This window comes from Acaryochloris marina MBIC11017, assembly GCF_000018105.1.
In the GTDB taxonomy this organism is placed as follows: Bacteria; Cyanobacteriota; Cyanobacteriia; order Thermosynechococcales; family Thermosynechococcaceae; genus Acaryochloris; species Acaryochloris marina.
Genome location: NC_009925.1, coordinates 5,937,765 through 6,053,107 on the forward strand (window position 1 = coordinate 5,937,765; position 115,343 = coordinate 6,053,107).

The window sequence follows — 115,343 nt, forward strand, 5'->3', positions numbered from 1 at the left end:
CACATGGCGAGAGTGGTTGATTGTCCCCGCCTACCAACAAGCTATGCAGGGTGACTACACATTAGTTAAAGAGCTGCAAGAAGTACTGAGCTATCCCTATGATGAGCAATCGCAAGAAGTAGAAGATAAATACTATCGTCTAAGACCTAAGGCGTTTTTTAATGCTGGTGGTGTGTCGCACTATAGCTGTTCATCTTGATTTTTAATAACAACTGAAGAATTCGATTGTGCATCAACAAAGTGTGGGACAGGTGACTCAGTCTTGCCATCTCCAGGAATGTGCCGTTATGGAATCAGTTACACTTCATTACTTCGAAGGGTCACTGTGTATTCCACCATTTCAGTGGTTCCATTGGGTAAATCCCCCAAGAGACATAATGTGACGGATCGGTGGGTTGGTGTTAGAGGAGCAGGCGATACTTCAAACCCTGATGTCCCTGAACCAGAACACCCTGGAGACGCATTAGAGACTCGATCAACGAGCGGATTTCCTGCTGTATTAGGGGCTGTAGCTCGATAAATCACCTGTGGTCCTTGCCAGTTAGATCCAGAAGACGTATCAAATGTGTAGTAAGCAACGGTAGAATCATCCGGCTTAGTGAGGTAGAGAATAGCACTATAGTTGGTCGGAACAATCCAGCCTGATGGCGCAGTAGTAGACACTGCCTTGGCCTCTCTGATGTCATCCGCGATAAAGTCTATGGCACGGTTCAATTGAGTATGCTGATCCACCTCAGCTTCCGATTGGCGATGACTTTGTAGAATTGAAATTAGCCCTGACCCTGCAAAGGCTAGAAATATGCTGGTCACCACCATGCCGACCAACAGCTCAACTAAGGTAAACCCTTGATGAGTTGCGTTTTCTGACCTATTAGAGCTTAAAGAATATGGGATCTTGGCAGTCATCGCGTCTAAGGTGTTGGCAATCATAATGTGGGAGTTTTACAGTTGCTGGCTAATGTTGTATCGGATGAGCCGATATATTCTCCAACTCTGGTCAATCCAATTCCAGGTGCAATTACTAGGCACTTTGAAGGGGAACTTTTTTCATTCGCGATAGAAAGAACAACGGTTTGTTCTGAGGTGAATGAGGAAGGCACTCGCCCCTTGAAATCAAAGCTGAGAGGAGTAGCGAATGAATGTCTAAGCTGAAGCCCTTCTAGGGTGCGATTGCCATTGCGTAGGCAATCTGCAGGTGAACTACTTAGCACAGCATTACTTCCCATCGGCAGATTAATGGTGCAAGTCTTACTGAGACGGATAGCTTGGTCTTGGCCTTCGATTAGAGTCCCTTCCAGCTCACCTAAGCCAGCTTCAAGCTTTCGGGTATTAACCCAATTTAGAAGGCTAGGTGCTGAAATTGCCCCTAAGATCCCCATAACGACCAAGACAATGACGATTTCGAGCTGAGTAAACCCTTGTTCACTACGGACAGGCAAAGAACGCATTAGACACCACCTCTGAATTGGCTTGGGCTACTGTCTCCAGCTTTTCATCAATAACGTTATAGGTAACTTCTAAGATTTGATAGGGTTCTGCTGGTCGGACTGCCGTTGTCCTATTCAGGGTAAATTCTTGGCCCATAATAGTTTTTTGCCCTGAGGTAGGCGTGCTACTGTTGTCCGTTTCTGACTGGACTGCAGGTAGTGATTCATCAAGATAGGCAGCAAATCCTCCTGTAGCCAAATGAGATCGACATCTCGCTAATACTAGAGCTGTGGAGTCAGCTTTTTGGGCATATGCCAAAGGATTGAGCAAGGTGACTTCTAAATAATTTGTGTTGGTTGCGGGATCATTTTGAAATTGCAGATTGGTTATAACGTTACTGCTAGTCTCTGTACCGATAACAATGGAATCGCCTAACCTAAATCCAAGTTGAGTAACTTTGATCGTTGTATCTCCCGGAAGGGCATCAGCATAGAGTAATGCTGAAGTGAGAGGTACTTGGCCTACATCACTGGCGACTGCTTTAACATCCTCTAAGTCTTGCTGAATCCAGTTATTCGCTGCAGTCAACTGTTTAGCTCGCACTTTAAACTTCGTTGAGAGAACCAACCCCTGCATGGCGGTCCCAATAAATAGTGCTAAAACCAGCATGGAGACAGCAACTTCAACTAAGGTAAATCCTTGTTCATGAAAATTTTTTTGTGTTCTTGTGATCACGGGAGTCTTCCTGGCAGTGAGGCTAAGTGAGGAGAATTCTATTGGGAGGTTTGTTGATTAAGGAGTTGCTTCTAAACGAGTCCAACTCGTTGCTGCAGACGTTTTATGGGACGCTGAGGTAACTACAACACCAGAATCTGTTAACAGTTGCTTCATTGCATTGGGGACCGTAATTTCAGCAGTGTTAGAGCTTGAGCCATCCCACTCTCTGACCCAAATGGCACCTCGTATATCAGGATTGCTGCTGCCACCATTAATTCCCATACGGGCATCTGGAGCATGAATGAAAACATTGGTGGCTGTGGCTCCACCATTCAATATGAAGTCTTGATCGGAGAAGCTATCACCATCATCGGCGTTGCCATATATTCGAAAGCGTTCTGGGCTACCTAAACCACTCCCATAAGTTCCGCAATTATTAGCAGAACCTGAACAGGTATGGGCCAACGTGGCTTGGCCGCTCATTGCAATATCACCCGTAACGTAAAAATAGATGGGGGCTGAGGTGGTATCCACTGTGACCTGATCGCTACCACTAAGGGTGATGTCACTTACTTGATAGTGGTAAGCACCATCGGCACCTACTGAGTCTCCAGTCCGTGGGAAGCTGGTGGCGCTACTAATCGAGACATTGATCGCGCCTGAGGGAATCGCGGGAACAGGAGGCCACGTCACATCTCGAACATAAATTTGCCCCTGCACAACACTATTATTGAGCGCATCAATGGCTGTTCGCAGTCCTGCATTTGTTGGTTGACCATTGACACATCCACTAACCGGCACTACACAGTTGAGGGTATCTGTGCAAACGACATTCCCCGAGATTGCACCTAATACGTCATTATTGCCCAAGGTAATATCTTGAGCCATCAGTCCTGGGAAACTAGCTAGAGAAGTTGACTGAGAAATATTCATCGTCTGCTGAATCCGCGATACTGCAGATGAATTAGGCGGATGACCTTTGACAATTAAGGTTCCAGTCTCATCTCCAGAATTGGAGATGCCATCTGGATCACTGTAGCGATACGCTTCGACTGTATAGGTGTCGGCAGGTGCGTTGGTGGGAATCTTGCCTGTGAGGATATCATTCACTCCTGTAAAACAGGGAGGAGGCTTGGTGAGAAAAGACCATTCATCAGGACTATCTGATCCTAGGAGACTGTTGGGGTCGTAATTCGATCTCAACAGCATGTGATAGTTGTGATTTAAGAATCCGAGGGTGCGAGAGATTCCACCTTCTGCAACGGTCGTACTGGCTGTTGTTTGCTTTTGAGAAACGGCTGAGACTTGATCATCCCTGGACTTAATGCTTAAAGTCAGGGCTACCAGCACCATGATTAACCCAAAACCGATGGCAATGGGTAAGGCAAACCCTTCATCGGTCGTCTTTCTTCTGGACTTCAACATATTTCGATGATAAAGAGAAATATAAATTGGATATGTTTATGTCGCTCTATCTAATCTGAGATAGGTTGCAGCGAACCCTCAATGAACCAAGAAAGAGGATGACATCACCTTAGTTAAATTGGATTTACTTGTTGATAAGCCAGATGAACGTGAAAAGAGTTGATTGAAATTTTTATATGAATTTATTTTCGAGATAAGCCAATCGCATTCTAAATATATAATAACAATTACTTAAAATATTGTTCTGAATGTTTTTATTGTAAATGTTTGATTTATGTATATTTTTAGTATACGAAGTAAAATAGGACCTTTCTTCAGTGATCATACGTAGATCGTAGTGTAAACGGATATATATTCTAGGTAAAATCACTGAAAATCTGATACTTTTCATTGTGAATCGAGTCTTGGGCTAGTCTGATAAATCCTGATTTGTGCAGAATAGTTGAGCATGGATAAGAATATATAAGCCTCGGAAATAAAGTATATAGTTAGAATAAAAAACCAAGTATTTGATGCTTATAGAAAATATTTTCTTGAATTAGCTATAAAATCCAAGATTTGATAGCAATATATTTATTAATAAAGACTTCGGTATCAGCACAAACAGCACTTAGTGATTAGACCTCTTGCATAATTAATTTTGCGATATGGTATTGAGCCTGATGTTCTTCCTATTCAGTCCCATATCCAATGAATTACGAAACAGCCCAAGCGCTAAGTGCAAAAGATTTCAAGCGACGAACTGGGGTCTACAAGCAAACCTTCAAACGCATGCTCCACGCATGGCACACCTATCACCTGAGTCATTCTAATGCAGGGCGACCTCCGAAGTTGTGCCGTCCCGATCAACTATTAGTGGCCCTTCAATATTGGCGAGAATATCGGACCTATTTCCACATTGCTGGAGATTGGGAAGTCTCTGAATCAACGGTTTGCCGTATAGTCCACCAGGTCGAGACCGCTCTGATGAACTCAGGACTCTTCCGCCTACCCGGCAAGAAACATCTAATACAAGGATTTGAGCGGCCTGATGTTGTCGTGATGGATGTGACTGAGACACCGATTGAACGTCCCCAAAAAGGACAAAAAGCGTATTATTCAGGAAAAAAAAGAGACATACCCTCAAATGCCAGATTATTGCTGACCGCAACACTTTAGAGGTTATCTGTCTGAGCTTTGGCCCAGGCCGTCGGCATGATTTTCAGATATTCAAGGGTTCAGGTATCCATATCCATCCAAATACCGAGAGTTTGCAAGATAGCGGATATCAAGGGATTGCAGCCTACCACGCCAACAGCTATGTTCCTTTCAAGAAGCCACAACATGGTGAACTGACTTCCTTGCAGCGAGAGTATAACTGTGCACTGAGTCAGGAACGAATGGGCATTGAACACATTAATCGCAGCCTGAAGATTTCCAGAATTCTGTCGGAGCGCTATCGCAATCGTCGTTGTCGCTACGCGCTGCGGTGTAACTTGATTGCAGCCCTCTATAACCATGAGCTATCTTTGGCTGCTTAAGGGATGAAAAACAGCGATACCACATCGTGAAATGAATATTGCAAGAGGTCTATTGACAGAATCTTCTAAACTAAAGCCTTAGTAGAGAAAAGGCTGTGCCACAAGTGGTAGTTTCGTAAGGCTTTAATCACTGTGCGAGGGAGGCTCTTAGCTCAGCAGCTCTTTTCAAACTTTATCCCTCTACTCGCCTATTACTGATCTTCCCAGTTATCAGCTGTACAACGGCCTGCATCAGTAATGGCAATGGGTTGGATATCACCTTTGTAAGTACCGATTCGGGTTAGGCCCAAGGTGTTGGAAATAGCGATGCAGTGCTTTTTTCCACTAGCATTGTTTGGATTGAAAAAAATAATCTTGCCACTGGGGTCGGTTGGACTGGCTTGAGCGCTAATGATGGCAAACTCTGGATTTCCTAAAACGCCATATTTAATGGGAATGAGCTGATCTTTACAAGTCCCTAGCCCTAAGCCTTCATCAATATTCCCTTTGCATTTTTCAGCAATAACCTGAACCACCATACCTGCGTCGGTCCATTGGCTTTTATGCTCGGGTGCAGATGCCATGGCAATCTGCGAAATGTTCTCTCCGTCATTGAGGCCAAGGGAGGGTGCTTGGACATCTGAACTGATCCACACAGGCTGACTTTCATCGTCTTGGGCTGTGTTGGCTGTGGGATCAATCAAATTTGTCGCGATAGCCACACTGGTTTCCAAACTGCGATCGCTAACTTTAAGACAAGATCCCGAAATTTGTCCTGCATCAAAATTAAGGGTCAGAGTGCAGATTTTATTACCTTTGATCGCTTCTCGTTGCGTTTCATTCAACGCGGCCTGTACTTTAGCCATCGTCTGTTTTACTTTGGCTCGATTCATTGCAGCCATAATACTGGGAGCTGAAACAGCAGCGGCAATGCCGATAATGGCAACAATTACCATTTTTTCAGCCAGGCTAAACCCTAATTCTGAAGACGAAGACCTAAGTGCAATGAAGGGATGTAAACGAAACATGGCAAATTCCAGGGGAAGGAAACAAAGACTAAAGGGTGACCACTTGATTAGTGGGGCACCCATGAAAAAAACTCCTCATCACCCATAAGAATTGCTAAAACTTGAACTGAGTAGATACGAGAAAACTGGTTTAAAGCATCGTTGTCATAACCTCACCCGTTGCCATTGCAAAACACCTCCAAATCGATACCGTACTGGGTAGTCTACATATTTCAGCAGGTCGATCAAACTGCTAACATCTTCAGGTACTGCGATGCCAGAGGTCGCATTGGGGGTGATAACGGTATCGTAGGGGGCACCTACTTCCCCAATGAAATTAATGTCTCGATTGTTGGGGTCGTTTTTAGAACTGAAAATGCCTTCTGCCCATACCACACCTTCAATATTGGTATTTTGCCCACCTGGGCAACCAGGACCAGAGGTCAGTAATTGCACTTCATCCCATGCGGACCAAATGAAGGCATTTTGAATGCAAGTTTGGTCATACAGTAAAACCGTGTCGTCTCCACCCCTCAAATGTATTCGTAGATCGCCAACACGAGGCGGTTGGCCATCCGTACGAACGTTAAGGATTTGGGCCATATCCTTTAACTGAATGGCTTGTTCGGGGGCACTATCTTCGATGAAATCTAATACGACAGAGCCATTGGTGGTGTCGACCGTCAATACATCAGTTCCAGCTAGGTCAATTTGTTCAATCTGGAAAAGGGTTGGTGTATGGCCTCCGACCCCGCTTAGGGTTTGGCTGCTGGTGATGGTTCCAAAATTGGTGCCTTTTATCCCATCAGGAATAGTTGGTGTCAACAAACAAGCAAACAGCGTGCCTGAGACGGTATCGCCTGTTGCCCCATCCGATGCTGAAGAAGAGAATATGGCATTCAGATAACTAGCCCGGTCTATATCTCCCGAAGTTGAATTCGAAGTCAAAGAGGAATCTTGTGATCCTTGAGGATAGTAGTAAACATTGCCTTTACTACCTAGGATTTGGCGACCCCGTAATGCCAAAACACCGACATGCCAAGGGTCATCAGGTTCAGGGTCATGAAGAACTAAGCCTGGAAAATCGTCTAAATCGGACCGTACGGCAATCCTGATTTGAACACCTGTGGTTTTTCCATCTTTACTAGCTTCAACAAATAGTGTTCCTTGTTGCTCCGCCGGATTAAAACGATAAGCTCTAACGGTGTAGGAACCAGTGTTACCCATTGACCCCGTCGTTGCAAAGTTGGGACTGCCCCACCCTTTTTGTTGATAGCAAGGGTGGTTACTCGGGTCATAGCTCGTCCATTCGTCAATAGCACTGGCTTCTTCGTCGCCACTATTGAACATGCCGTCGGGGCCGAGATAAGTTTTTCCTGTTTTGGGGTTAATCGTATCGTAATTGCGATTGAGCAATACGGCGTTATTGGGAGCGGTTAGTTGGGCTAAGGATCGAGCCATTCCCCCTTCAGCGATGGCCAAACTGGCCCCTGCTTGTTTGCGATTAAATGCAGATGTGCGATCGCTTTGGGCAACCATTATCGTGGACAAGCCCAAAATGACCATCACAAACCCTAAACCCAGGGCAAGAGGCAACGCAAATCCCTGCTCCTGCCGCTTAGAATTCAAGCCTCGAGAACAAAAAACAACTAAGTAATAGAGGAGTTCTGACAATGGCATACTTTGGATGTTCGTTGCAGCCGATAGTCTGTCCCCAGACAGCATGGGTAAAAGATTCTTTCCATGACCGATGGATTAAAGCCAAGCTTCTAAAAAGCTAGCCATCTTCAGACATATGGAAAGAATGAATGCCATTCATGGTTATTGACTTTGCAAACAAAGACCATTCTCTCTTGATAATGGCTTTTGTCCAATGCAATTGGCGACAGGGAATACACTCAATTCCCTGCCTGATCAGTCTATAGATCAATGGCACTGACTTAAGCTCAATCAAACAGCTAGCTTAGCTTTGAGAGCAGAGCGAGGTTGTCGCATTCGCGGGAAAGATTTGGGTCTGCGTTTGACGACTCTCGGTTCGTGCCGATTCGGTCGAGAGGGTAATAGATCGGCTGCCATGGTCTCAAGTAGATGAGTAAACAACCGCTTTCTGGTCGCACGGTTGGCTGTCGCCAACAAAGCAAGCATCTGATTGAAGTGTTGTCGTGCTCCTTGCACAGACAGTTGAGTTCTAGCATTATCTGCTAGCGGTGCCGCAAGTTCCATGAGACTTCTGAGTAGGTTATAGCCCAACAAATGTACCCAAATGTCCTTGCGCACCATATCCGGAGTTTTGGCACTGAGCATCTCCATTTTTAAGGTGGTTTTGAGATGGCGCAGATTGACTTCCGCCACTGGCCAACGCCAGCCATACAAGCGAGTCAGTTGCCCAGCGCTGTAGCGTTGAGCATCCAGCAGCGTCGTCACCACAATAATGTGCTGGTCGCGAAAGCCCTTAAGGGATAAGCGCAAACACACCTCTCTAACGACCAATGTTTGAGGAATCAGGGCAAAATCTTGCTCACTCATGTGCTCAGGCCGTTGGGCTGGCTTATGCCATGTCACCTGATGATCACCAATGCCATGCTTGTTGCCTTTGCGGAAATCAGTCTTGCGAGCATGATGTTTACGCAACACTCCATCAGCCCTGTGTTGTTGAATGATGGCTAGATCAACATAGCTGCCATAAGCTTGGTCCGCCATGACCACATCACCGACCTCAAGGTCTTGATAGAGCAAACGACTCATGACAATTTCACTGGTGTCCCAGGAGGCAATACAAGCTGACGCCACTGCACCGGTAACCAAACAGAAGAACACTACCAAGCGAGCGATGGGAAAACCACAGCCTGCTGTTTGATTGCCATGTTGTGGATATGATGCTTGGTTGGCCGCACTATCAGCCATCAACACGGTGGTTCCGTCGTAGACCTTGACGGGCCGACCACACCAGAGGTGCTCTGGGGAGAGGGGTTGCGCTAAGCACTCAGCGCTTTCGGGAATTAAACGTTGCAACAGTGACTCTGGAAAGCGACTTCTGGCTTTGCTGTAGGCTCCGGTATCAGATGAGGGCGGTTGGATGCCAGCCGCTGTGAGCCAAGTCGTGATGCATTTGACTGTGTTACGAAGGCTTTTATCGGCTGATAGCACTTGGTAAAGCATGGCCCACAGCGTAACGATGGGGCTATATATCCGGTTGCGATAGGAGAATGCTTCTTCTTTCAGGAGTTCCTCTAACCTTGAGGCTGGAAGGATATCTGTCCACGGTAAACCCAGGCTTTGGGAAAATTGCTGCTTGAGAATTTCGGCTGACTCAGACATAGTGAAAGGCAGAAGTTTATGGCGTGCAAGTCTTGATCCTATATCTATCAAGACTTGTAGCCTTTTCCTGACTTCTTAAGTCAGTGCCATTGGTCTATAGATGCTTTGAAAATTCAGTAATTATAAGGAAGAAAAATAGGTTTCTAATTTCTTCGAGTTTAAGGAAGGGATTGAATATTTGAGCCGATGCTGAAAGGGCAGTACCCGAATTCAGATTATACCTAGAACTCTATCAATTTGAACGAGGGCCTCTTTCAGTTGGTTCACCATAGAACGGGTGATCATCATGCCTTCTTGCACCAGAACAGTTCCATTCAGTGGATGAAGAATATGCTCCTGAATTTTTTTCCCAATTAACGTATCCAGATTGTCAATCTCGCTCAGATACATTCCCACAGGTAGTTCTACAACAACCCCTTCTCCTAATACTCTGGCTTGACACGCCAATCGAGAATTTTTTTGGCTATTCGAGATTAACTCTAGGGTTTGCACCTCTCTTTTACTTTTTGGAGATAAGCTCTCTTCTCCGGATTGAATGAAAATATGGCAAGTGGCACATCTTCCCCTGCCACCGCATTTCCACTGAACATCTAGCTTCTCTTGGAGTAGCACTGCCAAAAGATGATCATTCGTCTTAATAGAGGCCTGAGACTCGATGGGTTCCAGCGTAATTTTTTTCGCCATATTTTTGGGGAGTGAACGCTTACCTGTGAATTGCAGTAATGGAATAAAAGCCTGTCTAAGCTGGGGAACACTACTTCCCTCTATGTTGCCCATCAACCAACAACCCTCTACAGAGATGTGCTCTCGGACATCCCTATCATCTTGATTTAGACGGTTACACTCGCATCATTCATACTGTCTTCGTCTAAGTCGAGTAGGAGAAAGCTGTTAATTTCTTCATTGGATAAAAAAAGGGACTGTTCAGAATTGGCAGGTGTGATAGTCATTGGATTTGGGTTAGAAGAGAAAATAAAAAGTGCTGCAATCGTTAGAAGATTTTCGGCTGTTGATAGGAACAGCCTAACCATTGCAGCAAGCTTGAAGGTCAATAGAATAATGTATAAGAATAAGTTATACTTCGCAGTTTATGGGTATACTTCACGGTCTAAACCCCTTTCGCAGAAAGCTTCTATGGCAAAGCTAGTGTTCGTTTTAAGTGTATATGGTGCAAACAGACACAGCTGATTTTGGATTTCTTGTCTTACTAACAAGTACAAATCACTGTTGAATCCAATAGGAGTCGCAGAAATAGATTATTTCACTGAGGCCCTATGGGTGGGTGTGGCAAGACAAATGCCGGTTGGTTTCAGAATTCATTGGGTATGGCTCAACTAGAGTACCCGTTGTTTCAGTACCTGAATTTCTTTTTCCTTTTGCTGCAGTTGTCCTTCCAACTGCGATTTCTCATGGGCGAGTTGGCTGACTTTCTGCTGTTCTAGCGAAAGCCGCATCTTGCAGGCATCTAGTCTTTGAAGCTGAATTTCTAGCAGTTCTGTTACTTCCATCAGCTTCGTGACATCCACATGGGCTCCTAACATTCGAACGGGCTGGTCAAACTGATCTCGAATGGCAATCCCTCGACATCGGACCCACACTATCTTTCCATTTTTCTTGGTATACCTAACGATTTGATCGTAGGGGTGAGCTGGATTGTCAAGATGCTTTTCTAAATTTTTGCGGGCAATGACTAAATCTTCTGGGTGGATTAAATCTTGCCACTCTGATGCTAGATGCTGTTTTTGGGCTGGAGAATACCCTAAAAAAAGCCAAAACTCAGGACTCATCCACTCATGCTCTGGGTTAACCAAATCCCAATACCAAACTCCATCTAAGGTCGCCCCCTGTAAAAAATCAAAGACGGAGGGGTCATTTAGGATCAATTCATACAGTTCCTGACGGAGATAATGAGAATCTTCAGCTGGCTTCATCGTTACTTCGGCGACTATTGCAATATCGGCACCACAGGCTGCAAGGGGAATTGGAGGATAAAGGTTGCCCCTTTACCTGGGGCGGATGTGCACGTCAGGGTTCCCCCATAGCTTTCGATAACTTTGCGACATAATGCCAATCCAATTCCTGTCCCTGGGTATTGATTGGAATAATGCAAGCGTTGAAACATGACAAAAACACGCTCCAAAGAGTCTTCAGGAATTCCAATTCCATTATCCTTAACCAAGATTGTCCAAGATTCAGGTTGTTGTTCTGCAGAGATCTGAATCCGCGGTGGAGTAGAAGAGCGAAACTTGATGGCATTATTGATTAGATTTTCAAAAACTTGAGTAATCTCTACGGTATGGGCATGAATAGAGGGGAGTGAGTCAAATTCAATAACAGCCTGACTTTCTTCTATCGCTAAACTTAAATCGGATTGCACAATTTCGATCACGTGTTTCAAATCGATCAACTCTAGGGGTTGGTCGCTTCGTCCAACCCGAGAGTATTGCAGCACATCTTGAATGAGACATTGCATCCGCTGTGCCCCTGACATGATGTACCCAAAGTATCGGCTTTGATCTTGATCCAGCTTTGTCGATAAATCGTCTTGTAACAGCTCGGCAAAACTTTGGATTTTACGGAGCGGTTCCCGTAAATCGTGGGAAGCGATATAGGCAAACTGCTCTAGCTCCTGATTCGATCGTTGTAGCTCTTGAATCGCTTGCTCTAATCTCTTTTGAGAATGCTTGATATCGGAAATATCCATACAGGAACAAATCAAACCAGCAAACTGATCGGCTGCTATCCTAGGGACTCCCGTTGCCAAAATCCAACGATAGACGCCATCTGCTCTGGCTTGTCGAAATTCCTGCTCAAAGGGACATTGTTGAGCACAGCTCTCTTGGAATAAGGTTTTTACTCGATCACGATCCTCTGGATGAATGGTCTCTAGCCATCCGTCACCCAGTTGGGACTCCAAAGATTGGCCGGTCAAATTCTCCCAGGTTTGATTGACATAGGTACAGTTCCCTTGAGCATCACTGAGCCAGATTAAAACTGGAGCATTGTCTGCTAGGGAGTAAAATCGAGCCTCACTTTCTTGTAAATTACCTTCAATGGTATGTAAAGAGGCATCTTTTTCAGCTAAATCAGCTTCCAGATTGAGGTTGGATAATTCTAAAGCTGCTTCGGCTTGTTTCTGTAGGCTGATATCAATACAAGACCCAATCATGCCGGCAAATTCCCCTGTGGGTAGAAATCGAGGCTTGGCGGTATCTAAGATCCAACAATAGGTGCCGTTGCGATCGCATCGTCGATACTCTAAACGCAAGGGCTGGCGTTCGGTAACGGCCTGTTGGTAAGCCGCCACACTTTCCTCTAAATCCTCCGGGTGAATTCTATCTTGCCAACCTCGTTCTAACGCTTGTTCTAGAGAATCCCCGGTAAACCTCAGCCACTCTTGATTCAGATAAGTGCAATGTCCTGGAGCTTCCGTGAGCCAGATCATCACAGGTGCATGGTCCGCCATGGAGCGAAATCGCTGTTCGCTCTCTAGTCTCGCAGCTTCTGCCAATTTGCGTTGGCTAATATCGACCGAAACCACTAAGCATCGAGACACTTCTCCTAGATCATCACGCTCGGCAATCATTGATTGCAACACATCAATGATCTCACCTGATTTGGTCTGTATCTGCATCGGTATATCAATGCTCAAACCAGACTCTAGAAAACGCGGCCATAGCTTTTGAAACCGCTTTTGGGACTCTAGGTTGAGAAATATATCGACGGTTGCCCCCAACGTCATATTGCGGGGATACCCTAATTTGGAGAGCCAGAAATTACTGACTTCTATAATCACTCCTCGAGCATCCAAGGAGTACATCATCACCGGGGTTTCATGGTAGAGCTGCTGATAGCGCTCTTGAAAAACCTCTAGGGTATCCTGGGCTAGCTTGGCTTTAATGCGCTGAGATTGGAGTTCAATCTGGACCTTGCGAGTGGCCGTAATATCAATAATTGACATCACCACTCCCTGTTGCTCATTATCGTTATCCACATAGGGATGGATCCGAATCAGCAAGTGTTGTCCATGGGCGTTAATTTCCTGCTCGGTGACTTTGCCAGTGCGGGCTGTTTCCGAGAGGACTTCAATCAACGAGGGATAGTTGACATTGATGGCTAAATTTCGAATCGGACGCCCCACATCCGTGGGTAGAAATTGAAAAATTTGATTCGCAGCGGGGGTAAATTTCCGCACTTGCAAACTCTGGTCTAGAAACACCACGCCAATTTCTGTGCTGCGGAACAGGTTATCAATGTCATTACTCAGAGCTGTCAATTCCTGAATTTTAGATTGATGTTCATTATTAACGGTGTACAGTTCTTCGTTGACGGCATGTAGTTCTTCATTGGTACTCTGCAGCTCTTCATTAGAGGCAATCAGTTCCTCGTTAGTAGCCTGCTGCTCTTCATTGGTACTTTCTAACTCCTCAATGGTGGCCTGTAGATTTTCGCGAGTATAAGACAGTTCCAACTCCAGCTGCTCAATCCGGTTGATCACCTCCGTACTACTTTCTACAGCCTGATCTTGTGCAGGGGGAGAATTGCGGGAGCTAGCGGAGATCTCAAGTCTCAAGAACATCGATTCTCGGCAATTGGATTGGCAGGGGCTAACCTTGAACCTTAAGTCAAGCGGTCCATCCTTGTGCTCCCACAAGAGGCTGCTAAACTGTACTGGCTGCTTTTCTCGAAGGACTCGACTCATCGCCGAGATAAAGGGCAAATGCATCACCTCGGGGAGCAAGGATCTGACATTTTCAGTGGCTGGCCCCTCTGGGATACGTAAAATATCCAGGTGATCGGCACAAACCCGAAGTAACTTCTCGTCCGTATCCAGCAACAGACAAGTCATGTTCAGTTCTTCAAGATGGGCTTTAAACGCATTCTCAGTCAGAGGGTCAGCTTGACGGCGGTAGCGAGGATCTCGCCCCGACACGACTGGTGTAGCAATCGTTTTAGTTCGAAAATAGTTTAGATTCAGGCGTTGATCCCTGAATTTCGAAAATATCTTATTTTTAGAATGTAAAACCTCAAATTCAGGCTCTAGTTCACCTAGGTCTTCAGAGGTTCCCAATAATAGAACTCCGCCCTTATTTAGGGAAAAATGCAGATTGCGCAGTACATACTGCTGCAAAGTAGGCTGCATATAGATCAGCACATTCCGACAGCACACGACATTCATGCGGGTCAGACTGGCATTTTTGGTTAAATCATGGGGCGAGAAAATCAGCATTTCTCGCAAGGTTCGTTTAATCGTGAAGTGACCGTTATTGTAGGTGAAATATTTCTGCAGCCGGTCTACACTCACATAATCCGCAATAGACTCATCAAAGCTCCCTAATGCAGCTTTGTCTAGAGCAGTCTGATCGATGTCTGTTGCAAAGAGCTTAATGGGCATCTGTCGTCCCAGTTCCTCGCACAGCTCTCGAACAATAATCGCCATGGAATAAGCTTCCTGACCTGTCGCGCAGGCGGTTACCCATATCCTTAAGGTTTCTGCTGCGGGAAAATCTGCAATGATAGGACGCAAAACCTTATCTTTTAGGTATTCCCAAACCTTCTCATCTCGAAAGAATTGGGTGACATTAATCAGTAAATCCCGGCGTAGTAGGGAACGTTCATCGGCAGATTCGGTTAAGAGGCTGGCATAGTCGTTCAGTGAATTGTTTTGGGTTAAGAGTCGGCGGCGTTCGACTCGGCGGCCCAGAGTGGATGGTTTATATTGGGAAAAATCGATATCTTCATGCTTGGCTAGCAACTCTACAATTTTTTGGAGTTGATGGGCTTCTGCACCTAAGTTGCTGCTAAATTTCACTAAATCTGCTGGAACGATGGCAGGATTTCCTAAATCGTTCACCATTTGCGCCAGAACTTTTGGAGCTTCTACATAATCAATACATCCAGTACTGATAGCGGTATGGGGCATACCATCGAATTCAGCCGTATTGGGGTCTTGAACTAACGTAATCCCCCCACTTTCATGGATATGTTGGAGCCCATGGGTACCGTCGCTCCCTGTACCAGAGAGAACAATACCAATAGCACGTTCTTGAATATCATCTGCCAAGGACTGAAAAAATAAATTAATAGGAAAGTTCGGCTTTTGGTCTCGCTTCTGGCGATAGAGGTAAAGGCAACGGTCCCGAACAATCATATTTTGACCTGCCGGGATCAAATAGATTGAATTGGGCTGAAGTGCCATCCCTTCTTCTGCAATCTGAATGCCCATTTGGGTACGACGGCCCAAAATTTCATTCATTAAACTCTTAAAATCTGGGGACAAATGTTGAATAACAACAAAAGCCACCCCCGAGTCAGGAATTATATTTTCAAAGAAAACTTCAAGAGGCTTCAGGCCACCTGCGGATGCTCCAACGGCAACGACATAGAATGAAGGAGCAATAGTGTTTAGCGTATTTGAATCAGCATTTAGGGATGGGTGATCGTTAGAATTCATTATTTAGAAAATCCATTCCGATTGGCCTAAAACTCCACAAAAAAGAAGTGTAGAGATACTAATAGAAAATATTAACTATAGATGCCAAATCTCGATATAAATTGCTTTGGGTTTGCGCACATTCTAAAACAACATTAATTGCTTTGGCAGTTAACTGAAGATTCTTTTAACCCAGTATCTAAAACAATCATAGTCTTTACTTTTAGCTGCTGACTGGACTTAACATTTATATAGAAATTCTATATTGCTTTAAATGTTGACAAGAGTAAAAAGCTGAGATTTTTTTTTACTTGTGGTGTTCCCTAACTTATTTTCAAAGAATAATCATCTTCTCTCTGAATTTGCTATGTGCAATGAGATATTTTTATCCCATCTATCTAAATAAAACATAAATAATAAAAGAAAAGTAAAGTCTGCTCGTCAAACAAGTTACGGGACTAAAATTGCTTCATCACCTAATCCCTTATGATGACGATAGACGCCCCAAAAATTAGGTTCAATTGTCTTAAAGAGTGGTAAGTATTTTTGCTCTTTGGCAAAAAAATAGATGTTCAATCGGTTCAGTTATCTTACTTATTTGAGGTTGCATTATTGATGCATTCAGTTAAGGTATGGAAATTAGAGAACTAGCGATTTCTAATTGCGATCGCGAGCCCGTTCATATTCCGGGTCGCATCCAAATCTTTGGGGCTCTGATTGCTACAGATAAGCATCTTGAGTCCATCACTCATGTTTCCAGTAATATCAGTGATTTTTTGGGAGTCACCCCTGCGGATGCTCTAGGACAATCTCTCAGTATTTTGCTGCCAGAAGAGGTGATTCATACCCTCAGAAATATCGCAGGCCATCCCACCATCGCAACTCATCGGGAGCGAGCAGGGGTCTATCCACTCCATCAGTCCATGCTAGATATAAGTTTGCATCGATTGGGGCCTCATTTTCTAATTGAACTAGAGTCAGTTCCCTCGGCACAGCTCAACAGCCAATCCGCTTTTACTAAAATCCAAATGCTTCTGGCCCGTCTGCAAGATGAAACGGCAACCTCAGCCCTACTGCAACTAGCCGTCAAAGACTTGCAGCAAGTGACAGAGTTCGATCGAGTTATGGCGTATCAATTTCTACCCGATGGGGCTGGGGAAGTTGTCGCCGAAGCCATGGTAGATGAGTTGGAACCCAATCTTGGCCTCAGATACCCCGCTTCAGATATCCCTCAACAGGTCCGTGGGATTGCCTTAAAGATGCCTATCCGTGCGATCTCCGATATTGATGCTCCCACCGCCGACTTAATTGCCGCCGATCCAACCGCAGATCCCCTAGACCTTACCCTGACCCATGTGCGGGCTGTATCTCCCATTCATCTGGAGTATTTAGCCAATATGGGGGTTCAATCCTCCATGAATGTGGCCATTATTGTCCATAGGGAACTATGGGGGCTTTTTGCGTTTCACCACAACAGTGTCAAATTATTGCCCCCTGATTACCGATCCATCTGCGATTTGTTTGGCCAACTTTTTTCCCTCAAATTCCAGTTGGTTTTGGAAGAAGAGCGGTTCAATAACCGCAAACACATTATTTCAGCGATCTCTCAGATCACCCAAAAACTGACGAGCAGTGGCAGTTTTACGCTAACCATACAAACTTTAGGGCCACAACTCTGCTCCATGCTCTCGGCCCAGGGGTTGGCCGTTATTGACAAGCAAGAGATTCAAACCTATGGGGATGTTCCAGCGCTCGATATCATTCAAGAACTGGTTCATCAGGTTCAAACCCATCCCAGTCCTGAACTGGTGCCCCTAGAAAACCTATCCCACCTCGACCGTATCGATGCAAACCAACTGGGTAAAACGGCCGGTGCCCTCTGCCTTGGTATATCCCCCCTCGACGAAGTCTTCGTTATTTTCTTTCGCAATGAAATTATCCATGAAGTTCGCTGGGCCGGATCGCCAGAAAAACAGATAGTCGAAGGGCCAAACGGCCCCCGATTACTCCCCCGTTCCTCCTTTGCAGAGTATCGGGAAACGGTTGCAGGCCAATGCCAATCTTGGTCGTCCCTCGACACAGAAGCGGCCTTGGAATTGCGGACTGGGCTAATGCAGCTAGCGATCAGTCAAGGAGAAAACCAGCAGCAGGAATGGTTAAGACAACAGCGACAACAAGATCTCTTAATTGCTGAACTTAACCACCGCGTTAAAAATATTCTGGCCTTAATCCGGTCCATCTCCCGCCAAACCCGCCACTCCACTACTTCCGTCGAGGAATATACCTTACTGTTAGACCGCCGCATTGAAGCTCTAGCCCATGCCCATGATTTGGTGTCTGGGCATGGCTTGGAATGGCCCAATCTACAAAACTTGTTAACAACTGGACTCCGGCCTTACCTAGCAAAACCCAAGCACCAAGTTAGTTTCTCTGGCCCAGAAGTGGGGTTAAAAGCCAACTTTGTTCCCATGTTTGCCTTAGTCATTCATGAACTGATGACGAACTCTGCCAAGTATGGGGCTTTATCAGTTCCTACCGGAAAAGTTGATGTCTGTTGGCGGGAACAGGATGGAGGGTTGGCATTTGATTGGGAGGAATCGGATGGACCGACCGTCTTGCCGCCCCAGCGTAAGGGGTTTGGACAGACGTTAATCGAGCGAGCAATACCGTTTGAGTTTGAAGGAGAGGCAACGCTTCGCTTCCTCCACACAGGCATTCAAGTCAATTTTTGGCTGCCTGCCCACCTGATCCTGCTCCAGAATGACCCATCAGAAATTTCCCCTCCTTCAATGTCCACCCCCCAGAACGAGGAGGAGCCTGACATTGCTCCTGGTACGGTTCTTCTTGTTGAAGACAACATGTTACTGGCCCTCGAAATGGAAAATCTTCTAGAGTCTTTAGGATTTAGCGATATAGATACGGCCCCCAGGGTCAAGCAGGCCATTAAACTCCTAGACCAAAAGCAATACATCATGGGTATATTAGACATCAACCTCAAGGACGAGAATAGCTTTGGCGTAGCAGAAGAACTGATCAAGCGACGAATACCATTCCTATTTACGACTGGCTATAATTCCAAATTTACTCTTCCAGAATCTCTAGCCACAGTCCCCATGCTCAAGAAGCCCATTGATGGGAATCAATTAAACAACACCATTCATCAACTCTTAGCCTAAAAGGATCTGGACAATTGGCTAATATCCTGATATTTGAAGACGATTTAATACTGGCAGAGTCTTGGCACAAAACCCTTAGTGCTCAAGGGCACCAGGTTGAACATACCACCAATGTCGATACGGCAATGTCCAAAATTTATGAAGGATATCTAGACATTGCTTTCATCGATATTTTTATTCAAAAGAACAATCAAGAGAGTCTTAGGGGAGGGATTTTGCTGATTTCCAAAATCAACATGCTCTCCCTAGGGTATAAACCATGGCTTATTGCCATTAGTGGACGTTCTCATGATCCCAGTTGTTCAGTCTTAGAAATTGCCAAGACAGTCGGTGCAGATGAATATCTGAAGAAACCGATCGATTTGGAGGAGTTAATTGCTGCAGTCGAACGAGTGACAAGTGCCCAGGTCAAAGAGCAGTAGATCGGCTCAAGTCAGTCTGTGATCTCGTTACATATCATGGGGAGGCAACTTTACAATCGTAAACCAAAAGTCCTCCAGTAAATTGACCACCTTAACCAATCCCTTCAGTCCCACTGGTTTGGTGACATACGCATTTGCCCCGATCTTATAACTCTTCAGAATATCTTCATCTGCGTCTGATGTTGTCAGTACGACCACTGGTATTTGCTTAAACCGATCACTCTCTTGCATATCAGTCAATACTTCTCGGCCATCCTTGCGCGGTAAGTTGAGATCAAGCAACATCAAATCGGGAGTCCTTGCTGTCTCAAATTCCCCTTTTTTTTGTAGATAGTCCAAAGCTTCTATACCATCTCTAACCACATTAACTCTGAGGGCAACTTTTGAACGATTAAAGGCTTCCAAGGTGAGTTCTATATCCCCCTCATCATCCTCCACCAGCAAGATTTCAATCATCTATTGCACCAAAGTTTAAACTCGGCTAGCTATTCAATATCATAAACAAATTTATAAAAATCGCATGAATTATAATTTATTGGCCAGATAAATTTAATTATGGATGATTTTGACGGTCATTTAACGAATTAAGGATTCTTTGAAGGCTTTATAAAAAATTTCATTTAGGTAGGGTAAAGGAAAAGTTCGCCCCTTTACCTTCTTCAGAATCTACCCAGATTTGCCCCCCATGACGTTCAACTAGTTTTTTACAAATGGCTAAACCAATTCCGGTGCCCGAATATTCTTCTCGATGGTGTAATCGCTGAAAAATGACAAATATCCGATCAGTAAACTGTGGATTGATGCCAATTCCATTGTCTTGAACTGAAATAGTCCAAAATTTTTGATCTTGAGTGGCTCGAATATAAATCCTCGGACGATCGGCTTGGCAATACTTAATGGCATTAGAAATCAAATTTTGGAATACCTGCCCCATTAGCACGGGATCGACAGCAACGGTTGGCAAGGAATCTATAATAATCTCGACCTGGCGTTTTTCAATGACCTTTTCTAAGTCAGATTTTACCTTTTCAAGGATGGACGATAATGCTGTGGGTTGAACTTTCAGTTCGGCTCGTCCGACGCGGGAATAGTTCAGGAGATCATCTATTAACCCCTGCATACGCATTGCCCCATCGGTGATGTAGCGAATATAGCGATCTGCTGTCTCGTCGAGTTGCCCCTGATAGCGATCGGCCAGTAAATCGGTAAAACTCCCAATTTTCCGTAAGGGTTCCTGCAAATCATGGGAGGCAACATAGGCGAAATGGCCCAACTCTTGGTTGGAACGAATTAATTCACTGTTTATTCTTTGCAGTTCTTGCTCTGCCTGTTTGCGCTCACTAATATCATGGTGCATTCCCACCATGCGAAGGGGTTCCCCCTGATCATTCCAGGCTACGACTTTTCCCATTGCCGAAATCCATTTCCATTGCTCGGATTTCGTGCGGACCCGATAGTCAAACACATAGGGGATGGAAGGGTCTTGTAAATGCTTCTTCAGCAGAGTCTTTATTCTGAGTAAGTCATCTGGATGGGTCCAGCTTTGCCAAGTTTTAAACGAGGAAGGCAATTCTTCCAATTCATACCCCAGTATTTGATAGAACTGAGTGCTCCAGCTGGTTTCATCGGTGAGAATGTTCCAATCCCACCACCCATCTCCAGAAGCCTCTAATGCCAACTCCAAACGGGATTCACTCTCTTTTAGGGACTGAACGGCAATTTGTAAAGCCAACGTGCGATTTTTAACCCGCTCTTCCAACTCAGCATTCATTTGCTTTAATTGGTTCTCTAAGCGTTTACGCTCAGAGATGTCTCTCCAGCTTGAACGGCTGTACTTCAGCTTGCCTTGCTGATCTCGAAACCCCTGAGCATTGAGACTGACATTCAAGGTCGTTCCATCTTTGCGTTGTACCAATAGGTTGCCATTCCTGACTTCACCTTTTTCCAAAAAGGTTTGGAAGGATTCTTTGGCATCTGATCGAGAATCAGGATGATATAGATCAAGCACTGAGCGTCCAACTAACTCTGGATAGCTGTATCCAAGCTCTTTCATTAATGTTTGGTTACAACGCAAAATCTTTGTGCTATCAACATCAACCGATAGATACATATCTGGAGCGTTGTCATAAAGATCTTGATACTGAGCAGCAGATTTTTTCAAGTTTGAGTAAGCTGTATCTAATTCTGAAGAGCGATCTTTTATGGCAAGATTCAACTGCCCAATGATCAATTTCAAATCTGTTTCAACCTGTTTGTGTTCAGAGATATTATCGATTTCAGCAATTAGATATAAGGGCTGACCCATGGAATCTCTGACTAAAGAGAGACTTAACGAGACCCAAACAATATGGCCTTGCTTGTGGCAATATCGCTTTTCAACACGACAGGCTGAAATCTCTCCAGATAATAATTGGTCACGATAATGTTGATCAGCGGCTAAATCCTCAGGATAGGTAATATTTCTAAGATTGGTCTGCAATAAATCTGCTTCTGAATACCCCAAGATTTTATAGAAGGCTGGATTAACCCTGATCCAGTCTTCATCAGGAGTGAGAATCGCCTTGCCGATCAAGGAATATTCAAAGATATTATTTAAAGTCTGCTGGTTTTCCCACCATACTGACTCTTGTTGCCGACTTCCTTCATTTTCCTGATTAACGAGTTGACTTTTATTCGCAGAGGATGTCCTATGACTTGGAGATAAAGTCTGTAAAGTATTTGCTATGAATTCCCTGGTCGTCCATATTGCAATCGCAGCAGATAGTAATTTTATACCTCCTTGTACCCTAGCCAGAGGAATATACAAAGAGGCTATATCCAGAATCGAAATGAGGCTAAAAGTAACCAATAACGCGATAAATAAAGTAAAAAGCTTGGGATGGCTAAAGAACTGATGACAATAGGCTATATAGCCTATTAGGAAAGCCGAACTCCCAAATACTAAAGCAATTGCTATATCTGGAATAATTGTAAAGGGGAACTGCTCCAGTTGAATTGAAAGATTAGCAAATAATAAATAATATGAGAGAAAAAAAATATTTAGGAGAGTCACATTTATTATCTCCTGTTAAATCATCCAAATACCTGACAAGATAGAAAACTTTTTCAATAGATCAATCCATTTTTGACTTGTGCATAAAGGTTTTATCTTGCAAGGATAAATAAAGATATCATCAATATGTAACTGTCAACATTGTAATCATTCGATTGAGATTGAAGATAATATTTTTGGCTATCTTTTGCCTTAAGATAGCATCAGAAAGATCTCCGTCAACAGTATCCAATGTTGTAATTTTTTCTTAAAACCTCTAAATCCAAATGGAGGTTATGATTCTACTGCTTTTTTTGTCTAATCTCTTTGGGGAATCTACTACGCTTAATTTGGAATATCTTTTTCAAAAAGAAATTCTTCATCCCTTTGTTGAATTTGTTGTCAGATAGAATACTTTTTCACTTCTCAAATGAGCCTAATAGCTTTCGGAGTAACTGAGTAAGACGGTCTATTTCAGATTTCTCGAGTGCACTCAGAAGAAGGTGTTCATGGGTGACATGAGTTTCAACGGTTTTTTCAATTAGCTCAAATCCTTTATCCGTTAACTGAACCAGGTTTCCTCGACGATCGTTAGGGTCGGGGATACGTTCAACCAACGCGGCTTTTTCCAAACAATCAATGCGATGAGTCATGGTCCCGGAGGACACCATCATGGCGTGAAATAACTGGGTGGGTGAAAGCTGATAGGGCTGCCCAGACCGTCGCAAAGTGGCGAGGACATCAAACTCGCCTGAATTCAAGCCAAATTTAGCAAAGGTGTCTCCCATTGCCCCTTGGAAATGTTTGGCCAATCGGGTCATGCGGCCAATTGTCCCCATGGGCGACACATCTAAATCAGGGCGTTCTCTCCGCCATTGGGCCAAAATTTCGTCGACTGCATCGGTATCCATGGGAACAGATGGCTCAGCATTTGAATGCCGATTATCTTAACATCTGATAAATCTTAATTCCAAGATACTTGACATCAAGATAAATGCTAGAATCTCGACATAAAGTATCTTAATGTCAAGATAAATATGAATGCTCCCTCAGCTCGGCTGTTCAATATCTTGTTGACAGCTTTAGCCCCAATCGCTTGGGGGACCACCTATGTGATAACGACGGAGTTACTACCGCCAGGACATCCCTTGTTAGTGGCAGCTCTGAGAACACTTCCCATGGGTCTGATCCTAATCCTTAGCCTGAGGCAGCTCCCCCAAGGTATCTGGTGGGGACGGATGTTGATTTTGGGGGGACTCAATATTGGTCTTTTCCAAGCCCTCTTGTTCGTGGCGGCCTATCGACTCCCAGGGGGAGTAGCAGCAACCGCGGGTTCGATTCAGCCCTTGCTCGTGGTCTTGTTTGCATGGCAACTCTTGGGAGAGAAGCCATCACGGAGATCAATCCTAGCTGCCATCACTGGATTTATGGGCGTGGGTCTATTGGTGTTGGGACCCGAAGCTCAGCTGGATAGTGTGGGGATTGTGGCTGCGATCGCAAGTGCTGCAACCATGGGTTTGGGAACGGTTTTGGTGAAGCGATGGCAATCTCCCGTGTCCCTGATGGTGTTTACGGCCTGGCAACTCACGGTAGGGGGACTGATGCTACTCCCCATTGCCCTGATTGTGGAAGGCCCCTTCGAGCAAATTTCGGGAACGAACCTATTAGGGTTTCTCTATTTAGGACTGATCGGCACTGGGCTGGCCTATGCCTTGTGGTTTCGAGGTATCCGTAAACTCAATGCTACTGCTGCTTCCTATCTGGGGTTACTAAGCCCCATCGTGGCGACGCTGCTGGGGTATCTCTTTCTCCAGCAAACCCTGACCTCCCTTCAACTGTTGGGTGTTGTGATCGTGTTGAGTAGCATTTTCTTAGGACAACAAACGTTTCGGAGATCAAGAGGGGCAGACTAGGGTCTAAGGGGCTCTTCTCCTCTTGCGGTTATCGCAATTTACCTTCTGTCTGATGGATCCAAATCTCCAATCGCGAGATACCCTCGTACCGTAGATTTACCTATTCACAGTAGTTTGCGGGCCATGTACATAGGTTAAGTTATGTGTTTTGTATATGATCTGATAGTGGGTTGCTGAACGATAAGCGTAGAATTGGAAATATTCAAATCTAAAGAAAATATTAAAAATTAGATAAAAAACCTTTTCTGAAAAACACTCACCTAGGGTGAATGTAATGAAACCCAACCTTCTCCGGCAAGTCTGGGAAGTTATTGAAACGACTCAGACCGATATGTTGACCCAGCTCAACGACAATCAACTCGTCCAGGTTCTGGTGACCAATCTTAAAAACCGCAACCAACTGCCTCAGGACGAAGAAGCCAATGCAAAAGCCTATATTCGCTCTCGGCTCCTGCTGATTCGCGAGCTGGCCCAATCTCGGAAGGATCTCTGTTGCCCTCTCAAAGTAAAAGTTGCTATCCACCCGCCCCTGGAAGTTCACACACGGGACTTGATTGCGGGTTAGAACGTCTGACGTCAGAACACCACAAAAAACTAACTGTGGGCATACTGCCTTACTAGCTGGCTGAGGGGGATTCTTCCGGTAAATACTGATTCAAGAACGCATTCACTACCGACAAGGCAATCGGCCCTAGAAAGAATGCCAATAGGCCATCCACTCGGAAGCCGGGTACAAAAGCGGCGGCGAGGGAGAAGCATAACCCATTCAGCACGAGCAAAAAACCACCCAGGGACAGCAAGGTCAATGGGAAAGACACCACTTTCAGCACGGGTTTGACAATGGCATTCACCAAGCCAATGGCAATTGCAGCTGCGATCGCAGTGGGGATACTGTCCAAATCAACCCCAGCAAACACGTAATCCACCACCAGTAGACTGAGGGCTGTAGCCAAAATAGTTAACAGAAGTCCACGCATTTCGATATCCTCTGAATCTGTGAGGTTGCCATAAAAGCTTCCTTTGGAGTAGGAAGCTGGGGAATGTAGCTGCTAAACATGAAACTGTCTTAACTTTAGAAGACAAATCCGTTTCCCTCCTTGAAAATAAAGATCATTTCACCTTTACCTTCGTGCGATCGCTCAGCAATCGTCCTTCGTCGATTCAGTCTTGACCAATTTAGGTAAGGTCCAATAGGTCAGAGCAAAGCCGTCTTTCACCATCGTGCGCCCACCCATCCATAGGAGATTCAGATCATGGGTAAATCTCTCCCCCCCAAAGCCATCATCAGCTTGGGTAAGTTTGTTTGGACCACGATGTGGAATGTGATGATGTCGAATATGGCCCCTCGGAGTAAAGCTGGAGCCTATATTCGCCCTGAGAGTCAGTTCCGAAACACCATTGGTAGCGAGTCCTTCCCGGCAGAATCTCAGCGGTATCGACTCTATGTGGGCTTAGGCTGTCCTTGGGCCCATCGCACCCTAGTGGTTCGTGCCTTAAAAGGGTTACAAGATGTTATCGATGTTGTTGTGGTTCAACCCTCGGATACAGAAGGGGGTTGGGTTTTTGCCTCAGAGCATCAAGGGTGCCATAACCTTCGAGACCTCTATCTGCTAGCCCAACCTGGATATGAAGGCCGCTGCACTGTACCCGTGCTTTGGGATATCCAAACCCAAAAGATCGTCAACAACGAAAGTTCCGAGATCATCGTCAATTTGAATTCCGCCTTCAACGACCTGGCTCAGCAGCCAGATCTAGATCTCTACCCAGAAGCCCTACGTCCTCCCATCGACCAGTGGAATGAAAAAATCTATCATGCCGTCAATAATGGCGTGTATCGCTGTGGATTTGCCCAAACCCAAACCGCCTACGATCAGGCCTGCAGGGAGCTGTTCGAAGTACTAGACGAAATCGATACAGCCTTGGCCCAGCAACGGTATCTCTGTGGTGATACGTTGACCCTCGCGGATGTACGGCTTTTTCCAACTTTATTTCGCTTCGATGTCGCTTACTACGGCCTCTTCAAGTGCAATCGACGACGCATTCAGGACTACCAGCATTTAGGCCCCTATTTGCGGGACCTCTACCAACTCCCTGGTGTAGCAGACACCTGCAACCTAGAAGCCGTCAAACAAAGTTACTACGGTTTTCTTTTTCCCTTAAATCCTGGCGGCATTATTCCTGCGGGGCCTGATATAACCAGCTTGACTGACCCCCATGGCCGTGAACAGATAGGCAAAGCGCCTCAAGCGGTGTAGAAGATACAGCATTCCCTTGAAAACGGCCTTGGCTGAAGTTACTTTTGGCACCACTGCCGAGCGATTTGCCCGACAAGGCTGCCGTAGCTGGAACTAAACGTACCCAGTCCAGCTAGCTCTGACACGGGGCACCGCTTTTGCATCGCTAAAGCGATCAGATGAACCACTTCGGCTGCCCCAATACCCACCATATGAGCCCCCAGTATTTGTCCGTTCTTGTGGACAAGGACCTTACACCAACCCGTCTGCTCCTGGAGTTGGCCTTTGTCTGACTGTTGATAGGTGTGATAAAAACACCGAAAGGGGATGGATGCTTCTTGGACCAGAGTCTCTGTTAACCCCACTCTGGCTAGCTCTGGCATGGTCGGGATAGTCCAGGGTAGGATGCCATATTTAATCGCCTGCCTAGCCCCCAAGGCATTATTTACCGCTACCCCGGCCTCATGCCGAGCAATATCTGCCAGGGTATATCCTCCTAGCACAGACCCGCAGGCATACACTTGGGAGCATGAGGTTTGCAATCGCGGGTTCACCCACAAACCTTGAGCGGTATGGCGAAGATCCACAGCAATTTGATTGGGATTGATGATGGCTGACGTTGTTTCTACGGCCCAAACTAAGGATCCGGCCATCAATTTGCCTTGATTTGTTGTTACCTGATAGGAGCTGGATGATGGAGTAACGTCTTTGATCTGGCTGTGGGTGTGAATATTGACATGATCGGCCTCTAGGTGGGCTTGCACTCGCCAAGCCGCTTCAGCATCTTCCCCAGGCAAAATTTGGTTCAGGGGACAAAGTAAGTGAACAGAATGCCCCAATCGCCCTAAGGATTGGCTCAGGGAAACGGCCACCGGACCATCCCCCACCACCAGCACTGGATCGGCTAACGGTTGATGAAGATTTTCTAGTCGGGTAAGGACATCTGCTGGACTAAGCCAGTCCGCTGAACCGGGAACATCTGGTGCAGATAAATCGGCATCTAAACAGAGAAGATACCGGTGGGCCAGCAATACCCGATTCTGACAATGCACCTGAAATTGCGGTTTGGTTTTAAATTGAGCGATACCATCGATCTGTTCAATGCCCAAACTGGCTAATTTGGCTGGCGAATAAGGTGCCTGTACCCGCGAGGCCATGGCCTTAACCCATTCGGCCAAAGCCATAGACGGCTGGGTCTGTACCCACTGTCGCAACAGCAAATGATACGGGATGGGGGCTGGCGCAACAGCAATAAATGCCACTCGGGCCGACTGTTCTTTGGCTGCGATCGCAGCCCAGGGAGCCACCGCATTATTACCCACCACCACCAAATCATAATCAGCCATTGTCTACTCCCCAGGCGTTTATGCCTCTCTCATCTAAACAGATAACCGAGGTAGGCAATCGGCCAAAGCAGTCAGTAACCGTTGATTGTCTGCTTGGGTTCGTACCGCAATCCGAAAATACTGATCTCCTAATTCGGGAAAGCTAAGACAATCTCGAATGAGAATCCGATGATGCTTTAAAAGCAGCTCCTGCAGCAAAGGGACTGAAACCTTCGTTTGTACTAAAAGAAAATTCGCTGCCCCCTCCAGGGGATAAGCCCCCAACGCCACCAAACCTTGCATCAGTTCGGTACGGACAGGGGGCAACCAAGATAGAGTTTTGTTCTGAAAAGCGCGATCTCCCAGCACCGCTATCCCCGCCATAACGGCCAGAGAGTTTACAGACCAGGGATCACGGCATTGCTGCCAGGGCCGTAGTTGATCGGGGTGACCAATGGCATACCCCAACCGCAACCCAGGCAAACTATAAAATTTGGTCAGGGAACGCAAGATCACGAGATTTGGAAAATCTTGCACTTTAGAGATCAAGCTGTAGTCAGCATCTACAGGCAGAAAGTCCATAAATGCTTCATCCACTACCACCAAAGGGAACTGCTCTAGAAACGGTTCGATTTGATGGATGCTGATTAGCCCCCCAGTGGGATTGTGGGGGTTATTCAGTAATAGCCCAGCTTGAGCTGAATCGGCAGACTGACGAGCGATCTGTAATGCCTGCTCGATCAACTCACTGGAAGATTGATGTTGAATCTGTCTAAGATTCAAAGGTAATGGCCGAATTTGAGCTTGAAACGCCTTCAGTGCCCGTTGATAGTCAGCAAAGGCAGGCTTTAGAACCCCAGTCCATGCCAATTGGGCCAAATCACGGCAGGCCCAAGTGAGTAATTCAGCTGAACCATTTCCCGGCAAAAACCAGTCAACGGGGAGTTGATGAACCTCACTCAACACCTGGCATATTGACTGATAACTAGGATCTGGATAAGCCGTGAGGGTATCGAGATGAGTTTGAATGGCTGAAATCGCTGATTCAGGCGGCCCAAGTGGGTTGATACTTGCCGAAAAATCAAGGATACAGTTGGGAGAACAACCTGCTATGTCTGCAGCCCACCGCAGGTTGCCTCCATGTAAAGGGCGACTCAATAGTGACGCCTCATCCAGAAAATTAAGGAATTACTTTTTAGGAGCAACTTTTTCCTTAAATAGCTTACCTGCAGAGAAAGCTGGAACTTTAGTTGCGGGAATCTTCATTTTCGCACCGGTCTTGGGGTTACGTCCTTCCCGGGCCTTGCGTTCGCGAGGTTCAAATGAGCCAAATCCCACCAATGTGACTTTTTCTCCTGATGAGACAGATTCAACAATGGCCTCTAAGGCGGCAGTCAGAACTGCATCTGCCTGCTTTTTCGTGACACTTGCCTTATCAGCAACGGCGTCGACGAGTTCTCCTTTATTCATTGATTGACTCCTATTGTTCAGTTAAGCGTGAGCAAAAAAAATCGAGTCTGCAGTTCCAGAAAAATATAGATAAAACATTAGATTTATCTGGAGTGTGACTACAGTCTAACTGGCTGAAATGTCGCAACCACGTCGATTTAATGGAATATTCTAAATGCTATTCGCTAAATATAGATCGACAGAACCTTGATAATCTCTGGATTTCAGGTTTTTTTTGGTAATTACGAGTTTATGGCTAGAAAATTTTGGAGTGTTTCGGCAAAAGTTACAGACAAGTAAAAACCCCAGGATTCTTATTATATATGCATTTCAGGTATTCTTGTTCTAATGATTCTCGATTGTTAATGACTAACAGGTTTTATTTGTCAGAAGAAATTTAATCCTGTAAAAAATTATTAAGTTAAGGCTCTTTTGGCGGTCTCAGCTGATAACAAGCTGTCCTTACAGTTGAAAAAAGTGAATGAAGTCTGAAAATTATTCTGCTTTTACCCACCCGTTTATATCCGCTAGGTAAAGTTCTGCTTGAAATTTAATTTCTTAACGACCGATGGATTGCTGGCTATATTTACTGAAATTTTATCTTTTGTTAATAATTGACGGAGCCAAAACGCAAAGTATTCTGATTAGAAAGCTAAGAAATATGCACGGCTTCTTCTCGCTTCTGATAAATCTGAGAAAGAGATAGATGGTCGATTAGACCTTTTTATCGATCACATCTTCTATTGATATAGAAAGCAGGTGCCAATTTAGACCTCTTTGAAGGTTGCAGTTAGACCTTTGGCTACTATCAGTCGCTCTGTTTGCTCCATAGAGTGAAGCTGGTCCCTTATACCTTGTCCGAAGCAGGGGGATTGGGGGTTGGCGGGGAGAGTTGTGAATAGGTACTTGCCATATGAACCATGAGAATCAGTCTCTAGGAGGAAACTGGGGAATTTCAGGGGGGAACGGTTCGCCTAGACTGTCTGAGCTATCTGAAAGAGATAGGGTTTTCAGATTAGCAGCCCAGATTTTGCAAGATCCTCTGGCGCAATCTAATTTATGCGATCGCATCTATGAATTGATGCAAAACGACTTGCATTATCAGCGCGAGCGAACCTACGGTGGAGGGTACTAGTGGCTAGCAACAGTGAAACCCATAACCTTAACTACGTCACCGCCAATCGCTTCTATGTCGAAATCCAAGAAAAGAGCTACATCAGTGCTTGCTTTACTGAATGTTCGGGGTTAAGCGCCAAAATTAAGCATGACACCTATTTTGAAGGCGGCGTCAACAACCAGCAGCGGATCATACTCGGTCAAACTGAATTTTCTGATGTCACCCTCAAGCGGGGGATCACTAATGATCTGGTGTTTTGGGGGTGGGCCAGTCGTGTGCTTACCCAATTAGAACCGACCGATCGTAATGTCAATCCCCAACGTCGCAACATCAACATCCTCTTGTTCAATCAAGCGGGAGAAACCATTCAAACCTGGACCTTAATTGGTGCCGTCCCTGTGGCTTGGCAAGCACCCGCCCTCCAAGCAGACACCTCTACCGTTGCCATCGAAGAACTCACCTTGGCTTACGAAGGTCTAAAGGTTGTTGCCAATCTGCAACCCAGCAGCAATGCAGGTGGTGGGGCCACCTTCTTACAAGGTAGAGATGCAAATGCTGGAGGATTCTATCCCAGTAATTAACCTGCAAAGTTTATGGATGCTAATTCAGGCCAAGGTCATCAATCTCCATCGGAAGAGATCCCTTCCTTAGACTCGCTTGGCCTTCAGCATCCATTGCTCCCTCCTCCGGCTCTAGGACAATCCTTTCTCCAACCCCATACCCTATCTCCCTTGGGCGCTGTATCCCTAATCAATTTGGATACCCCTCTGCCGACCGAAACGGCTTGGGCAAATTCTCTAGGTAGTCAGGTTCCTAACCAGGTGCCAGGGGAAGCCATTGGCAACGGCTCCACGGGCCTTTCCAACATTTCTGATTCCTTCGTAACTCAGTCTCCAGAAACCCAACCCAACACTCTTGCTCCGAAAGTACCCACCGAAAGTCTGCAACCCAAATTAGAACAAACACCCTCCCATCAGCGACAGTCAAGCGCTCAGAACAACCCTGGCAAAATCGATAGTAATGCCGCTAGTACACCAAAAGTGCAACAGGCACCCTCTCTTGAGACTGGTGCAGTCATTAATAATGACCAACCCCAAATATCAGCCCCTTCTATTCAGCCTGCTCAGGATAGAGAACAAGAGACTAGGGAAAGACCTGTTACTAAGCAAGCTGAGTCAGGAACACAGATTGCCCAAGAACAAAACAGCCCTGAAATAACGCTCCAACCCAAACTAAACAAGGCTCAACAGTTTAGCCCTCCACCCGCGAAATCCCATCTTCAACAATCAACCCTTTCCCCTGTTTCTCCCTCACAGGACGAAACTACTGGAGACCAGACATCATCAGAGGTGGTTTCTAAGCAGACTATTTCTGAATCCAAACAGAAGTCTGAACAAACGACTAACCCAATCGTCCATTCCACCTCTAACGCAATATCTCCAGAGGTGAGTACTTCTGCGGAAGCACCAGATGGGTCCCCCCTCCAAGCGAAGCACCAGAATATCCTGGAAACTAAAGTTGCTTCTGAACCCTCCATAATCCAAGAGAGTCTCCCCCAGTCTCATGAACAATCCACTTCTCCTAACTCAGAAGTTAAATCTTCAGGCCCAAAACCTTCACCTTCTGCTAGGGCTACAAATGATGATCCGTCGCCAACCCAAGACTCAGTCATCTCTGCCCCCAATCAGCCCAGCATCCAAAAAGCTTCGGCTACCAATGACCATTCTTTAGATCGATCTGCACAAACAGCCCAGGTTGCCCAAAGTAAAGAAGTCTCCCTTCCAACAGCATCTCCACCTTCGAGTCAAAAACCAGTTATCTCTGCTCAACCCAACCAGGAACCGCAAGTATCTAGCACTCAACCTAACAAATCCCAATCCGTTTCAATCCAAACTTCGCTGGAAGCCATAGCTCAAAGCAATAAGGAGGTAGCCACTAAATCATCCCAACAAGGGACTGACACCTCAACGGACTTACCTAATAGTCAACCTATCGAATCTCAATCCATTTCTCAAACTTCACTGGAGACCACAGCTCACAGCGAGCAGGTTAGTACTAAACCATCCCAACAAGGGACTAACAGCAACACAGCTAAACCAGCTAGTGAGACTATCCAGTCATCTCCAATTCCCCCTATCGATCTGCAACCTAGCAACTCACAGCTTTCCCTCACAAATTCCAAAGAAGACGCTAACCCAAGTAGCTCAACTGATAGCAGCTCTTCAACTGAGACACCCATAACATCTAGCTCTCCCACCATACCTAGGGGGAAATCAATAGAAACAACACCTATTGAACAAGTCGCCCAAGCATCTCCTCAGCAATCTCTAGGTGAGAAGCCTTTATTGATTGAGAATTCCGAGACACCAAACTCAACAGCCCAGAGTAGCGAGAGTCAAACAGATACAACTGTTATTCAAAAAATAGAAAGTTCGGCAGCTCAGCAATCTTCTACTGACCACCCGCATACATCGAAGATAGAAACGAACCAAACTAGTCCGACTAGTCCCTCTTCCTCATCAAATGAAACTCCCCCTACATCCAGCACTACCCAAAAAACTGATGAGGATGCGGCACGGGCAACCGTTATTCAAAGAGCAGACGAACCATCTCCCGAGGCATCCACTAAAACAACTTCAAAACAACAGATTAAAAAAAACAAACAGAAAAAGATTCCCTTACAAGCGCAGCTATCGCGCATGGGGAAACGAGCTAAACAGGATATTCATAAAGTTGGGATTCAGCTCAAGCAGGCATCTCATTCATTCCCCACTGGTCAATCTAGAGCCAAAACAAAAGGGTTGCAGAAATCCACTAGTGATTCTCCCCAACCGTCAAATCCTCCATCTATCCAAACCAAATCATCTCCCGACTCAAAGCAATCACCCTCTGAAGTACCTTTAGTCCAAAGTGAAGCCGAGGCTATAGAACAAGTTTCTCCTCAGGAATCTGTCAGGGAAGAGGCTTTACTAGAGAAAACTGAGATTGCTAACCATGAACAGAATTCTCTAACGGTTCAAGCAGCCCCTGAGTCTAAAGACTCACCCCAAAAGCATCCTCATGCTACTCCAGCGACCTCTGAACCGACGATTGAACCGACGATCGATCAAGACATACAATCTGACTCAGTCACAGATCTCCAAAAGAAGTCTGAGTCGGCCTCAGATTTTACAATTACTGGACAGCATCGAAATAATTCTGAATCTTCAACACCCGAGGTTAGTGTTAATCAGCTAAAGACGACTTCATCGCCTAGTGCTACTTCAAGTGCTGGGACTGAAACTTCCCGACTAAAAACAAAGAAGTGGGGACAATTACCAGCACACCCCCTAAAACGGCTGACCCATCTCAGTCAGCAGGTCATGGACACGGTTAGTCGTCAACTTGAACCTCATCCGAATGAAGAGTTCAATCCATTTCAAAGGCAAGAGCAGAATTTACCTAAAAACTCAAACCAGAAGCGTGAAGATCAGACCATTAGCCCTGCCTCACTTCACAGATCTGTAAATGGAGATCCCCAACCCTTACAAGATAGTGGTAGTGAAAATAAATCCGCAGCAACGTCCATTCAATCAGACATTCAAGCGAAGTCCTATTTACCCAATGCAAGTCTAGACACCGCTAGTCTATCAAAGCCTGAACTTAGTTCAGATGAACAAGCGCATCTCAACAGTCAAACAGATTACCTCACCGATGTAAGTGCTGAAGAGCATCGCCAAACTCAAGAATTACCCACTGTACAAAAAGCTGAAGACTCACAATCCTCAAGCCCTCCACCTCCCCAGTCTGCGCAAGTAGACTTTCCTACCTCGAACAGTATTGAGACCACCTCCCCCGCAGGAGGGGATAGCTCAGCATCAGTCGTTGAGTCACAAACTAATACCCCTATACCTGAATGGCAATTAATTCAGAATCAGCTTGCGGATCGGATCACAAATCTGGGTTCAGAAATTAGACAGAGGGTTGACCGGTCGATACTCAAACAAAGTTCAAGGAGAAAATTACCTCAACCCACGCAAATCAAGGAAACTGACTCAGCTCAAATAACAACATCATCTGAAGTTGCGCAGACAGATCAACCACTCAATTCTGCAGTATCTGAGCTGAATGGAGAAAATATTCAAGCCACTACTGAGTCTATTGCAGACCCAGTTAAAGGCATTGAACAACCATCACTGACTGCTACAGAGCAGCTAGCCTCTACATCTGACGCTGTGACAGAAAGTCCTGTGCAAACAGAATCAAGTTCCGTTGTTGTGCCTTCCCAAAAAGATATCAGTCATCCGCAAGCGTTCACGATTGAGCCGTCCATTCAATCTCGCTCTGTAGATAAAGCAAAGACTTCTAAGCCACAACAGGATTCAGAACAAAACAATCCAGCTTTGCTCCATGAAAACGAGGACACAATACAGAGGGATAGCGCTGAGACAAGCTCAAGCAGCTCAGAGCAGCCCATCACCAATGTATCGAGCCAAAGTTCAGCAAACTTTGGTACTGCAATACCAGAAGCGTCTCAAAGTCGAGATCGCAACCGTCCTTTCAATTCCCCTATTTCAAAGTTACGTACAACCATTGTCCAGCAATTAACCAACCTAAAACCTAAAAAAACTAAGCCAAAAACTAAGGCAAAGAAACAAAAATCAGTTTCGTCTCCCGCAAAAATGTCTAGGGAGACTACAGAAACCGATTCGACGACGAGCCTGAACTTGCAGGCTAAACAAGAGGAAACCGCGCAATCAACAGAACACCCCAATTCTCCAGAACACCCAAACGTTACTCCAAGTGACGCGGCAGAACAAGCGGTCTCGACTACAAGTATTAGTGACGCTATTCAACGTCAAGATATTGCGCCTCAGCAATCATCACCACTTGACCGTTCTGATGTTCCAATCCCTCAATCCAAGACTTCTCCACCTTCAGGATCGCTTCCTCTTCCACAAGATGAAGGATCTATACATGGCGAAATAGACGCAAATGAACCCCCAGGAGGTTCGGGTACAAACGAAACAGATGCTAATCCCAACAACATACTCCAGCGTGAAACAGAACAAGAGAAATCTCAACCCGAGCGACCTGAAGCTCAAACCCAACCCTTACAGGTTCAAAATGTTTTAGACACAGAATCACCTCTTTCAGACCGTCCACCTATTCGCGAAATTGCTATTCAAACTAAGGTTGAGCAGCAATCGGCAACTAACCAACCTCAATTTCCCACTAGTCCAACTTCATCTATCCAGCAATCTAGCCAAACACAGGGGAATCTTTCCAGCGAGAGTAACCAAAGCAACCTGAAAGAGAGTTCAGAGGCAGTTACAGAAGCTGATACCTCAGAAACTTCTAGTCAAAATTTGGATGGCCCTATTGTCCAAACATCCCAAATTAAGGAACAAGTCGACAACCAACCGAATGGTACTTCCCCAACAATTCAAGCCCAAGAGGACCAAGGCGGAGCGGCAGTATCCGAACAAAGCTTTTCTGTCTCAAGCCCCCATGTACCCATACCCAATTCTGACAATTCAGCTATAGATTCCACTCTGAATTCCAAGAATCTCGAATCTCAGGGACATCAAGCCCCACAGGCTCCCAGCAAAAGCAGTGATGCTAGCGGCAAAACGACTACTACAGACGGTATTATTCAACGAAAGATTGAAGCTCACATTGATAGCGATCAGCCATTCTTTACCCCAAAAGAGGATTCCAGTACCGCCAGCAAGCCGTTAAATGACCAGTCTATAAGCTCAGAAACTTCTATTCCAGGAAAGACTTCTGCTCAAATAGAGCCCCATACAGAACCATCAAATCTAGAACTAAAGCAAGCATCTACCGTTCCAATTCAATCCGTTGAAATTTCTGTTATCCAGCCCGCAACGGAGCCACAACTTCAGAAAGACAACCTTGGGCAATCGTTTGATAATTGCGATCGCACCCCAGAATCACCTCTAGAGCCTGGAGATAAGCTTACAATCCAGCCAACCCCAGAAATCCAACCTATAGAGCAACCCGACCAACAGCAAGCTGTCCCTAATCGCGACTCAGAAACGGCTCCAACTACTGATGCATCGCTTACAAATGACATACCGAAAGCGACTACAGGGCCTGCCCTACAAGCATCCAGTATCGAGCCGTCCCCCGATCCTAGTATCGCTCCTAATGATATTTCAGCAACGTCAGAAATCATCCAGCCAAAACATCAATCCCATATTGGTTCAGAGCTAAAGACCGACCCTGACTTATCTACCGGCCAGATTCAAGCTAATTCCACTCTCTTGGCTGAATCCAGTAATACTGATACCCCAACACCAGATTTACAAAAACATCCAACTGATAATCTGGGTGAATCCCCACCCGAAAATGTAGAGCGCATCCAGTCTCAACCAGACCAGAACGAGTCTTCCCACCGTCGGATCATAGAGATTCCAGCTCAACGTCCTGACGGCAATATTGAAAAAGCTAACTTATCCGATCAAGATATCGCATCCAGTTCATCCCTGGAACTTAACGAAAATCAAAGCCTGCAAAGAAGTTCAGAGGCCAACTCTTCTTTGCCAGAGAGGAATTTTGACCCTGCCAATCCCAAACCCTCTTCCAACATTGCTGAACAATCTGAGATTTCAGCACTTCCTCAAGCTGATTCATCCCCCCAAAAAGTAGAGCATATCCAGCCTCAACTGGACCAGATTGATTCTCCCCACCGTCGGATTATAGAGATCCCAGCTCAACGTCCTGACGAAAATCTCGCAAATGATAATTTACACCCTAAGGATAGTGCGTCCAGCTCATCCTCGGACCTCCACGAAGACCCGATCCTTCAAAGGACTGTAGAGATCAACTCTTCTTTGGTAGAGACAGATCTTGACCGTACCAATAGAGACATCTCCTCAACGATTGGAGAAACATCTGAGGTTGCAGAACTTTCTGCAAAACCTGATTCAAAGCTGCAGCATTCAGAAGCAGATACCTCCTCTCTCGCTTCAGTTCAGCCATTATCAACGCCTCCCCTTAAGTCCACGATCCAGCGCCAAGCTCAAGCAGAAGATACCCTCAACTCGCCTCCTCAACCGATAGATCCGGTAGATGCTCAGCCTGGTTCAGCAGATTCTCTACAACGCCGAGTTATTGAGATAGCAGCTCAATCGCCTGAGCCCAGACAACCAGAAGGGAATTCCCCAGACCTAACCGTTGCCCAGTTGTTGGCAACGGGCCAGTCGCCTTCTCCCTTGTCCAACATTGCGGACAATTTCGTTTCTCCGAAATTCATCAGCAATCTATTACCTTCCAGTCAACCAAATCGTAAACATCATTCTCAGAAACTACGGGATTTTCAAAATCCGAATGCACCATTACAACGTAAAGATGATGATGAAACAGGACGGTCTGGCGAGGGCTATGAGATAAATACGGAGGATGCGATCGCACCCACAATCCAACCGTCAAACAACCCAACACTCCCCTCCAACTGGTCCAGTATCGAAGACCTATTCACAACCCAGCCATCCGTCATCCAACCTAAAGCAGAGAAACCCACTGCAACCCCTGAAGACACTTCAGATTTTGTCCTCACCCCCACAGGAATTTACCCAGAAAAGCAAGTCCCAAGGAAAACAGTATTTGCCCAACGAACGGCTCAACCCTTACAAAAGTCTCCAACTACTGCTCCCCCAGTTTCATCCACGCCCCAAACGACAGAAGTGGTGATGCGTCAATTCCAAACTGAAAAGTTAACTGAACCTGAAGTAGATGAGCAAAGTTTCGAAATCCTAGCAAGAGAGATCTATCACGTCCTCCGACAGCGCCTAGAAGTGGAGCGAGAGAGACATGGAGGGTATCAATCTGGTCGTTTACCGTGGTGAATTTTATATGAAGAGGTTGAATATAAACCATGACCTATAGTGGCTCTCGCAGTAATAATAGTGCCGTTGCTTCAGGTAAGTTAGCGAAGGCAACCTTAGTCCACCAACCCACGGACAAGAGTAAAGATATTGAATTTATGTTCAACCCCACAGAATTGGTCTTTCAGCAGTCGATGCGTCTAAATGAAAGCCAAGGGGCACGGACCGCTAAGGGATTACCCAAGGTCACCTTTGCCTATCCGGAAGCCTGCTCTCTGTCCTTGAGCAATATCTTGTTTGATACTTACGAGCAAGGAACCAGTGTGATTGATGCCTATATCAGCAAATTGATCAAAGCTTTGGATTTTGATGATAGTGGCGACGCTGCCAACAAACGACCGCCCATCTATATCTTCACTTGGGGAGACCAGCAATATCTACGCTGCTTTGTCGAGCAAATTACCTACAAACTCACTTTGTTTTTGCCGGATGGTACACCTGTCCAAGCCAGAGTCGATATGTCCCTAAAGGAAATTGACGAATCAAGCTTAGCAGGGGGAAGCCAGTCTGCCTCTCCCAATCGCTCCCAGGATAGTCGTTCCAGCCGAACAACCTTTGGTCGCTAAAGTACTGAAATTAAGCTAACTGCCCATGCCTGCAACCACCTATATTGCCGAGCCACTTTTAGAAATTGATGGCAAAAAAGCGTCCAACGAGCTGATGGAAGATATTCTCCAGATTTCTGTGGAAGAAAGCTTGCACTTACCTGGCATGTTTATCCTGGTGATCAAGAACGACTACTTTTCTGGTCGATCTGTTGATGCTCCCTGGCAATATGACGATCTCTTTCAGATTGGTAAAACCATCAAAATCGGCTTTAGCGGCAGTACCACTGAAGCCCAGGACTTTGACGAAGAGAATCAGGGCTATGTGCTGGATGGAGAAATCACCGGTATGGAGACGAACTTTACTGCGAGTTCTCAAGCCCCTATCGTGATTCGGGGCTACGACACGTCCCACCGACTCCATCGAGGTCGCTACAATCGGTCCTTCCAGAATATGACCGACACGGATGTAGTCAAGAAAGTGATTGGAGAAGTCGGAATCCCCGCTGGCACCATCGATAATAGCGGGTCTCCCCATGACTATATTTTTCAAGAGAATCAGACCAATATGGAATTTCTACGGGAGCGGGCAGCCCGGAATGGGTTTGAACTCTATGTTCAAGACGGCAAGATGAATTTTAGGAAGCCCAAAGCCAATTCCAATATTTCCCTGACCTGGCTCAAGGATTTGCATAGCTTTAGAGTGCGGGTCACCAGTGCAGAACAGGTTAAAAGTGTTGAAGTAAGGGGTTGGGATTATGAACGGAAACAAGCCATCGTCTCCACTAAAAATGTTGAGAAACTGCTAACCTCCACCGATCATGGCTCTGGCCAGAAACAAAGCACTGTTTTTAATGGCAAACCGACAACGCCCAAAATGATTGTGGTGGATCAGCCTGTCTTTAGTGCCAAGGAAGCCGATACCATTGCCCAGGCTCTTATTGATGAGCTGGGGGGAGAGTTTGTGGTGGCGGATGCCAGAGCTGAGGGCAATCCTGATTTGAGAACGGGACAGGTGGTTCAACTCAAAGATATGGGGAAATACAGCGGCAAGTACTACATCACTGAAACACGCCATGTATTTCAAGATCGGGTTTATTCCACAGAGTTCAGCGTGCGGGGGTTACGGGGAGGAGATTTACTCTCAACCCTGGCTCCCTCTCAACGACTGCAGGCAGGCCAAACTCTGTTGGTCGGCAAAGTCACGAATAACAAAGACCCAAAAGGTTGGGGAAGAGTCCGAGTCAAGTTTCCCACCTTGACGGAGGAGCATGAAAGTAACTGGGCCAGAGTCGTGGCCAGCGGAGCTGGAAAAGATCGGGGTTTTGACTGTTTACCCGAAGTGGATGATGAGGTGCTAGTGGGGTTTGAACATGGCGATATTCACCGTCCCTATATTGTGGGTGGGGTGTGGAATGGAAAGGATAGTCCCCCGGAGAAGGTGGAGAGTTCCATTGTCGATGGCAAGGTCAATCTCCGAACGGTGAAAACTCGCACGGGCCATACCCTCCAATTTGTAGAAGCAGATAAAGATGCCAAAAAGAAAGGCATTTACTTAGATACGGTGTATGGCCACCATTTGTATCTGAATGACAGCGAAAAGTTCGCGGAATTAAAAACAAAAGAGGGGCATTATGCTCGGCTAGATGATCAAGGCAAAAAGCTAGAAATAAAATCCAAGGGAGGTCATAAAGTCTTACTGGACGATAATGGCTCCGCCAAAATCGATATGGTTTCGACGGGAGATATCAATGTTAAATCTGGGACCAGCGGCAGTTCGCGGAAGATTAGCCTGAATGCAGGGGAAATCACCCTGACGGCAACGACCAAAATTACGTTAAAAGTGGGTAGCTCATCGATTGAACTCAGCAATTCTGGCGTCACGATTCAGGGGGTTCAGGCTGCCATGAAAGGAACTGCCCAAACCAAAATTGATGGGGCTTTGGTGACCGTTCAAGCCTCTGGGGTGAATACCATCAAGGGCTCAATCGTAAAGATCAATTGATAGTGACAAGAAGGAGTAGTCAATGGGACAACAAGTCGTCATGGGGGCGTCCTTACAATGTTCTTTTGGAGCAGCACCTAGTTCTTTAATTGTGATTCCCAAAGGACCACCAGTTCTGACGGGTGGCCCCGCTGCCGCAACTATTATGGACTATGCCCCCATTGCCAATATTCCACCGTTTGGCATGTGTTCTTCCCTGGCGAACCCGACGGTCGCCTCGGCAACAGCCGCCGCAATGGGTGTTCTCACCCCGATGCCCTGTATCCCCGTTATTCCAGCCCCTTGGACACCGGGTTCACCAACGGTGCTGATCAATAATTTTCCGGCATTAAACAATACATCTAAGTGCTTTTGTACTTGGGGAGGGGTAATTCAGATAACTTATCCAGGACAAGTTACCACTCAAATTCCTTGAGAAAACGGGGCTGTTAGGGTTGACATTAACAATCCCGAGATTAATCGGACGCCGATTCCTGATCGGATGAGGGTTCCTTCTGTCGTCCTGCTTTGCGGGTGGATTCCTTAAGTAAAAATTCGATTTGAGCATTGACGCTGCGCAACTCATCCGCCGCCCAACGTTCGAGGGTGTCGTAAAGAGCCTGATCAAGTCGTAATAAGAAGCGCTTCTTTTTGCTCACGTATACAGGGTTCCAGCATTAATGATCGGCTGTGTTGAACTTTCAGAAACCAGGGCCACCAGTAAGTTGTTTACCATAGCAGCTTTCCGTTCTTCATCCAGGTCTACCACCTGTTGCTCACTCAACCGATGCAGTGCCATTTCTACCATGCCTAAGGCACCTTCGACGATTCGCTCTTTGGCTGCAATCACTGCGATCGCTTGTTGGCGACGAAGCATCGCTTGGGCAATTTCAGGGGCATAGGCCAGGTGAGTAATTCGAGTTTCGATAATATCAACCCCAGCAACGTCTAACCGACGCTGGACTTCCTGTTTAAGCAGGTCGGAAATTTGATCAGGATTCCCCCGCAAAGACTCCTGGGTATTGTCAAAAATATCGTAGGCATAGCGGTTGGCTAAACTCCGGAGGGCCGTCTCACTTTGAATCGCGACGAAGTCGCGGCAGCTTTCGACATCCAGGGTGGCCTTGGCTGAATCAATCACTCGCCAAACGACAACTGCTGCAATCTCAATCGGACTGCCCTGGGCATCATTGACCTTCAATCTTTCACTGTTGAAGTTGCGAACCCGCAGGGAGACTGGGCGCTTACTGACGATGAAAGGAATGGTCCAGTAAAAACCTGGTTCACGGATACTGCCGATATATTTTCCTAGCAAAATTAATACCCGAGCCTGATTCGGATCGACTAGGAAAAAACCACTAGCCAATATCCCTGCCATAGCAAATAATCCAGACCCTAGCCAGAGTTGTGGCCCTGCTAATGCTTTCTCAAATAGAACAAAGGGAAATAAATACCAACTACTGATCCCCAAAAACAATAAGAGAATGGGCAACACCCCAAACCCGTTAATTTTCCAAGCGGATGATTCTTTCGTGGAATTCATATCTTTGTTTCCTTTGAATCCATATCACTAAGATAGCAAAGTGATATCACTTTGACATTGCTGTTACCGTTTGTCATGGAAGGCCAAGTCTCGCTAACGTAAAGTAGCGATAACAGCAGTTTGGCGCTTGAAGGTGAGCAATGAAAAAGATTGGAATGGGAGTGCTGGTGATCGGACTTGCGATCGCATGGCTACTACTAGCCGCACAACCCGCCACAGCTATATCCTGGGAACTCGCTGCAGAAACTGATCAAGGCCGAATTCGCCAATATTATGATCGCGATTCTATCCAACGAATAGGTTCAGAGGTCACGGTCCTCAGCTACTACCTCAATGAAGGTGAAACGCCGCCACGTATCGATTATGTAACTGCGTATGATTGCAACTCCAACCGATTTAAAGATGTAGAGGTTAACGGCCAAGTGACGAAAGAGGATTGGCATTTACTCATCGCAGATCCCCTTAATGAAGCGATTCGAGATTTGGCTTGCGCTCAATAGTCAATGTTGGCTCCAACAGACTTTTCTTGCCGATAAATATAATTTTTTGTTTTCTATTCACGGAAATTAAGTGCGCCGATCCATCTAATCACTCGGCAGGGTCTATCTATCTCCAATCCACCTTGTCCAAATCAGTTAAAACCAAATTAGAGATTAGCTTTCAGGGATATTACTGATTTGCTTTATCAAAATTTCAATTAATTTAGATATAGGGGTAGAAAATTTAGAGCTTTCATTTCCCACTTCATAGGTGTCCTTTTTAAGAGCTCAATATCTTTATGGTCACGATTGAAGATATCAAAGTTTTTTTCCAAAGGAATATCTCTCTATCTAGACAAACACCACAAGAGAGCTCCAGTAGGATTCCGATTATTGAGTCATGGATAGGCTTAGAAAAAGCTGGAAGGCTGATTATCAAAGGTAGGCTTTATGGTCACCCCAAACATTCCGTTGGGGCTAAGATTATAACCTCAACTATTCAGGGATATTTTGCAGGTGCAGGGCACGTCTATGTCAAAACGCGAAATTCCCTCTATGAGTTGGGACAACCCTGCAATGAACTAGGGTTCCTAAAAGAAATTTCTGGTGACCAACATCCAGAACAAGTGACAATCTGGAATGAGTAACATTCTTAGATTCTTAGAATGAAGACGGTTGTACGGCGCAAAAAAGACGAATGTTTACCGCTAACCTAATCTCATTCTGAACTCTTCGCTAAAAAAAGCGCCATCCCAGTTGTGAGCTGTTTTAATTTGCGAGACAGTTAGACCTTCGACCTTCCGGAGGACAGCCCGATGCAAATTCGCATTATATAAATTCGTTCCCAGTAGCTGTGCTCTTTGAAGATTGGCCTCACTTAAATCGGTTTCCATCAAGCTCGCTCCCATTAAATTAGATTTGGAGAGAATCGCTCTCCCCAGATCAACCCCATATAAATCAGCACCAGCTAAAGTCGCACTGTCTAGATTCGCTCCAAATAATCTAGTCCAACACAAGTGGGCCCGACTCATATCGGCTCCATTCAATAGCCCGCCTAATAAATCCGTGTTGGCCAAATTGGCACATCGTAATTCTGCCCCAATCAGAATAGTCCCGAGCAGATTAGCCCCACTCATATTTGCCATCTGGAGGTTAGCATTGCTCAGGTCAACTTCAACCCAGTTTGAGCTTGTCAAATTTGGAATCACATCAGGATACCTTTGTCGCCATTGGTTCCAGGATTGAACCCCTTTCTTTAACTCCGCGACATGTTCAGGATTCGCCATCATCAAGTCAAGAGTTACATGGCCTTATGTGGTCACAATCTCCAGTAGCTCTTAAAGCGTACTGATCAGAAATACATTGGGAAAATCACTCTTAATCAAAGTAACCATTTGTCGATACTCGATTGAGGAGGGTAGCTTTAGCGTCCCAGACAGAATAGATTACTGACATGGGTTAAACTCCCGATCTTTAGATTTTCAAGATGAGGAAAAACTTAATTCATTTCTACAGTTAATATTAATCAATTGAATTAGGGAGATTATTGTTGCAATATAACGATATTTTTGTCCGGTTGCAGAGTTAGCTCAATAAAAGGTAAATTCTCCCAAAAAGATCAGAGAAATTCATTGTAAATCGTCTATCTCGAATTCCAACACCCCTATCAATGAACCTTTACCTAACATACGTTTAATTTCCCCAACCCCTTTAAGGGCAAGATACTCAATAGTCTCTGGACTAACGATTGATTTAGATAACTACCCTATGGCTACCCATGGCTCAGGAATAAATAGTCAAACCCTCAAGGACAAAGCCATCGAACTGGGTTGCCACAAAGTTGGCCTTGTCAGTGTTGCTCAATGGCAGGACAAAGCGCAAGCCTTAACTCTCCCCTTACAACAATGGCTCAACCAGGGATATCACGCCGATATGGCTTGGATGAATGATCCACGTCGACAAGACATTTACCAAGTTATGCCCGATGTCCGCTCCATCATCTGTTTAGGTATCAACTACTACACTCCCCACCAACGCCCATCAGGACAAGAGTATGCCAAAATCTCACGCTACGGTTGGGGCCGAGACTACCATCGTGTCGTGGGTCGCCGAATCAAAGCTTTAGCTCTGTGGATGCAAGCACAGGACCCGCGGATCCAAGTCCGCTACTACGTCGATACTGGTCCTGTCCAAGACAAAGTCTGGGCTGAACGAGCTGGTCTTGGCTGGATTGGTAAACACAGCAACCTGATTTCGCGGAACTATGGTTCCTGGCTTTTTCTAGGAGAAATTCTGACGAATATAGACTTGGAACCGGATCGTCCCCACACTCAACATTGTGGTTCCTGTACCCGCTGCATTACAGCCTGCCCCACGGATGCGATTCGTGAACCTTTTGTCGTTGATGCGAATCGCTGTATTGCGTACCACACCATTGAGAATCGGGAGGCTGCACTGCCCGATGGAATTGCAGCGAATTTACAAGGCTGGGTTGCAGGGTGTGATATTTGCCAAGATGTATGTCCCTGGAATCAAAGATTTGCCCAAGAGACAGATATTTCTGACTTCCAGCCCTATCCCGAAAATGTTGCCCCGACACTAACAGAGCTAGCAACCCTATCGGTATCAGAACGCGATCGCAGATTTAGAGCCTCTGCCCTCCGCCGCATCAAACTGGAAATGCTGCAGCGGAACGCCACAGCATCTCTCAAAGCCAATGATCAAAAAGCTAAGCTAACTAAGACTCAGAACCACCTGCACGAGCCGCCGCCGCTTCCTCAGGATGAATCCCCAAGCGAGTCAGATTAATGCGACCGCGATTGTCTAGCTCACGGATTTTAACCACCACTTCATCGCCAACGGTGACTTCATCTTCCACCTTGCCAACTCGATAGTCTGCCAACTGAGAAATGTGAATCATGCCCTCCTTACTAGGCGCAATTTCCACAAAGGCCCCAATCGGAATAATCCGAGTCACTTTACCCAAGAAAACATCACCAGCTGCCAGCTTGCGTGTCATACCAGCAATAATCTGGCGAGCACGAGATGCAGCCTTCTCATCTACTGCTGAGATCGTAACGCGACCATCATCTTCGATATCAATCTTAGCCCCCGTTTCCTCGGTAATCCCTTTAATGGTCTTACCGCCTGGACCAATAATCATGCCAATCTGTTCTGGATCGATCTTGATGGTCAATAGGCGAGGTGCATAGGGAGACATCGTTTCGCGAGGACTGTCAATTGTCGCCAGCATCTTATCCAAAATATGGAGTCGAGCGGGTTTCGCTTGATGAATCGCCTCAGCGATCACTTTCATCGATAAACCGGTGATTTTCATGTCCATTTGCAGGGCGGTAATGCCATCCGCAGTACCCGCTACCTTAAAGTCCATATCCCCCAAGAAATCTTCAATCCCTTGAATATCTGTGAGTACTCGAACTTCTTCCCCTTCCTTGATTAAGCCCATAGCGGCTCCACTCACTGGCTTAGCCAGGGGCACTCCCGCATCCATCAAGGACAAAGTGGATCCGCAAACTGACCCCATTGATGTAGACCCGTTAGAGGATAAGACTTCGGAAACGACTCGAAGAACGTAGGGGAATTCTTCTTTACTAGGAAGCATCGGTAGTAAAGCTCTTTCAGCCAGAGCCCCATGCCCTACTTCCCGACGTCCAGGCGAGCGCATTGGTCGGGTTTCACCCACAGAATAAGGCGGGAAATTATAGTGATGAAGGTAACGCTTTTGGCTATCAGGATGGAGATCATCCATTTCTTGAGCATCACCCGGTGTTCCCAAGGTCGCGATAGACAAAACCTGGGTTAAGCCACGGTTGAATAAGCCACTGCCGTGAACCCGCTGGGGGAGAACACCCACATTACAAGAAATAGGACGAACTTCATCTAACTTACGGCCATCCACTCGGACCTTATCTTCAACCACCTGGCGGCGCATTAAGGTTTTAGTAATACTCTTAAAAACCTTACCAATAGCTTTGGGGTTTTCTACTGCTGCCACCTGTACTGGATCTGTTTCCGGAAGCTCATCGATAGCAACTTTCACAGATTCCTTAATCTCATCTAAGGCAGCATCTCGAACATTTTTATCCTTCTCAAACCGGGCTAGAACGTCTTTAACAGGGTCAGTTACGCGCTCTTGGACAAAATTCTCTAGGGTTGGATCCGTTTCTGGAGCAGCTTCTTCTACCTGCTCAATCCCCAACTCAGCTATCAACTCTTTTTGAGCCTTAATGAGGTCACAAACCACCTCATACCCAAAATCGATGGCCTCGATCATGTCTTGCTCAGCCACTTCATTGGCCCCAGCTTCAACCATAATCACCCCATCCGGTGAACCAGCAACAACGAGATCTAGTTCCCCTTCAGAGATCTCCTCATAGGTGGGGTTAATAATAAAGTCATCCCCCACTAGGCCAACGCGCACGGCAGCCATGGGCCCTTTAAAAGGTATTTTGGCCAAGAGGGTGGCAACAGAAGCCCCCGTCACGGCTAAGACGTCAGGGGGAACCTGCTCATCCATAGATATAGTGGTTGCCACAATTTGCAAATCATCCCGCAACCAATTCGGGAATAGGGGGCGCATGGGTCGGTCGATCAGGCGACAGGTTAAGGTTGCTTTCTCAGGGGGTCGACCTTCCCGTCGTAGAAAGCCCCCCGGCACACGACCGGCTGCATACAGTCTCTCCTCGTAATCTACGAGTAAAGGAAGAAAATCAATTCCTTCACGTCCTGACGATCTCGTCGCAGTGACTAGAACTGAAGTTTCACCAGATTCAATCAATACACACCCACCGGCCTGCGGAGCGAAACGGCCGATAGTGAGTTTTATTTCTCGCCCGTCAACAGATATTGACTTAATAACTTCTGACATTAAGTGACTTGTCCTTACTTATTGTTTTGTCCTTTTTTTTTCTGTGGCAATCCTAACATTGATAGAGAACCGCTTGCTTTGCAGAACAGCATTCAGAAATGTTGCTTATTGATTCCCATCTGACCTTTAAAAGGGATATCCATATGACAAGTTCACCCTGTAGCATGGGTATAGAAGATCACCACCTAGACTTATGACACTTAAGTTTGGGTGGGCCGTTTATGTTCATAACAATATTTTCAGATTGATGATGGCTCAAAAGACATATCCCAGTCATCTCTTCACCGCATCATCATGAAGCAAAGGTTGCGCCAATATTGTCATCACATAAACGAGTTTAAAGGTGATATCTACCCCGTTTTTACCAGTGAATAGACCATACGTCTCCAAGGGAGTATTTGTAACTAAATTATGGCGATCTTGCATGGTAGTTGGCGGCCAACCTCAGACTTTAAAGATGGGCAACCCTCAAACGCTGCATCTAAACCCAGTGATCAGCGGCTTTTAAATGGAACATTGTTTATTTGGGCTGAAACTTGGCGCGGTACAACCGCCAAACAAAATCCAATTTCAGAAGAGACGTTGCCCCATCCTTTGGCCATGGATCCAAAGGAATTGAGCCAGTTTCTACTAACGTTATCTGAGTCTCGACAACTATCCCTCACCCCCTCCCTGCAATCGGTTGTCAAATCCCCTCCCAAGCGAAAAAAATCCCGTTCGGCAAAAACTCGTGCTTCTAAAGAGTCCTCCAGTCCTACCTCTTGGAATTCCCAGACGGTTACATTGCCGGCCTATACCGAGGAAGAAAAGCTGATTCCGTTACACTCATCTACCGTCTTAGACGAAGATGAGTCCTATGAACTATACCCTTTCGAAGTCCAAGGTTTAGAGCTTTCTCCGGATCAAACCTTAGATTTTTTAGCCGGACTCCCCTTACACATCAATACTGACGAAGAAGATTTTCTAGGATCAGAGCTTCTTTTTTGGTGCCATTCCGTGCGTTGGGGACTGGATTTACTCACTCGTTCTAAATTTATTCCCTCGATTCAGGCTCAAACAGACCAAACCTGCCACTTTTTCTGGCAACCCTTACTGGATAGCGCGACGGATCGACAGCGATTTCAACAGTTCGTTAAAGGGATGCCTCAAGCTTGCCTGTTTTATCAGGCCATCGTTACTCAAGCTCCAGCAGTGGTCTTACCGACCAAAGCTGGATATCTGCTTACAGATTTTTTAACTCACATCATCGATCATCAGGTTCGCCAAGGGATTGACGATGAGCTCATCACCTCCATGCAAAAGGCAGGGATTAATTCAACGTTTAAGCAATGGTTACCGGCTTTTAGCTCATCTAACTCGCTTCTCAAAGAAACGAAAGAAAACTGTGGTACTTGGGTTGAGACCCTAAATCAGTGGTTGCGTCCCATCGAACAAAGCCTACAAGAACAGCAGTATCGCGCCTGCTTCAATTTACAACCCCCAACCAGTCATGGGGACTGGAAAGTAGAGTACTTTCTCCAAGCAACAGATGATCCAACTTTTCTGGTCACCGCAGAGGTGGTTTGGAATACGAATTCAGAACATATGGATTATTTAGGCCGTAAGGTTGAGCGCCCCCAAGAAACCTTGTTGCAGGGATTGGGATTGGCCTCCCGGGTTTACCCCTTGTTAGAAGAAAGCTTACAGGGAGCACGGCCGACAAAATTGAGCCTATCTCCGACCCAAGCCTATGACTTTATCAAAGCAGCAGCATGGCGACTGGAAGATAGTGGGTTTGGAGTAATGCTTCCCCCCAGTTTGTCAGACCAAAATGCCATGGCAAATCGGCTGGGACTGCAAATTAAGGCGGCGGCTCAATCTCGCAATGACAGTGCCATTGGCTTGGACAGCTTATTGAATTTCCAGTGGGGGCTTGCCATTGGGGGACAAACCTTGTCCAAAGCCGAATTTGATCGGTTGGTTGCCCAAGAGTCTCCTTTAGTGGAAATTAACGGCGAATGGGTTGAATTTAGACCTCAGGATGTGAAGGCAGCTCAGAACTTCTTTGCATCTCGCCAGAATAAAACTGGTTTGTCCCTTGAAGATGCCCTTCGCATCAGTACCGGAGATACCTTAACTATCGATAAACTGCCGGTGGTCAGTTTTGAAGCATCAGGATCCTTAGAAGCATTACTAACAACCCTAAACGGCAACCAAACCTTAACAGCCATCTCTGAACCACCTGGTTTTGAGGGGAGTTTACGTCCCTATCAAGCCAGAGGGGTAGGCTGGCTAACTTTCTTAGAGCAATGGGGCCTAGGCGCTTGTTTAGCGGATGATATGGGTTTGGGGAAAACCGTACAGTTTATTGCCTATCTCTTGCACCTAAAAAATGAAGGTCGATTAACTGGGCCGATGTTACTCGTTTGTCCAACCTCTGTGTTGGGAAATTGGGAGCGAGAGGTGCATCGATTCGGTCCAAAGTTAAAAGTCGTAGTGCACCACGGTTCAGGACGACCACAAGGAAAAACTTTCCTCAAGAAAATCAAACCCTTAGATTTAGTGATTACCAGTTACCCCCTGATCCATCGAGACGAAAAGACCTTGTCCGCCCTCACCTGGCAGGGAATTGTATTGGATGAGGCTCAAAATATCAAAAATCCTGAGGCCAGGCAATCCCAGGCAGTCCGCAATCTGCAGGCCAAAGTGCGAATTGCCTTGACCGGTACCCCCTTAGAGAATCGCTTAACTGAGCTTTGGTCTATTCTTGACTTTTTGAATCCTGGCTATCTCGGACCTAAGCCCTTTTTCCAACGACGGTTTGCCACCCCTATTGAGCGATATGGTGATACAGCATCGTTGACAACATTGCGCTCCCTCGTCCAACCCTTCATTTTGCGCCGAACCAAAACAGACCGAGACATCATCCAAGACCTACCTGAGAAACAGGAAATGACTGTCTTTTGCAGCCTGACCCCAGAACAGGCCAAGCTCTACCAAACGACAGTTCAAGAATCTCTGGATGCAGTAGATGCTGCCAAAGGAATTCAGCGACGGGGCATTATTTTAGCCACATTGGTCAAACTTAAACAAATTTGCAATCATCCCGCCCAGTATTTACATGAAGAAACCTTAGATCTCGACCTTCAGCGTTCTGGCAAATTGAAGCGGCTGCAAGAAATGCTGGAAGAACTATTAGATGAAGGCGATCGGGCGTTGATTTTTACCCAATTTGCAGAGTTAGGCAAACTGCTCCAACAGTATTTACAAACTAAACTGCAGCGTGAAACCTTATTGCTCTATGGTGGCAGCAGCAAGAAGCAGCGAGAATCGATGATTGATCGGTTCCAACATGATCCCCAGGGACCCCGAATCTTTATCTTGTCCTTAAAAGCAGGTGGTGTTGGTCTCAACCTCACCCGTGCCAACCATGTCTTTCATTTCGATCGCTGGTGGAATCCCGCCGTCGAGAATCAAGCCACTGACCGGGTTTTTCGGATTGGCCAAACTCGCAATGTTCAGGTGCATAAATTTGTCTGTACTGGCACCCTAGAAGAACGGATTCATGAACAGCTTGAAAGCAAAAAAGCGCTGGCAGAACAGGTTGTTGGTGCAGGAGAGAATTGGTTAACCGAGCTCGATACAGATCAACTTCGTAATTTGTTGTTACTAGACCGAAATGCCGTTATTGATGAAGAAGAAACATAGTTCCACCTATCAATAACGGCATTTCGGTCAATGCAGTGTAAGTCTAGATGTATCTATACCGTCATCATCTGGGTTTGAGCTGTAATAATATCACCCACAACAGTCAGAGTATCGCCACTACTTAGGTTGGCGACCATCCGGTCTGAGCTAATTACATGGGTTGATAGTACCGTTGCTGTGCCCAGATCCATTTCATCTAAAACATCAAAATCCTCAAAAATAAAATGTTGTTGGAGAGTGTCCTCAACAACCTCATCTCCCAAGGTAAAGCGATCGTAGCCCTCACTTCCTTGCAAAGTAGCCTGAGAAGTACTGGCGACAAGGCTGTTGGGCAAGTCACTCCCTGTTAACCCATCTGGCTGCCACTGTCCACGAATCGCTCCAGCTGGAGAACCCACGGTATGAACATTCCAATACAACGGGATATCCTCGCCAGCAGCCGAACCACGGATCGTATTCACAAAATCACTCAAGGGAATGAGAGCTGGATCAGACGTTTCCCAAATGCCTTGGAGGGTCACTGAGCCATCTTCATTTCGAGAGATTATGAGGTCGTCATTATCCTGATCGTTAACCGCTAAATCTTCTAAGTCAATCAGAGCAAAAGCAAGGGGACCATTTTCTCCTCGAACCGCGTTATGGATATGGACTTTAGTCACATCATCGCTGGTATCAGAGGTAAAGGCAGTGCCATCACCAATAAACTGTCCAAAGTCTAAACCAAAGACCGTAAGGGTATAACTTAAGGCATCACCAGCACTATTGAGTTGGAGCACCGATTGTCCCGAGGCTTCAGGATTATTGCTGGGTGTAACTTCTTGGCTTGTCGTTAACTCTGATGTTAGGCGGACAGGAGATTGCAATCCCCGCTCAATAAGTTGGCCCCGAATGGCCCCGGAAGGAGAGCCTTCAGTATGGACATTCCAATACAAAGGAATGTCACCACCTCTAGCTACATTGCGAAAATCATCTACAAACTCGCTCAGGGAAATTAAGGCTGGATCTGTTAATTCCCATCGTCCGGTCAAGGTCACGGATCCATCCATATTTAGTTGGAACTGCAAATCATCGGCATCCTGATTATCGATGGTTGGATCGCTTAAATCGATGGGAGCGAAAGCTAAGGGGCCATTCTCACCTCTAATTGCATTATGGATATGAACTTTGGTCACGTCATCATTGGTATCCGCTGTAAAGGGGGTCCTATCCCCAATAAACCGGCCGAAATCCAAACCAAAGACCGTTAATTGATAACTTAAGGCATCTCCATCAGGATTAAGTAGAAGGATAGAAGTTCCTCTGGCACCAGGGTTGTTGCTAGGGGTAACTTCTTGGTTTGTAGTGAGGACAGAAGCTACCCGAACTTGAATACCTGTGATATCTTGCTGCTCTAGAGAAAGTGCAGGCACTATTGGGCTGCTAGCGGCTAATGGATTGGGAGGAACAGTACGACTATTGGCTACAACATTGATTTGTCTTTTTGTGCCCACTCCAGTCCCGCTTGCCGCAGTCACATCTACGTTATGGAGGGAAAAATCAAATGTGTCATCACTATTAGAAGAAGTAGATCTCCGATCGCCACTGTCCCTGAATATATCTAGGTCGGCATCAGGTTCCTCGGTTGTAACCGGATATTTTCTTGTTGAGATAAACATAAAATAACCTTCAAAAAAGAGTTTAGCGATGAAAATAATGCGAGATTAAACGGTCAATGGGGAAATCTTGAAATAGTTAACTATAGGTATAAAAGCAAATGGATGCGATAAAGATCAAGCCAAACTGGCAGATATTTAACACAGAATTGATGATTTTCTAAAGCATGGATGCAAACTAATTCTATAGAGTTCGCATTCAGAACTTCTGGTGTGAGCTAACAGCTATCTGGTCACTTCAGATCTGCTTTTTATTATTTTTTAAAAATTAATGTTTTTCCCTTTACATCCAAGCGATCAGGAAGGATTTTGTGGAAGCGTAAAGTATACATTTGTACCTTTACCCAGTTCTGACTCCACCCAAATGCGTCCATTATGGCGTTCTAGGATTTTTTTGCAGGTTGCCAATCCCATCCCCGTCCCTGAGTAATCATCTGAATTAAGTCTTTGAAAGACTTCAAAGATCAACTCAACTTGGTCAGCATCTAGACCAATACCATTGTCATGAATACTAAACAGGTAGCTTTGAGTTTTATAGTTTTCCTGCTGATCATAGTTTCCAAAGGAAAGAAATCCAGTACTGCCTGTTTGCTCAGTCACATCTTGTGGTAGCAAATTCACTGAGATCTTAATGTCTGGTTTGTTATTAGGAGGCTGGAATTTCAAGGCATTTGTAATGAGGTGATAGAAGAGCTGCATCATTTGATTTCTATCTGCCATGACAGTGGGCAGGGCATCATGATGAATAACAGCAGATTGCTCAGTAATTTCCACCTGAAGATTATCGAGTACCATGGCCAAAATAGACTCGCATGCAATTTCCTCAATGGCCAACTCTTCATTGCCAACCCGAGCATAATCTAGTAAAGCATCAATGAGCTTCTGCATGGTCCCACTGGTATCTCGCAAGCGCTTTAAATACTCGAACACTTTGGGATTCGTATTCGATTGACAGCATTGTTCGACTAGCCCGATGGCGAATAGAAAACTTTGTAAAGGCTGCTTCAAATCATGGGACATCACATGGGCAAACTGCTCTAATTCTCGGTTAGACCGCATTAGCTCTTGATTCTGTCTGAGCAGTTTTCGCTGTTGGTTTTGCAGTTGAGTTCTTAGGCGACTAATGGTAATTTGATTTTCAATTCGCGCCAGTACTTCAGGTAATTCAAAAGGCTTAGTAATATAATCAACACCACCTAATTGAAACGCTCTAACTTTATCCATCGCTTCGTCTAGAGCGCTGATAAAAATTACTGGAATTTCACGGGTATACTGCGGACGACTTGTGACTTAACATTGTGGTAGAGAGATTTGGCACACTGGGAGTATCCCCGCACCTATCCTCCACTCCCATGATTAAAATTGATTTCACCGCAGAGGAAATCCAACAACTCAATTACGAACGCTATCATCACCCTCACCCACGGGTGCAGCGACGGATGGAAGTGCTCTACTTGAAGAGTCAAGGTCTTTCCCATACCCAGATCTGCCAGCTTTGTCAGATTAGTCGCCCCACTTTAGCCAAAACTCTTCGTCAGTATCAACAAGGAGGGATTGAAGGGCTGAAGACCCTTGAATATAAAGGTCAACCGAGTCTACTCAACGCTCATAGCGATAGTGTGAGAGCTTACTTTGAGCAACATCCTCCCCGCACCAGTGCAGAAGCTCAAGCGGTCATTGAGCAATTAACAGGCATCAAACGCAGTCCCACCCAAATCAAAGCCTTCCTCAAACGCATCGGTTGTCGTTATCGAAAAGTGGGGTATGTGCCGGGAAAGTCGAGTCTGCCCGAGAAAATTGAGGAGCAAGAGCAGTTTCGACACACTCGCCTTGAACCCTTATTAGAGGAAGCTCAACGCCAAGAGCGTCTTGTCTTTTTTGTGGATGCTGCTCACTTTGTTCACCGTGCTTATCTAGGGTTTGTCTGGTGCATCACTCGGATCTTCATCCCTTCTCCTTCTGGTCGCCAACGTTTCAATGTCCTGGGCGCGCTCGACGCTATCACCAAAGACCTAGTCAGCGTTACCAACCACACCTATATCAATTCTCACAGTATGTGCCTGTTACTGGCCAAGCTGGCGCTACTTGACCCAGTCATACCCATCAGCGTGATTTTAGACAATGCGCGATACCAGAAATGTCAGCTTGTAACGGACTTTGCCGAGATCGTCGATATTGAGCTGGTCTATCTGCCCTCCTATTCACCCCATTTGAATTTGATTGAGCGACTCTGGCGTTTTGTACGCAAGGAATGTCTCTATTCAAAGTATTATGCTGATTTTCCCGCCTTCAAAGGGGCCATTCAACAGTGCATCGACCAGTGTAATGGAGAGCATAAGGCGAAACTCACCACCTTACTATCACTCAAGTTTCAGTCTTTTAAGAAAGTTAATATCTTAGCCGCCTAGAGTATAACGGGATCTGCCTTTAGATGTTCACACACCTCATAACCTGACATTTGAGGCATTTTAATATCTAGCAATATTAAATCGGCACGAGTATTTTGTAATGTTGTCAAAGCCATAAGGCCACTGCGGGCACAGCGAACAGCGAACCCCTCTTCTGTCAGCATACTAGAGAGGATACGCAGGTTTTCTGCCGAATCATCAACGACCAAAATATTTGACTTTAGGGTCTTATTCGGCAAAGTTGTCATTATTTCATTCGCAAAGTCGGGCTGAATTTAACAGAAATCTGACTAAATGGCAAAAGATCGTTAATTTTATTCCTAATAGTACAGGCTTTACATCTTAACCAAGTACTATTTCCGCAAAATTTCAGATCCCTCTTTATCATTCAAGGATATTTTGACGATAATTTTAGCTATGGTTTATAGGATAACCCTATCGATTGATTCCGATAGAAATAGATAACCATACTAAGAAGCAACAAAATACTTTCATCGTAGACATTAACTCTTTCAATCACTGGTTATAGATCCATCTCGTTCACTAGCTGGGTAGGTAGGGATATCCGAATCCCATACCATCGGTGATCTCACCTGCACTTACAGTATCTAAATGGCTGTTGAAAATGCGATATTTTAAGGGAAATGATGGAATTACTATTGATCGCCTGAACGGATACCAATGACTATGCTGGAACAAGGCACAATTTCGATACATACCGAGAATATCTTCCCGATCATCAAAAAATGGCTCTATTCAGACCATGAGATTTTCTTGCGGGAACTGATTTCCAATGCAGTGGACGCCATGCAGAAAATGAAGATGGTGTCGATGGCAGGGGAATATTCCGGTGAAGTGGGGGAACCTGAGGTTGTAATCACCGTTGACAAGGATAACAAGCAGCTCACCATTACCGACAATGGCATCGGCATGACAGCTGATGAGGTCAAGCAATATATTACTCAGGTGGCCTTTTCCAGTGCAGAGGAATTTGTCGAGAAATATAAAGACAGTGGTGATCAGGCCATTATTGGCCATTTTGGCTTGGGCTTTTATTCGTCCTTTATGGTGGCGCAAAAAGTTGAAATCGATACTCTGTCTTATAAAGAAGGGGCTGAAGCCGTTCATTGGTCCTGCGAAGGCAATACGGACTATCAGTTAGAGGCCTCAGAGTGGAATCAGCGAGGGACTAAGATTACCCTCACTTTGATGGAAGAGGAGATTGAATATGCCGAAGAGGCTCGCATCAAGTCTTTGGTAAAGACCTACTGTGATTTCCTGCCTGTCCCCATCAAATTAGGGGATGAGCAAATTAACAAGCAAAAAGCACCTTGGAAAGAGTCTCCTAGCAATCTTACCGATGAAGACTATCTGGAGTTTTATCGGTATCTATATCCCTTCCAGGAAGATCCTTTACTCTGGGTACATCTAAATACGGACTATCCGTTTATCGTCAATGGCATTCTCTACTTTCCGAAGCTGAAGCCAGATATTGATGTGACAAAAGGCCAAATAAAGCTGTTTTGCAATCAGGTATTTGTTAGCGACAATTGTGAAGAGGTGATTCCTCAGTTCCTGATGCCGCTCCAGGGCGTGATTGACAGTAGCGATATCCCTCTTAATGTCTCCCGTAGCTTTTTGCAGAATGATCGCACGGTCCGCCGGATTGCGGATTATATTGCTAAGAAAGTGGGGGATCGCCTGAAAGCCCTCTATCGTGATGACCGGGATGCCTATATTCGCTGCTGGCAAGATGTGGGGACTTTCGTCAAATTCGGCTCCATCAATAACGATAAGTTCAAGAAACAAATCGAAGATATTTTGATTTATCGAACCACTGCTGAACTTGCTCCAGCCCCAGAGCCTACGGCTGAACCTGCCATTGAAAATTCTGAAGATACAACGGATGATGCTTGGGCAGATTCTCCAACTGATGCCAAAGAAGAGGCTTCTGCTGCCTCCTCTGAACCGCCCCATACGACGTTGAAAGAGTATCTGGAGCGCAATCAGGAGCGGCATGAGAACCAGGTTTACTACTGTACCGATGAGGTCAACCAAGCGACCTATGTCTCCTTACTGAAAAATCAAGGATTGGAAGTACTGTTCCTGGATACTTTTATTGACACCCACTTTGTCCCGTTCCTAGAACGAGAATATACAGACGTGAAGTTTGCACGGGTGGATGCGGATTTGGATGAAACCCTTATTGATAAGGATCAAGCAGCCGAAATTGTCGATCCCACTACCAATCAAACGCGCAGTGAAATTATCAAGGCCCTGTTTGAGAAATCTCTGGACAATTCTAATCTAACCATCCGCACCGAAGCGTTGAAGTCGGATACTCCTCAAGGGGCACCTCCGGCAATGGTGCTGTTACCGGAATCCGCTCGTCGGATGCAGGAGATGATGGCCATGATGCAGCAACAGAATATGCAGTTTCCTACTGAATATACGTTGCTAGTCAATACCTCTCATCCACTGATTCAAAATCTGTTGACTCTGAGTCAGGGAGGAGTGGTCCAAGCGGATGGTCAATCTCCTGCAGGAGAATTAGCAAATCAAATTTGCCACCATGTCTATGATTTGGCTCTGATGGCTCAGAAAGGGTTTGATGCTGAGGGAATGCAAGCATTTACCGAGCGCTCTAACCAGGTGCTCACTCGGTTGACTGAGTTAGCTGCGAAATAGAGACCTTAAAACTTGGGGAAGCGCCCCTAAGCTTCAATATTTATAGCCCGCTTAGTATCATTGCTGAGCGGGCTAAGTGATGGGGCAGATCAGGCGGAAGGGATAAGAGAGGCGTTACTGGATTAGACACTCAACAATCGTCCCAGCCAGGTATCCACTTTCTTTTGAAACTGATGCTTGCGTTCCCATCTCCGAAAAGCCTTTTCGTAGGCTTCATCCCCAGTGTGATAGACATTCCAGGCATTCAGTCCTAAACGCAATCCCCAGATCAAGGCAATATACAAAGACCATGGGGACGAGAATCCCATAAGGGTATTGATGAGGATGAGACTGGCATTTGCGATCGCATATCGTCCTGCTTTTTTTCGCAAGTTAGCGCGACGATACAAATTAAAGCTTTGGCGCTTCACTAATTCCCCTTGTTGGGTTTTGATACTTTGAGCAGCCTGCTCCAAGGTGATTTGGGGAATCGCTAGTTCTTCGGCAATTTCTAGAAGCTGCGCATGGGAAAATTCACCCTCATAGTCTTGTTGTGCGATCGCAAGGTTGAGGATTTGCTGAACTTGCTCTTGGCTGTAGGTCAATGTTGCTTTTGACGGTTCCGCTGCCATGCCCAATATCCAGTGTCTCAATCCTATTATGACAAACTTGCTGACCGACACGGTTCGAAGGTTGTGGGGCTAGCCCTAATCTTTTTTAATTACAGCTTGTTATGGGGCATATCTACAGCTATGGCGAAGGCCACAAATAGCCGTATTGTCAGCTGTTTAGCCCTAAGCTGAGTCCATTCGGAACGGGTTCGGAAATTTCTACGTCCTTCCCCAAGCTTTGGTTCACATAGGTCCCAAAAAGATTTTTACCAGGAAATTCGATGAGATTTGTCTATCTGTCATCAGCCATTTTTGGTCCGTCGCCACCCTATGTCTATGGGGCAACCATTCAGAGCGGGGTTAACCGGAACTTCACAAATACATGAGAGGTTGAGCCCATAAGAGCTAACTCTCGATTCAACTTAGTCCCAGACAAAGAGAATTGAGGGTGGCTCTCCTTTAGACAAATAACACTTTAATGACTTGTTATGGCTAGATATACTTGCTCAACAACCGTTTTACAGCCCTTAGATAACGTCTATTCAAAATTACAAACATTTTTAGATGGAAATGGCCTAGAAGTCTTATTTTTCCAAAAGGACTGTCTGATTGCTAGAGAGCACCCCGGACAAGTTGCCATTGCTAAACTCGTCACGATTGAAGTTGTGGTAGACAATGCCCTAGATTCCGCCAACGCCAAGCAGATGGATGTGGTTGTGACGAATGAAGAGTTGCCTTTCCACAGACAGAATCATTGCTTTGAGATTTTCAATCAGCTCAGCGAACTGCTCAATACGAATTGCTCAATATCTATTGAAGGCCCAAAGTAACCACATCTGCGATAGATTGCCATCCGGCACCATGGTTCATGGAACTGTCCCTGACTCTTGCCGAATATTAGGCCAATCAACAATCCCCCTAAAATTTGTCTTATCTTTTCTGGCTAAAAATATAAATCCATACCCTAACCGTATCTTTGTAAAATCAAAGTCGATAATATTTTTAGTCCGCCTACAAAATTAAATCAAAAGATGAGTCTAGATCATCCTCCCAGAATTTTATTTCTTTATGGTTCTTTGAGAGAGCGCTCTTACAGCCGTCTTCTAGCGGAAGAAGCATCACGAATTATTGAAGAGATGGGGGCAGAAGTGCGCTTTTTCAACCCTCGTGGGCTGCCGTTACATGGAGCTGAACCCGATACCCATCCCAAAGTTCAGGAATTGCTCACCCTGGTCCAATGGTCAGAGGGGCAGGTCTGGTCCAGCCCTGAACTCCACGGCAATATTTCTGGCTTGATGAAAACTCAAATTGACTGGATACCTCTAAAATTAGGAGCTGTTCGGCCCACCCAAGGCAAAACCCTTGCTGTGATGCAGGTTTCAGGCGGGTCCCAATCCTTTAATGCCGTGAATACCATGAGATTGCTGGGAAGATGGATGCGAATGTTCACCATTCCGAATCAATCCTCTGTCGCCAAGGCTTACCAGGAATTTCACGAAGATGGCAGACTCAAAGATTCTGCCTATCGAGATCGGGTTGTTGATGTGATGGAAGAACTGTATCGGTTCACCCTGTTACTGCGCGACAAAGTGGATGAACTCACGGATCGCTACAGTGAACGCAAGGCACAGCAACAGATGGATATGTCAAAAGTACTAAAATAATAGCCGGACTCTTTGATCTGCCTCACCGCATTGCATAGGACTATAAACAAAAGGGGCAAAGGCGTCGGGCTCAGCTAATCAAAAAAATGCCAGATTGATCAATCCGCATGGGGTATCAACCTGGCATTTTAAGTTGGAACATTTACTCAAATCCAGCTCAATAGATGAGAGTTACCACAGTCCACGGACAGGTTGTGGGGCAACTTCTTCTGCTGGGGTTGTTGGGGTAACCGGCGCTGGATCGCTAGGGCCAGCAGGGGCAACATCACCTGTAGGAGCTGCAGGAGCTGGGCTGTCAGCACCACCAATCGCATCAGAACTTTCTTCCACTGTCGTGGGTGAGATAGTCTGGCCGCTATTGGGAGCCGCGGGTTCAGGAGTGGGGGCAGCTTCAGGGGCTCCGGGCGTTGGGGCAGCTTCAGGAGTGGGCGTGATTTCATCGGTTGCAGCTGGGGATTGATCCGGTTGAGGAATATCCTGGGATCTAACCAGCTGAGGAGACAGAATAGAGAAACTTGCCAAGCAACCCACGGTGGCTGCGGATAAGACTATTCTTTGAATACTGGGAGCAAATTTAGTCATTAAAAATGCCTCAAAGGTATAGGGAACGTTTGCCTAAAAAGACGAAATTTTCAGAATTAAAGTTTCAAAGATTCTGACATACAATTTCTATCTTTTACCAAAAATTTACCCTTTTCTAGTAGTATTTAGAATTGGGATGTTATGACAATTTTTCTATAGCCTCGATCATTTTCTGGTAATCCTTCGTCTTTCCTTGAACTTGGTAAATATCTGCAGCTTTTTGTAAGTCCTGGATCGCCTCTTGCTTCTTGCCGAGCTGGCCTTTTACCGTTCCACGGTTTTCATATGCTTTAGCGTAGGTTGAATCAATGTCAATGGCTTGGGTATAGTCAGCAATTGCGGCTTGTTTATTCCCCAAGGCTAATTGGGCAGTGCCCCGATTAGTATATGCTCTGGCATATTTGGGATCAACACGAATCGCTTGAGTATAATCGGCAATTGCTTTCTTCAAATTGCCGAGGTTAACATATGCAATTCCCCGATTATTGTAGGCTTGAGCATAGTTGGAGTTCAGGCGAATGACCTGGGAATAATCTGAGATCGCGGCCTTGGTATTGCCTAGATCTGACTGCACAATGCCGCGATTAAAGTACGCCTCATAATACTGAGCATCAATCTGTACTGCTTGGGAATAATCGGCGATGGCCGCCTGTTTTTTCCCAACCTCAGAATAAATGGTTCCTCGATTGTTATAGGCCTGAACATGTTGAGGATTGAGGCGAATCGCTTCCGTAAAATCAGCAATGGCAGCCAGTTTGTCCCCTAGCTCGCTGCGCACCAATCCTCGATTATTGTAAGCATCGACTGAGGTTGGCTTGAGGCGGATGGCGGTAGTGTAATGGGCGATGGCCCCTTTAAGATCATTGAGCCGACGTTTCGTAATCCCACTGTTAAAGTGGGCTTCTGCATTTTCAGGATCTTTCTGAATCGCAGCTGCATATTCACGCAATGCCCGTTGATAGTCTCCTTGGGCAAACTTTTGATCCCCTTGTTGGAGATGACCTTGAACTTGCCGATTGACTTCGGCAACTGTGATCGCTTTGGGGGAAACGGCTGATTGTAGCCCTTGGGCCACGACATACCCGATTCCGCCCAGGAGTGTCAGGGTGAATAGGGCACTGCCAACAACCTTGCGACTCATGCGGGGAGACGAGTCTTTTTGAAGAGAAGTGGTATTGGATTGGGGTGCTAAATAAAAGATAAAGGGTTTGGACCGTCGGTCCACCGAAGATTCAACCACTTTTGTAGGGGGCAAAGACGCTTCCAGGGAACTCTGCACTTGCCCCGGTAACGGTAACGTCGAAGCTTTGGGGAGAGTCGTTGCTGTGGCGCTGGCCCCTGGAGTTGGGACCGTCCTGGATAACACTTTTAGGGCTGCTTCTGCCGATTGATAGCGGTTTGAGGCTTCTTTCTGTAAAAGCTGACTCAAAACCTGTCTTAGCAAGGGACTGAGGGGCTGGGAAACATAGGAATACCATGACTCTAGCCAACTGTACCCGAGTTCCGTTGCCAAAGTGGATGGAGAGGTTTGGCTTAATAGATAAAAACAGCTCGCGCCTAATCCGAACAAATCACCGCTAGGGGTGGCAATGCCTAATCGCATTTGCTCAAAAGGGGCAAAGCCAGGTGAACCTAAGACAGTTCCAGATAGCTCTTTCGCAGGATCAGGGATAGGTTTAGCAACGCCAAAATCGATCAGCACATATTTCCCAGTTCCAGGAATATGCATAATATTATCGGGCTTAATATCTCGATGAATAACGCCGCGTTCATGGATGTATTGCAGAACTGGAAGCAGATTAAGCAATATTTGCTCAATCTGTTCCCCAGAAAAAGGGCCCTGATGCTCTAGGAGCTGCTTTAAATTTTTCCCTTCTATGTACTGCTGGATCAGATACAGACAGCCTTCGTCTTCAAAATAGCCCAGTAAAGCAGGGATTTGAGGGTGAGTCCCCAGTTGCTGGAGCTGTTGGGCTTCCCCTTCAAAGAGCTGAATGGCTTTTTGTTTCATCCAGGCATTGGTGGATTGGAAGGTGAGCTGCTTTACAACACAACGCTCATTCAGGTTATCCGTATCATGGGCCAGAAAAGTCCGGCCAAACCCCCCTTTCCCTAAAAGTTTGATAACTTTATAGCGGTTTCTGAGTAACGCGGATAGGGGTGCACCACATCGTTGGCAGTAGTGATCTCCATCGTGGTTTTGGGGCTGATTGCAGGTAGGGCTGAGGCAACAGATCATGTTGCAACATCGAAAGTATGAGGAACCATACTCAATTCTAACTTTCTACTCATCCGGACCTTGTAGCCTAGGCACTGAATCCTTATTATTATGCATCTTATACATGCCAGGCCTTCAGCATGGCTGGGGAAAGAAGGTGGCCTTGATCGCCACTTCACAAGCTCTTGGCTCTAAAATACTGTCTCGATAAGGTTTGATAGGATTGCGATCGCATCGCCAATACGGTCATCATCAATCCCACCAGTCCTGTCACCGTAAACAATAGGGCGATTCCCCGAGCCCGACCCGTTCCAAACCAGGGACCCAGGAGTTCGACCCCAGCCCCCGTGGTCATAAACGGAATAAACAGGAGCTGGGCAATAGGGCCCACCATAAATGCAGTCAAGGGGGAAGCCGCTTGCTCAATACTTTGGGCAAAGCCAAACACCCGCCCCTGGCGCTCAAGGGGGATCACTGTTTGCAAGATGGTTTGTTCGGCCGCTTCCACCACAGGGGTTAGACACAGATACACAAAAGACCCCATCGCCAACAGTACAATTGATGCCTGAATGGTAAAAAAGATGGCCACTCCCCATATGCCTAGGTTGGCCAGAAATAGGGTTCGCAGGGGACTTTTCCCCAAGCCACAGCGAGCCACCCCAATCCCACCCACAATAAAGCCCAAGCTTAAAAATCCCCATAAAATCCCCCAAACCTGAACAGATACTAGGGATAGTCCATAGGCATCCATTAAAGACATAAAGACACCACCTAAAAAGTTGTTGATGGTATTGAAGAAAATTAAGGCGAATAGACCTGGGACAAGATAAATCGATCGAATCGTACCCCGAAGATCAACGTTTCGAGTTTCTGACTCAGTTTGCAGGATATTCTGCTCAGGTATGGGGATTGCTGCAAGTTGAAGGATGGCCAACAAGGTCAATGCGATCGCAATTCCCAACATCCACTTCACACCTAAATAACCAATCACCAATCCACTGAAGGTAGACGCCACCAAAAATGAAACGCCATTAATGGTGCCCACAAGACCATTAGCCTGATCTCGTTTAGATTTATGGACCAAAAGCGTCACTAAAGTCGGGAGAGCAATGGATCGTAAATTACCTGCGATTACACCTGCTAATGCTAGAAGAATAAATCCCCAGAGTCTGGGGTTTGCAGGATTGGTAAAGACTTCGACCTGTGAGAAAGCAATAACACTATAGGCCAACAGGTATAAAACTAGGGAGCAGAGGCTGGACAGCAACATCACGGTTTTCTTGTAATAGCGATCTACCAATGTCCCCAAGAAAAACCCAGAAATAGACACGGTAATTAAGTAGATGCCCGCCATCATCGACATCGCCACGACAGACTCTGTTTGCAAGTACACCCAAAACGTGGCCGCAAACCAAACAAAGGTATTCGTCAACAGGGCAACCAGTGAGTTCACCAAAATGGCATAGAAAACTTTTGTCATGAATCCAACTTGCGATCGCGTAAATCTTGGGCAGAATGGTCTGAGTGCTATGGCAGTAATTGCTTCCAGCACAGTTCATATGTTGAAAATGGCACGCCACCAGCTCTGTTTGGGGAAGAAGAAGTGCTTCCCTCCCCCCCTCGTTCAAAGTGAGATTTGCCACACAATTAAAGTCGGTGGAAAGTAGGTGCTGACACTTTGAACCTCATCGGCCTAATCAGACTAGGAGCCTTATCCAAACAAGCCTGTAAGAGCAGGGCTAGAAATACTAAACGAAAAAATAATATAGTACAATTATACTATAAAAAAGAGTTAGCAGGAAAGCCAACCCCACAAAATTCAATGCAATGTATTGCCTACGCTTATCTGCAATCGTGATATATCCTATTCACTCTCTATTCAATAAAAAATCATATATAAGCTACAGCGTTGTACGGTATGAGTTCCTCTTGATAAAACTAACTTTTCGTTAGACTGGAAATGAAAATCTGGCCTTCTTCACTTTCTCAATACTGGTGGGTATCCTGATGAATTGGCGTTCAAAATCAGCAGTTCTATTGCTAGGGTCTTGTTTATGTTTTTCACCTTCTTTATCACTGGCTCAGGAGAAAAATAGCCCATCTCCAAAAGCCTCAGATATACAGGACACTTCTCCTGCTTCTCTATCAGATCAGCAATCAGAAACCTCTTACTCTAACCAAGATCTCTGTCAAATCAGTAAGAAATTATCAAAGACTGCCCAGTCAAATCCACAATCCAATTCAGGCCCAAATTCAGTACTTTTGGATTCACCCAATAATGGAAGAATTCGAAAGGGTTTTCCACTCACTAAAGTGTTAGGTTCTCTCTCAGAGAATGATAATCAAGACCAATCTACAACACCAAAACCTAAACCTAAATCTGACAGCTGCAATTAGGATTATGAATAGGTCTTAACTCATAAATTCAATCTTTTTTTACCTTCTATAATTTCCATCCAGACTAGATCGATAAAGAACTTGAAAGGTAATAGTCGTCAAGGCTAAAATTCATTTCAAGCTCTTGTTGCTCGATTCGCAGTATTCCGCTCCACATCCCGCAGCTTCTTCCCTCGCCAGAGTAGACGAATCGGGGTACCTGTAAAGTCTAAATTTTCTCGGAATTGTCGTTCGATATAGCGACGATAATTGTCTTTGAAATGGTCAGGATTGTTCACAAACAGAGCAATCGTCGGTGGTTGACTGCTGACTTGGGTTCCGTAGTAAATTTTGCCTTGCCGTCCTTGACGAGTGGTTGGAGGTGTATGCCAGCTCACCGCTTCTTCCAAGACCTCATTAATCACCGAAGTGGTTACCCGCTGTTCAAACTGTCGAGCAGCCGTATCCACCAAGTTCAGAATTTTTTCCACCCGTTGCCCGGTCTGAGCACTGACAAAAATCATCTCTGCCCATTCCATAAAATTGAGACGAGATCGAATTTGTTTGCTGAATTCATTGATGGTGTAGGTGTCTTTCGTGACGGCATCCCATTTATTCACCACCAAAACACAAGCGCGACCATCATCAATAATGCGGCCAGCTAGCTTCTGATCCTGTTCTGTAACGCCATCCAAGGCATCAATCACAAACAATACGACTTGCGATCGCCGGATTGCTTTAAACGCTCGATTAATGCCAAAGAACTCCGGCCCATAGGAGACATTCTTCTTGCGACGAATGCCTGCTGTATCAATAAAGCGGTAGGTTTGCTCACCCCTTCGGACCACCATATCAATGGTATCGCGGGTTGTACCGGAGATGGGACTCACAATCGAGCGATTCTCGCCCACAAAGGCATTGAGCAAGCTGGATTTACCCACATTCGGGCGTCCCACCAACGCCACCTTAATCTCCGGTTCATCCTCAGATTCAGGGGTTTCGGAAAAATACTCCACCACTTGATCGAGGAGATCGCCAGTGCCATTACCGTGAATGCCTGAGACCGGTAACGGTTCGTCTAAGGACAATTCCCAAAACTGGGCCGCTTGAGTGATGCCTTGTTCTGGGGATTCGCATTTATTGACCGCCAACAGCACAGGGGTATCTTGCTGCCGCAGCCAATGGGCAATCTCATGATCTGCGGGGGTGGGGCCAGCTTGTCCATCTACCACCATCACCACCACGGTGGCTTCCGCTAGGGCAATCATGACTTGCTGCCGAATAAAGGGAAGGAATTCCGTTTGGTCATCAAACACCAGTCCGCCAGTATCCACTAGGGAAAAATCTCGGCCATTCCAGAGAGCTGGACGATAGGTGCGATCGCGGGTCACTCCTGGCGAATCATGAACAATCGCATCCATCATCCCCGTCAGTCGATTGACGAGGGTTGACTTACCCACATTTGGGCGACCAACAATGGCAACAATGGGTAACCCCATACTGATATCCCTATTTCTAAATAAATTGAATGATTACCGCTTACTTGGTTGAGGCGGCATGGGGTAGTTCTTCAGGCGCAGGTTCGGGCAAAACCCCCATCCGCACTTCAGAATACCAAGTCGCTTGATACAGTTGATTCGCCTGTTTTAATAGACTGATGCGTAAACGCAAATTAGGGCTGGCGAACCATACCCGTTCCTCCAAATGAAATTGATCTTGGGTTCCTGCGAGAATCAGTCTCTGATCACCATCAATTTGAAAATTGAGTCGCATCAAAGGGGCTGTACCCACTTGTTGCAGTATTTCTCCTTGATGGGGTGTGTTTGATAGTGCGACCAACAACAACTCCCCCGTTTCTTGGGGCTGAACCTGAAACCCCTGTTCTTTCCAAGAAATTTTAGCGGCACACTGAGCCACCGTTGGATCAACATCGGCAGCGTTGCACAACTCCAAAACCGCTCTATCTTCCAAGCTCAGTTGTTCCATCCAAAGCTGCGCTGATTGGGCCTCAGAGGATAAATTTCCCATCTGATGGCATGTGCGCTGCGTAAACCATCGGCCGCAACTTTGTTGAATAAATGCCTGGATGTCCATGAAACTGTGAGGGTGGGCAATCCCCTAATTTTAGGACATTGTTCCCCCTGGTATCGAATTTCAGTTGAGGAAACCCTCACGAACACAGATATTCGGCATGGAATTTGATGTGATCTCCGATAAAACTGGCGATGAAATAGTAGCTATGGTCATAGCCTGGCTGCATTCTCAGGGTTAAGGGGCGCTGGGCTTGTTCACAGGCTTCCTGTAAGAGATGAGGCCGCAATTGTTCTTCAAGAAAAGAGTCCGCTGAGCCTTGATCCACTAACAGAGGGCGGTCATCTTGGTAATGATGTACCAACTCACAGGCATCGTATTGCTTCCAAGTTTCCATATCCACGCCCAAATAATTGGAGAAGATTTTATGGCCCCAAGGGCAGCGGGTCGGAGCCACGATGGGGGCAAAGGCGGAAATGGACCGATAGCGATCGCGATTCCGTAACCCACAGACTAAGGCCCCATGGCCGCCCATGGAATGACCACACACGCTCTGCCGCTCATTGGCCGGAAAGAACTGGGCAATTAGTGCTGGTAACTCTTCGACAACATAGTCATACATGTGATAATGCTTGGCCCAAGGTTCCGCCGTTGCATTCACATAAAACCCCGCCCCGGTCCCTATATCCCAATCTTCTTCTGCACCTGGGGTTTCGCCATCTCGTGGACTGGTATCCGGTGCCACTAGCATCACACCATATTCAGCCGCATATCGCTGGGCACCCGCCTTGGTGACAAAATTCTCTTCTGTACAGGTGAGTCCCGATAAAAAGTAGAGCACGGGCACTGGACCTGTCTTCGCCTGGGGGGGCTGATAGACGGCAAAGTTCATGGGAGTTTGGCAGGTTTGGGAGTCATGGCTGTAGAATCCCATGGTGCCGCCAAAACAGACAGTCTCCTGACGACAGGTGAACGATACTGACATAGATGCAATCTAGAGCAACTTCGCCATTATGGAGGATGGAGATGCGATCGCATCCCGAATCACCAGATTGTTTACCTCAATTTACGAATCGCAAATTCGCCCACTATTACTGCTGACCCTGAGATTAGGCGAGCCTAATTGTTACCGCTTTCACGACTGGCGGTTTGGGGATAGAGCCAAGATCAAAAAACGCAGGGCGCAAATAGGGCCGTCGCGATTAATCCCAGGTCATTCGTTTCCATCGCAGCTTAAGGGTAAAAACCTCTGTCCTGCGTCCCTTTAGCTAAATCAATCAACTCAAACCTGCACAGCAGGTCGATTGACTCCGAGCGTTTGTGAACCTGATTCTTATTCTGAAGAATCAAATTTAGATTCATCTGCAAAGACAGGTTAAGCTTCACATTTTTCTCGATTAAGGTTTGATTATGGTTGGTTCAATAACTGCTCCCGAATCAAGTTTTTCAACCCTAGCCAAACCGTTCGGGAATCGCCCTAAAACCCAGTTCAATCACCCCAAATTGGCTATTACTCAGTTCTCAAATCAGCATCCAGAACACTATCTCAATAAAAAATAAACTTACTGACGGTCGTCACCATCTTCAGGTAGTCTGATAGCAACCCTTCCCGCTGAGGGAGCTACACCCAGAATGCAAATAGATTTCCATAACGGTGTCACCTATATCGTGGCCCGTTTGGCTGGGTTCGATCACCCAGAAGCCGATGTCATTGCCCACTGCGCTCAATATGTCGATGACGCCACAAATTCTGGCTTAATTCGCTTTAACAATGGCACCGTATTTAATCACATTAGTTCTGCCCATAAACTGCTGGATTATCGAAATTTTCGCCAGCTCGCAAACTATCAAGTTTGGATTCCGTTTCATTTTTTACCAGGGAATGAAGGACTGGCCGCTCATCAGAACCCCAATGGCACTTTTATCAATAAACTAATCTGCCGCCCTAACAGCCATGTGGCCCAGGATATGTTGCGAGAATGCATCCAGCTCCACCAGACCCATCATGGTCTGTATCGGCTGGGTATTGCTATGCATGTCTATGCCGATACTTGGGCTCACCAAGGGTTTGCTGGTGTTAACCATCAGGTCAATGAAGCCACCAAACTAATCGACTCCCGAGGCAACCTTGATCGCAAATTCACTAAAAAAGTCAAGTCCTACTTCAAAAAGAACCTGGTCGACAATCTCACAGGCCATCTGCTCAGTGAAGTCTTCCCCCTGGGGCATGGAGCAGTCTTAGGGCATCCCGACAAGCCGTTTCTGAAATGGGGCTATACCAACGGCCTGAACGAGAAAATTATCAGAAACAACCCGACAGACTATCTTGAAGCCGCCGATCATATGTGTCAGTGGTTGCGACGCTACCGATTAGGGGATCCAAACGCCCTTGTCCCCGGACTGCCTGCAGCGGATAAAGCTGTAATTGCCGAGCATTTACAATCTATCCACCATAAGGATGATGAGGTGCGATATCGGCAGTGGCTAGACATAATCAACCAGGGGCGATTTAGTTTTGGCAGTGCCCATCTTTCCTACATTCATAAAGGCATAGGCTCTTGGAAACATGATGCGATTGGCACAGAAGCCTTCTTGGATACTGGCGAAGAAGTCTTTCAGTATTACCCCAGTTTTCTTGAAAGCCATTGGAAACGGTTCCACGAAGCCTTAATCGCCCATCGCTCCTATATTGTCGATACATTGCTTCCCCAGTACGACATTCATGTAGGGGGGAATAAAGCTGTTAAATTAACCCGCTGACACCAGTAAAGTTTTGGCAACCACCTGCAGGAGATCCTGATGGACCGTCGCCGAGGTGGCTACAATCAGGCCCGGTCTTTGGTAATTTTGGCTGGTATGTAAGGGCGGCATCGGCTCTCCCGTTAAGGTGGTGACGATACAGCCTGCTTCCTGGGCTAGAAAGGCAATGGCGGCCCCGTCAATAAATTTGCCTGACTCCAGAATCGCCCCTGCTAGCTCTCCCTTGAGGATAGCGTTGATATTGGGGGCAAACTGCTCGTCGGAATAGGCCGTTTTTAAGTCGTTGATTTGGTAGGCAGGACCGACATCGGGAATCTGATCCGACAGTCCCCAACCCAAATAGATCAGGGGTTTGGGATTCTCTATCTGTAGCTTCTGACACTGGTCTAAAGACGCATCTAACGGACCGGAAAAAGTACCCACGCCCCGCAAAGCATAGTAATAGCAATCCTGAGCTGGGGAAATGGCTAATACGGCCTCGTACTCATCATGGTTAAGAACGCCCACAATAATCTGATAATTATCATGGCCATCCAAGTAAAAGCGAGTGCCGTCAATAGGATCGAGGGTAACTAGATAATCTCCTTCCGGTCCCAAATCAATGGAACGAAAATATTTGGTATTGGCGGTTTTTTCATACTCTTCCCCATAGAACCGGATTTGAGGATAAGCCCCCAACAAGGCCACTTCCACAAAGGTTTGAATGGACAAATCGGCATCCGATAAGGCCGCCCCAAAATGATTTTGCTGATCCGTTTTTTCTGGGCAGGCGGCAATAACGGACTGAATATTTTTGGAATAGGCAGCGGCTAATCTTAAGGGCGGCAGTAATGTTTCTAGGATCTGCCGAGGCGTGGGTGAGTTAGACATAGTTTCCATCGTTTACGGGCAAACAACCCCTTCTTACCTTAACTAGGTTAACGTCAGGTATGGGACGGGTTATTGATAAGGTCTAATGGAACGATTTAATTTGCAGGTTTTGGGGCGGTTTTGGAAAATCGCCATTAGCTACTGGAATAGCGAGGAAAAATGGAAAGCACGGGGATTGCTACTACTGGTGATGGTGCTTTCTCTGGGGTATACCGGCTTAAGCGTACTCCTGAATAATCGCCGGGGGGTGATGATTTCTGCCCTTTCCGCCCAGGATGAAGCTCGGTTTTGGCAAACCATTATGATTTTCCTGGGGGTGCTGGTGGCTTATGCACCTATTTTTGCAGGTTATACCTATTTACGCGATCGCTTAGGCTTACAGTGGCGACGCTGGTTGACGAATCGCTACGTGGATAACTATTTCAGCAATCGCGCCTATTACAATCTCAATAATCTGCATACGGACATCGATAACCCGGACCAGCGAATTGCCGAAGATGTGAGAAGTTTTACCCAGGAATCCCTGACCTTTCTGCTGATTATTGTCGATTCCCTATTGGGGATAATTGCCTTTAGCAGCGTTTTGTGGCAAATCTCCTCTTCCTTGGTGCTGTTCTTAGTGCTCTATGCCGTCCTAGGCACTGTGGTGACGGTGGGGGTATTTGGTAAAGGACTAGTCAGACTCAATTTTGCCCAATTGAAAAAGGAAGCCGATTTCCGGTTTAGCCTGGTGCGAATTCGCGAAAACGCGGAATCCATTGCCTTTTATCGGGGGGAGCAACAGGAAGCGGATCAGGTGAAAGAGCGGTTTATGGAAGCCTTTGATAATTTCAAGAACCTGATTATTTGGCAATTGAATTTGAATGTGTTTTCCAATGCCTATGAGTTTTTGCCCTTTATCCTCCCTGCCATTGTTGTTGCCCCTGGCATCTTTGCCGGTGAGTTGGAGGTAGGTAAAGTCTCCGAGGCTCAAGGCGCGTTTATTCGCATCTTCTTTTCTCTGAATTTGATTGTGGCCCGTTTCCAGGAGTTAACCTCCTTTGGGGCAGGGATTGACCGTCTGTATACCTTTGCTGAAAGTTTGGAACAGCCTAACCAGAATGTAACAGAGGAATCAACAGAATCTGATGCTGAGGAGCAAGAGCCTATCAAGCCCACTTTTACCGTAGAAGAAGGAGAAGGCTTATCTCTAGCTGAACTAACCCTGATGACGCCCAATTATCAGAGGACTTTAATTACCGATCTCTCTATAGCCTTATCAGAGGGAGAAGGGTTATTAGTCAAAGGGCCAAGTGGATGCGGCAAGAGTTCCTTACTGCGAGCGATGGCAGGGTTATGGAACTCCGGCCAAGGCACTATCCATCGTCCTCAACCTGGGGATATCCTCTTCCTACCTCAACGACCCTATATGATTGTGGGCAATCTCCGGGATCAGATGATTTATCCCAATATGGAAATTGAGGCCAGTGACGAAGAGCTTAAGGCCATTTTGCAACAGATTAATCTACCGGATTTAGATGAACGGTTTGAGGGATTTGATGCGGTAGAAGATTGGTCTTCGGTTTTGTCTTTGGGTGAACAGCAGCGTCTGACTTTTGCTCGGCTGTTACTAAATAAGCCCCAATATGCCATTCTTGATGAGGCTACGAGTGCTTTGGATTTAAGTAATGAAGCCTCTCTTTATCAGCAATTACAGCATCTAGAAACCACCTTTTTGAGCGTGGGCCACCGATCAACCCTCACGAATTATCATGAGCGCACTCTGAAATTGGCAGCAGATACCACCTGGGAATTATCTGAGTCTGAGCAGGTGGAGAATGCGATCGCATAACCTGGATTGCTCAGGTGCATAAAGGAGAGGCTCAACTTACTCTTCTAAGAAAGGGTTGCCTCTGTCCATTACACCTACTAAACGTTGAGAGAAGATCATCCAAAGTGGCCGATCAATTAGCTAAATTATTAAATCAGATCATTCCAGATGAAAAAATCTTGTCAGACCTCTGGGAAATTGTAGATGATGGAAATAATAAAGTTGAGCTGAATGATACTTGGATTGAAATCCCAAACAAGATCCAGATCGATATTGTGACAAAAGCCTACTTTCTAGAGTCGTTTCCCAATATTGGTTTTGGGGTCTATAAAGTTCTTCTAGCCTTAGGTGGATTCAACCAAGACTTGCATGACTTCCATTCTGCTGGAATATGCTTCTCAACAATGTTCTACGATGAAGAGATTAAATTGATCTCCATTGATTTTCACAAAGAATTTAGATAAATCTTTGAAAATACTATGAATTATCCGAACTAATGCTGCTCATTCGTCAAGCAGAACTACAAGATTTAGAAGTAGTCAAATCTTTTTACAATCGTTGCCACTATGGTGGTGGATGCCAAGAGGTAGACCTGATTTTGATGGCATATTTAGAAGCGCAGCTTGTAGGTGTGGTCCGGCTTTGTCCAGAACATCAAGTGATTGTTCTACGAGGAATGCAGGTATTAAAGCCTTTCCAGAGACAAAGGGTTGGTTAACAGCTCCTTCAAGAATGTATTGAGCGTCTTAGCAGTCAAATCTGTTACTGCATCCCTTGGACACATCTAGTGGAATTTTATCGACAGGGTGGATTTGACATAGCCCTATTGGATGAGATGCCAAATTTTCTCCGCAAGCGATTTGAGGGGTATCGAAAGCAGAAGATGGAAGTCAGCATTATGCGGAGATTACCAATCAACTGACAATCTAAATTGGAAAATAAATGATTAAGGTAAACATCAGCACAATTAAAGTCAAAAATGATCACCCCTACAAGTGAAATAAATAAACGCTTCCCAAGCGGTACAAAGGTAAGAGTTATTGTTCGTAGTCACGTTCGTTTTGGCTATTTTGTAGATATACCGGGAATTGAAATCCGTGGACTTTTTGAAACTGTAGGATATGAGCCTTCGGAAAAGCCAAATTTAGAAATTGGCTCCACCATTGAGGCGGTCATACAACAATTCAGGGACTCTAAAGAGCCATTAAAAAGGCAATTTCGCCTAACAGTTCATCCTGCAGTCCTTGCAAATCCTTCTCTAATTAAGCTGTTGCAGGATTAATGCGCTTTTCTCGCTATTGCAAATTATAAATCAACCTCGCTGTTCATGTAGTTTTCATTGCCCGCTATGTTGGAAATATAGTAGTATTGCTTGGCAATAGTAACGCTTCGCAGTACTATTATGATAGTAAGGTTTAGCTCCAAAGAAACGAAGCTTATCTTCTATGGCTACACATCTCGTGTATATCCACCTGATATCCAAAAGATTGCGTTACGCAAACTCCTCATACTTGATGCCGCGGCATCAGTGGATGATTTGCGTATTCCTCCAGGAAATCGATTAGAGAAGCTAGCGGGAGATCGTAAAGGACAATACAGCATCCGTATCAATAGCCAATGGCGAATCTGCTTTACCTGGACAGCAGAAAATAATGCCGATCAAGTTGAAATCGTTGATTACCATTGAGAAGAATATGGAAAACGGTCGTCTGCCAATTATTCACCCTGGAGAAATCTTAAAACTAGAGTTTCTTGAGCCGCTGGATCTCACGCCATATCGTTTAAGTAAGGATATTGGTGTTGCTCAAACCAGAATTAGCGAAATATTGTCTGGGAAGCGTAGTATTACTGCTGATACAGCCCTTCGTCTATCTCAGTATTTTGGCAACAGCGCTCAATTCTGGTTGAACTTACAGACACAATATGATTTACGCCAAGCTCAGGAAGCCAATAGAGGTGTATACAGCCAAATTCCAACCATACAACTTGCTCACCTGTCATCCTAAACAACGTAAGGACACTAAGCTAATTTGTTAAGATTCAGATCTTTCCGTAGAGGGTCTATCAATCGCTGCTGGCCAATTACTGAATACTGACGGCATTCTCAAAATAGGGACTTAGCAAGCTTTCAACCTCTTCTTCAGGCCGATGTCCAAACCAGCTAGATAAGACATTGCGATCTTGATCAAAGAGAACCCAACTTGGGGTTCCTGGCAGAAAATTGAGATGGAAGATTTCACGATCAAATGCGATCGCAAACTTTAACGGTATCGCGTATCGTTCAATCTGCTTTTGCTGAAAATACTGTTGGGTCACCCCTACCATCTCACCAGACTGCAAGAGCTTCAGGGTATTTGCCACCGTGTTCAGTTCAAAGTCTTCAAAGGTCGTCGATAAACCTAGGATGTTGATGCGATCGCAATACTTCTCATGAAGTTTGGCTGCCAGCGGTAATGCATAAATAAAACAGCCTGGACAATTCACTTGAAAGATCAATATGAGATTGAGTGGCTGAAGGGTAAAGTCTCCCTGAAGAACCTGCTCAGTCCGAAGATGAAATTTGGTCATATTGCAACGCCTCAATGTGGACAATTCCATAAAGCTAGATTCGCTTTCAATTCACTCTAGTGCAGAGATCTGTAAATAGTTCATCAGCTATAGTCGAGGTTGGAATCCCTTAAATTGCCATTGGAAAGGTTTGGCCATCGTGTGATTGAAATACTCAATAAATTCGAGGATGCGCTGTTGCAAATCATCCTTGGAGGTGAAATTGCCTCGACGAATCAATCGACGCACCAAAATACTAAACCAGCATTCAATCTGATTGAGCCAGGAGGTATGTTTGGGGATATAAACAAATCGGATCCGATGGCTGGGGTCGCTCAAGAAAGCTGTGCGAGTCTCCATCGATTTGAGAATACCGGATTGACCTTTAACACCTAACTCTGAATCCATACCGCAACAAGCAGCAACCCATCGCACCAAGGAAGCAGAGCGATGGGTATTGAGTTGGTCGAGTAGAAAAATCCATCCATCGTCCGGTGCTGTTTCAACGGTATTGGCAATATGATTGGCAAAGTCAAACTCTTTTCGAGTGGGTCCGATAGAAGGCGCAATCACCTTTCCCAGAGCCACGTGCCAGTTGGCAATCAAACTGAGGGTACCGTGCCGTTTATATTCAAATTCCAAGCGACGTGGTTGCCCTGGTTTCATGGCTTGGTCTAGGTATAGTCGTTCAAGCGCTTGAATGCCCGTCATTTCATCCGTACTGACAAGGTGAATCTGTTGAGCTGCCAATTCAGCTGCTGAGTCATACAGTTGACAAATCTGACGCACTTTCGCCTCGAACACCTCTGGGTCCTCAGGGTTAGCATTGAGCCAATAGCGACTCCGATGGGGCTGCAGCTGAGCCTCTCCCCAAAAAACGTCTCACACTGCTGGCCGACAGGTGAGGGACGATGCCGCGTTTAATCGCTTCATCAGCAATCTCTTCAGGTGTCCATTGACTCACAGGTCGGGCTGAGTCCTGGGGAGATTCACAGGCAATAGCCACAATTTGGATCACCTGCTCTGGGGTAAAGGTGGGTGGGACACCTGGACGCGGGGCATCTGTTAAAGCCTCCAACACTTGCTGGTGCAATTCTGTTTCGCTGTCGTCTACCTGCTCACAAAGGGCAAGACGCTCTTGATTATCAAGCCAGCGCTGACGCCAATAGCGAACTTGGTTGCGGTCGAGTTGCCATTGACGGCTAATCTGGGTGTTACTTTCGCCTGAGGCGGCTGATAGGATGATGCTTGCTCGACGTACCAAGCGATAAGGATTGGTGGTTTGTCGCACGATTTGGGTCAAACAATGGTGTTGTTGCTGCGATAGTTCGATTGGAGAAGCTTTGGGAGTTGGCATTGGCAGAAATCATATCTTGTGAAGAGGGTTTCTCTGACACTATCCGATTGATGACCAATCTTGTATAACTGCCGGATTATCTTCAAAATCTAGGACTAGGGGGCTTTCTAAAGTCGGTGTAACCCTCACCAATCCCGAAGATTCCCCCGGTATTGGCATCTACTCACACCCGTAAACAGTTGGTTTGCCTAGCAGCATCTTCAGAATTTCGAACATGCTGCTAGAGAGACACTTACTTCAAATCCGACAAATTAGCTCCGAAATTGATGTGAAACGGTACACCTTCTAGCACCAAAGCTGGCACAGACTTTACCCCCACTGATTCAGCCTCAGAAATGCGAGATGATTGGCTTCCCAGATGGACAATTTCTACTTCGTAGCGAGACGTATCAATTGCCTGGGCTAGATTAGCCTCCGCTGCTACACAGACTGGACAACCGGCATGGTAAAAAATGGCTTTCTTACTCATCATTTCCTCCTAGATTGGGAATGTTTGGTGATGTGTTTATGCTCCTAACCTAAGCGGATTAAGCTATCTAGAACAGAGGGCACTTTTTGGTGGGGTAGGTACTTTTTGGTGTAATTTGGCGAAATATCGAGAGGATTATTTTGTAAATAAATGCAAAGTAACTATCAAAAGCTCGAGGATGTTATCGGATGCAAATGGTCCGTTTCTGTCCTAATTGCTATTGGGGATGGGGTTATTAGGCCCAGTGCTCTGGAAAGACATATTGAGGGTATTTCTAGAAAAGTCCTTACAGAGCGACTGCGGAAGTTAACGGCCTATGGACTCCTAGAGAAGCAAACTTTTCCTGAGGTCCCTCCGCGTACAGAGTACGCCTTGACCGCAACTGGCAAGAAACTCATTAAAATCATTCAACAGATTCACTCTCTCGACTCAGAACTGGACGCAGAAAGTCGTAATGATGGTGAGTACTGAATATTTTCCCTAACATGCACTGAACTAGAAGTGCGTAAGCGAGCCATTGAGGTACCTGTACGGTCACTGAAACGCCGATGATTCAGAGATATTGATGCGCGGGAGCTAGAGTGAAGGATGCGGGGTGCGATCGCACAATAATACCCCCAACGAATCATTATGGGTCGCTGTCCCTAACCCTTTTAACAACTCGTTCTCAGACGCTTGCTCAAATCTTAGTGAGAAATTATCAAGTCTTTAAAGTTCCCTTTATGCAGGTAGGCTATCACTGTAAGAGTCTCTGTAAGTGCCCGTTGATAGCTCGGTAAAGACTACAAAATACTCTTTTCAAAACTGAAAATTGAATCTTGGTATGAACTCATCTCACTAAAGGTATGGAGCCTCTATTTAGATGGTCCTCTCGTCTTCTAGGTCAAAATTTTCTGTACTGACCCAGGCTGATAATCTTGAGAATTATACGATGATTGTCGAATTACCAAAACTCACCGTTCTATACCGATTTGATTTGGAAAAATTTATTCCTATCGTCCCTCATCTGAGAGAGTGGGATATCTTCAATGTACTGGCATTTAGGATGGATAACTGCCACATTAGCCTGCAACGATGTTGTGGAAGGGCGGATGTAGAGATTGAGGTGTTTTGCCGCAATCTTGCGGGTGATTCAAGCCAATCAATGGGTTGCTATCCTAATTCTCAAATTAGGCTCTATCAAATCAGAGCACTAAATAATAATAAAGACTCTATCCTCTAGCCCACTCTACTTCTCGCTCAAGGTAGTACAGCGCAATAGGTGTCCAATAAGGTGAGGATGCCGAATATGCTTGAGTTTGTGAGGCTGTTGATTGAGCTTGATTCTCCAGATCTGAGGAATCTTTAATAACTGGAATCTGAGTGCAAATATGGTCTGGCATAACAACCTTCACTAGTAATATTGATATTTCTTGAAAAGTTTGCAGTAGCAAGAGGATAAATCAGTTAACAGAGCTGATAATCTACCAAAATGCTGTCGCAACAGATGATAGTTTCTGTCGCTATTATGGGTGGAGTGATAAGGCTTGACTGTGATTAACGTCAGTCAGGATAGTGATTAACGTTAATCGCTAATCATCTGAATTAATTATTAAATGGTTCTCATCCTGAAATCTGTTAAATAGAATACGGTCAGTTAGGATTAAACGATAAAATATGCCCCTTATTCATCTTTTTTGGGTAATAGACGATGAATAAGGGGCAAAAGGGAATTTCAGGGAATATAGCTTCCTGTTATTGCTCAGCGTAGTCTGATAGCGGTGCACAGGAGCAGACCAAGTTACGATCGCCATAGGCATTGTTAATCCGACTGACGGCAGGCCAGAACTTAAATTCCCGAGTCCAGGGTGCAGGATAAGCTGCCTTCTCTCTTGAATAAGGTCGGTCCCAGCTATCGGCAATGACCACATCGGCAGGATGGGGTGCATTTTTTAAGACGTTGTTCTGGGCGTCTGCCTGGCCTGCCTCAATTTCGGCAATCTCTGCTCGGATGGCAATCATTGCTTCGCAGAATCGGTCTAGTTCAGCCTTGGATTCGCTTTCCGTCGGCTCAATCATAATAGTGCCAGGGACTGGCCAAGACACGGTCGGTGCATGATAGCCATAGTCCATCAGTCGTTTGGCAATATCTTCGACCTCAATCTCAGCCGTTTTCTTCACGCCTCTTAAGTCCAGAATGCATTCATGGGCCACTAAACCCGACTTACCCTTGTAAAGGACGGGGTAATAAGCTTCCAGGCGCTTGGCAATATAGTTCGCATTCAGTATCGCCACCTTGGTTGCCTGAGTTAACCCCTTCGCGCCCATCAAGGCAATATACACCCAAGAGATGGGCAGAATACTGGCACTCCCCCAAGGGGCAGCCGCTACGGCACCAATGCCTGCTTCTCCTCCCATGGAGACGACTGGATGTTGAGGAATAAACGGAGCAAGGTGGGCTGCTACGCCAATTGGCCCCATGCCTGGGCCACCGCCACCATGGGGAATACAGAATGTCTTATGCAAATTCAGGTGACAGACATCCGCTCCAATATCACCAGGACGACATAACCCTACCTGGGCGTTGAGGTTAGCGCCATCCATATAGACCTGCCCGCCACACTCATGGATCAGGTCACAGATCTCTTGAATGGTTTCTTCAAAGACGCCGTGGGTAGACGGATAGGTCACCATCAGGGCCGATAGATGGTCGCGATGCTGTTCTGCTTTTTGGCGCAGATCGGTCATATCGATATTGCCCAGCTCATCGCAGGCTACAACCACCACTTTCATCCCAGCCATCACTGCACTGGCAGGATTGGTGCCGTGGGCAGAGTCTGGAATTAAGCAGATATTGCGATGGGTTTCTCCTCGGCTAGCGTGATATTGATGAATCACCAACAAGCCGGTGTATTCTCCTTGGGAACCCGCATTGGGTTGAAGAGAAATCCCGGCAAATCCAGTAATTTCTGCCAGCATGGCTTCCAACTGCTGGAAAAGCACTTTGTAACCCTGGGCTTGCTCCACGGGGACAAACGGATGGAGTTGACCAAACTCAGGCCAAGTCACGGGCACCATCTCCGAGGTACCATTCAGCTTCATGGTGCAGGACCCCAGGGGAATCATGGAGGTGGTTAAAGACAAATCCTTAGCCTGCAGTCGATGCATATAGCGAAGCAGCTCTGACTCTGAATGGTAGTTGTTAAAAACCGGCTCAGTCAGATAAGGGCTGGTGCGTTGATGCAGCTCAGGATAGTCAATGGTGGTTTCAGCTAGTAAATCTTCTAGGGTAAAGCTCAGTTCACCCGAAGAAAATAGGCTGAGGACATCCCAAAGATCCTTTGGGGTGGTGGTTTCATCAAAAGCTATGCTTACAGTCTCATCATCTAGATACCGAAGATTGATGGATTGGGATTGCGATCGCACCCGCAATTCCTCCGCCGACAACGTTCCTAACTTCACCGTTACCGTATCGAAGAATAGCGCTGAGGTCAGTTCAAACCCCAGCTTCTTCAACCCAGCTCCTAGCAAACTGGTTAATCCATGCACCCGGTTCGCGATTTGTTTTAACCCTTGAGGACCGTGGTAGACCGCATACATCCCAGCAATCACAGCTAATAAAACTTGAGCTGTACAAATATTGCTGGTCGCCTTATCCCGACGAATATGTTGTTCACGGGTTTGCAGCGCCAGTCTTAGGGCTGGCTTATCTTGAACGTCATGGGAAATTCCGACGATGCGACCGGGAATTTTGCGCTGATAGGCTGCTCGGGTTGCAAAAAATGCGGCATGGGGACCGCCATACCCCAGAGGTACGCCAAACCGTTGGCTATTACCCACGGCAATATCAGCGCCCCATTCTCCCGGAGGTGTTAGCAATAGTAGGCTGAGCAAATCTGTGGCTACGGTGACTAAGGCTCCGGCCTGATGGGCAGCTTCTACAAAGGTTCGATAGTCATGAATGCTCCCATCTGTAGTCGGGTATTGGAGCACTGCTCCAAAGGTTGCATGGTCAGCAAAATCATATTGCTGGTGATCACCGACAATGACCTCAATGCCTAGGGGCAATGCCCGAGTACGAATAATATCAATGGTTTGGGGATGGCATTGCTCTGAAACAAAAAAGGTGTTAGCCGTCTGCTTCTTTTGCAGGTTATAGCTCATGGCCATCGCCTCAGCCGCAGCAGTCCCTTCATCCAACAGGGAGGCATTGGCAATTTCCAAACCCGTTAAGTCCATCACCATGGTTTGGTAATTGAGCAGAGCCTCTAATCGACCCTGGGCAATTTCAGCTTGGTAGGGGGTGTATTGGGTATACCAACCTGGGTTCTCCAGAATATTCCGCTGAATGACTGGAGGGGTAATACATCCGGCATACCCCATGCCAATATAGGACCGAAAAATTTGATTCTTAGCAGCAATTGAGCGTAATTCTTGGATTAGCTCATATTCTCCCCGCTCATGCCCCAACTTTAGAGGCTGCTTGAGGCGAATTTGAGTAGGTACTGCTGCATCAATCAACGCCTCCAAGTCTTCAACATTCATCGTGTCTAGCATCTGATTGATGTCTGATTCGCTGGGGCCGATGTGGCGGTGAGCAAAGGTATCAGATGGTTTCAGGAGTGTAGCCAGGGAATCAAACTTGCTGATATCTCCTGAAGAGGATGAAAGTCCAGCAAAAACGGGAGTCGATGTTGGGGATTGGGTCATAATCAGCAAATATGCCTCAAACAATGAGTCTATGTAGGACAGGCGTATAGGGGATGTTTAAGCACCCTACTCGGTAAATAGGGGTGAAAATTCTATAAGTTTAGCAAAGAGATATGTAGCAAAATGATCATTCTGCACTTTTAATAGGTTCTTAGTTACCTATCAGCCCTCTCAAAACAGAGGGGAATCGACGCATGACGGGAAAAAAGTAACGGGACTGGGCGGACTCGAACCGCCGACCTAGCGCTTAGGAGGCGCTTGCTCTATCCAACTGAGCCACAGCCCCAACTAGAAAAAGACCGAGAACATCACTAGAGTGTTAACGGCGACTGTAGAAAGGCCACATCATCATAACAAGATAGTCTGTCCTTCCAAATCGCATCATAGGAGAGCGTAAATTGCTGCTGAAGTTGGTGAAAGTGTGATTGTTCTTTTTTCAAACCATCAAAAGAGGTCACCAACTTTACTGGACTACTGTGGCAGAGAGGATAACCTAGAAAAAATTTGGGTAACGTAAAGAATGGATATGCGATTAAGGGACAGTCATGAATCATCGAAGCGGCAGGTTTAAAGGGGTTGGAGGTCTCAGCCTGTTCTACCAAACCTGGCAGCCTCTGAATCAAGTCCAGGCTAATGTTGTCATTGTGCATGGGTTAGGCAGTCACTCCAATACGTTTACCACCCTTGTAGGCCACCTGGTTAAGTGTGGATATGCAGTTTATAGCTTCGATCTGCGAGGACATGGACAGTCCGAAGGAATGCGCGGTTATATCAACCGATGGTCTGAATTTCGAGAAGATTTAAGGGGATTTATCCACTTTGTGACAACAGACTCTCCTCGATGTCCTTCCTTTATTTATGGCCACAGTTTAGGGGCAACCATTGCTTTAGATTATGTTGTTCGTCTCCCCCATGGCATTCAAGGGGTTATTTTGAGTGCGTTGCCGATTGGCAAAGTTGGACTATCTCCCGTTAAATTCTTTATCGGCCGAATTTTGTCTTCCATTTGGCCCAGTTTTGCTCTTAATACAGGAATTGATTTATCGGCGGGCTCTCGTAATCCTGCCGTTGTTCAGGCTCATGCTCAAGATCCTCTCCGCCATACCCGGGGTAGGGCTCGGATGTCGACAGAATTTTTCTCAACGTTGGATTGGTTAAACGCCCATGTTGAGGAGTTGAAAATTCCAGTGCTTATGCTGCATGGTGCGGCTGATCGAACGATTCCACCGGACTCTAGTCGTGATTACTTTCAAGGCATTACCTATTCAGATAAAACATATATTGAATATCCGAATGCTTACCATGATCTTCATCTAGATCTCGGTTATCAGACGGTTTTAGCGGATGTGGAACATTGGTTGGAACATCATCTGACCCACTCTGCACTGCCAGAAAAAGCTTGAATAGAAATTTAGTTCAGACTCTTGAATAACCTGGTTTCATTAGGAATTAACTCAATACTACTTCAGTGAAATGTCTTGTTTATGAGTTAAACACATGGCAATGCCTTTTTCGTAATAGGCTGCTTCATTGATAAAAATGGGCCAAACAGTCGAGCAACCTTCATAGAAAAGAGTTTGGTCTTCAAAGGTTAAGAATATCGGATCACCTGGATTTAGGGGTTGATAGTCCCTGCCTTGAAGTTGAGGATGAATCATACCTGCTAATTCTCCATTTGATGTTTTTGGATAATCGACGACCTCAAGATGCTGAAATAGAGTGAGTGTTTTGGGTAAAGGAGGGGAGGCGCCTCGATTGACCTGCTCTAAATAGTCCAGGGTTTGATGAATTAAGGTTTCGGTCTCCTTAAATAAGGAAGCCAGAAGGATGCCTTGGGGAATTGGCCCCACTTCGATGGCGAAACCCAGTTGACACAGGGAGCTGACAAAAGCATTCTCCTGATTCTCTTGGGTCCAACGGTAGACCCGCACTTGAGGATTGTGATGGGTCAAGTAGGCCGCTAAATGGAGATTAAAGGGATGGTCATTTACCAGTATGAGAGTTAACCCCATATTGGCTGTGGTGGAATGTAGATCTAATAGGAAATTTTCGGAATTCCCTTTAGGCCCTAATTGCTCGTGAAGGACTTTAGCCTGTTTCTCTTCGTGTCGACCTAACAGATGATTATCTAAATCAGCTTTGATAAAACACCGGTTCAAATCAGTTTCAATGTATCGTTGATTTTCTTTGCAGGCTTGAGGATTACCAATGAGACAATTGGTTGTCAGGTTAGGTCGAAAGAGTAATGATGAATCTTGATTAAATTTCTTGACTAAATACAATCCTATACGTTCATTCCCATGGGTTCCCCCGACAATGACAACCTGTCGAATATGATTGGTGTTCAATAGATAGCCTCAAAAGCATTATATTGTTTTGTGGAGGTCATAATTACCAATCTATACGGCAAAAAATGGAGTAAAGGTAGTTAAGAATGACAAATATAAGTATGGGGTTTCTAAAATAATTGAAAACTCTTAAGTGGATTACCAATACCCTGCTTCATAATTTTATCAAGTCCTCATGATTAGGGAATAATAAAATTACCCCCTTTGTATAGTTTGCTCCTTATGCGCATTAGGTCTCCTCACCAGACCTCCCTCCGCCAGCGTTTAAGCATCGGTCTAGGAACGATGTTAGTCCCCTTTTTATTACTGGCAGGAGGGGCATTGGTATCCTTTGAGGGGGCAATAGATAGTTTTGAAAAGCAAGAAAATGTTGGACTAGAAGAATTATTCCCCTTAGCTAGAATAGAGGGATTAATGCTTGACATTTCTGGGGTTGTAAATGTAGAAGATACTGCCTCAAAAAAAGTTTCTGTTGCTAAATTTAAAAAAACTGCTGCTGATATTAACTACAATTTCAAAATTATCTTAACTCGGCCTTCACAATTGCCTGAACGGAATGAATCGATATACCGAATTCAGGAAGAATGGAATCAACTAGAAGATTTAGGCTTAGAGATCGTAGGATCTAGTAGTCAGGCTTATAAAGCTGATAAAACTGCCAAAATATCCGAATTTCAGTTAAAACTGCAGGAAATACTGCAAAATGTACAAGAGCTCAATTATCGACTCATTGCATTTCAAAATACTGAAAATCTTCGACAAGCTCAATTAGTCAGAGGAAGGGTCAGGCTATTAGTTGCCATCATTTTCCTTTTGGCTTTAACCATAGCGGTGATTTGTGCCTATGCTTTATCTCGATCGATCTTGGTTCCTTTGTATCGGTTACAAGAGGGGGTAAAGCATTTAGCAGATGGCAACTTGAAATATCGAATTAAACTCAAAACCCAAGATGAGTTTTCTCGCCTAGCCAATACTTTTAATGCCATGGCAGGAAGTTTAGAGCAAAGCCAAACAGATTTAGAACGGTTAGCAACTTTAGATGGCCTGACGGAGGTGTATAACCGCCGAGAATTTAACCGCTGGTTATCGGTGGAGTTTGAACGCTCTAGACGCGATGAACATCCCGTTTCTTTAATTATGGTGGATCTCGATCATTTCAAACAACTAAATGATACCTATGGTCATCAGGCTGGGGATGAAGCGTTATGTTGTGTTGCTCAACTTCTCAGGAAAGAAGTGCGTCCAGGGGATATCGTCAGCCGCTATGGCGGAGAGGAATTTGCGATTATATTACCCAAATCCTCTGTAGAAGACAGTGTGGCGGTGGCCCATCGTATTCGTCGAGAAATTGCAATTCAACCCATTCGTATTTCTTCGGAAGATCGCATCCATCTAACGGCAAGTTTGGGGTTAGCAACATTTCCGAGTGATGTGCAGTCAGAAGAGGCACTTTTACGAAAAGCCGATCAGGCCCTATTTCAAGCGAAGAAACTGGGCCGAAATCGAGTTTGTTTGGCAACAGAGGTCTCTCGATCAAGTCCAGGTTAATTTGCTCAGTTTTCTTCTCTTTAGTCTAGTTAAAACTACGGAGTGAGTGAGAATGTAACAGATTTACAGGGAGGAATGTAATTCCCTGAGGTCTCGAATATCAGTATTCCTCCGGTCGAAAAAATTGCGAGACCAACGAATAATGAGAATTAGGTGTAAAGATACATTTCTTGCAATGAAAGTTGTTAGTGAGTCTATCAATGCCTTCATAAATTTGATGCCTCACGTTTACAAGGCCCTCCAAGGAAGGGGCATGGCAGTGTTAAGGGTATTGAGTTTAGAACACCAATTAAGGTTTGATATTGACCGGATATTGAGAACGAATTGAGGCTACATCATTTGATGAGTGTAAGATTTGAACGCTGATGAGGCTATGATGATGCGTCAAAGTGAGGTGAGGAATCTGATTCAGCGGCTGGTGCTGGAATTGAAATTGATGCCAGCCAGTCCAACTTGTGCTGACAGTCGAGAGATGGGTTTTACGTTGATAGAAGTACTCGTGGCGATGATTGTTGCCGCTGTTTTTGTCTCAATGACGATGCAAGCCATTGTTACCTCTGCTGCGTTTCGCGTTGTGGCCACTCAATATGATGAAGCAGTGAGTTGGATCCAAGAAGACTTGGAAATGGTGGTTAATCAAGCGACCCAGTATGAAGTAGCGACCCAACCCTATTCTTCTCGATGTTTAGCAACTCTGAGTAGTAATGGTTTAGCGGCGGGGTTTCTAAATGATTCTGTAGTGGGTTTAGGGGGGGCCTCTACCACTAGTGGCCCGAGGGCTTTGGGGGGAAAAAACTATACACTAACGCGCACAGCCAATTATGCTAGTTCATCGGACCCATTTCGATTGTTAAATGTGACTTACCAGGTGACGGCAGAGGGGGAAAGCAAGCCGATTGCGATAGTTAATACTGAAGTGATCCCCCATGCTGTGTTCAAGTGTCCTTAATTCGTTCCGATATCCGTTTTAAGTCCTGAGGTTCGTGATGCTCCCCAACAACTTGAAATTGCCTCCGTACAAGTTATCTCCGGTATCTGGATTTACCTTGATAGAGAAGATGGTGATTGTGGCCATTTTGGGGATTGTTGCTAGCATTTCTGCGCCGGGGGTTTGGGGAATGCTGAATCGAGCCAAACTGAAGCAAACCGTTGCTGAAGTTCGGACTGCTCTGAACGAAACCCAACGGGAAGCGATCCGCGGTAATAAAGTTTGTACCGTTACCCTCAATTTTGTGGAAGGGAAGGTGACAGGGTCCTGTTTAAAGACGGGCGATCGCAATTTAGCTTCAGAAATTTCTATCGCTACAAATTTAACCAATGACGGTTCGAATCCTCTGACGAGTCAAAAGAGTCGGGTCATATCGGATAGCCAGATTGTGCAAGGGGTGAGTAATGGTGTTTCTCCTTCTTTAATTGCCTTGTCAGATTCACCAGATCATGGAGATCGAGCTTCCCATGCGGGCATGGTTGTACAAGTCATTTCACCCTGTCGGCCACTCAGCTCTGGACAGTGTGTGCAACTAGCAGGTGATTTTGTGGGTGATGAGGATTCACCAGGGACATCTTCTTCCGTAGTGTCCTATGATATTCCCATTCGATTTGGCGTTCTGGGTAACCCCGACTTTTCGATTGTTAGTGATGGGAGTAGCCCGACTGACCCTAGTGGCAAGATTGTGTTCTTTTTCCCTGATAATACCCAAGGGACGAAACGTTGTATTGCTATTTCGAATACTTTGGGACTGACCCGAGTGGGGACTTATACCGGCGAGATGACGCCGTTGGCAATTACGACGACGGGACGTTGCATTGCAGAGAAATGGGATCAGCAATGAGACGTTTCCAACATTGGTGTTTACAGCAGTTTGTGAGGCAGCCTACCCTGCAGGACCATCCTCAATGGCATGAGCAGGGCGTAACCTTGGTAGAACTCCTTGCGGCAACAATTATTACAGGGTTGGTGACGAGTGTAATTGGGTTTGGGGTGATTACCGCCTCCCAAGCTAACAAAAAAACTGAATCTGTTGCTGCCCGACGCCATGACCTGAGTAGAGCCTTTGATTTCATTAGCAATGAGATCAGAATGGCCAATCGTATCAATCGCACCAATAATGTTGTGGCTTCAAACTCTTCGACCTTGGCCAATGTGGTTACGGATGCAGGATTAAACCTGACTGATCTGGGGGCCTATGGAACATTGGTCCTATATCTGGAAATCCCCATTAATTCGTCCATTCCTGAGGTTTGTCCAGTAGATGGCCCCAATGCTGGTGTTGCGCCCCCGCAGCCAGCAAACTATGACCGGGTGGTTTATGATGTGCGGGCCAGCGGGCAAGATTGGCTTCCCCCCAACTCAATTTTTCGATATGGTCGGATTCCAGAGTTGGACGGTAGCATTAATCCTTGTAGTGATCCTATTGCTAGCGATACTTTGGTGGATGCGATCGCAACTGCGAATGATGAGTCTCCCCCTTGCCCAGCACCGGGTGTACTCGTTGGATCCATGGGGTTTCAAGCCTGCGTTAAGGGGACACAGGTGGACTTGCTGATGCGAAGCAATATATCGGATGTCGAAATTCATCGTTTGAGTAGTACCGCCACCTCCCGTTTGGGAAATACCCAGACTGTCCCAGTCCTGACGGGGACAAGACTGCCTGATACCGATACGGTGGATTTGTCTTGGACATGGTCTGGTCAAACGGCATTGACCACCTATGTGGTGCAGCAGGTGATCGTCACCAATACATCGCAAGTTTACAGTGGGAGCAATTCTTCCGCTTCAGTGGCGTTGTCGGGGAGTATTGGCGAACAGCATTGCTATTCAGTGACTGCAACCACTGGGGTGGTGACGAGCCCCGAAAGCAATACCGTGTGTCTTACGAAGTAAAGATCCTACTGTTGCAGACAAAGTTCTGCAGTGGGTTGGAGAAGGGCAGTCTCGATATCGAGTTGGCTGAGATTCTCACCGATAAACACTAGCTTTGTTTGACGAGCTTCTTGCAGTTGCCAGGGACGATCATAAAAGGAATCAAACCGTTGTCCAACGCCATGGATCACAAGGCGCATCGGTTTTTGGGGAACGGCCACAAACCCCTTAATCCGATAGATCTCATGGGTTTTAACCAAGGCTTGCAGTTTAGTTAATAGTGCGTTCGAGTCAAATTCTTGGTCAACGATCACCTGGATCGCATTGATGTCATCATCATGATCATGCTCCTCTTCGTGATCGTGATGACTGGGGCGAGAGTCTAGGTGGTCCTCAACCGCTGCATTAAAGCCCAATAACAAATCAGGGCTTACGTGTCCTGCATGACAGGGTAAGACTTTAACGCCGTCGGGAAGTTCTTGACGCAACCAGTGTTGGACTCGTTCTTGATCCTTCGGTTCGACGCAATCTGCCTTGGTGAGTAAGACTAGATCGGCACAGGCCAATTGATCTTCAAACAGTTCTTCGATTGGGGTTTCGTGATCAAGGCTGTCATCGGCTTGGCGCTGGGACTCTAGTGCGTCTAGATCGCCTACCAGGGTACCGGATGCGATCGCATCGCAATCCACCACCGTAATCACCCCGTCTACCGTCGCTCCTGTGCGGATTTCAGGCCAGCGAAAGGCCTGGATTAAGGGTTTAGGAAGAGCCAACCCCGAGGTCTCGATCACGATGCAGTCAATCTGATCACGCCGCTGTAAAAGTTTTTGCATAGTGGGCAAAAACTCCTCTTGGACCGTGCAGCAGAGGCAACCATTGGTCAGCTCTAGAATATTTTGGTCCGCATCTTCTTCTTCTTCACAGACTTGGCAGGTCCGCAGCAAATCTCCATCAATGCCGACTTCGCCGAATTCGTTGACCATGACCGCAATGCGGCGGCCTTGATTATTTTGCAGTAGATGACGAATCAGGGTGGTTTTACCCGCACCTAAAAAGCCGGTAACCACCGTTACGGGAATTTTATGCATGATTTTTTAATAGGGATAAATAACTGAATTAGCCCAGAAGGACTGAACTAAGGAATGCGAGGCCCATGCCTGCGATCGCAAATCCGACAAATCGTGTCGGCAGGACTGAATCCTTTACAGCGTTAGCATTAAGGGCTTTACCACAGATATAAGCTAAGGCTGCGATCGCCAGCTGCATCACTGAAAAACCCGCTAAATAAGAGACAAGCGGTGTTATTTCTGCACCGACAATGGCTTCGCCATAGGCATAGCCGTGGAAGACGCCTGCTATTGCGGCGATGCTAGTACTCAGCCAGAGAGTTGGACCTTGCTTAAGGGTTAGCAATCCACCCAAGATCACAATGGAGATGGAAATAAAGAATTCCGGGGCGAGTAAATCCCAACTTTGGAGATGGATGCCCGTTCCCAAGAGAGCGGTCGCTATAAACGCAGCAGGCACCCAAAACCCATGTCGCAAAATAGCAGCCATCAAGCCAACAGCAACGACAAAGGCAAAGTGATCGATGCCAATCATCGGATGACCAAGACCTGATAAAAAGCCTTCAATAAAGTTGGTGGGTGTTTGACCGCCAAAGGGATGATGAGCAAGGGCTGCACCAGAGTTAGCAAGCCCTAACCCAGATATTAAGCTGGCACTGATCGTTCGCCAGATCAAAAATTTCCCAGATCGAAGTCTGGAGAGACCAATCTTTTTCGCCACTTTCTGTACCTCGCAGAAGTGTTTACGGGGGACATCGGTGGGCGTTCTGACTTACAGAGATAGTCTGCTTACAGCTGCGGGACAGTGTTGGACTTGCACCAAACTTTCCCCATTATTTTAGTGGCTGTTCCCCACTAAAACCGATGTGAACCTTAGCGTATCATGTCTGACTCACCATTCGATTAGTGGATTGTGAACAATAGTCTTTAAGGTAGGGAAGAAGGGAAACCCGAGATTGGTGGATACAAATTAGCGATCGCATATGCAGAGACTGCAGTGCATTCATTAAGTCGATTGAGGAATCGATCTGGTCCCCTACTGATTGCAGGTGAATGTCTGAGACGTTAACGGGTTGGGATTGATTCGACAACCATGCCATCAACTGTCGTTCTATGGGAGCAAGCCGGTTCAGTTGTTGTTCAATCATTTGTTGAATGGGGCCAATATTACCTTGACCTTGGTTCAACCACTCTTTCAGATGACCATCAAATAAAGTACGAACCGTGTCGGCAATAATTTTCAAGGCGAGGGGATTGCCGCCATAGTATTCACTGATTGATTGGGCGAGTTCAAGGGATGTGGGGATACCGAGATGTTCGAAATAGTGTTGGGTCTCAGTGGGGGTGAACCCTGGCAGTTGATAGGACCGTACCAAGCGACTTTCTCTGAGGCCCAGACCAATGGGACATTCTCGACTGGTGAGGAGAAGACAGCTTTTGGTAGGCAGTTCATCAACTAATCGTAATAGGTAGCCATATGCGTCATAGCTAGGGCGATATAAGTTCCCCAGCTGTTGAGACTGGAGAACCATCTCATAGTTATCGAGTACCAACAACAATCTGTGATTTTGCAGGATTTCTACCAGGGTACAAACCATTACATCCATAGAAAGGGGGAGGGATCGAAGGTTGGTACTAGGAACATCAGGTATTGCATTGAGAATCGTCTCGAAGAGATCTGCAAATACAGGGGCATTTCGAAGGGAGTAGAAAATAATGTGTTCGAATTCGTCTTGAACGTCCCTAATGAGCTGTTGGGCAAGGATTGTTTTGCCAATCCCTGCCTGTCCTAACAGGGTGATCAGACAACACTGATCCCCTGAAATCCATTGGGCAAGGGTTCGTTGTGGGCTAGAAATTAGGGAAAGTGAAGCGTGATTCAGATGGTTGGTCGAGGAATCTGGGGACAACGGTTTGGGAGAGCAATAAATAGTGGGTAATCGTTGTGGATGTCCTGTTTGTATCGGATTTGTCCCTTTAACTAAACCCTGTTTCGGTGATAGATCGGGTTCAGGGTGGTTGCGCTGGTGCAACTGATTGGCTTTCCAACGGCGAAATACGACATGGAGATTTCGCTTGGTGACTTTTTGGGATAAAGCCTCAGATAGGATCTGCCAAAATCGATGGCCAACATGTTTGACATAGTCAAAATCATATTGACTCGCTTCAGCAATTTCTTCATAGGTTTTACCCTGCCAAGCCATGCAAAAAATGGTTTGGTGTAAGGTATTGATTTGATCAGGGGCTAAGGCGGTATCGATGACTTCGAGGGCCTCTTCGAGTTTCATACTAGTGTTCATGGTGAGATCAGAGAGATAAGCAACATCAGCACGATGGGCTGTCTTAATTAGGGATTTAATGCTCGATTGTGTTGATCAGCCATAGATCGTTGATCTCTAATGCAGGAGAGGGTTTAGGGTGATGCTTGCTGCTGATATTATTTGGCAGGTGATGACAGATGCAAACTATCAACCCCCAAAAAGATCACCCCCAATTGTGATTAAGGAGGTCAGTCTGGAAAGATGGATTTGTTTTTGTGTATAAATTAATGCCACTATTCCTGATGGAAATATCACCTAATGACTGATACCTCTGGCAGTAAATAACTTATGCCGAACCTATGAAAAAGATGCATAATTGATTAATATTTTTCCGAATAATATAGAAAAGATTATTTTTTGTTTCGAGTCACTGACTTCACCAGAATTTCACATATTATGATTTCAACTGAATGGTGATATCTGTCGTTGAGTGAATAGAACTGTTCTACATCGCCCAACTGTTTCAAAAATCAAGTAGTCGCGGCATCATCTTTTACTTAGGTGGGGGATCGGTTAGACTCCTTTTCTTGCCTTAAGTAAAGGGATGGTTTCTTGCGCTTCTACTCCTGAAAAGAAGTCTTGTCTTTCTAGGAATTTTTATCGTGATACACCTTCCAAATCAGTACGAAAATTTTTGGTTGTGGGTTAAGAACTCAAAATGCCTCTAATACTTTGTTAGTTGGTGAAGTTTTAGAGAATGTCATCTGCGTTACTGTTGCAGATGCTCTGTAGTGGTGTCTTATCCCTTGTTATCTATGAAGAAGCAATATCAACGGGAACTTCTCTCGTATCTAAGCTGGCATCGATTATGCCTATCCCTGCTGGGTGTGGGGTGTATGTTCGCGATTACTGTTGTTTTTTCAGAAGAGAGGGTGTTAGCAGAACCTACTGAGCAGGTATGGGTTGCTAATACAAATAACTTAGAGCAAAGAGGAAAAGCTCTTTTTGACGCTAGACAATTTCCTCAAGCGGCTGATGTATTGCGCGCAGCTGTTGGACAGTATCAACAGCGAGATAATCGGGTGGGTGAAGCGATTGCTCTGAGTAATTTAGCGTTGGTTTATGAGCAGTTGGGACAATGGCCCGAAGCAAATCAGGCCATAGAACAGAGTCTTGAACTATTACAAGGGCAATCGACTCCTGAGGCAGGACAGTTATTAGCGCAGGTGCTGAACACTGAAGGGCAGTTAAAGTTGGCCCAAGGGCAAGCCCAGTTGGCATTGAAGGCTTGGCAACGATCAGAAGAGATATTTACACAGATTGGCGATACAGAAGCAGTGACTCGCAGTCGGGTGAATCAAGCCCAGGCGTTACAGTCGATGGGGCAGTATCGCCGATCAATTAAAACCCTTAGAAAAGTTACGACTGACTTGGCGGAGCAGCCAGATTCGTTGACTGAAGTGGTGGCGCTGAGAAGTCTGGGGGAAGCGCTCCGGGTGGCAGGCGAGTTGCCTGATGCGCGGGAAGCATTGGAAAAAAGTGTAGAAATGGCTGGGCGGCTGGACTTGCTGAAAAATAAGGCTGCAGCTCAGCTAAGTTTAGGAAATGTGTTGAGGGCTGAAGGGGAGAATGATCCAATGCAGTTGCAAGCTGCTTTGAGGATTTATGAGCAATTGGCCACTGAATCTGACGAAAGTCAAGTTCAGGCTTTTTTAAATCAGTTCAGTTTGCTGGTTCAAATGAAGCAATTTGCCCAAGCGGAGGGTTTATGGCCACAGGTTTCTGCCAGCTTGCAACAATTACCACTTAGCCGATCTTCAATCTTTGCCTATTTAAATGTGGTTCATAGTTTGTCTCAACTGCGTAGCACAAGTATGGACACGGTTGCGATCCGGGCGCAATTGTTCAGGCAGGCTTTAAAGCAAGCGAAGACTTTAGGGGATGGTCGGGCAGAATCCTATGTGTTGGGTGGGTTGGGTGCGTTGTATGAGGAGACGGGGCAATGGGCTGAGGCGGAACGGTTAACTCAACAGGCATTGAAGAAGGCAATTAATGACCCAGAAATTGCATTTCGCTGGCAATGGCAGTTAGGGCGATTGCAAAAAGTGCAGGGGAATCGAGATAAAGCGATTTCTGCATACTCTGGAGCGGTTCAAACGCTGAAGTTACTGCGGAAGGACTTGATTGCAGTGAACCCGGAAGTGCAGTTTTCGTTTCGGGATAATGTGGAACCCATTCATCGGCAGTTGGTGGATTTGCTTTTAGAAGTAGAGGAAGGACAGCCAAGTAGCAAGAACTTGGAGGCTGCACGCTTAACCATTGAATCTTTGCAGTTGGCGGAGTTAGATAACTTTTTTCGAGAAGCCTGTTTGGATGCAAACCCGGTAGTGATTGATGAAATTGATCCCAGGGCTGCAGTTGTTTATCCTATTATTTTGCCGAAACGGGTGGCGGTAATTGTAAGTTTGCCGGGTAAGAAATTACGGTTATATTCAACTGAGGTTTCGTCAAACAAAGTAGAGAGGACAGTTGATAGGTTGCGGTTGTCTTTAGGGCAGCCCAATAGTACGAGATATTTAGCTCTTTCTCAGCAAGTTTATAATTGGTTGCTCCGTCCAGCGGAAGCTGACTTTATCGATAGCAAAACGGAAACGCTGGTTTTTGTTTTGGATGGAGTATTGAGAAATGTACCCATGTCTGCCTTGCATGATGGTGAGAGTTATTTAGTGGAGAGATACGCAGTTTCTGTTACACCAGGGTTGCAATTGGTTGAACCTAAACCCTTAGTTTTAGATCAGGTAAAAGTGCTAACCGCTGGTTTATCTCAACCTGTTCAAGGTTTTTCTGGTTTGCCTTATGTTGAATCCGAATTGAATCAAATTGGGACTATAGTTTCTAGCCGAAATTTACTCAATCAAGCTTTTACTAGGTCGGCATTCCAAAGAGAAGTAAGTACTGAACCTTATTCAGTGGTGCATTTAGCAACTCATGGTCAATTTAGTTCAAAGCTAGAGGATACCTTTTTGCTGACTTGGGAGGATAAAGTTAATATTACTCAACTTCGCGATTTGCTGAGGACAAGGGAATTACGAAAGGATAGTGCTATTGAATTATTGGTGTTAAGTGCGTGTGAAACAGCAGTTGGAGATAGTCGGGCTGCTTTGGGATTAGCTGGTATGGCAGCGAGGTCAGGAGCTAGAACCACGCTGGCAACATTATGGCAAGTTGATGATCAAGCCACGTCAATATTAATGGCAAGGTTTTATGAATTACTCAATATTAATGACATGTCAAAAGCTAGAGCGTTGCAAGTTGCACAAAAAGAAATGCTTATAAAATTAAACAGACAGCATCCAAGCTATTGGTCATCTTACATTTTATTAGGTAACTGGAAATAACTTATTATGGTCACTAAAATCTCATTTTAATCCCGAAAATGATGCTTATTATAAAGCTAGCAAAAAGTGCAGCTAATCGAAAACCACCATCCTCGGATAAAAATACTTTATTGATAGTAGATTTATAAAGCAGTTAATGTCTGGAATTTATAAAAACTTTTTAATAAAAGCAAGCAAGGTTAAATGTGAATGGTGTATTTTAAAGTTGTTTAAGTATTCATTAGTGAGGTTGCAAAATGTCTAAGCATAGAAATATTTTTTCCCAGGTTTTGATATTTGTATTTGCATTGAGTTTACCTTTTCTAGCTTCTTCGGCAGCTCTAGCTTATGATCAACCCTGGAAGTGTACTTCGGATTCTACAGCAACCCTATATGAATCAATCATACTAAATGATAGTGATTGTCCTCGCGAATGCTTAGATGAAAAGGAGGAGTGTCCATATAAATTCAAAGTAAAGCGTCAGAATACTCCTGATCCTAATGCTGCAACAGCTTATATACAGTTAGGAGATGAATTCTTACTTGGTGATTTTCGCAGACAGAAAGGGTGTGATACGAAGGAAAGAAATGAGCTTGCTTTAGAGGCATATCGAATAGCAAAATATGAATCAAGTGAAGCAAAAGATGCAAAAGAAGAAAGTAGTAATTTCTATTCATGGATTGCTGCAAGCTCTAGTATTCCCTATGTGAAAAGACGTATGGGTGAAATAAGCCAACCTGAAGCACAAAGCAGAATTGATGCTCTGTTTGATAAATACTGCTCTATAGCTGATGACAGTACTACTTGCGTTCTGTCTAAGAATCCCGTCTGTCCTGCCTTTAATAATGGGATTAACAATGGATGGTATTTTGGTCCTCATTGCCGTCTATGTAACATACAGCCTTGAGTCCTACAACTCTTGTATGGCAGCTACAATTAGCTAGTTTTCTAAGTTGGATTTTATCCTTAATGAACTTATTGCTGTTGTTTACTGTTGGAGAAGATAATCTTCTCCAACAGTTGTCCTATGTAAGATGCATCATATATAAGTCTCTTTAAATCCAAAGTATAAGAAGATGATGACTTATTTTAAATTGCATATTTCTTTTGATAATTATAATGTAATGTTTGATAAAATTAGCATTCTGAATTTAGAAGAAATGTAATTTGAATGCATGAAATGAAGAATAGTTTCAAGATTTTAGATGAATTTATGTTGATTTTTCTTGCTTAAAATGAGTGAAAATTCAAGAGTGAATAACTTTATATTTAGAACTCTATGTTTGATAAGTTTCAGTATGCCTTGGGGATGCTTATGTCATGCTCAAGTAGTTAGTGATAATACACTAACAATTCCAACTGTAGTTTCCACCTCTGATGCGCAAAATTTTATTGTTTCTGGAGGTGTAATAGTTAACCAAAAAAACATATTCCATAGCTTCAGGAATTTCTCTATTCCTAAAAATGGTTCAGTAATCTTTAAAAATCTTTCTGTTGAGAATATTATTAGTCGAGTGACAGGTTCTAACCCATCGTATATTGATGGCTTGATTACTGCTAACGCTAATTTATTTCTTGTCAATCCTAAAGGAATTTTTTTTGGTCAAGGTTCCCAACTCAATATTGATGGTTCATTTGTAGCAAGTACAGCTAATCAAATAAACTTTGAAGATGGCCATTTTTTTAGTACTCACACTAATGAAGCTCCTATTTTGACAATGAGCATGCCGACTGGTCTTCAATTGGGTAAAGATGCTTCTAGTATTGGTATTACGGGAGATTTTTTAGATCCTTTTCTGAGTGTTCAGCCAGGTAAGTCGTTGGTGCTCATTGGTAATGGTCTATTTCTCCAAGGAGGTGCTTTAGCTGCCCCATCAGGTAGAATTGAGCTGGCGAGTGTTGATGATTTTTCAGTTGTAGGACTTAAAAAAGCCTCTGAAGGATTTACTCTCAATTTTGATCCTGTAAAGAATTTTCAGATTATCCGCCTTTCAAAAGGTGCATTTATTGACACGTCTGATTTTTTTGCTGGGCCTATCCGTATATATGGAAAAGACATATCATTGGTGGATAGATCAGCAATCACAGCCTTTAACTTTATTGATGATTTACCTGGTGCGAGTATTAATGTCCAGGCTACAGAGTCTTTTAAACTTAGCAATCAGAGTTCAATTAGCGTAGGTGATGGGAATAATGGCAAAATTTCTATAAGTGCTAAGCGTCTTTCTCTTAGCGATTTTTCTATTATTGATGCTAGTACTATATTCTTAGGCACGAAAGGTAGCATTATTATTAGGGCTTCTGAATATGTACTTATTGATAAAGGTAGTGCTATATCAGCCTTCACTACTGGTAATGATGCTGGTGAAATTTCAATACATACAGGGCAGCTTATTCTACGTGATGGTGGACAAATTGACAGTACAACGTTCTTTGGTGCTAAGGGTAATGCTGGAAATCTACTAATTGAAGCCACAGAATCCATAGATATATTTGGTCAAATAACAACTTCAAATGGTTTAACCTTTGTAAGTAATTTATTTGTAGGAACTGCTGGATCAGGGACTACTGGCAATGGTGGAAATATTAACCTTAAAACAAAGCGTCTCTCTGTTACTAATAGCGGTACTATTTCTGTTGCATCTCTTCGGGGCAGTTTAGGACAAGCTGGTACATTATCCATCGATGCTTCAGATTATGTATTAATTGACGGGCAAGATACCGTCATTTCCGCTGAAAGTAGCAGCCCATTGCCTGCTGGGGATATTACTATTAATACGGGATCCTTTCGTATTCAGAATGGGGCAACAATTTCAGCATCAACCACTGGTCCAGGTACTGCCGGAACCATACAAATTAAATCCGGTAGCTTCAGTGCAAGCGGTCCTTCGAGTGGGGTATTTACCACTACGACTAGCAGTGGAGCTGGGGGTGACATCATCATCGATACTCAATTATTCAAACTATTTGATCGGGCAGTCATTGATGCTCGTACAACTGATAGTGGAATCGGCGGGAACATCTTTGTCCAAGCAAATCTATTAGAAATTAGTTCTGGTGGTCAATTAGTGACTACTACTTCAGGTCCCAGCGCTGCAGGAAATATTTCCCTCCAGGTCCTAGATAGTATCGTCTTAGAAGGACGTGATAGTGGTCTATTTGCCAATACTGATCCAGGCTCCAATGGGCCTGGAGGGAATATTTTCGTCGATCCTCCTATAGTCATTATTCGTGATAATGCTGGGATTAGAGTTGATAGCCAAGGGACAGGGCCTGGAGGGAATATTGATTTACTGGCTGGTAATCTTACCCTGCAAAATGGCGGGTTTATTTCTGCCGAAACGACAAGCGGGCAAGGGGGGAATATCGGGCTGAGAATTAGTGATGTTTTGCAATTGCAAAATCAAAGCAGAATATCAGCCACCGCGGGTCGCAATGGAGAGATTGGCGATGGGGGTAATATCAATATTTTTGCTCAATTTATTGTGGCGAATCCGTTTGAAAATAATGACATCACGGCCAATGCCTTCACCGGTACAGGTGGAAATATATCCATCCAAACAGAGGCGATCTTTGGTTTTCAAGTGGTGGATGATTTGACCCCTTTTAGTGATATTTCTGCAAGTTCTCAATTAGGGTTATCTGGAACCGTCAGTATTGACACTCCTGAAACCGACCCCACTGAAGGATTAGTGGATCTCCCCGCTGCTGTCGTAGATCCTTCTAGTTTAGTGTCCCAGGCTTGTATCGGACACTCAGGAGAACTTGCCAGTGAAATTAGTGAATTTACCGTTACTGGACGGGGAGGAGTACCCGCTAATCCAACGGAGACATTACGACAAAACTCGACGTTGACTGAATGGATTGCCCCTGAGGGCCAAAATACTTCAGCGACAAAGCCCTCCTCTAGAGTTGAAACGAGTCAGGTGACCGATAGTCCACACTTAATTATCGAAGCTCAAGGCTGGAAAACGAATAAACAAGGTCAACTTGTTCTAACAGCAGAACCACAACCGCCTTTAGCTCATATTGCAGGACTAACCCAAGCTAGATGCCCAAAAACTTAGTTTTCCAGTGAACAGCGTATCTAAAATTATATAGTTCTGGATTAATGATCAAAGTTCCCAAAATTTTGATCAAATGGGCTCTTTATTGTTAGATGACTCAATCTTTAAGGGTCAGTGCGGCAAACGGAACTTGACCATAAATCCAGACGTTGATTCATATTAATCGAAGATCCATCGGTGGAATAAAGTATTTGAAATACATCTGACCACAGCCCTTTTTCCCCGAAATACTGGGCTGAGTTCAGGTCTGTATGCTTTTGTGAGAGTTTAGGATTTTGTGATTTCTTGACCTTGGCTAATTCAGCCGCTATCAGTTGACGCTCTGCTGATGGCATTACCTCAAACTCATATCGAACAGTCGTTTCAGAATTGGAAGCTTCCCAAATATAGGCTTGCCCCGATTGCAAGGGCTTGCCATCGAATGCAACCTGTTCCTTGCCAGTTAGGTCTGATCTCTGCCAAATTACCTCATCTGTGTCATAGTCTCGCACCAGCAGATTAGACACTTCCCCACGCCATAAAAATAGAGGTTGACTGCTCCAGATTACATTAGTCTGACCCAATACGCCTGGAGAGATTAAACAAAGATTTCCCCTGCCCACCAAAGAGGGTTCCGGGCGCTGCTTAAACATCTCAAAAATACTGTTGAACACCGCCTCAAAAGTCGAAGATGTGGGCACATGCTTATCTTTCTTAACTTGACCGGACTTTGCAGATGTTTTTTGTTGATCCGTTTGCTTAGAACTAGAGTCTTGATGTGTAATAGGCTCTCGTTTTTCTTGCTTTTCCATTCCCCACACATGACTTGGGGAGGCCAATACTAATACTTGGAGTAAAATCAGCCAGCTCACTCTATGCATAATCCCTTCCCCAATAATGTGAAAAACTGACGATCCAGACTGAAGCTAAGGGAAATAGACAAGGAATTAAAATCGCAGCACCAACAAAAAATTGCCAACTGATCATCACATATCCCCCCGTTAAGACTAATAGACTCAAGATAAGATGTACCCGATTAACTGGCAATATTATTCTCCGATCAACTAACAAAACGAAACCTTTTGCCAGCAATGCTAAGACGAAAACCATTATTACAGTTGGGATAGGCACAACTAATCGCTGAGTGAGGAAATGTTGAAACATATAGGCATGGGCTTCACCCCCGGTATAGACTGATAGCCCTTCCGTATTAGCTTTTCCAACTCCCCTCTCTCTTACCTGCCAATACGCCATTGCTTTTGGAACTGCAAAATTATCCAGTACGCCATCATATCCTCCAGGAGCTAGAATCACCACTTGGTTTGAGAAGTCAGCTTTTTCCCCGAAAGCTGCTAAACCGTTCAATTGCCACGCAGGTATCCGCTGAAATACTCGATTAGCCGGAATCGAAAAATCAATAATTGGCCGAAACCATAGTTGTCCTAAATAGCTTGCCCCAGTTGTTACGGGATGCGAAGTGAATTCTTTGAGAATCGAGATTTTCCCTTCTTCCTGAGAATCAGATTGCAGATTCGTCATTAAACGGGATTGCAATACCTCTTGCCCTTGCATGCTTGGCCTAATCTGATTATTGTCTGGAAACTCTTGTGAATAGGCAGATAGTAATGACAGCAAGTAACCAAACGGACAGGATTGTTCACAAGACTTGAATGAGTGAGGTAGCTTTACATGAGTGGGAAAAGCATTTACATTACCTTCTAAGCTCCACTCAGGTTCAGCGATTCCTGTTTCTGGATTAACCCCTACATCTCCATTTATTGGATCAGATATAGAGGCGAATACAAACCAAACTTTCTTGCGGTCAATCGCAGATCGGATAGATTGCCCTAAAACCTGATCCTTCTCTGGCTGCTGACGATCAAACAAGTAGTCAATGCCAATAATCCGAGCATCCAAGTCAACCAGCCGATCAATTAGGCCAGCTAAATAAGCCCGATCCATCGGAACAGGTTGACTCATCTGAGATCGCCGAATCGACTCTGAATCAATTTGTACTAATAGGACCGGAGGTGTTTCCACCGCTGCCGGAACCTGTCCAGTTAAATCTCGATAAATCGCTTGCGTCCACAGCCGATAATCCAATAGCACTGACTGCAAAGGGGGCCAAAGACTTAACCCCACCAGCAATCCCAACGCAATTCCTTCATATCGAGTGGGAAGCCAAGCCTTAAGGTTTTGTCGCCAACTGGATGGGACTAGCCGAAAAGACTCTGTTTCAGGATGCCGAAAAAAAGATGGCACTAAATAAGCAGAAGGAAAACTGAGACTCTGCTCTAACTTAAGGTCCTGACTCGCAAGTCGCAATGCATCATGCGCATCTACATATTGGCTCAAGTGATGTAAAAACTGCCCTAGAAAAACCTGGGCCACTTGATTATGGATGGGCTCTCGCATGACGGCCACCTGACTTAACCCCAGATCAATCAAAGCGGCTGCAATACTCAAACCACTACAAGAATTAAAAATGGCTAACTGCAACCCCCTAGCCTGTAGTTTTTCTAGATAGGGTTTAATCTCCTTAATCGTGACCACTTCGCCAGGGGCAATAGCCAGCTCTCCCCCCGTCAACATCGTTTCATTGCTATGCCCTGCAAAAAACAAAATATCCCACCCTTGGGGGTCTGAAATCGCCTCACAGATCTGTTGCTTTAGTTCGGGGATAGAAATTTGGGGTTGCCAACCGACAAATTTCACCTCAGCTTGGGCTGCCAGCGACGTTATGGCCGCCAGGTCGGCCTGGAAATCCAACCCCGATTCATCGCCCATAATGGCCAACACTCGAGTTCGTCGCCGCCTGCGAGGAGGGGCCATCTGAGCTGCCCGTCGGACATTGACAGGGCAACGGGCAATCCGAATGTTGTCATCAGCTTCTGTTCCTAGCTCCCAGGTCTCCCAAGGTAAGCGAGCTAAATCAATCGGATCGCAAACTAAATAGACATCTGTTTTGAGGTTGGGGGCTGCCTGAGCCGATTTAGTGATCGCTGTCCTCAGTTCAAATAGAGCTGCACCACGCAACCATAGTTGAAACTGCTCTGTTAAGAGGGCTTCTGTCCGCACCAACTCACTTTGCCAGTCCACACCAATCGGCGTGAGGCGTCCCTGAGCTTCCATGCGGCCTCGAATCGGGGTAACAGGCTCTGGGTGGGCAATGGCTTTATAGAAATTCAGGTAAGCCCTCAGCCAGGTTTGATAGGCCTTAGTGAGGGCAGTGGGATACTCAACTTGAGCAGATAAATGCTGCCCCTGGCCCCATGACAAATCAAACACACAAGCCTGGCCGATCTGCTGCACCTTAAGCCGAAAAGAAGGATGACTGCTGCTCATGAGTTTTTATTGGAGGCGAATTTAAAAGGCGAAAGTCGTAAGGTTGCAGCGGGTGATCGCGAGTCTGCTGCTGACAAGGTCACCCAAAACTGTTCCTCAAACTCCCCGACCACTTGTGCATAAATACAAGTGTCTTCTTCCGTCGGGGTAAGCATCGGATCTGCTAGCACTTTTTCGGTATCACTAACCAGAAGCTTCACTGTCTGTTCGAGTGTCGTTTCTGGTTTAGCACCGACAACAACAAGTAACGTCCATTCTGTGTTGGGTAAATTTGGTTCCACTGGCCAGACTATTGAATATAAACGCAGTTGAGAAAGTCCCAAGGTTAGATCCCGGTACGCCCCCCCCGCAGAAGTAGGAATATCCATACCCTGTCGTTGTAACTCCCCAATCACCGCAACAATCACTGGATCCGTCGAGCGCAGGGCGGTTGCCAAGGGGGGCATCAGTATCCAACTGAACTGCCGAGCGGCATCATCTAATCTATGTTGAAGCCATGCCCCAACATTTATCGGTTGCGCTGGTTCAGTGACTGGAACAATTGAATCCTGGGCTGGCTTATGCTGCCAATACTCACTACACCACCTTAGCCAATCCGCGTTCCTCAAAATGGAGGCAGCTTCCTGCCAAGTAAACAATTGCCAAAATTCGGCACCTGAACGAACTTGATCGAGCTTCTCTGTTAAGAGAGATTCAGTAAGAGCCGTAGATGTATGAGATTGTAGTTCTGGTTGTGGGACAGTCTCTAAACAACGCAACCACAGGAGTAACTCATTGGCAGATGCAAACGCTTGGGGTGAAATCCTATAGGTCCAGTCCGGTTGTGGGATTAAAGACGGTAAAAGTTGAACAGCAACATCCCATCTCAATCCCCCCTGAATCTCTACCTGTGCTAGTTCTTCTAGGACGTCCACTTTCACAAAGCAGTGAGGAACAAAGCCTGCAATCTCTAGGGCGGCTCTGGGGATTGCCACCTCAGCATCAGCTAAGCCAGAGACTAACACTGCGACTCGCCATTCCCCAACCAATAGATAGCTGGCATCGCAAAAGGGTAGGTACGTGGTACCTAAAAAGGGACGAACCCTTACCCCTAGATAGCTCCGCTCCGCCAACCACGATTCCAAAGCTGTGAGCGCTAATCCATGGAGGTAACCTCGCCATTGCCAGGCTTCTGGCAGCGATTCACTTTGCTGAATTGCTTCTGCAATCTGGGTCTCAGACAGTGAGATCGCCGTAATGGGCAGGGCGGTGAAGTCTGCTTTCAGGTCTGGGGGAGGGGATACGTCAGTCATGATTCAGAGCGTCCTATCCAGATAATCACAGAGTCGCTGGGCATATAGGCTGCTCACGGGCCGATTCCGAGGGACACTGGCTTCGGCGGCAGCGGTCTGCATCACCCCATCGACTTGTTCAGTCAGGAGGGTATCGAGCTGTTTATTTAATGCGTGTAATCGATGAGGATCGGCGAATGGTTGAGCGACTTGCCAAACCCGCTCCCGCAGGTCGAGTAAGATTTGATGGCGAATATCTGCTCTTAGGTCTTTGAGCTGAAGTAATCGGGTGACCTGATATTGGGCCTTCAGATCAATGCGAGGTGCAATATCGCTCATCGCCAACCCTTGGCAATGAAACAAAAATAAAGCTGTTAGATACTGATGAGATTTATTAGATTTTTGAGTTTGGAATCTCTTGAGCTTATCTGCCAAAACGCCCTCTATGGTCTTGTCTAAACTCTGTTGGAATTGCTGTCGATACTGCTGTAGAAATTGTGTTTGAGAGTCTGGATCTTCATCTGAAGGGGGGGCAGCGATCTGCATTACCTGTCCAGTGGTCGGATGCAGCTGGTCCAGGGATTGGGTTGGTGCTGGCCCACCTCGGGCATAAATTCGATATTCACGCAGCAATCTAGCTAAATTCTGTAATTGACTTAGAACCATCTGGGGTTCAACTGGGTCAGAGTTGCTGATTCCGAATTGGGCAATTTGCTGTAGCTGAGAAGGAGAGGGTTCCCGACATCGACCTGTTTTTCCCGCTTGGCGCTGACGAACGCGATCGCGTCGATATACAGAATGATATCTGTTCAGTAAGTTCACGTTGTGTTCGATTTCATGAGATGTGAGGGAGTGAAACTCTCCTAATATTCGGGATATCTGTTGAGGAGTAGTGTCGTTAAGAATTGCCCAATCACTTATGAGATAAACGCCATGTTCTAGCAGAAAAGTGTTGAGGCTATGGTCTCGGCGAACTAACTGAGCTGTCCAAGTTGATAGGCCTCCTTGTTTGATATCGAAAGAAGATAATATCTTTTCAATTAGAGACTGATATGAACTTTGGATTTGAGGTTGATTCTGGAGGTTTAAGGGGCCATGATCAAGCACAAAAGAGTAGAGATCCTTAGTCGTAAAGCCATGATCTTGGCCAAACTGAGCACAAAGTTGTCCACAAACTTGAGCAATCACATTAGAAATAAAGCACTTCAAACATAGTCCTGCCAGCTCCTGATCACTGGTTTTTGCTTCTTCAGGATGAAGCCAAAGTTGAAATAAACGTTGCTGTAACTGATCGTCAGAAAGGGATGACTGATCCTCTGCTATTGACAACTGTGTTCGCAAAAATTGTTTAGCCGGCATTACGACTTCCACTTTTTTTTGACCCGTTGCGTCAATCCTCACCCATTGCCAGTAACGAAAGGCATTTCCCACAATACGTTTAACTCTTCATCTCTGCTGTCCCTCATTATTTCATCCACTTTTAGCAGCGTTTAAGAAGCTATAGAAACTTTATGGAATGATAAATTGTTTCTGTATCTTGACTTACTGGATAAAAAAATCTCTAAGGATAAAATCAGATACTCAACGTCGTTAAGTGTAATTTGGCTGCTGAGAATAACTATCTCTGTCCGATTCCAACTTATGCGACTCTATCTGCAGAAGCTGGCTGAAGAATAGTTGATTATACAACTTGATAGTTGTTACCGAGGCGTATACCAGGATTTTCTTAAAAGATAACCTGGGGTTGTTTAGCCTGAGCAAAGTACCGTTCGAAAGCAGACTTTAACTCATCCACACGAATGGGTTTACTGACATAGTCATGCATTCCTGCTGCCATACACATTTCCCGGTCACCCTGCATGGCATTGGCAGTTAACGCAATAATATAGGGCTGCTCCTCTTCCTGCCACTGTTCTGTGATGTGCCTGGCTGCTGTTAGGCCATCCATCTCTGGCATTTGCACGTCCATTAACACGACATCGTAGGATTGGCGATGCAGAGCTTCTAGGACTTCTTCGCCATTGTTGGCTACATCTGCTCGGTAACCCAACTGTTTGAGAATCAGTAGCGCCACTTTTTGATTGACGACAATATCTTCAGCTAACAGGATTTGCAGGGATGGATCACCCTGTTCTTCGGTATTAACTGGAGAAGGTACAGTGGGTTTAACTTGAACGCGCTGACCTTCAAAAATTTCTGCTAAGGCGTCGTACAAGTAGGATTGCTGGATGGGCTTATTGAGAATGGCAGAAAATTGAATTTCTTGCTTATGTTTGATAATTTCGTCTTGTCCCAAGGAACTGAGCATGACGAGGGGAAGGTGTTTCCTCTGATCGAGTTGGCGGATATGTCTCGCCAATTCGACACCATCCATTTCTGGCATTTGCATATCCAAAATCGCCAGATCAAACTTGGAATCACTTTCAAGGAGAGCTAGGGCTTCGGCTCCCCCGCTCACCGTTTGAATCCCCATGCCCCAGGTTTGGGCTTGTAGGGTTAAAATTCTGCGATTTGTGGGATTGTCATCCACCACCAGGAGCTGCTTCCCATCGAGGAGTTGTTGAGATTGATCGAGGGTATTTTCTCCCTCAGGGGCCACTGGCACCGCAATGGTAAAGAAAAAGCTTGACCCGACCCCGGCTTTGCTCTCGACCCAGATTCTGCCTCCCATCATTTGAGAAAGAGAGCGACAGATGGCTAATCCTAGGCCGGTGCCACCATATTTTTTGGTGGTTGAGGCATCAACTTGGCTAAAAGATTTGAACAAACGATCCATGCGATCGGCCGGAATGCCAATGCCTGAGTCTCTGACTTCAAATTGAATCAAACGGCGTTGATTTTGAATATCGGTAAAATTTTTCCGCTGGGAGGTTGTCTCAGGTTGGGTGATGTCCGTATCGGTGATGTCCTGCACATAGATTACGACTTCCCCTTGCTCGGTAAACTTGACGCCGTTGGTGAGGAGGTTCACTAGAATTTGGCGGAGACGAGTGACATCCCCCACGATGTGATTGGGGGTCGAGGGATCGAATAAGTAAGCGAGTTCGAGCTGTTTATCAATGGCTCTTGGCGCAACTAGACGCAGGGATTCTTCAATGCAGGCCCGTAGGCTAAAGGGTTGTTCTTCAAATTCCAACTTACCCGCTTCAATCTTGGAGAAGTCGAGGATGTCGTTGATCAGGGTTAACAGCGCATCCCCACTGCTTCGAATGGTTTCAACGAAATCCCGTTGTTGATTATCTAAAGTGGTATTTAGCAACAGTCCCGTCATACCAATGACCGCATTCATGGGGGTGCGAATTTCGTGGCTCATAGTGGCTAGAAATTCACTCTTAGCAACGTTGGCTGCATCAGCATCTTTTCGAGCTTGTTTCAGGGCTGTATTGTTCTGAGTCAGTGTTTGGCGCTGCTGTTGTTCCTGTTCAAGGAGATGACCATGGGCTAGGGCGATGCCGACTTGTCCAGCAACAGCTTCGATGAGTTCAATTTCGGCTTGGGTCCAGTCCCGTTTGCGATCGCATTGCTGTAGCACTATCACCCCATTGGCTTTGCGCTGATAGGAGGTACGAATGGCTAGCATGGACTGAATTTGGCCTTGTTCACAAATGTCTGAAACAGGTTGAATTAAGGGATCCCCCAGGGCATTGTCTGAGGCAACGGCCCGATCATGACGGAGTACCTTGCGGGCATGGGGATTATTTTCCAACTGGATGTCGGTGCCGAGCATAGACGGCACCTCTCCAGTCAGGTATTCTGCAACGATGGGCAGATGGGGGTTAGGGTCGGTAACGTAGGTATGGAGATGGCATCGACTGACCTGAAAGGTTTTGCCAATTTCTTGAACCGTGGCTTTAAAAATTTGTTGACGGTCTAAGTTTTTACGAATCTTACGGGTGATTTTCTCTACCAATTCAGCCCGACGCATTTGCTGTTTGAGGGCTTCGGTGGCCGCTTTGGTTTCTGTAATATTGCGAATAGAGCCTGCCATACGGGTGGGCTTGCCTTCAATGTCCCAGATGGCCTGGCCACGGCCGGAAACCCATAGGTAATAGCCTGCTTTCGATTTCAGGCGATACTCTACTTCATAGGGGACCAAATGTTCTAAGTGATGTTTGAGGGCCAAGGAGACCATCTCTTGATCATCGGGACAAATATGGGCTTTCCAGGTTTCTAACGTGCAAGGCAATTCTCCATCTTCATATCCCAACAATTGACCAAACCGGGGGGACAGATAAAAGGCTTTGTTGACGATATTCCAATCCCAGAGGACGTCACCGGATCCCTTGACCGCCAATTGAAACCGTTCCTCGCTTTCCTTTAAGGCGGCATCTGCTTGTTGGCGCTCAATAATTTGTTGTTGTAGCTGAGTTCGTTGGGCTTGCTCCTGTTCCAACAGTTCTGCTTGGGCTAGGGCAATACCGATTTGGTCTGCAACCGTTTCTAATAGGTCGATTTCTGCTGTGGACCAGGATCGAAAACAGTCTGTATAGGCCTCGGGTTGAGCCAGGTAATCTTCACGAGACAATCTGCGATCGCAATGCTGAAGGATAATTGCGCCATTGGGTTTTCCTTGATAGGACGTACGCACCCCTAACATTGACTTCAAGGTCACGGGCTGAGGATCCGAAATCAGGGTTTCTAGTAACCGATCGGTGTAGATATTCGGGGTTGTAACGGCTTGATCTTGGGTGAGAATCTGCTGGGCATGGGGATTATCTGCCACAGGCATCTCGATGCCCAGCATTGAATGAATGCCAGGGGCGGTATATTCAGCCACTACGGGAATATAGTCGCCATCTTCCGTATAGCTGTGTAAGTGGCAACGACTTACTTGAAAGACTTGACCCATTTGGTCTGCGGCAGTCTGAAAAATTATCTGAGTATCCAGGCTTTGACGAATGGCCTGGGTGATTTTTTCTAAAAGCTGTGCTCGCTTTACTTGCTGAGCTAGAGCAATCTCTGCTTCTTGCCGCTCTTCAATTTCTTGTCTTAACTTGTGGGTTTTGGCTTCAACCTCGGCTTCCAGAGTTCGCGAGTAATCCGCTTTAAAGTGGGCAAGCTGCTGCAATTCCTGATTGGCCTCGACCAGTTTTGCTGTCCGCGCTTCCACCTGCTGCTCCAGGGTTGCCTTCGTATCTAACAATTCCTGGTTAGACTTTTCTAAAGCATCAATGACTTGGTTATAGCGAGTCGCAATACGACCGACCTCAGTAAAGGGTTCAACGGGAGCTCGCAAGCTTAAGTCCAGATCTTCAGCCTGCTGATCCATCACCTCAAACAAATCCAAGACCTCAGATTTGGCATGGTGCTCGGCAAAGTTAAGCCCCATCTGCTCATCTTCGGCCAAGACCCGCAAAGGCAACAGTCGATTCACCCCTTTTAACAAGAGCCAACTTAAACCGAATGCCCAAGCACCACAGACAGCAATCCCAAGAAGCTGAATGCCAATTTGGCTCCCCCGATCAAGACCAGTCTCAAGCAAATCAGTACGACCGTATAGTCCAACGGCCAAGGTGCCCCATATCCCACCTCCTAGATGTACTGGAACAGCATCAACTGCATCATCAATGTGTAGTTTCGTCATCCAATATTTGACAACCATCATCACGGCTCCCCCGATGGCTCCGATGATGATGGCTAGGGGTGGGTTGATGACATGGCAACTGGCGGTCACGGACACTAGCCCGGCCAGGGATCCATTGATCATGAGCTCAATCTTGGGAATCTTGGTCCGCCACCACCCAAGAGCCCCCGCTGTTAGCGTTCCGGCAGCACCCCCGAGAACGGTATTCAGTAAAATAATGGGAACACGATCGCTGAATTCCAGACCACTCCCACCATTAAAGCCGAGCCACCCCATCCACAGCAGTAACGCACCTAAGACGGATAGGGGCAAGCTGGATCCCAAAATCTCCTTGGGGGCATCTGTTTTGGAAAATCTCCCTTGTCTTGGACCAATAATCAAAATAGCGGCCAGGGCAACCCATCCACCAACACTGTGGACGACCGTTGAACCGGCAAAATCAACAAACCCCATGCGCCCCAACCAGCCATTCATTTGCCCCGCTTCGATTCCATTCCAAATCCAATGCCCAAAGACGGGATAGACCACACTAGCCATAAAGGCTGTGATCACTAGATACCCTCCAAACTTGGTACGTTCCGCCACAGCACCTGAAACGATGGTGGCTGCAGTGCTGCAAAACATGGTTTGAAACACGATAAACGCGGCTAGGGCGGAGTCAGTTCCAGGAGAAGCTAGAAATTGATCGGTGCCAATGACAGTGTTGATGGATGCTCCAAACATCAAGCCATAGCCAAAAAACCAGAAAATAATGGTAGATAGGCTAAAGTCTGCAAAATTTTTAATGGCAACGTTGATATTATTTTTGGAACGGGTGAGTCCAGACTCCAGGCACATAAACCCGGGTTGCATGACAAAGACCAGTGCTGAACAGACAAGTAGCCATAACATAAGCGTTACCTAGTTAAAACCGGGGTTCCCCCTAATAAGACATTCCTAAACACTGCAGGCTGCCATTTCTGCCTCAAAGGCAATGCGAACCGTCTCGTAGGCCTGAGAAATCTGAGAGACAACGTCTGCAGATCCTTCTGTAGAACCTGAACGACCCAGAGCTTCAGCTTCGGAACAGAGATTAGCCAGTTGTTTAGCACCCAGGTTGGCACTGGCCGATTTTAGGGCATGGGCTGCATCACTTAACCCATCAGGATCGGCATCTTTAACGGCCTGATGCATCTTTTCGACGCGACCCGGTGCATCTTCCAGATAAGTATTTAACAAATCAGCAATGAGTAAAGATGCATGCTCCCCAGCGAGCTGACGGAAACTTTCCAAGGCTGCGGGGTCAATAATGCTTGGATCCATTGAGGTTTCGGCCATCGTTGATTGTTCCATGATTACAGTGGTTTCTTGAGAAGAATGAGGTGCTTGAGTCTCGGGGCTGGGAGGGATGGAGGAGCTTGGAGGAATAGTGACGGACAGGTTTTCTTCTAACTGGGGAATCGGCTCTGCCCCCTGGACTGGTTGGGAGGCTGTACTCCCGACTAAAACAGCAACAGGTTGAGGGCTTTCCTGGGACTGTGGAGAATTGGTTTGTGTGGGTTTATTGAGGCTGACGGGCTGGGATTGTAAAACAGGAATAGGAGGAGTGGTTTCCTCAATTTCAGGCTCTTCCATCGGTTGACAACGGCTGAGGACGTCTCTGAGTTCATGGATACGGACGGGTTTGGTGATGTAAGCGTCCATCCCTGCATCCAGACACATTTCTCGATCCCCCTGCATCGCATTGGCGGTCATCGCAATAATGTGAGGACGATCTTCGGGAGACCAGCGTTGGCAAACTTCTCGGGTTGCGGTGAGACCATCCATCTCAGGCATTTGTACATCCATCAGGACAACATCATAGGCTTGCCGTTCTAAGGCTTCAATGACTTCCAGGCCGTTGTTTGCAACGTCTGCTCGGTACCCCAATTGCTTTAAGGTCAACAGGGCCACTTTTTGGTTGACCACCATATCCTCGGCTAAGAGAATGCGCAAGGGATGTTGATCGCCTAAGTTAGTGGGGTTTTCTTGAACGTCAGGGGCCTGTTCCACTTTAATGAGAGGGTTACCCAACACTTGAGCCAGGACGCTTTGAAGTTGGGCTTGCTGAACAGGCTTGTTTAAAATGGCCGAAAAATTAATATCCCCAGCCCGAGCGCGGATGTCATCTTGCCCTAGGGAACTTAAGACCACTAGGGGCAATGTTTTACCGTTGGGCTCTGCCCGAATTTTCTCGGCTAAGGTTACCCCGTCCATCTCCGGCATTTGCATATCCAGGACTGCAAGATCAAAATTCACCCCTCGTTGTAGCCACTCTAGGGCTTTGATGCCTGATTTAACTGCACAGGTTAGCATTCCCCAAGATTGGGCTTGTAGGGATAAGATCTCTCGATTGGTGGCATTGTCATCCACAATTAAGAGTTGTTTGCCCGCTAATTGGACATCTGATGCTGCTTTGGGGCTGACATAGTTTGGAATTTCAGACGCTGTAATGGTGAAGGAAAAGGTTGACCCAACACTCACCTCGCTACTGACCCATATTTTGCCGCCCATTAGTTCGCTGAGCTGCTTGCTAATGGCTAAGCCAAGGCCAGTGCCCCCGAACTTACGGGTGGTGGAAGCATCAACTTGAGAAAAAGATTTAAACAAACGCTCTAACTTATCTGGTGGAATGCCAATGCCCGTGTCTTTGACATCAAATTGGATCTCATAGGGGGTGGCTTCGGCGATCACCTCCAGATCTGATTCAGCATCTAAGTCCTTAGATTCAATGGGTTTTGAAGATACATAGACAACGACTTCTCCTTCCCCTGTGAATTTAAGTGCATTGTTGAGTAGATTGACTAAAACCTGGCGTAAGCGAGTAATGTCTCCCAGAATGGCGGTGGGTGTGGGGGGATTAATCAGATAAGCCAGCTCCAGATTTTTCTCAGAAGCCTTGGAGGCTACAATCAGCAAGGCTTCTTCAATGCAGGTCCTGATTTCAAAGGGTTGCTGTTCGAGATCTAGCTTCCCTGCCTCAATTTTGGAGAAATCTAAAATATCGTTGATCAGTGTGAGTAAGGCATCGCCACTACTGCGGATGGTCTCAACAAAATCCTGTTGCTGGGCTTCTAAAGGAGTATTTAGAAGTAGTCCAGTCATACCAATCACTGCATTCATAGGGGTGCGAATTTCATGGCTCATATTCGCTAGGAATTGGCTTTTAGCCTGATTAGCGGCCTCTGCTTCATGTTTTGCGGCTTGGAGTTCAGAAACCATCCCTTCTAATTCTTGCTGCCGCGTCTTCAACAGAGAAATCATGCTGTCTTTGAGTTGGCCAATGTTCAGGGCTGCCCGTTGGAGAACGATATTAAATGTATTGATGACTTCAGCTAATTCATGGTTGCGATCGCAATCATGATTACTCAACTCCACCTGGCTGGGATCGCCGGACATGGCAACCTCAGCTTTCCGTAACTCATCTAAAAGCTGATTGAGGGGACGGATAACTGTGCGACTCACAGCCCGCAGGGTAATGGCTGTAAACGTCATCCAAATCAGTAGGATTAAGCCGCCTAACTGGAGGGTATTGGTTAGGGCTGCCGACTGGATCTCCTGACTGTCCAGCCTTAAAGACAATTGATAACCTGTATTCTCTTGCTGGGGCCAAGTAATATCGTAAGTCGATGACGTATTATTCCAAACCCTGGTTATATCAAGGTTAGAAAGATCTGTCGCTGTAGGAGGATTGCCAAACGTGGCCCGTTTACTCCCGTTCTGAAACAGGGTGCCACCCCTAACTTTAGACCCCTGCATAAGGGTCTTAGCTGTATCCACCAGCTGGTCTACAGAAGAATTACTGTTAGCAAAACCAACCAACGGGGTAATAACGGTTAGACTTTCAGCTTCCAGTTGCCCCAGTTTTGCGTCTCGAATCCTGAAATAGGACGGTACTAAAATAAAGACCTCGGCAATGAGGCAGCTTCCTAACCCCATCATGCCAATCTGACGACCCAGTGGAGAACGAAGGGGGGGTAAACATTGTTTCAGACCATCAATCAGGCTAAACTTTGATGAATTCAGCGGCTGCATTTTTTTGCTTGATAGATGTTAGTGGACTACTAAAAAATATTCTTTTTCTAATAGTTATTGATGTAAATATTTTCTGAAATAGATGTTGATTTCTAGAAAGAGTTTCTTCGGTAAGAGAAAGCTTCTCCATTACTGCATCATTAGCATGCCCTGATCACTCCTAGACCGAACAAATTAGCCAGAGTTATCGGTCGTTAAATGAGATCTACTCAGAGTTCTGCCAGCCATCTTAGCCTTGTGAATTCTAGGGATAAACAATCATGATTAGGGTGGTTTTATCGATCCTGATATAGATGTAATGTTTTGACAGGTAGATGGGCTTACTAGGAGATAAATATTTGGATATTGGTGGCTAATTAAGCTCCCGAAAATCTGGCAATACAGTATCAAAAGCCAGGATTTACCCCGATCAATTGTTCTTCCCCATTCTCTAGTTTTGGTGAGATGAGTCAGACCTTGGAAAATCGTACCCCGCTTATTTTAGTTGTCGATGACGATCGATCAACTCGAATTATTCTTCGCCTGATTTTGGAGCAAGACGGGTGTGAGGTAGTTGATGTTGAAAATGGTCAGCAGTGCCTGAATGCTTATCTCACCCGCAAGCCAGATATGGTGTTGTTGGATGCCAAAATGCCTGTCATGGACGGATTTACCTGCTGTGCTGAATTGCAAAAGCTGCCCTTAGGTGCGTCCACCCCTATTTTGATGATTGCAGGTCTAGATGATCAAGCCTCAGTGGATAAAGCCTTTGCCGCAGGAGCAATGGATTATGTGACAAAACCCATCCATCCCCCTATCCTGCGACGTCGATTACGTCATTTATTAGAAGCAAGTTGGGCTGAGCAAGCAGTTCGGGATAGCGAAGCGCGTTATCGATCGGTGGTGGATCACTTAAAAGAAGTGATATTCCAAATCAATCAAGAAGGGAATTTAGCTTTTCTCAATCCAGTGTGGTCAGAATTAACGGGCTTTGTTAGGGAAGAGGCCATTAACCATCGATTGGCAGAATATGTTCATCCGGGTGATCGACAACAGTTCAATCAGTACATTGATCAACTGTTTCATAGAGAACGATCGGAATGTCGTTTTGATGTTCGATTTCTCCACCAAGCCGGTAGCTTCGGCTGGATGGAAGTCTATGCTTGTGCCATTCCTGGTCCAGATGGCAAAATCGTCGGAATTTCTGGTTCCCTGGCGGACGTAACCGAACGCAAATATCAAGATCAACGGTTGTCCGTTGAGCGAGCCACTACTCGGGTGTTGGCTGAAGTGGCAACCTTAAGCGAGGCTGTCCCCAATCTATTGCAAGCGATCAGCAAAAGTTTGGGATGGGAATACGGTGAGCTGTGGTTGATGGAT

85 protein-coding genes, 1 tRNA gene and 1 riboswitch (2 of these 87 cut by a window edge) are annotated in these 115,343 nt (G+C 45.8%); of the genes, 37 read left to right on the forward strand and 49 right to left on the reverse strand.

The genetic code is table 11. The annotated features are described in order from the left end of the window. On the forward strand, positions 1-199 hold the end of the coding sequence (locus AM1_RS26500) for a protein adenylyltransferase SelO (RefSeq protein ID WP_012166026.1). Its footprint begins 1,505 nt before the window's first position; only the last 199 of its 1,704 coding nucleotides appear in the window; its start codon lies beyond the left edge, outside the window; the stop codon is at positions 197-199. 98 nt (positions 200-297) lie between these two features. On the opposite strand, the gene AM1_RS26505 is transcribed toward AM1_RS26500, so the two are convergent. The 4 genes from AM1_RS26505 to AM1_RS26520 are packed head-to-tail and all read right to left on the reverse strand — an operon-like array spanning position 298 to position 3,570. After that, a complete protein-coding gene (locus tag AM1_RS26505; RefSeq protein WP_238549092.1) occupies positions 298-906 on the reverse strand; it encodes a prepilin-type N-terminal cleavage/methylation domain-containing protein in 609 nt (202 codons plus the stop codon). Positions 907-926: 20 nt separating this feature from the next. Further along, on the reverse strand, positions 927-1,448 hold the full coding sequence (locus AM1_RS26510) for a pilus assembly FimT family protein (RefSeq protein ID WP_012166028.1): 522 nt from the start codon (positions 1,446-1,448) through the stop codon (positions 927-929). After that, positions 1,426-2,163: a type IV pilus modification PilV family protein gene (locus AM1_RS26515; RefSeq protein WP_012166029.1), complete on the reverse strand. Its 738-nt coding sequence runs from the start codon at positions 2,161-2,163 to the stop codon at positions 1,426-1,428. Before AM1_RS26515 ends, AM1_RS26510 begins: the two co-directional genes overlap by 23 nt. Positions 2,164-2,220: 57 nt before the next feature. After that, positions 2,221-3,570 carry a DUF7305 domain-containing protein gene (locus tag AM1_RS26520; RefSeq protein WP_012166030.1) on the reverse strand — a complete coding sequence of 450 codons (1,350 nt, stop codon included), beginning with the start codon at positions 3,568-3,570 and terminating at the stop codon, positions 2,221-2,223. A 690-nt stretch (positions 3,571-4,260) separates the two neighbouring features. Here AM1_RS26520 and AM1_RS26525 point away from each other — a divergent pair. Next, positions 4,261-5,090 (forward strand): IS5 family transposase gene (locus tag AM1_RS26525; RefSeq protein WP_315875423.1). Its coding sequence is split into 2 segments (ribosomal slippage): positions 4,261-4,678 and positions 4,678-5,090, totalling 831 coding nucleotides; the frame shifts between segments, so codons are not numbered across the junction. Between the two features lie 191 nt (positions 5,091-5,281). Here the strand turns inward: AM1_RS26525 and AM1_RS26530 are convergent. The 6 genes from AM1_RS26530 to AM1_RS37835 all read right to left on the reverse strand — a co-directional run bounded on the left by AM1_RS26530 (position 5,282) and on the right by AM1_RS37835 (position 15,848). Then, positions 5,282-6,097: a hypothetical protein gene (locus AM1_RS26530; RefSeq protein ID WP_012166031.1), complete on the reverse strand. Its 816-nt coding sequence runs from the start codon at positions 6,095-6,097 to the stop codon at positions 5,282-5,284. A gap of 144 nt (positions 6,098-6,241) precedes the next feature. Further along, positions 6,242-7,756 carry a hypothetical protein gene (locus tag AM1_RS26535; RefSeq protein WP_012166032.1) on the reverse strand — a complete coding sequence of 505 codons (1,515 nt, stop codon included), beginning with the start codon at positions 7,754-7,756 and terminating at the stop codon, positions 6,242-6,244. A 270-nt stretch (positions 7,757-8,026) separates the two neighbouring features. Continuing rightward, positions 8,027-9,445: an IS4-like element ISAcma16 family transposase gene (locus tag AM1_RS26540; RefSeq protein ID WP_012162310.1), complete on the reverse strand. Its 1,419-nt coding sequence runs from the start codon at positions 9,443-9,445 to the stop codon at positions 8,027-8,029. Between the two features lie 159 nt (positions 9,446-9,604). Beyond that, on the reverse strand, positions 9,605-10,078 hold the full coding sequence (locus tag AM1_RS26545) for a 2Fe-2S iron-sulfur cluster-binding protein (protein ID WP_012166034.1): 474 nt from the start codon (positions 10,076-10,078) through the stop codon (positions 9,605-9,607). A 650-nt stretch (positions 10,079-10,728) separates the two neighbouring features. Then, entirely contained in the window at positions 10,729-11,325 is a 597-nt protein-coding gene (locus tag AM1_RS26555) for a PAS domain-containing protein (protein WP_012166036.1), read from the reverse strand. 14 nt (positions 11,326-11,339) lie between these two features. Continuing rightward, positions 11,340-15,848 carry a PAS domain S-box protein gene (locus AM1_RS37835; protein ID WP_012166037.1) on the reverse strand — a complete coding sequence of 1,503 codons (4,509 nt, stop codon included), beginning with the start codon at positions 15,846-15,848 and terminating at the stop codon, positions 11,340-11,342. 611 nt (positions 15,849-16,459) lie between these two features. Between AM1_RS37835 and AM1_RS26565 the strand changes: the two genes are divergently transcribed. Beyond that, positions 16,460-19,003: an HWE histidine kinase domain-containing protein gene (locus AM1_RS26565; RefSeq protein ID WP_012166039.1), complete on the forward strand. Its 2,544-nt coding sequence runs from the start codon at positions 16,460-16,462 to the stop codon at positions 19,001-19,003. A 14-nt stretch (positions 19,004-19,017) separates the two neighbouring features. Further along, entirely contained in the window at positions 19,018-19,425 is a 408-nt protein-coding gene (locus AM1_RS26570; RefSeq protein ID WP_012166040.1) for a response regulator, read from the forward strand. Positions 19,426-19,452: 27 nt separating this feature from the next. Here AM1_RS26570 and AM1_RS26575 read toward each other — a convergent pair whose 3' ends face one another. The 3 genes from AM1_RS26575 to AM1_RS26585 form a co-directional block, all read right to left on the reverse strand. After that, entirely contained in the window at positions 19,453-19,881 is a 429-nt protein-coding gene (locus AM1_RS26575) for a response regulator (RefSeq protein WP_012166041.1), read from the reverse strand. Between the two features lie 160 nt (positions 19,882-20,041). Further along, on the reverse strand, positions 20,042-22,231 hold the full coding sequence (locus AM1_RS26580) for a PAS domain-containing sensor histidine kinase (protein WP_238549093.1): 2,190 nt from the start codon (positions 22,229-22,231) through the stop codon (positions 20,042-20,044). A 644-nt stretch (positions 22,232-22,875) separates the two neighbouring features. Next, positions 22,876-23,367, reverse strand: a complete 492-nt coding sequence (locus AM1_RS26585) for a MarR family winged helix-turn-helix transcriptional regulator (RefSeq protein WP_012166044.1) — start codon at positions 23,365-23,367, stop codon at positions 22,876-22,878. A gap of 126 nt (positions 23,368-23,493) precedes the next feature. Between AM1_RS26585 and AM1_RS26590 the strand changes: the two genes are divergently transcribed. Beyond that, on the forward strand, positions 23,494-24,369 hold the full coding sequence (locus AM1_RS26590; protein ID WP_012166045.1) for an EamA family transporter: 876 nt from the start codon (positions 23,494-23,496) through the stop codon (positions 24,367-24,369). Between the two features lie 274 nt (positions 24,370-24,643). Continuing rightward, a complete protein-coding gene (locus AM1_RS26595) occupies positions 24,644-24,934 on the forward strand; it encodes a hypothetical protein (RefSeq protein ID WP_012166046.1) in 291 nt (96 codons plus the stop codon). A gap of 52 nt (positions 24,935-24,986) precedes the next feature. Here the strand turns inward: AM1_RS26595 and AM1_RS26600 are convergent, their stop codons facing one another. Continuing rightward, positions 24,987-25,346 (reverse strand): phage holin family protein, encoded by a 360-nt coding sequence (locus tag AM1_RS26600; protein WP_012166047.1) that lies wholly within the window; start codon positions 25,344-25,346, stop codon positions 24,987-24,989. A gap of 276 nt (positions 25,347-25,622) precedes the next feature. Here AM1_RS26600 and AM1_RS26605 point away from each other — a divergent pair, with 276 nt between their 5' ends. Further along, positions 25,623-26,624: a glutathione S-transferase family protein gene (locus AM1_RS26605; protein WP_012166048.1), complete on the forward strand. Its 1,002-nt coding sequence runs from the start codon at positions 25,623-25,625 to the stop codon at positions 26,622-26,624. A gap of 38 nt (positions 26,625-26,662) precedes the next feature. Here AM1_RS26605 and AM1_RS26610 read toward each other — a convergent pair whose 3' ends face one another. Genes AM1_RS26610 through AM1_RS26620 form a run of 3 tightly spaced genes read right to left on the reverse strand, consistent with a single transcriptional unit; the run spans position 26,663 to position 29,398 of the window. Next, the gene (locus AM1_RS26610) at positions 26,663-27,949 is read right to left on the reverse strand and encodes an FAD-dependent oxidoreductase (protein WP_012166049.1); all 1,287 of its coding nucleotides are present in this window, start codon (positions 27,947-27,949) and stop codon (positions 26,663-26,665) included. Positions 27,950-27,982: 33 nt separating this feature from the next. Then, the gene (gene cobD / locus AM1_RS26615) at positions 27,983-29,086 is read right to left on the reverse strand and encodes a threonine-phosphate decarboxylase CobD (protein ID WP_012166050.1); all 1,104 of its coding nucleotides are present in this window, start codon (positions 29,084-29,086) and stop codon (positions 27,983-27,985) included. A 30-nt stretch (positions 29,087-29,116) separates the two neighbouring features. Further along, entirely contained in the window at positions 29,117-29,398 is a 282-nt protein-coding gene (locus AM1_RS26620; RefSeq protein ID WP_010476266.1) for an HU family DNA-binding protein, read from the reverse strand. Between the two features lie 1,113 nt (positions 29,399-30,511). Here AM1_RS26620 and AM1_RS26630 point away from each other — a divergent pair. From AM1_RS26630 to AM1_RS26650, 5 genes are read left to right on the forward strand one after another with little or no spacing between them, the layout of a single operon-like run. Then, a complete protein-coding gene (locus AM1_RS26630) occupies positions 30,512-31,075 on the forward strand; it encodes a phage tail protein (RefSeq protein ID WP_012166052.1) in 564 nt (187 codons plus the stop codon). A gap of 12 nt (positions 31,076-31,087) precedes the next feature. After that, on the forward strand, positions 31,088-38,344 hold the full coding sequence (locus AM1_RS26635; RefSeq protein WP_012166053.1) for a hypothetical protein: 7,257 nt from the start codon (positions 31,088-31,090) through the stop codon (positions 38,342-38,344). Between the two features lie 29 nt (positions 38,345-38,373). Beyond that, on the forward strand, positions 38,374-38,949 hold the full coding sequence (locus AM1_RS26640) for a CIS tube protein (protein WP_012166054.1): 576 nt from the start codon (positions 38,374-38,376) through the stop codon (positions 38,947-38,949). 25 nt (positions 38,950-38,974) lie between these two features. After that, positions 38,975-40,933: a VgrG-related protein gene (locus AM1_RS26645; protein WP_012166055.1), complete on the forward strand. Its 1,959-nt coding sequence runs from the start codon at positions 38,975-38,977 to the stop codon at positions 40,931-40,933. Positions 40,934-40,955: 22 nt separating this feature from the next. Then, positions 40,956-41,348: a DUF4280 domain-containing protein gene (locus tag AM1_RS26650; RefSeq protein ID WP_010476274.1), complete on the forward strand. Its 393-nt coding sequence runs from the start codon at positions 40,956-40,958 to the stop codon at positions 41,346-41,348. 40 nt (positions 41,349-41,388) lie between these two features. Here AM1_RS26650 and AM1_RS26655 read toward each other — a convergent pair whose 3' ends face one another. Both AM1_RS26655 and AM1_RS26660 read right to left on the reverse strand, forming a co-directional pair. Further along, positions 41,389-41,571, reverse strand: a complete 183-nt coding sequence (locus AM1_RS26655; RefSeq protein WP_012166056.1) for a hypothetical protein — start codon at positions 41,569-41,571, stop codon at positions 41,389-41,391. Beyond that, positions 41,568-42,455 (reverse strand): SPFH domain-containing protein, encoded by an 888-nt coding sequence (locus AM1_RS26660; protein WP_012166057.1) that lies wholly within the window; start codon positions 42,453-42,455, stop codon positions 41,568-41,570. Before AM1_RS26660 ends, AM1_RS26655 begins: the two co-directional genes overlap by 4 nt. A gap of 140 nt (positions 42,456-42,595) precedes the next feature. Between AM1_RS26660 and AM1_RS26665 the strand changes: the two genes are divergently transcribed. Further along, a complete protein-coding gene (locus AM1_RS26665; RefSeq protein WP_012166058.1) occupies positions 42,596-42,955 on the forward strand; it encodes a hypothetical protein in 360 nt (119 codons plus the stop codon). A gap of 686 nt (positions 42,956-43,641) precedes the next feature. On the opposite strand, the gene AM1_RS26675 is transcribed toward AM1_RS26665, so the two are convergent. Next, entirely contained in the window at positions 43,642-44,223 is a 582-nt protein-coding gene (locus AM1_RS26675; protein ID WP_012166061.1) for a pentapeptide repeat-containing protein, read from the reverse strand. Between the two features lie 478 nt (positions 44,224-44,701). Between AM1_RS26675 and queG the strand changes: the two genes are divergently transcribed. After that, on the forward strand, positions 44,702-45,742 hold the full coding sequence (gene queG, locus AM1_RS26680) for a tRNA epoxyqueuosine(34) reductase QueG (protein ID WP_071819968.1): 1,041 nt from the start codon (positions 44,702-44,704) through the stop codon (positions 45,740-45,742). Here queG and AM1_RS26685 read toward each other — a convergent pair. Beyond that, the gene (locus AM1_RS26685; RefSeq protein ID WP_041660582.1) at positions 45,672-47,822 is read right to left on the reverse strand and encodes a polyribonucleotide nucleotidyltransferase; all 2,151 of its coding nucleotides are present in this window, start codon (positions 47,820-47,822) and stop codon (positions 45,672-45,674) included. The genes queG and AM1_RS26685 overlap by 71 nt on opposite strands. A gap of 411 nt (positions 47,823-48,233) precedes the next feature. Between AM1_RS26685 and AM1_RS26690 the strand changes: the two genes are divergently transcribed. Continuing rightward, positions 48,234-51,509: a DEAD/DEAH box helicase gene (locus AM1_RS26690; protein WP_012166065.1), complete on the forward strand. Its 3,276-nt coding sequence runs from the start codon at positions 48,234-48,236 to the stop codon at positions 51,507-51,509. Between the two features lie 53 nt (positions 51,510-51,562). Here AM1_RS26690 and AM1_RS26695 read toward each other — a convergent pair whose 3' ends face one another. Further along, the gene (locus AM1_RS26695) at positions 51,563-53,164 is read right to left on the reverse strand and encodes a CHRD domain-containing protein (protein ID WP_238549094.1); all 1,602 of its coding nucleotides are present in this window, start codon (positions 53,162-53,164) and stop codon (positions 51,563-51,565) included. Positions 53,165-53,458: 294 nt separating this feature from the next. Beyond that, positions 53,459-54,385: an ATP-binding protein gene (locus AM1_RS26700; protein ID WP_012166067.1), complete on the reverse strand. Its 927-nt coding sequence runs from the start codon at positions 54,383-54,385 to the stop codon at positions 53,459-53,461. Between the two features lie 128 nt (positions 54,386-54,513). On the opposite strand from AM1_RS26700, the gene AM1_RS26705 reads away from it, so the two are divergent. Continuing rightward, entirely contained in the window at positions 54,514-55,569 is a 1,056-nt protein-coding gene (locus AM1_RS26705) for an IS630-like element ISAcma14 family transposase (protein WP_041658446.1), read from the forward strand. On the opposite strand, the gene AM1_RS26710 is transcribed toward AM1_RS26705, so the two are convergent. Continuing rightward, positions 55,566-55,817 carry a response regulator gene (locus AM1_RS26710; protein ID WP_012166068.1) on the reverse strand — a complete coding sequence of 84 codons (252 nt, stop codon included), beginning with the start codon at positions 55,815-55,817 and terminating at the stop codon, positions 55,566-55,568. The genes AM1_RS26705 and AM1_RS26710 overlap by 4 nt on opposite strands. Before the next feature lie 433 nt (positions 55,818-56,250). Between AM1_RS26710 and htpG the strand changes: the two genes are divergently transcribed. Then, complete coding sequence (gene htpG / locus AM1_RS26715) at positions 56,251-58,257, forward strand: molecular chaperone HtpG (protein WP_012166069.1); 2,007 nt, start codon at positions 56,251-56,253, stop codon at positions 58,255-58,257. 122 nt (positions 58,258-58,379) lie between these two features. On the opposite strand, the gene AM1_RS26720 is transcribed toward htpG, so the two are convergent. Beyond that, positions 58,380-58,868: a 2TM domain-containing protein gene (locus AM1_RS26720; protein WP_041660585.1), complete on the reverse strand. Its 489-nt coding sequence runs from the start codon at positions 58,866-58,868 to the stop codon at positions 58,380-58,382. A 467-nt stretch (positions 58,869-59,335) separates the two neighbouring features. Between AM1_RS26720 and AM1_RS26725 the strand changes: the two genes are divergently transcribed. Together AM1_RS26725 and arsH are read left to right on the forward strand one after the other, a co-directional pair. After that, entirely contained in the window at positions 59,336-59,677 is a 342-nt protein-coding gene (locus tag AM1_RS26725; protein ID WP_012166071.1) for a hypothetical protein, read from the forward strand. Between the two features lie 168 nt (positions 59,678-59,845). Beyond that, on the forward strand, positions 59,846-60,511 hold the full coding sequence (arsH, locus tag AM1_RS26730; RefSeq protein ID WP_315875436.1) for an arsenical resistance protein ArsH: 666 nt from the start codon (positions 59,846-59,848) through the stop codon (positions 60,509-60,511). Between the two features lie 171 nt (positions 60,512-60,682). Here arsH and AM1_RS26735 read toward each other — a convergent pair whose 3' ends face one another. The 3 genes from AM1_RS26735 to AM1_RS26745 all read right to left on the reverse strand — a co-directional run bounded on the left by AM1_RS26735 (position 60,683) and on the right by AM1_RS26745 (position 64,791). Next, complete coding sequence (locus tag AM1_RS26735) at positions 60,683-61,093, reverse strand: hypothetical protein (RefSeq protein WP_012166072.1); 411 nt, start codon at positions 61,091-61,093, stop codon at positions 60,683-60,685. 139 nt (positions 61,094-61,232) lie between these two features. Continuing rightward, the gene (locus AM1_RS26740) at positions 61,233-63,332 is read right to left on the reverse strand and encodes a tetratricopeptide repeat protein (RefSeq protein ID WP_012166073.1); all 2,100 of its coding nucleotides are present in this window, start codon (positions 63,330-63,332) and stop codon (positions 61,233-61,235) included. A gap of 154 nt (positions 63,333-63,486) precedes the next feature. Beyond that, positions 63,487-64,791: an MFS transporter gene (locus tag AM1_RS26745; protein ID WP_012166074.1), complete on the reverse strand. Its 1,305-nt coding sequence runs from the start codon at positions 64,789-64,791 to the stop codon at positions 63,487-63,489. A gap of 527 nt (positions 64,792-65,318) precedes the next feature. Between AM1_RS26745 and AM1_RS42365 the strand changes: the two genes are divergently transcribed. Beyond that, positions 65,319-65,708, forward strand: a complete 390-nt coding sequence (locus AM1_RS42365) for a hypothetical protein (RefSeq protein WP_041660590.1) — start codon at positions 65,319-65,321, stop codon at positions 65,706-65,708. A 116-nt stretch (positions 65,709-65,824) separates the two neighbouring features. On the opposite strand, the gene der is transcribed toward AM1_RS42365, so the two are convergent. The 4 genes from der to AM1_RS44490 form a co-directional block, all read right to left on the reverse strand. After that, positions 65,825-67,186, reverse strand: a complete 1,362-nt coding sequence (der, locus tag AM1_RS26760; RefSeq protein ID WP_012166078.1) for a ribosome biogenesis GTPase Der — start codon at positions 67,184-67,186, stop codon at positions 65,825-65,827. Between the two features lie 40 nt (positions 67,187-67,226). Further along, a complete protein-coding gene (locus AM1_RS26765) occupies positions 67,227-67,781 on the reverse strand; it encodes a phycobiliprotein lyase (RefSeq protein WP_041660591.1) in 555 nt (184 codons plus the stop codon). Positions 67,782-67,857: 76 nt separating this feature from the next. Further along, positions 67,858-68,703 carry an S-formylglutathione hydrolase gene (gene fghA / locus AM1_RS26770; protein WP_012166080.1) on the reverse strand — a complete coding sequence of 282 codons (846 nt, stop codon included), beginning with the start codon at positions 68,701-68,703 and terminating at the stop codon, positions 67,858-67,860. A 182-nt stretch (positions 68,704-68,885) separates the two neighbouring features. Next, positions 68,886-68,945 carry a hypothetical protein gene (locus tag AM1_RS44490; RefSeq protein WP_071819994.1) on the reverse strand — a complete coding sequence of 20 codons (60 nt, stop codon included), beginning with the start codon at positions 68,943-68,945 and terminating at the stop codon, positions 68,886-68,888. A gap of 405 nt (positions 68,946-69,350) precedes the next feature. Here AM1_RS44490 and AM1_RS26775 point away from each other — a divergent pair, with 405 nt between their 5' ends. Next, positions 69,351-70,478 carry a DUF6765 family protein gene (locus AM1_RS26775; RefSeq protein ID WP_012166082.1) on the forward strand — a complete coding sequence of 376 codons (1,128 nt, stop codon included), beginning with the start codon at positions 69,351-69,353 and terminating at the stop codon, positions 70,476-70,478. On the opposite strand, the gene AM1_RS26780 is transcribed toward AM1_RS26775, so the two are convergent. Further along, entirely contained in the window at positions 70,467-71,348 is an 882-nt protein-coding gene (locus AM1_RS26780) for an inositol monophosphatase family protein (RefSeq protein WP_012166083.1), read from the reverse strand. The genes AM1_RS26775 and AM1_RS26780 overlap by 12 nt on opposite strands. 85 nt (positions 71,349-71,433) lie before the next feature. On the opposite strand from AM1_RS26780, the gene AM1_RS26785 reads away from it, so the two are divergent. The 6 genes from AM1_RS26785 (at position 71,434) to AM1_RS26810 (ending at position 75,164) form a co-directional block, all read left to right on the forward strand. Further along, positions 71,434-73,179, forward strand: a complete 1,746-nt coding sequence (locus tag AM1_RS26785) for an ABC transporter ATP-binding protein/permease (protein ID WP_012166084.1) — start codon at positions 71,434-71,436, stop codon at positions 73,177-73,179. A gap of 104 nt (positions 73,180-73,283) precedes the next feature. After that, a complete protein-coding gene (locus AM1_RS26790; RefSeq protein ID WP_012166085.1) occupies positions 73,284-73,622 on the forward strand; it encodes a hypothetical protein in 339 nt (112 codons plus the stop codon). Positions 73,623-73,654: 32 nt separating this feature from the next. Then, positions 73,655-73,876, forward strand: coding sequence for an N-acetyltransferase (locus AM1_RS42925; protein ID WP_012166086.1), 222 nt, complete (start codon positions 73,655-73,657; stop codon positions 73,874-73,876). Between the two features lie 261 nt (positions 73,877-74,137). After that, positions 74,138-74,440, forward strand: coding sequence for a hypothetical protein (locus AM1_RS26800; RefSeq protein WP_041660592.1), 303 nt, complete (start codon positions 74,138-74,140; stop codon positions 74,438-74,440). A 120-nt stretch (positions 74,441-74,560) separates the two neighbouring features. Further along, the gene (locus AM1_RS26805; RefSeq protein WP_041660594.1) at positions 74,561-74,845 is read left to right on the forward strand and encodes a type II toxin-antitoxin system RelE/ParE family toxin; all 285 of its coding nucleotides are present in this window, start codon (positions 74,561-74,563) and stop codon (positions 74,843-74,845) included. A 7-nt stretch (positions 74,846-74,852) separates the two neighbouring features. Next, on the forward strand, positions 74,853-75,164 hold the full coding sequence (locus AM1_RS26810) for a HigA family addiction module antitoxin (RefSeq protein WP_012166089.1): 312 nt from the start codon (positions 74,853-74,855) through the stop codon (positions 75,162-75,164). Positions 75,165-75,240: 76 nt separating this feature from the next. Here AM1_RS26810 and AM1_RS26815 read toward each other — a convergent pair whose 3' ends face one another. The 4 genes from AM1_RS26815 to AM1_RS26830 all read right to left on the reverse strand — a co-directional run bounded on the left by AM1_RS26815 (position 75,241) and on the right by AM1_RS26830 (position 77,531). Beyond that, positions 75,241-75,726 carry a TlpA family protein disulfide reductase gene (locus AM1_RS26815; RefSeq protein ID WP_012166090.1) on the reverse strand — a complete coding sequence of 162 codons (486 nt, stop codon included), beginning with the start codon at positions 75,724-75,726 and terminating at the stop codon, positions 75,241-75,243. 87 nt (positions 75,727-75,813) lie between these two features. After that, positions 75,814-76,416, reverse strand: coding sequence for a transposase (locus tag AM1_RS43340; RefSeq protein WP_049783824.1), 603 nt, complete (start codon positions 76,414-76,416; stop codon positions 75,814-75,816). A 109-nt stretch (positions 76,417-76,525) separates the two neighbouring features. Then, a complete protein-coding gene (locus AM1_RS26825) occupies positions 76,526-77,062 on the reverse strand; it encodes a helix-turn-helix domain-containing protein (RefSeq protein ID WP_049783712.1) in 537 nt (178 codons plus the stop codon). 232 nt (positions 77,063-77,294) lie between these two features. Beyond that, entirely contained in the window at positions 77,295-77,531 is a 237-nt protein-coding gene (locus AM1_RS26830) for a thioredoxin family protein (protein WP_012166091.1), read from the reverse strand. A gap of 150 nt (positions 77,532-77,681) precedes the next feature. On the opposite strand from AM1_RS26830, the gene AM1_RS26835 reads away from it, so the two are divergent. After that, positions 77,682-78,002 (forward strand): winged helix-turn-helix transcriptional regulator, encoded by a 321-nt coding sequence (locus tag AM1_RS26835; protein ID WP_012166092.1) that lies wholly within the window; start codon positions 77,682-77,684, stop codon positions 78,000-78,002. 1,263 nt (positions 78,003-79,265) lie between these two features. Here AM1_RS26835 and gcvP read toward each other — a convergent pair. Both gcvP and AM1_RS26850 read right to left on the reverse strand, forming a co-directional pair. Continuing rightward, positions 79,266-82,220 carry an aminomethyl-transferring glycine dehydrogenase gene (gene gcvP / locus AM1_RS26845; protein ID WP_012166094.1) on the reverse strand — a complete coding sequence of 985 codons (2,955 nt, stop codon included), beginning with the start codon at positions 82,218-82,220 and terminating at the stop codon, positions 79,266-79,268. 212 nt (positions 82,221-82,432) lie between these two features. Continuing rightward, positions 82,433-82,506, reverse strand: a tRNA-Arg gene (locus AM1_RS26850). A 259-nt stretch (positions 82,507-82,765) separates the two neighbouring features. Between AM1_RS26850 and AM1_RS26860 the strand changes: the two genes are divergently transcribed. Continuing rightward, positions 82,766-83,623 (forward strand): alpha/beta hydrolase, encoded by an 858-nt coding sequence (locus tag AM1_RS26860; RefSeq protein ID WP_012166096.1) that lies wholly within the window; start codon positions 82,766-82,768, stop codon positions 83,621-83,623. Between the two features lie 57 nt (positions 83,624-83,680). Here AM1_RS26860 and AM1_RS26865 read toward each other — a convergent pair whose 3' ends face one another. Further along, a complete protein-coding gene (locus AM1_RS26865; protein ID WP_012166097.1) occupies positions 83,681-84,568 on the reverse strand; it encodes an aspartoacylase in 888 nt (295 codons plus the stop codon). A gap of 222 nt (positions 84,569-84,790) precedes the next feature. Between AM1_RS26865 and AM1_RS26870 the strand changes: the two genes are divergently transcribed. From AM1_RS26870 to AM1_RS26885, 4 genes are all read left to right on the forward strand, one after another. Next, a complete protein-coding gene (locus AM1_RS26870; protein ID WP_238549096.1) occupies positions 84,791-86,116 on the forward strand; it encodes a diguanylate cyclase in 1,326 nt (441 codons plus the stop codon). Positions 86,117-86,471: 355 nt separating this feature from the next. Then, complete coding sequence (locus AM1_RS26875) at positions 86,472-87,065, forward strand: PulJ/GspJ family protein (RefSeq protein ID WP_238549097.1); 594 nt, start codon at positions 86,472-86,474, stop codon at positions 87,063-87,065. Between the two features lie 37 nt (positions 87,066-87,102). Beyond that, positions 87,103-87,948 carry a pilus assembly FimT family protein gene (locus AM1_RS26880; RefSeq protein WP_049783794.1) on the forward strand — a complete coding sequence of 282 codons (846 nt, stop codon included), beginning with the start codon at positions 87,103-87,105 and terminating at the stop codon, positions 87,946-87,948. Further along, positions 87,945-89,000 carry a PilW family protein gene (locus AM1_RS26885; RefSeq protein WP_012166101.1) on the forward strand — a complete coding sequence of 352 codons (1,056 nt, stop codon included), beginning with the start codon at positions 87,945-87,947 and terminating at the stop codon, positions 88,998-89,000. Before AM1_RS26880 ends, AM1_RS26885 begins: the two co-directional genes overlap by 4 nt. Positions 89,001-89,005: 5 nt before the next feature. On the opposite strand, the gene cobW is transcribed toward AM1_RS26885, so the two are convergent. The 3 genes from cobW to AM1_RS26900 all read right to left on the reverse strand — a co-directional run bounded on the left by cobW (position 89,006) and on the right by AM1_RS26900 (position 92,334). Then, a complete protein-coding gene (gene cobW, locus AM1_RS26890; protein WP_012166102.1) occupies positions 89,006-90,067 on the reverse strand; it encodes a cobalamin biosynthesis protein CobW in 1,062 nt (353 codons plus the stop codon). 28 nt (positions 90,068-90,095) lie between these two features. Further along, positions 90,096-90,767, reverse strand: coding sequence for a HupE/UreJ family protein (locus AM1_RS26895; protein WP_012166103.1), 672 nt, complete (start codon positions 90,765-90,767; stop codon positions 90,096-90,098). A gap of 19 nt (positions 90,768-90,786) precedes the next feature. Beyond that, positions 90,787-90,927, reverse strand: a riboswitch (cobalamin riboswitch). Beyond that, positions 90,928-92,334, reverse strand: coding sequence for an NACHT domain-containing protein (locus AM1_RS26900; protein WP_012166104.1), 1,407 nt, complete (start codon positions 92,332-92,334; stop codon positions 90,928-90,930). It lies immediately after the preceding riboswitch. A gap of 788 nt (positions 92,335-93,122) precedes the next feature. Between AM1_RS26900 and AM1_RS26905 the strand changes: the two genes are divergently transcribed. From AM1_RS26905 to AM1_RS26915, 3 genes are all read left to right on the forward strand, one after another. Further along, entirely contained in the window at positions 93,123-95,705 is a 2,583-nt protein-coding gene (locus tag AM1_RS26905) for a CHAT domain-containing protein (RefSeq protein WP_041660600.1), read from the forward strand. 236 nt (positions 95,706-95,941) lie between these two features. Then, positions 95,942-96,592: a hypothetical protein gene (locus AM1_RS26910; protein ID WP_041660602.1), complete on the forward strand. Its 651-nt coding sequence runs from the start codon at positions 95,942-95,944 to the stop codon at positions 96,590-96,592. Positions 96,593-96,983: 391 nt separating this feature from the next. Then, the gene (locus tag AM1_RS26915; protein WP_012166107.1) at positions 96,984-99,752 is read left to right on the forward strand and encodes a beta strand repeat-containing protein; all 2,769 of its coding nucleotides are present in this window, start codon (positions 96,984-96,986) and stop codon (positions 99,750-99,752) included. Between the two features lie 104 nt (positions 99,753-99,856). Here AM1_RS26915 and AM1_RS26920 read toward each other — a convergent pair whose 3' ends face one another. From AM1_RS26920 to AM1_RS26945, 6 genes are all read right to left on the reverse strand, one after another. Beyond that, positions 99,857-100,543, reverse strand: coding sequence for a hypothetical protein (locus AM1_RS26920; RefSeq protein WP_012166108.1), 687 nt, complete (start codon positions 100,541-100,543; stop codon positions 99,857-99,859). Between the two features lie 61 nt (positions 100,544-100,604). Further along, a complete protein-coding gene (locus AM1_RS26925) occupies positions 100,605-103,076 on the reverse strand; it encodes a CHASE2 domain-containing protein (protein WP_012166109.1) in 2,472 nt (823 codons plus the stop codon). Next, positions 103,073-104,368, reverse strand: coding sequence for a DUF1822 family protein (locus AM1_RS26930; protein WP_012166110.1), 1,296 nt, complete (start codon positions 104,366-104,368; stop codon positions 103,073-103,075). Before AM1_RS26930 ends, AM1_RS26925 begins: the two co-directional genes overlap by 4 nt. 3 nt (positions 104,369-104,371) lie before the next feature. Continuing rightward, positions 104,372-105,706 (reverse strand): hypothetical protein, encoded by a 1,335-nt coding sequence (locus AM1_RS26935; RefSeq protein ID WP_012166111.1) that lies wholly within the window; start codon positions 105,704-105,706, stop codon positions 104,372-104,374. Positions 105,707-106,073: 367 nt separating this feature from the next. Next, positions 106,074-110,822 carry an ammonium transporter gene (gene amt, locus AM1_RS26940; RefSeq protein WP_041660609.1) on the reverse strand — a complete coding sequence of 1,583 codons (4,749 nt, stop codon included), beginning with the start codon at positions 110,820-110,822 and terminating at the stop codon, positions 106,074-106,076. A 45-nt stretch (positions 110,823-110,867) separates the two neighbouring features. Then, positions 110,868-113,984 carry a hybrid sensor histidine kinase/response regulator gene (locus AM1_RS26945; protein ID WP_012166113.1) on the reverse strand — a complete coding sequence of 1,039 codons (3,117 nt, stop codon included), beginning with the start codon at positions 113,982-113,984 and terminating at the stop codon, positions 110,868-110,870. Between the two features lie 444 nt (positions 113,985-114,428). Here AM1_RS26945 and AM1_RS26950 point away from each other — a divergent pair, with 444 nt between their 5' ends. Continuing rightward, positions 114,429-115,343, forward strand: the start of a protein-coding gene (locus tag AM1_RS26950; protein ID WP_041660611.1) for a SpoIIE family protein phosphatase. It continues 1,191 nt past the right edge of the window; only the first 915 of its 2,106 coding nucleotides appear in the window; its start codon is at positions 114,429-114,431; its stop codon lies off the right edge, out of view.

Coding starts and splice junctions, on each gene's coding strand:
- AM1_RS26505 (WP_238549092.1), bottom strand. CDS start 906: ATGACTGCCAAGATCCCATATTCTTTAAGCTCTAATAGGTCAGAAAAC.
- AM1_RS26510 (WP_012166028.1), bottom strand. CDS start 1,448: ATGCGTTCTTTGCCTGTCCGTAGTGAACAAGGGTTTACTCAGCTCGAA.
- AM1_RS26520 (WP_012166030.1), bottom strand. CDS start 3,570: ATGTTGAAGTCCAGAAGAAAGACGACCGATGAAGGGTTTGCCTTACCC.
- AM1_RS26530 (WP_012166031.1), bottom strand. CDS start 6,097: ATGTTTCGTTTACATCCCTTCATTGCACTTAGGTCTTCGTCTTCAGAA.
- AM1_RS26535 (WP_012166032.1), bottom strand. CDS start 7,756: ATGCCATTGTCAGAACTCCTCTATTACTTAGTTGTTTTTTGTTCTCGA.
- AM1_RS26545 (WP_012166034.1), bottom strand. CDS start 10,078: ATGGCGAAAAAAATTACGCTGGAACCCATCGAGTCTCAGGCCTCTATT.
- AM1_RS26555 (WP_012166036.1), bottom strand. CDS start 11,325: ATGAAGCCAGCTGAAGATTCTCATTATCTCCGTCAGGAACTGTATGAA.
- AM1_RS37835 (WP_012166037.1), bottom strand. CDS start 15,848: ATGAATTCTAACGATCACCCATCCCTAAATGCTGATTCAAATACGCTA.
- AM1_RS26565 (WP_012166039.1), top strand. CDS start 16,460: ATGGAAATTAGAGAACTAGCGATTTCTAATTGCGATCGCGAGCCCGTT.
- AM1_RS26575 (WP_012166041.1), bottom strand. CDS start 19,881: ATGATTGAAATCTTGCTGGTGGAGGATGATGAGGGGGATATAGAACTC.
- AM1_RS26585 (WP_012166044.1), bottom strand. CDS start 23,367: ATGGATACCGATGCAGTCGACGAAATTTTGGCCCAATGGCGGAGAGAA.
- AM1_RS26590 (WP_012166045.1), top strand. CDS start 23,494: ATGAATGCTCCCTCAGCTCGGCTGTTCAATATCTTGTTGACAGCTTTA.
- AM1_RS26595 (WP_012166046.1), top strand. CDS start 24,644: ATGAAACCCAACCTTCTCCGGCAAGTCTGGGAAGTTATTGAAACGACT.
- AM1_RS26600 (WP_012166047.1), bottom strand. CDS start 25,346: ATGCGTGGACTTCTGTTAACTATTTTGGCTACAGCCCTCAGTCTACTG.
- AM1_RS26605 (WP_012166048.1), top strand. CDS start 25,623: ATGGGTAAATCTCTCCCCCCCAAAGCCATCATCAGCTTGGGTAAGTTT.
- AM1_RS26610 (WP_012166049.1), bottom strand. CDS start 27,949: ATGGCTGATTATGATTTGGTGGTGGTGGGTAATAATGCGGTGGCTCCC.
- AM1_RS26620 (WP_010476266.1), bottom strand. CDS start 29,398: ATGAATAAAGGAGAACTCGTCGACGCCGTTGCTGATAAGGCAAGTGTC.
- AM1_RS26635 (WP_012166053.1), top strand. CDS start 31,088: ATGGATGCTAATTCAGGCCAAGGTCATCAATCTCCATCGGAAGAGATC.
- AM1_RS26640 (WP_012166054.1), top strand. CDS start 38,374: ATGACCTATAGTGGCTCTCGCAGTAATAATAGTGCCGTTGCTTCAGGT.
- AM1_RS26645 (WP_012166055.1), top strand. CDS start 38,975: ATGCCTGCAACCACCTATATTGCCGAGCCACTTTTAGAAATTGATGGC.
- AM1_RS26650 (WP_010476274.1), top strand. CDS start 40,956: ATGGGACAACAAGTCGTCATGGGGGCGTCCTTACAATGTTCTTTTGGA.
- AM1_RS26660 (WP_012166057.1), bottom strand. CDS start 42,455: ATGAATTCCACGAAAGAATCATCCGCTTGGAAAATTAACGGGTTTGGG.
- AM1_RS26665 (WP_012166058.1), top strand. CDS start 42,596: ATGAAAAAGATTGGAATGGGAGTGCTGGTGATCGGACTTGCGATCGCA.
- AM1_RS26675 (WP_012166061.1), bottom strand. CDS start 44,223: ATGATGGCGAATCCTGAACATGTCGCGGAGTTAAAGAAAGGGGTTCAA.
- queG (WP_071819968.1), top strand. CDS start 44,702: ATGGCTACCCATGGCTCAGGAATAAATAGTCAAACCCTCAAGGACAAA.
- AM1_RS26685 (WP_041660582.1), bottom strand. CDS start 47,822: ATGTCAGAAGTTATTAAGTCAATATCTGTTGACGGGCGAGAAATAAAA.
- AM1_RS26690 (WP_012166065.1), top strand. CDS start 48,234: ATGGCGATCTTGCATGGTAGTTGGCGGCCAACCTCAGACTTTAAAGAT.
- AM1_RS26695 (WP_238549094.1), bottom strand. CDS start 53,164: ATGTTTATCTCAACAAGAAAATATCCGGTTACAACCGAGGAACCTGAT.
- AM1_RS26700 (WP_012166067.1), bottom strand. CDS start 54,385: ATGGATAAAGTTAGAGCGTTTCAATTAGGTGGTGTTGATTATATTACT.
- AM1_RS26705 (WP_041658446.1), top strand. CDS start 54,514: ATGATTAAAATTGATTTCACCGCAGAGGAAATCCAACAACTCAATTAC.
- AM1_RS26710 (WP_012166068.1), bottom strand. CDS start 55,817: ATGACAACTTTGCCGAATAAGACCCTAAAGTCAAATATTTTGGTCGTT.
- htpG (WP_012166069.1), top strand. CDS start 56,251: ATGACTATGCTGGAACAAGGCACAATTTCGATACATACCGAGAATATC.
- AM1_RS26720 (WP_041660585.1), bottom strand. CDS start 58,868: ATGGCAGCGGAACCGTCAAAAGCAACATTGACCTACAGCCAAGAGCAA.
- AM1_RS26725 (WP_012166071.1), top strand. CDS start 59,336: ATGGCTAGATATACTTGCTCAACAACCGTTTTACAGCCCTTAGATAAC.
- AM1_RS26735 (WP_012166072.1), bottom strand. CDS start 61,093: ATGACTAAATTTGCTCCCAGTATTCAAAGAATAGTCTTATCCGCAGCC.
- AM1_RS26740 (WP_012166073.1), bottom strand. CDS start 63,332: ATGATCTGTTGCCTCAGCCCTACCTGCAATCAGCCCCAAAACCACGAT.
- AM1_RS26745 (WP_012166074.1), bottom strand. CDS start 64,791: ATGACAAAAGTTTTCTATGCCATTTTGGTGAACTCACTGGTTGCCCTG.
- AM1_RS42365 (WP_041660590.1), top strand. CDS start 65,319: ATGAATTGGCGTTCAAAATCAGCAGTTCTATTGCTAGGGTCTTGTTTA.
- der (WP_012166078.1), bottom strand. CDS start 67,186: ATGGGGTTACCCATTGTTGCCATTGTTGGTCGCCCAAATGTGGGTAAG.
- AM1_RS26765 (WP_041660591.1), bottom strand. CDS start 67,781: ATGGACATCCAGGCATTTATTCAACAAAGTTGCGGCCGATGGTTTACG.
- fghA (WP_012166080.1), bottom strand. CDS start 68,703: ATGTCAGTATCGTTCACCTGTCGTCAGGAGACTGTCTGTTTTGGCGGC.
- AM1_RS26775 (WP_012166082.1), top strand. CDS start 69,351: ATGCAAATAGATTTCCATAACGGTGTCACCTATATCGTGGCCCGTTTG.
- AM1_RS26780 (WP_012166083.1), bottom strand. CDS start 71,348: ATGTCTAACTCACCCACGCCTCGGCAGATCCTAGAAACATTACTGCCG.
- AM1_RS26785 (WP_012166084.1), top strand. CDS start 71,434: ATGGAACGATTTAATTTGCAGGTTTTGGGGCGGTTTTGGAAAATCGCC.
- AM1_RS42925 (WP_012166086.1), top strand. CDS start 73,655: ATGCTGCTCATTCGTCAAGCAGAACTACAAGATTTAGAAGTAGTCAAA.
- AM1_RS26800 (WP_041660592.1), top strand. CDS start 74,138: ATGATCACCCCTACAAGTGAAATAAATAAACGCTTCCCAAGCGGTACA.
- AM1_RS26805 (WP_041660594.1), top strand. CDS start 74,561: ATGATAGTAAGGTTTAGCTCCAAAGAAACGAAGCTTATCTTCTATGGC.
- AM1_RS26810 (WP_012166089.1), top strand. CDS start 74,853: ATGGAAAACGGTCGTCTGCCAATTATTCACCCTGGAGAAATCTTAAAA.
- AM1_RS26815 (WP_012166090.1), bottom strand. CDS start 75,726: ATGACCAAATTTCATCTTCGGACTGAGCAGGTTCTTCAGGGAGACTTT.
- AM1_RS43340 (WP_049783824.1), bottom strand. CDS start 76,416: ATGACGGGCATTCAAGCGCTTGAACGACTATACCTAGACCAAGCCATG.
- AM1_RS26825 (WP_049783712.1), bottom strand. CDS start 77,062: ATGCCAACTCCCAAAGCTTCTCCAATCGAACTATCGCAGCAACAACAC.
- AM1_RS26830 (WP_012166091.1), bottom strand. CDS start 77,531: ATGAGTAAGAAAGCCATTTTTTACCATGCCGGTTGTCCAGTCTGTGTA.
- AM1_RS26835 (WP_012166092.1), top strand. CDS start 77,682: ATGCAAAGTAACTATCAAAAGCTCGAGGATGTTATCGGATGCAAATGG.
- gcvP (WP_012166094.1), bottom strand. CDS start 82,220: ATGACCCAATCCCCAACATCGACTCCCGTTTTTGCTGGACTTTCATCC.
- AM1_RS26860 (WP_012166096.1), top strand. CDS start 82,766: ATGAATCATCGAAGCGGCAGGTTTAAAGGGGTTGGAGGTCTCAGCCTG.
- AM1_RS26870 (WP_238549096.1), top strand. CDS start 84,791: ATGCGCATTAGGTCTCCTCACCAGACCTCCCTCCGCCAGCGTTTAAGC.
- AM1_RS26880 (WP_049783794.1), top strand. CDS start 87,103: ATGCTCCCCAACAACTTGAAATTGCCTCCGTACAAGTTATCTCCGGTA.
- AM1_RS26885 (WP_012166101.1), top strand. CDS start 87,945: ATGAGACGTTTCCAACATTGGTGTTTACAGCAGTTTGTGAGGCAGCCT.
- cobW (WP_012166102.1), bottom strand. CDS start 90,067: ATGCATAAAATTCCCGTAACGGTGGTTACCGGCTTTTTAGGTGCGGGT.
- AM1_RS26900 (WP_012166104.1), bottom strand. CDS start 92,334: ATGAAACTCGAAGAGGCCCTCGAAGTCATCGATACCGCCTTAGCCCCT.
- AM1_RS26905 (WP_041660600.1), top strand. CDS start 93,123: ATGAAGAAGCAATATCAACGGGAACTTCTCTCGTATCTAAGCTGGCAT.
- AM1_RS26910 (WP_041660602.1), top strand. CDS start 95,942: ATGTCTAAGCATAGAAATATTTTTTCCCAGGTTTTGATATTTGTATTT.
- AM1_RS26915 (WP_012166107.1), top strand. CDS start 96,984: ATGCCTTGGGGATGCTTATGTCATGCTCAAGTAGTTAGTGATAATACA.
- AM1_RS26920 (WP_012166108.1), bottom strand. CDS start 100,543: ATGGAAAAGCAAGAAAAACGAGAGCCTATTACACATCAAGACTCTAGT.
- AM1_RS26925 (WP_012166109.1), bottom strand. CDS start 103,076: ATGAGCAGCAGTCATCCTTCTTTTCGGCTTAAGGTGCAGCAGATCGGC.
- AM1_RS26930 (WP_012166110.1), bottom strand. CDS start 104,368: ATGACTGACGTATCCCCTCCCCCAGACCTGAAAGCAGACTTCACCGCC.
- AM1_RS26935 (WP_012166111.1), bottom strand. CDS start 105,706: ATGCCGGCTAAACAATTTTTGCGAACACAGTTGTCAATAGCAGAGGAT.
- amt (WP_041660609.1), bottom strand. CDS start 110,822: ATGTTATGGCTACTTGTCTGTTCAGCACTGGTCTTTGTCATGCAACCC.
- AM1_RS26945 (WP_012166113.1), bottom strand. CDS start 113,984: ATGCAGCCGCTGAATTCATCAAAGTTTAGCCTGATTGATGGTCTGAAA.